The organism is Vibrio sp. 1-2 (7-a), assembly GCF_013048515.1.
Taxonomy (GTDB): Bacteria; Pseudomonadota; Gammaproteobacteria; order Enterobacterales; family Vibrionaceae; genus Vibrio; species Vibrio diabolicus.
In genome coordinates, this window is the sequence record NZ_VHSQ01000006.1 from 57,672 (window position 1) to 173,014 (window position 115,343).

Annotated in this window: 97 protein-coding genes and 1 other RNA gene (2 of these 98 cut by a window edge); 28 read left to right on the forward strand and 70 right to left on the reverse strand. The window is 45.1% G+C overall.

Annotated elements, in window-relative coordinates:
• The 9 genes from FKN08_RS16095 to FKN08_RS16135 all read right to left on the reverse strand — a co-directional run.
• Positions 1-227: the start of a riboflavin synthase gene (locus FKN08_RS16095; RefSeq protein ID WP_053811835.1), read on the reverse strand. 427 nt of this gene lie to the left of the window's left edge; the window shows 227 of its 654 coding nt (coding positions 1-227); its start codon is at positions 225-227; its stop codon lies off the left edge, out of view.
• A gap of 8 nt (positions 228-235) precedes the next feature.
• Positions 236-1,363, reverse strand: a complete 1,128-nt coding sequence (ribD, locus tag FKN08_RS16100) for a bifunctional diaminohydroxyphosphoribosylaminopyrimidine deaminase/5-amino-6-(5-phosphoribosylamino)uracil reductase RibD (protein ID WP_170892526.1) — start codon at positions 1,361-1,363, stop codon at positions 236-238.
• A gap of 7 nt (positions 1,364-1,370) precedes the next feature.
• Positions 1,371-1,820: a transcriptional regulator NrdR gene (gene nrdR, locus FKN08_RS16105; protein WP_005381578.1), complete on the reverse strand. Its 450-nt coding sequence runs from the start codon at positions 1,818-1,820 to the stop codon at positions 1,371-1,373.
• Positions 1,821-2,026: 206 nt separating this feature from the next.
• Positions 2,027-3,277 (reverse strand): glutamate-5-semialdehyde dehydrogenase, encoded by a 1,251-nt coding sequence (locus tag FKN08_RS16110; RefSeq protein ID WP_170892527.1) that lies wholly within the window; start codon positions 3,275-3,277, stop codon positions 2,027-2,029.
• A gap of 17 nt (positions 3,278-3,294) precedes the next feature.
• Entirely contained in the window at positions 3,295-4,434 is a 1,140-nt protein-coding gene (gene proB / locus FKN08_RS16115; RefSeq protein ID WP_005391413.1) for a glutamate 5-kinase, read from the reverse strand.
• Between the two features lie 121 nt (positions 4,435-4,555).
• A complete protein-coding gene (gene crl, locus FKN08_RS16120) occupies positions 4,556-4,945 on the reverse strand; it encodes a sigma factor-binding protein Crl (protein ID WP_005391414.1) in 390 nt (129 codons plus the stop codon).
• Between the two features lie 115 nt (positions 4,946-5,060).
• The gene (gene frsA, locus FKN08_RS16125) at positions 5,061-6,308 is read right to left on the reverse strand and encodes an esterase FrsA (protein WP_005391416.1); all 1,248 of its coding nucleotides are present in this window, start codon (positions 6,306-6,308) and stop codon (positions 5,061-5,063) included.
• A gap of 91 nt (positions 6,309-6,399) precedes the next feature.
• Positions 6,400-6,864 (reverse strand): oxytetracycline resistance phosphoribosyltransferase domain-containing protein Tet(34), encoded by a 465-nt coding sequence (tet(34), locus tag FKN08_RS16130; RefSeq protein WP_005391418.1) that lies wholly within the window; start codon positions 6,862-6,864, stop codon positions 6,400-6,402.
• A gap of 264 nt (positions 6,865-7,128) precedes the next feature.
• A complete protein-coding gene (locus FKN08_RS16135; RefSeq protein ID WP_054867890.1) occupies positions 7,129-8,418 on the reverse strand; it encodes an NCS2 family permease in 1,290 nt (429 codons plus the stop codon).
• A 1,024-nt stretch (positions 8,419-9,442) separates the two neighbouring features.
• On the opposite strand from FKN08_RS16135, the gene FKN08_RS16140 reads away from it, so the two are divergent.
• A complete protein-coding gene (locus FKN08_RS16140) occupies positions 9,443-10,915 on the forward strand; it encodes an aminoacyl-histidine dipeptidase (RefSeq protein ID WP_047010161.1) in 1,473 nt (490 codons plus the stop codon).
• 62 nt (positions 10,916-10,977) lie between these two features.
• Here FKN08_RS16140 and FKN08_RS16145 read toward each other — a convergent pair whose 3' ends face one another.
• Positions 10,978-11,517, reverse strand: a complete 540-nt coding sequence (locus FKN08_RS16145; RefSeq protein WP_047010162.1) for a DUF3332 domain-containing protein — start codon at positions 11,515-11,517, stop codon at positions 10,978-10,980.
• Positions 11,518-11,846: 329 nt separating this feature from the next.
• Here FKN08_RS16145 and FKN08_RS16150 point away from each other — a divergent pair, with 329 nt between their 5' ends.
• From FKN08_RS16150 to FKN08_RS16160, 3 genes are all read left to right on the forward strand, one after another.
• Positions 11,847-12,914, forward strand: a complete 1,068-nt coding sequence (locus FKN08_RS16150) for a succinylglutamate desuccinylase/aspartoacylase family protein (RefSeq protein ID WP_065645095.1) — start codon at positions 11,847-11,849, stop codon at positions 12,912-12,914.
• A gap of 263 nt (positions 12,915-13,177) precedes the next feature.
• On the forward strand, positions 13,178-15,364 hold the full coding sequence (locus tag FKN08_RS16155; protein WP_170892528.1) for a TonB-dependent receptor: 2,187 nt from the start codon (positions 13,178-13,180) through the stop codon (positions 15,362-15,364).
• Between the two features lie 118 nt (positions 15,365-15,482).
• Positions 15,483-15,926, forward strand: a complete 444-nt coding sequence (locus FKN08_RS16160; protein WP_048626084.1) for a hypothetical protein — start codon at positions 15,483-15,485, stop codon at positions 15,924-15,926.
• Positions 15,927-16,016: 90 nt separating this feature from the next.
• Here the strand turns inward: FKN08_RS16160 and FKN08_RS16165 are convergent, their stop codons facing one another.
• The gene (locus FKN08_RS16165; protein WP_005391432.1) at positions 16,017-16,325 is read right to left on the reverse strand and encodes a DUF3622 domain-containing protein; all 309 of its coding nucleotides are present in this window, start codon (positions 16,323-16,325) and stop codon (positions 16,017-16,019) included.
• Positions 16,326-16,620: 295 nt separating this feature from the next.
• The gene (purL, locus tag FKN08_RS16170; protein ID WP_170892529.1) at positions 16,621-20,514 is read right to left on the reverse strand and encodes a phosphoribosylformylglycinamidine synthase; all 3,894 of its coding nucleotides are present in this window, start codon (positions 20,512-20,514) and stop codon (positions 16,621-16,623) included.
• A gap of 299 nt (positions 20,515-20,813) precedes the next feature.
• Here purL and mltF point away from each other — a divergent pair, with 299 nt between their 5' ends.
• Entirely contained in the window at positions 20,814-22,391 is a 1,578-nt protein-coding gene (gene mltF, locus FKN08_RS16175; protein ID WP_170892530.1) for a membrane-bound lytic murein transglycosylase MltF, read from the forward strand.
• Between the two features lie 584 nt (positions 22,392-22,975).
• Here the strand turns inward: mltF and tadA are convergent.
• The 6 genes from tadA to FKN08_RS16205 form a co-directional block, all read right to left on the reverse strand.
• Positions 22,976-23,524, reverse strand: coding sequence for a tRNA adenosine(34) deaminase TadA (gene tadA / locus FKN08_RS16180; protein WP_005391440.1), 549 nt, complete (start codon positions 23,522-23,524; stop codon positions 22,976-22,978).
• A gap of 213 nt (positions 23,525-23,737) precedes the next feature.
• Positions 23,738-25,297 carry an AbgT family transporter gene (locus tag FKN08_RS16185; protein ID WP_005383758.1) on the reverse strand — a complete coding sequence of 520 codons (1,560 nt, stop codon included), beginning with the start codon at positions 25,295-25,297 and terminating at the stop codon, positions 23,738-23,740.
• Between the two features lie 288 nt (positions 25,298-25,585).
• Complete coding sequence (locus FKN08_RS16190) at positions 25,586-25,996, reverse strand: prepilin-type N-terminal cleavage/methylation domain-containing protein (protein WP_134647901.1); 411 nt, start codon at positions 25,994-25,996, stop codon at positions 25,586-25,588.
• A complete protein-coding gene (locus tag FKN08_RS16195) occupies positions 25,986-27,239 on the reverse strand; it encodes a hypothetical protein (protein ID WP_047010167.1) in 1,254 nt (417 codons plus the stop codon). The genes FKN08_RS16190 and FKN08_RS16195 overlap by 11 nt, the downstream gene beginning before the upstream one ends.
• The gene (locus FKN08_RS16200) at positions 27,236-27,853 is read right to left on the reverse strand and encodes a prepilin-type N-terminal cleavage/methylation domain-containing protein (RefSeq protein ID WP_104974426.1); all 618 of its coding nucleotides are present in this window, start codon (positions 27,851-27,853) and stop codon (positions 27,236-27,238) included. Before FKN08_RS16200 ends, FKN08_RS16195 begins: the two co-directional genes overlap by 4 nt.
• Positions 27,834-28,343 (reverse strand): GspH/FimT family pseudopilin, encoded by a 510-nt coding sequence (locus FKN08_RS16205; RefSeq protein ID WP_047010169.1) that lies wholly within the window; start codon positions 28,341-28,343, stop codon positions 27,834-27,836. The genes FKN08_RS16200 and FKN08_RS16205 overlap by 20 nt, the downstream gene beginning before the upstream one ends.
• A gap of 103 nt (positions 28,344-28,446) precedes the next feature.
• On the opposite strand from FKN08_RS16205, the gene FKN08_RS16210 reads away from it, so the two are divergent.
• Complete coding sequence (locus FKN08_RS16210) at positions 28,447-28,878, forward strand: type IV pilin protein (RefSeq protein ID WP_170892555.1); 432 nt, start codon at positions 28,447-28,449, stop codon at positions 28,876-28,878.
• A gap of 69 nt (positions 28,879-28,947) precedes the next feature.
• Here FKN08_RS16210 and dnaJ read toward each other — a convergent pair whose 3' ends face one another.
• From dnaJ to grpE, 4 genes are all read right to left on the reverse strand, one after another.
• On the reverse strand, positions 28,948-30,096 hold the full coding sequence (gene dnaJ, locus FKN08_RS16215) for a molecular chaperone DnaJ (protein ID WP_005391453.1): 1,149 nt from the start codon (positions 30,094-30,096) through the stop codon (positions 28,948-28,950).
• 204 nt (positions 30,097-30,300) lie between these two features.
• A complete protein-coding gene (gene dnaK, locus FKN08_RS16220; protein WP_048626076.1) occupies positions 30,301-32,214 on the reverse strand; it encodes a molecular chaperone DnaK in 1,914 nt (637 codons plus the stop codon).
• Positions 32,215-32,562: 348 nt separating this feature from the next.
• The gene (locus tag FKN08_RS16225) at positions 32,563-33,837 is read right to left on the reverse strand and encodes a dicarboxylate/amino acid:cation symporter (RefSeq protein WP_012842090.1); all 1,275 of its coding nucleotides are present in this window, start codon (positions 33,835-33,837) and stop codon (positions 32,563-32,565) included.
• A gap of 417 nt (positions 33,838-34,254) precedes the next feature.
• A complete protein-coding gene (gene grpE, locus FKN08_RS16230) occupies positions 34,255-34,851 on the reverse strand; it encodes a nucleotide exchange factor GrpE (RefSeq protein WP_012842091.1) in 597 nt (198 codons plus the stop codon).
• Between the two features lie 146 nt (positions 34,852-34,997).
• Between grpE and nadK the strand changes: the two genes are divergently transcribed.
• From nadK to bamE, 4 genes are all read left to right on the forward strand, one after another.
• Positions 34,998-35,882 (forward strand): NAD(+) kinase, encoded by an 885-nt coding sequence (gene nadK / locus FKN08_RS16235; RefSeq protein ID WP_005391462.1) that lies wholly within the window; start codon positions 34,998-35,000, stop codon positions 35,880-35,882.
• Between the two features lie 265 nt (positions 35,883-36,147).
• Positions 36,148-37,338 carry a DUF3103 domain-containing protein gene (locus tag FKN08_RS16240; RefSeq protein WP_164666650.1) on the forward strand — a complete coding sequence of 397 codons (1,191 nt, stop codon included), beginning with the start codon at positions 36,148-36,150 and terminating at the stop codon, positions 37,336-37,338.
• Positions 37,339-37,505: 167 nt separating this feature from the next.
• Positions 37,506-39,170 (forward strand): DNA repair protein RecN, encoded by a 1,665-nt coding sequence (recN, locus tag FKN08_RS16245; protein ID WP_047010173.1) that lies wholly within the window; start codon positions 37,506-37,508, stop codon positions 39,168-39,170.
• A gap of 330 nt (positions 39,171-39,500) precedes the next feature.
• Positions 39,501-39,860, forward strand: coding sequence for an outer membrane protein assembly factor BamE (gene bamE, locus FKN08_RS16250; protein WP_005391468.1), 360 nt, complete (start codon positions 39,501-39,503; stop codon positions 39,858-39,860).
• Positions 39,861-39,965: 105 nt separating this feature from the next.
• Here bamE and FKN08_RS16255 read toward each other — a convergent pair whose 3' ends face one another.
• Both FKN08_RS16255 and FKN08_RS16260 read right to left on the reverse strand, forming a co-directional pair.
• Positions 39,966-40,319, reverse strand: coding sequence for an RnfH family protein (locus FKN08_RS16255; protein ID WP_005391471.1), 354 nt, complete (start codon positions 40,317-40,319; stop codon positions 39,966-39,968).
• Positions 40,309-40,752 carry an SRPBCC family protein gene (locus tag FKN08_RS16260; protein WP_005391473.1) on the reverse strand — a complete coding sequence of 148 codons (444 nt, stop codon included), beginning with the start codon at positions 40,750-40,752 and terminating at the stop codon, positions 40,309-40,311. The genes FKN08_RS16255 and FKN08_RS16260 overlap by 11 nt, the downstream gene beginning before the upstream one ends.
• A gap of 118 nt (positions 40,753-40,870) precedes the next feature.
• Here FKN08_RS16260 and smpB point away from each other — a divergent pair, with 118 nt between their 5' ends.
• Both smpB and ssrA read left to right on the forward strand, forming a co-directional pair.
• Positions 40,871-41,356 carry an SsrA-binding protein SmpB gene (smpB, locus tag FKN08_RS16265; RefSeq protein ID WP_005391476.1) on the forward strand — a complete coding sequence of 162 codons (486 nt, stop codon included), beginning with the start codon at positions 40,871-40,873 and terminating at the stop codon, positions 41,354-41,356.
• A 66-nt stretch (positions 41,357-41,422) separates the two neighbouring features.
• Positions 41,423-41,790: a transfer-messenger RNA gene (gene ssrA / locus FKN08_RS16270) on the forward strand.
• 285 nt (positions 41,791-42,075) lie between these two features.
• Here ssrA and FKN08_RS16275 read toward each other — a convergent pair.
• Complete coding sequence (locus FKN08_RS16275) at positions 42,076-42,639, reverse strand: porin family protein (RefSeq protein WP_005391484.1); 564 nt, start codon at positions 42,637-42,639, stop codon at positions 42,076-42,078.
• A gap of 424 nt (positions 42,640-43,063) precedes the next feature.
• Here FKN08_RS16275 and FKN08_RS16280 point away from each other — a divergent pair, with 424 nt between their 5' ends.
• The 4 genes from FKN08_RS16280 to FKN08_RS16295 all read left to right on the forward strand — a co-directional run bounded on the left by FKN08_RS16280 (position 43,064) and on the right by FKN08_RS16295 (position 47,941).
• Positions 43,064-43,945 carry a LysR family transcriptional regulator gene (locus FKN08_RS16280; protein ID WP_170892531.1) on the forward strand — a complete coding sequence of 294 codons (882 nt, stop codon included), beginning with the start codon at positions 43,064-43,066 and terminating at the stop codon, positions 43,943-43,945.
• A 120-nt stretch (positions 43,946-44,065) separates the two neighbouring features.
• Complete coding sequence (locus FKN08_RS16285; RefSeq protein ID WP_005391488.1) at positions 44,066-45,601, forward strand: bifunctional GNAT family N-acetyltransferase/carbon-nitrogen hydrolase family protein; 1,536 nt, start codon at positions 44,066-44,068, stop codon at positions 45,599-45,601.
• Positions 45,602-45,805: 204 nt separating this feature from the next.
• Positions 45,806-46,393, forward strand: coding sequence for a DedA family protein (locus tag FKN08_RS16290; protein WP_005391489.1), 588 nt, complete (start codon positions 45,806-45,808; stop codon positions 46,391-46,393).
• Positions 46,394-46,573: 180 nt separating this feature from the next.
• The gene (locus tag FKN08_RS16295; protein ID WP_170892532.1) at positions 46,574-47,941 is read left to right on the forward strand and encodes a Na+/H+ antiporter NhaC family protein; all 1,368 of its coding nucleotides are present in this window, start codon (positions 46,574-46,576) and stop codon (positions 47,939-47,941) included.
• Between the two features lie 70 nt (positions 47,942-48,011).
• On the opposite strand, the gene FKN08_RS16300 is transcribed toward FKN08_RS16295, so the two are convergent.
• The 3 genes from FKN08_RS16300 to FKN08_RS16310 all read right to left on the reverse strand — a co-directional run bounded on the left by FKN08_RS16300 (position 48,012) and on the right by FKN08_RS16310 (position 51,650).
• A complete protein-coding gene (locus FKN08_RS16300) occupies positions 48,012-48,851 on the reverse strand; it encodes a 3-keto-5-aminohexanoate cleavage protein (RefSeq protein WP_170892533.1) in 840 nt (279 codons plus the stop codon).
• Positions 48,842-50,173 (reverse strand): aspartate aminotransferase family protein, encoded by a 1,332-nt coding sequence (locus FKN08_RS16305; protein ID WP_170892534.1) that lies wholly within the window; start codon positions 50,171-50,173, stop codon positions 48,842-48,844. Before FKN08_RS16305 ends, FKN08_RS16300 begins: the two co-directional genes overlap by 10 nt.
• Positions 50,174-50,381: 208 nt before the next feature.
• Entirely contained in the window at positions 50,382-51,650 is a 1,269-nt protein-coding gene (locus FKN08_RS16310) for an O-acetylhomoserine aminocarboxypropyltransferase/cysteine synthase (protein WP_170892535.1), read from the reverse strand.
• Positions 51,651-51,941: 291 nt separating this feature from the next.
• Between FKN08_RS16310 and FKN08_RS16315 the strand changes: the two genes are divergently transcribed.
• Positions 51,942-53,687 (forward strand): amidohydrolase, encoded by a 1,746-nt coding sequence (locus FKN08_RS16315; RefSeq protein ID WP_170892536.1) that lies wholly within the window; start codon positions 51,942-51,944, stop codon positions 53,685-53,687.
• 63 nt (positions 53,688-53,750) lie between these two features.
• On the opposite strand, the gene FKN08_RS16320 is transcribed toward FKN08_RS16315, so the two are convergent.
• Positions 53,751-54,668, reverse strand: a complete 918-nt coding sequence (locus FKN08_RS16320) for a LysR substrate-binding domain-containing protein (protein WP_170892537.1) — start codon at positions 54,666-54,668, stop codon at positions 53,751-53,753.
• 106 nt (positions 54,669-54,774) lie between these two features.
• On the opposite strand from FKN08_RS16320, the gene FKN08_RS16325 reads away from it, so the two are divergent.
• Together FKN08_RS16325 and FKN08_RS16330 are read left to right on the forward strand one after the other, a co-directional pair.
• Positions 54,775-56,031: a D-amino acid dehydrogenase gene (locus FKN08_RS16325; RefSeq protein WP_170892538.1), complete on the forward strand. Its 1,257-nt coding sequence runs from the start codon at positions 54,775-54,777 to the stop codon at positions 56,029-56,031.
• 307 nt (positions 56,032-56,338) lie between these two features.
• A complete protein-coding gene (locus FKN08_RS16330) occupies positions 56,339-57,886 on the forward strand; it encodes an alanine/glycine:cation symporter family protein (protein WP_012842106.1) in 1,548 nt (515 codons plus the stop codon).
• 99 nt (positions 57,887-57,985) lie between these two features.
• Here the strand turns inward: FKN08_RS16330 and FKN08_RS16335 are convergent, their stop codons facing one another.
• The 5 genes from FKN08_RS16335 to guaB form a co-directional block, all read right to left on the reverse strand.
• Entirely contained in the window at positions 57,986-58,576 is a 591-nt protein-coding gene (locus tag FKN08_RS16335) for a GPR1/FUN34/YaaH family transporter (RefSeq protein WP_005391518.1), read from the reverse strand.
• A gap of 182 nt (positions 58,577-58,758) precedes the next feature.
• The gene (locus FKN08_RS16340) at positions 58,759-60,462 is read right to left on the reverse strand and encodes a chitinase (RefSeq protein WP_170892539.1); all 1,704 of its coding nucleotides are present in this window, start codon (positions 60,460-60,462) and stop codon (positions 58,759-58,761) included.
• Positions 60,463-60,674: 212 nt separating this feature from the next.
• Positions 60,675-62,198, reverse strand: coding sequence for a Na+/H+ antiporter NhaC family protein (locus FKN08_RS16345; protein ID WP_170892540.1), 1,524 nt, complete (start codon positions 62,196-62,198; stop codon positions 60,675-60,677).
• Between the two features lie 165 nt (positions 62,199-62,363).
• On the reverse strand, positions 62,364-63,917 hold the full coding sequence (gene guaA / locus FKN08_RS16350; RefSeq protein ID WP_005391523.1) for a glutamine-hydrolyzing GMP synthase: 1,554 nt from the start codon (positions 63,915-63,917) through the stop codon (positions 62,364-62,366).
• Positions 63,918-64,016: 99 nt separating this feature from the next.
• On the reverse strand, positions 64,017-65,483 hold the full coding sequence (gene guaB, locus FKN08_RS16355; RefSeq protein ID WP_005391524.1) for an IMP dehydrogenase: 1,467 nt from the start codon (positions 65,481-65,483) through the stop codon (positions 64,017-64,019).
• A 231-nt stretch (positions 65,484-65,714) separates the two neighbouring features.
• On the opposite strand from guaB, the gene xseA reads away from it, so the two are divergent.
• A complete protein-coding gene (gene xseA, locus FKN08_RS16360) occupies positions 65,715-67,046 on the forward strand; it encodes an exodeoxyribonuclease VII large subunit (protein ID WP_170892541.1) in 1,332 nt (443 codons plus the stop codon).
• A 13-nt stretch (positions 67,047-67,059) separates the two neighbouring features.
• Here the strand turns inward: xseA and FKN08_RS16365 are convergent, their stop codons facing one another.
• The 20 genes from FKN08_RS16365 to trmJ form a co-directional block, all read right to left on the reverse strand.
• Entirely contained in the window at positions 67,060-67,284 is a 225-nt protein-coding gene (locus tag FKN08_RS16365; RefSeq protein WP_170892542.1) for a zinc ribbon domain-containing protein, read from the reverse strand.
• A gap of 308 nt (positions 67,285-67,592) precedes the next feature.
• Positions 67,593-68,468 carry an alanyl-tRNA editing protein gene (locus FKN08_RS16370; RefSeq protein WP_170892543.1) on the reverse strand — a complete coding sequence of 292 codons (876 nt, stop codon included), beginning with the start codon at positions 68,466-68,468 and terminating at the stop codon, positions 67,593-67,595.
• Between the two features lie 59 nt (positions 68,469-68,527).
• Positions 68,528-70,024 (reverse strand): ribosome biogenesis GTPase Der, encoded by a 1,497-nt coding sequence (gene der / locus FKN08_RS16375; RefSeq protein WP_170892544.1) that lies wholly within the window; start codon positions 70,022-70,024, stop codon positions 68,528-68,530.
• Between the two features lie 167 nt (positions 70,025-70,191).
• The gene (gene bamB, locus FKN08_RS16380) at positions 70,192-71,352 is read right to left on the reverse strand and encodes an outer membrane protein assembly factor BamB (RefSeq protein ID WP_170892545.1); all 1,161 of its coding nucleotides are present in this window, start codon (positions 71,350-71,352) and stop codon (positions 70,192-70,194) included.
• A 12-nt stretch (positions 71,353-71,364) separates the two neighbouring features.
• Entirely contained in the window at positions 71,365-71,979 is a 615-nt protein-coding gene (locus FKN08_RS16385) for a YfgM family protein (protein ID WP_005391529.1), read from the reverse strand.
• A 126-nt stretch (positions 71,980-72,105) separates the two neighbouring features.
• On the reverse strand, positions 72,106-73,374 hold the full coding sequence (gene hisS, locus FKN08_RS16390; RefSeq protein WP_046874336.1) for a histidine--tRNA ligase: 1,269 nt from the start codon (positions 73,372-73,374) through the stop codon (positions 72,106-72,108).
• A 26-nt stretch (positions 73,375-73,400) separates the two neighbouring features.
• Positions 73,401-74,519 (reverse strand): flavodoxin-dependent (E)-4-hydroxy-3-methylbut-2-enyl-diphosphate synthase, encoded by a 1,119-nt coding sequence (gene ispG, locus FKN08_RS16395; RefSeq protein ID WP_005391537.1) that lies wholly within the window; start codon positions 74,517-74,519, stop codon positions 73,401-73,403.
• A gap of 6 nt (positions 74,520-74,525) precedes the next feature.
• A complete protein-coding gene (gene rodZ, locus FKN08_RS16400; protein WP_074190947.1) occupies positions 74,526-75,476 on the reverse strand; it encodes a cytoskeleton protein RodZ in 951 nt (316 codons plus the stop codon).
• A gap of 435 nt (positions 75,477-75,911) precedes the next feature.
• Positions 75,912-77,039 carry a bifunctional tRNA (adenosine(37)-C2)-methyltransferase TrmG/ribosomal RNA large subunit methyltransferase RlmN gene (locus FKN08_RS16405; protein WP_005391540.1) on the reverse strand — a complete coding sequence of 376 codons (1,128 nt, stop codon included), beginning with the start codon at positions 77,037-77,039 and terminating at the stop codon, positions 75,912-75,914.
• 377 nt (positions 77,040-77,416) lie between these two features.
• Positions 77,417-77,842, reverse strand: a complete 426-nt coding sequence (gene ndk / locus FKN08_RS16410; protein WP_005391542.1) for a nucleoside-diphosphate kinase — start codon at positions 77,840-77,842, stop codon at positions 77,417-77,419.
• A 92-nt stretch (positions 77,843-77,934) separates the two neighbouring features.
• Positions 77,935-79,233, reverse strand: a complete 1,299-nt coding sequence (gene pepB / locus FKN08_RS16415) for an aminopeptidase PepB (protein WP_005391544.1) — start codon at positions 79,231-79,233, stop codon at positions 77,935-77,937.
• Between the two features lie 161 nt (positions 79,234-79,394).
• Positions 79,395-79,589 (reverse strand): Fe-S cluster assembly protein IscX, encoded by a 195-nt coding sequence (iscX, locus tag FKN08_RS16420; RefSeq protein WP_005391546.1) that lies wholly within the window; start codon positions 79,587-79,589, stop codon positions 79,395-79,397.
• 44 nt (positions 79,590-79,633) lie between these two features.
• The gene (gene fdx, locus FKN08_RS16425; RefSeq protein WP_005391548.1) at positions 79,634-79,972 is read right to left on the reverse strand and encodes an ISC system 2Fe-2S type ferredoxin; all 339 of its coding nucleotides are present in this window, start codon (positions 79,970-79,972) and stop codon (positions 79,634-79,636) included.
• A 13-nt stretch (positions 79,973-79,985) separates the two neighbouring features.
• On the reverse strand, positions 79,986-81,839 hold the full coding sequence (gene hscA, locus FKN08_RS16430) for a Fe-S protein assembly chaperone HscA (protein ID WP_046874339.1): 1,854 nt from the start codon (positions 81,837-81,839) through the stop codon (positions 79,986-79,988).
• A 21-nt stretch (positions 81,840-81,860) separates the two neighbouring features.
• The gene (hscB, locus tag FKN08_RS16435; RefSeq protein ID WP_170892546.1) at positions 81,861-82,376 is read right to left on the reverse strand and encodes a co-chaperone HscB; all 516 of its coding nucleotides are present in this window, start codon (positions 82,374-82,376) and stop codon (positions 81,861-81,863) included.
• 55 nt (positions 82,377-82,431) lie between these two features.
• Positions 82,432-82,755 (reverse strand): iron-sulfur cluster assembly protein IscA, encoded by a 324-nt coding sequence (iscA, locus tag FKN08_RS16440; RefSeq protein ID WP_005391554.1) that lies wholly within the window; start codon positions 82,753-82,755, stop codon positions 82,432-82,434.
• Positions 82,756-82,825: 70 nt separating this feature from the next.
• Positions 82,826-83,209 carry a Fe-S cluster assembly scaffold IscU gene (gene iscU / locus FKN08_RS16445; protein ID WP_005381718.1) on the reverse strand — a complete coding sequence of 128 codons (384 nt, stop codon included), beginning with the start codon at positions 83,207-83,209 and terminating at the stop codon, positions 82,826-82,828.
• A 38-nt stretch (positions 83,210-83,247) separates the two neighbouring features.
• Positions 83,248-84,462 carry an IscS subfamily cysteine desulfurase gene (locus FKN08_RS16450; protein WP_170892547.1) on the reverse strand — a complete coding sequence of 405 codons (1,215 nt, stop codon included), beginning with the start codon at positions 84,460-84,462 and terminating at the stop codon, positions 83,248-83,250.
• Between the two features lie 28 nt (positions 84,463-84,490).
• A complete protein-coding gene (gene iscR, locus FKN08_RS16455; protein ID WP_005381720.1) occupies positions 84,491-84,997 on the reverse strand; it encodes a Fe-S cluster assembly transcriptional regulator IscR in 507 nt (168 codons plus the stop codon).
• Between the two features lie 125 nt (positions 84,998-85,122).
• Entirely contained in the window at positions 85,123-85,842 is a 720-nt protein-coding gene (gene trmJ / locus FKN08_RS16460) for a tRNA (cytosine(32)/uridine(32)-2'-O)-methyltransferase TrmJ (protein ID WP_170892548.1), read from the reverse strand.
• A gap of 231 nt (positions 85,843-86,073) precedes the next feature.
• Here trmJ and suhB point away from each other — a divergent pair, with 231 nt between their 5' ends.
• Positions 86,074-86,877 carry an inositol-1-monophosphatase gene (gene suhB, locus FKN08_RS16465; RefSeq protein ID WP_047010191.1) on the forward strand — a complete coding sequence of 268 codons (804 nt, stop codon included), beginning with the start codon at positions 86,074-86,076 and terminating at the stop codon, positions 86,875-86,877.
• A gap of 209 nt (positions 86,878-87,086) precedes the next feature.
• Here the strand turns inward: suhB and secF are convergent, their stop codons facing one another.
• The 6 genes from secF to FKN08_RS16495 all read right to left on the reverse strand — a co-directional run bounded on the left by secF (position 87,087) and on the right by FKN08_RS16495 (position 94,211).
• A complete protein-coding gene (gene secF, locus FKN08_RS16470; protein ID WP_005391572.1) occupies positions 87,087-88,034 on the reverse strand; it encodes a protein translocase subunit SecF in 948 nt (315 codons plus the stop codon).
• Positions 88,035-88,048: 14 nt separating this feature from the next.
• Positions 88,049-89,905: a protein translocase subunit SecD gene (gene secD, locus FKN08_RS16475; RefSeq protein ID WP_006741889.1), complete on the reverse strand. Its 1,857-nt coding sequence runs from the start codon at positions 89,903-89,905 to the stop codon at positions 88,049-88,051.
• Between the two features lie 21 nt (positions 89,906-89,926).
• Entirely contained in the window at positions 89,927-90,256 is a 330-nt protein-coding gene (yajC, locus tag FKN08_RS16480) for a preprotein translocase subunit YajC (RefSeq protein ID WP_005381725.1), read from the reverse strand.
• Positions 90,257-90,422: 166 nt separating this feature from the next.
• The gene (gene tgt / locus FKN08_RS16485; protein WP_005391577.1) at positions 90,423-91,571 is read right to left on the reverse strand and encodes a tRNA guanosine(34) transglycosylase Tgt; all 1,149 of its coding nucleotides are present in this window, start codon (positions 91,569-91,571) and stop codon (positions 90,423-90,425) included.
• A gap of 150 nt (positions 91,572-91,721) precedes the next feature.
• Entirely contained in the window at positions 91,722-92,774 is a 1,053-nt protein-coding gene (queA, locus tag FKN08_RS16490) for a tRNA preQ1(34) S-adenosylmethionine ribosyltransferase-isomerase QueA (protein ID WP_046874341.1), read from the reverse strand.
• 270 nt (positions 92,775-93,044) lie between these two features.
• The gene (locus FKN08_RS16495) at positions 93,045-94,211 is read right to left on the reverse strand and encodes a serine protease (protein ID WP_006741891.1); all 1,167 of its coding nucleotides are present in this window, start codon (positions 94,209-94,211) and stop codon (positions 93,045-93,047) included.
• 323 nt (positions 94,212-94,534) lie between these two features.
• On the opposite strand from FKN08_RS16495, the gene FKN08_RS16500 reads away from it, so the two are divergent.
• Positions 94,535-94,984, forward strand: coding sequence for a CBS domain-containing protein (locus FKN08_RS16500; RefSeq protein ID WP_005391583.1), 450 nt, complete (start codon positions 94,535-94,537; stop codon positions 94,982-94,984).
• Positions 94,985-95,108: 124 nt separating this feature from the next.
• Here the strand turns inward: FKN08_RS16500 and aceA are convergent, their stop codons facing one another.
• The 3 genes from aceA to FKN08_RS16515 form a co-directional block, all read right to left on the reverse strand.
• Positions 95,109-96,422 (reverse strand): isocitrate lyase, encoded by a 1,314-nt coding sequence (gene aceA, locus FKN08_RS16505; RefSeq protein ID WP_005381733.1) that lies wholly within the window; start codon positions 96,420-96,422, stop codon positions 95,109-95,111.
• 120 nt (positions 96,423-96,542) lie between these two features.
• Entirely contained in the window at positions 96,543-98,171 is a 1,629-nt protein-coding gene (aceB, locus tag FKN08_RS16510) for a malate synthase A (protein WP_053808702.1), read from the reverse strand.
• 606 nt (positions 98,172-98,777) lie between these two features.
• Positions 98,778-99,683 carry a hydrogen peroxide-inducible genes activator gene (locus tag FKN08_RS16515; RefSeq protein WP_005383681.1) on the reverse strand — a complete coding sequence of 302 codons (906 nt, stop codon included), beginning with the start codon at positions 99,681-99,683 and terminating at the stop codon, positions 98,778-98,780.
• Positions 99,684-99,882: 199 nt separating this feature from the next.
• On the opposite strand from FKN08_RS16515, the gene FKN08_RS16520 reads away from it, so the two are divergent.
• The 3 genes from FKN08_RS16520 (at position 99,883) to ppk2 (ending at position 102,368) form a co-directional block, all read left to right on the forward strand.
• Positions 99,883-100,494: a peroxiredoxin C gene (locus FKN08_RS16520; protein ID WP_005381738.1), complete on the forward strand. Its 612-nt coding sequence runs from the start codon at positions 99,883-99,885 to the stop codon at positions 100,492-100,494.
• 277 nt (positions 100,495-100,771) lie between these two features.
• Positions 100,772-101,521 carry a copper homeostasis protein CutC gene (locus FKN08_RS16525; protein WP_170892549.1) on the forward strand — a complete coding sequence of 250 codons (750 nt, stop codon included), beginning with the start codon at positions 100,772-100,774 and terminating at the stop codon, positions 101,519-101,521.
• A gap of 70 nt (positions 101,522-101,591) precedes the next feature.
• Positions 101,592-102,368: a polyphosphate kinase 2 gene (gene ppk2, locus FKN08_RS16530; protein WP_170892550.1), complete on the forward strand. Its 777-nt coding sequence runs from the start codon at positions 101,592-101,594 to the stop codon at positions 102,366-102,368.
• Positions 102,369-102,430: 62 nt separating this feature from the next.
• On the opposite strand, the gene phoU is transcribed toward ppk2, so the two are convergent.
• Genes phoU through FKN08_RS16550 form a run of 4 tightly spaced genes read right to left on the reverse strand, consistent with a single transcriptional unit; the run spans position 102,431 to position 107,889 of the window.
• Positions 102,431-103,129, reverse strand: a complete 699-nt coding sequence (phoU, locus tag FKN08_RS16535; RefSeq protein WP_005381744.1) for a phosphate signaling complex protein PhoU — start codon at positions 103,127-103,129, stop codon at positions 102,431-102,433.
• A gap of 30 nt (positions 103,130-103,159) precedes the next feature.
• Positions 103,160-103,978: a phosphate ABC transporter ATP-binding protein PstB gene (gene pstB / locus FKN08_RS16540; RefSeq protein ID WP_005381745.1), complete on the reverse strand. Its 819-nt coding sequence runs from the start codon at positions 103,976-103,978 to the stop codon at positions 103,160-103,162.
• Positions 103,979-103,980: 2 nt separating this feature from the next.
• Positions 103,981-105,654: a phosphate ABC transporter permease PstA gene (gene pstA / locus FKN08_RS16545; RefSeq protein ID WP_170892551.1), complete on the reverse strand. Its 1,674-nt coding sequence runs from the start codon at positions 105,652-105,654 to the stop codon at positions 103,981-103,983.
• Positions 105,655-105,684: 30 nt separating this feature from the next.
• Positions 105,685-107,889 (reverse strand): ABC transporter permease subunit, encoded by a 2,205-nt coding sequence (locus FKN08_RS16550; RefSeq protein ID WP_170892552.1) that lies wholly within the window; start codon positions 107,887-107,889, stop codon positions 105,685-105,687.
• Positions 107,890-108,096: 207 nt separating this feature from the next.
• On the opposite strand from FKN08_RS16550, the gene ppk1 reads away from it, so the two are divergent.
• Together ppk1 and ppx are read left to right on the forward strand one after the other, a co-directional pair.
• Entirely contained in the window at positions 108,097-110,187 is a 2,091-nt protein-coding gene (ppk1, locus tag FKN08_RS16555; RefSeq protein ID WP_005391598.1) for a polyphosphate kinase 1, read from the forward strand.
• Positions 110,171-111,676 (forward strand): exopolyphosphatase, encoded by a 1,506-nt coding sequence (gene ppx / locus FKN08_RS16560; RefSeq protein ID WP_104971300.1) that lies wholly within the window; start codon positions 110,171-110,173, stop codon positions 111,674-111,676. The genes ppk1 and ppx overlap by 17 nt, the downstream gene beginning before the upstream one ends.
• A gap of 34 nt (positions 111,677-111,710) precedes the next feature.
• Here the strand turns inward: ppx and FKN08_RS16565 are convergent, their stop codons facing one another.
• The 3 genes from FKN08_RS16565 to phoB are packed head-to-tail and all read right to left on the reverse strand — an operon-like array spanning position 111,711 to position 114,698.
• Entirely contained in the window at positions 111,711-112,670 is a 960-nt protein-coding gene (locus tag FKN08_RS16565) for a phosphate ABC transporter substrate-binding protein PstS family protein (RefSeq protein ID WP_170892553.1), read from the reverse strand.
• Positions 112,670-113,968, reverse strand: coding sequence for a phosphate regulon sensor histidine kinase PhoR (gene phoR / locus FKN08_RS16570; RefSeq protein WP_170892554.1), 1,299 nt, complete (start codon positions 113,966-113,968; stop codon positions 112,670-112,672). The genes FKN08_RS16565 and phoR overlap by 1 nt, the downstream gene beginning before the upstream one ends.
• A 40-nt stretch (positions 113,969-114,008) precedes the next feature.
• On the reverse strand, positions 114,009-114,698 hold the full coding sequence (gene phoB / locus FKN08_RS16575) for a phosphate regulon transcriptional regulator PhoB (protein ID WP_005381752.1): 690 nt from the start codon (positions 114,696-114,698) through the stop codon (positions 114,009-114,011).
• A 224-nt stretch (positions 114,699-114,922) separates the two neighbouring features.
• Here phoB and rdgC point away from each other — a divergent pair, with 224 nt between their 5' ends.
• Positions 114,923-115,343 carry the beginning of a recombination-associated protein RdgC gene (rdgC, locus tag FKN08_RS16580; protein WP_005391604.1) on the forward strand. 494 nt of this gene lie beyond the right edge of the window, so 421 of the gene's 915 nt are visible here — the first part of the coding sequence; the start codon lies at positions 114,923-114,925; its stop codon lies beyond the right edge, outside the window.

Below are 115,343 nucleotides of genomic sequence, written 5' to 3' on the forward strand. Positions count from 1 at the left end.
TATTCAGCAAACCCAGTTTTCTTCAAGGTTTCTAATGACAGATCAGCACTGTAATAGTGGCTTCCGAAGTCAACTACCGTTAAGCAAACACCATTGGTCGCAATGCTATCGCCTAACTTAACGTCTGACATATCAAGCGTACCAGTTTCAACCGTGACGGTGATGTCTTCACCCTTCGGCGTAATCGCAGCTAACTTGCCAACTGCTTCTACTATTCCTGTAAACATACTATTTCTTATCTAAGTTCTTTACGTTTGATGGTGGCGGTGATACGAATGTCTACCCCGACCATACGAACGTCTGTAACGTTTAAATCAATAACGTCAGCCATAGCGCTTAATCCTAAAGCACCGATAAGCCCCCGACCATCGCTGCCCATGAGTTTTGGCGCAAGGTAAACAATGAGCTCATCTACAAGATTAGCCTTTATCATCGCACTAGCTAGCGTAGCTCCAGCTTCAACCCATAAGTGATTGATGTGGTGCTCATCCGAGATACGCTTTAATGTTGTTGATAAGTCAATTTGGTCAGCGTTGTCCAATAGAGGGATACAGTCTCCATCTGGGCTAACAATAACTCGCTCTCCATCGGTGTGGAACAGCTTGAGCGCATCCGTTAAATGGTTCTGACGGTCTAAGATTACACGTACTGGTTGACGAAGTTCTTCTCGTAAATACTGCGCTTGAACACTGGTAGGTAAGTCATCCCAACGCACATTGAGTGACGCATTATCATCAATCACCGTTTTGCTGGTAGAGAGAATACCACCACTCATCGCTCGATAACGCTGCACATCTTGGCGGGCCGCTGGGGAGGTGATCCATTGGCTCTGCCCATTGCTGAGTGCGCTTTGCCCATCCAAACTGGCTGCCATTTTTAATTGAACAAACGGCATGCCTGTACGCATGTACTTTATAAAACCAGGGTTAAGGGCAAGGGCATCTTGCTCTAACAAGCCGATTTGTACTTCAATTCCGGCATCACGCAACATCTGGATACCCCGCCCCGCAACTTTAGGGTTTGGGTCTACCATGGCGCAAACTACACGTGCCACTTTGGCTTTGATTAGCCCTTCAGCACATGGCGGTGTACGGCCGTAATGAGAGCAGGGTTCGAGCGTCACATAAGCGGTTGCACCAACTGCTTTTTCACCCGCCATGCGCATCGCGTGCACTTCGGCATGCGGCTCACCAGCGCGATGGTGATAGCCCTCACCAACAATTTCTTCATCACGAACGATGACGCACCCCACATTTGGATTTGGTGCGGTGGTATAAATGCCACGTCTCGCTAACTTAATAGCTCGTGACATCATGGCGAAATCTAAATCAGAAAACGCTCTTTCAGGAGTGTGTTGAGTCATGAGCTACTCAGTCTTCTAGGCGGGCAATCTCTTCGCCAAACTCGCGAATGTCTTCAAAGCTGCGGTAAACTGAGGCGAAACGGATATAAGCGACCTTGTCGAGCTCTTTGAGTTGGTCCATGACTAAATTACCAATCATTTCACTCGGAACCTCTCGCTCACCCGTCGCACGCAGTTGTGATTTGATCATACTGATCGCTAACTCTATAGAATCAGCACTCACTGGGCGTTTCTCTAAAGCGCGTTGAATACCGCCAACCATTTTATCTTCATCAAATGGTTCACGGTTACCATTCGATTTGATCACTTTAGGCATCACTAACTCCGCGCTTTCAAACGTAGTGAAACGCTCGCTACACGCCAAGCACTGACGGCGACGTCGAACTTGATGGCCATCAGCCACTAAGCGGGAATCAATAACTTTGGTATCGTTCTCGGAACAAAAAGGACAATGCATATCACCTCCATATCTATACCCAAATAACCTCATGAGCAATCACGGCTAACCACGCGTTCATGGTTATACGGACTCTATTAAAGCTATTTGGGTATAACGCTTTCAAACCGAAATAAAAGCTCATGTAGTGTAGCGGAATTGGTATGTTAGACAAAACAAAAAGGGGCCCAAAGGCCCCTTTTTCACTCAAGATCTCGTTGAATGTGTTAACTGCGTGCTAAGTAATTCGCTTTACCAACCCACTTGTAGCTAGTTAGCTCTTCTAAGCCCATTGGACCACGGGCATGTAGCTTTTGCGTGGATACTGCGACTTCTGCGCCAAGGCCAAATTGCGCACCGTCTGTAAAGCGCGTTGAAGCATTCACATAAACCGCCGCCGAACCGACAGAATTGATGAACAGTTCTGAGTTTTCCAAACTATTGGTCATGATCGCATCTGAGTGGCTCGCGTTATGAGCACGCATATGATCAATTGCATCTTTCACATCAGACACGACTTTTACACCAAGGGTGTAGCTCAACCATTCCGTATCAAAGTCACCTTCAACAGCATCGCGAACTTGTTTCGCTTGCTCCATGAGTTCTTTTGCTTTTGGCTCTGCCACGAACGTCACTTTTTCGTCCATACGCTCAACGATCATTGGCAGAAACTGTGCTGCAATTTTTTCATGCACGAGCAGCGTATCTAGTGAGTTACACGCAGATGGACGTTGAACTTTAGAGTTCTCAACCACATTCAGGGATTTCTCTAGATCAGCGGATTCGTCGACAAAGATATGGCTGATACCAAAGCCACCAATAATCACCGGAATCGTGCTGTTTTCTTTACACATTTTGTGTAGGCCAGCACCACCGCGTGGAATGATCATGTCGACGTAATCGTCCAGTTTAAGCAGTTGAGAGACTAGCTCACGATCTGGCTTTTCAATGTACTGAACCGAAGCGGCAGGAAGGTTCGCCTTTGCTAGCGCAGACTGAATAACCTTCACTAATTCCATATTCGAGAAAAATGTCTCTTTGCCGCCACGCAAAATGCTTGCGTTGCCGGTTTTCAAGCACAGCGCCGCAATATCAATAGTCACGTTAGGACGCGCTTCATAAATTACGCCCACAACACCCAGTGGTACGCGGCGACGAGACAATGACATCCCATTTTCCAGTACCTTACTGTCGATTTCGCTGCCTACAGGATCGTTCAAGCTAATGACGTTGCGAACATCATTAGCAATTGCAGTCAATCGTTCTTCATTCAGCAAAAGGCGATCAAGCAGTGCATCGGTTAAACCCGCTTCACGGCCAAGTTCGATGTCTTTAGCGTTTGCCGCCAAAATAGCAACGGAGTTTGCTTCTAGCTCATCAGCAATGATCGCTAAAGCTTGGTTCTTTTGCGCAGTTGACGCTGTCGCTAATTCGAAAGCTGCATCTTTAGCAGCTTTACCCATATTCGTTAAATCCACTTTGCTTCCCTCTAATTCTATTCCTGAATGACGACCAAATCATCGCGATGAATCACCTCAGAGCCATAATCATGCCCCAAAATAGAGATGATATCTTTACTGTGCTTACCAGTAATTTTAGTTAGGTCATCACTTGAGTAGGCGCTGATGCCACGAGCCACCAACTTACCGTGAGAATTTGTTACACGCGCCACTTCGCCTCGTGCAAAGTCACCACTTACTTTGATTACCCCTTTAGCAAGTAGGCTACTGCCCTTACCGACCACAGCATTTACCGCACCGTCATCAATAATGATGTCGCCCGATGCCGCAGGTCCCGCCAGAATCCAGCGTTTACGGTTTTCTAAAGCTTCAGCGCAAGGTAGGAAGCGTGTGCCTTGTGGCTCTGCACTCAAAGAGTCAAAGATAACATTCGGTGCACTACCGGCAGCAATAATAACCTCGATACCAGCGCGGCGAGCGATGTCTGCGGCTTGCAGCTTCGTTGCCATACCGCCTGTACCCAATGTTGTACCACTTCCTCCTGCGATTTTACGCAGCGTATCGTCGATGGTTTTTACTTCCTTGATCAGCTCTGCGTTCGGGTCTTTACGAGGGTCAGCAGTAAACAGACCTTTTTGGTCAGTTAAAAGCAAGAGCTTATCTGCGCCACACAAAATGCCCACCAAAGCGGAAAGGTTGTCGTTATCGCCCACTTTAATCTCACTGGTCGCAACGGCATCATTTTCGTTTACGATAGGAATAATATCGTTCGCAACGAGCGCATTGATGGTGTCACGTGCGTTTAGGAATCGCTCGCGATCTTCTAAATCAGCACGAGTTAGTAGCATTTGGCCGATCTTGATACCGTAAATACCAAACAAAGACTCCCATGTTTGAATCAAGCGACTTTGCCCCACCGCCGCAAGTAATTGTTTACTCGCCATCTCGTTGGGCAATGCGGGGTAACCAAGATGCTCACGGCCTGCTGCAATAGCACCAGACGAAACCATTACCACTGAATGGCCTTGTTTTTTAAGCTCAGCACACTGGCGCGCTAACTCAACCATGTGAGCACGGTCGAGTGCCAGAGTGCCGCCTGTCAGCACACTTGTACCCAGTTTCACAACGACAGTTTGTGGTTGTGAAACAACTGCATTTTGTTGATTCGTTGTCATGATGTCTTCTGAAGTGAAAAACAAATAAAGAGAGGATGTTTTAACAATCAAAGAGGGAATTAACAAGAGAAAAGGTGCGTTTTCGCACCTTTTTGTTTGGTATTAAATGAAAACAACCAAATTAAGCGAAATCGAAAGACTCCGTGTGATATTCGACTTCTAATTTGAAGTGTTCTTCTAAAGTATCAACCAGCTTTTGATGGAATGTGCTCTGCGTCAGATACACTTCCTCTACCGCTTTTTTAGGCAGGGCTTCAGATACCCATTGCCCTTCTTTGTTGTACTTGCCGATATGATATTTGGCAGTAAAGCCTCCTTCGATGGATTCTAAATCCATCCACCAGCCCCAAAATTCACGCTTCTCAGGCGATTTTTTGTCGTCTACACAAACAGATAGACAATCAAAATAATAGCGCCCTTCTTGCGATTGTGGTTCGCGCAGGTAAGGCCCTATCGCCTTCAACTTTGACATCAAGCGAAAGTGAGTCGGGCCCTGAGTCGTCTCTGACATATGAATCTCCGTTTTCATAGTTAAAAGTAAACACCCAAGAATGATTATTATTTTTAATTATCATGAGCTTATTTTTTGCTCAGATATATCACTCTTAACTAATTTAGGAGAATTGTCACCCTAATAATTCATCTTCTAGCCACTTTATGGCTAAATCGAGGGATTGCTCATATCCTTTTGTAATCGTTTTGGAACTGATTTTTTTCGCTCTGCCATACTGGCTAAACAGCGCGACGAGTTGGTTATCACTGTGCGGAGACACAGGATCGCCTTCAAGGCTCAAAGCTAAAATAGGTACTTTGGTTTTTCTACTGCTCAAGAAGCCCTGAACCTTCAATGACCAGGCCATCATCTGGCCCGCCATGCTATTAATATCAACCGCGCTTTTCCCTAAGCGAGAAGCCAACAGATCCAGATACATCTTCGGCATTTTTTGCAGCTTCTCAGGGGAAGTAAAAATATCATGTACGGGTGCGCCGAGGGCTACACAAGCTTTGATCTTCTCTTGCTCAACAAAAGAGAGTCGGATCATGGCATTACCACCAAAACGAAATCCAACTAACCCCACTTTGTGATGATCCACCCAAGGCAATGAATACAGCTCATTTAGTACCGCTTGGTGCAGACAGCTTGAGTTCTCAGTCAAAGGCCAGTGAGAACTGTGCCCTACCGAAGGCATGTCAACCGTCAACATCGCAATATCTCGTGGTGCAAGATGATTGCGGAACAAACGCCACATGTCGGTTTGTAACGTATCGAGACCAGCGCTCACCATCACCACAGGCAGTTGTTTGTCGGTTCTTGGCAAATGAAGGTTCGCGATGATTTTGCGATTTTGGTAAGGCACTTCAATTTGCTTGATGGTGTACTTGGTCTTCTCTGCGCCGTCAGAGTACGCTTTGTTTGCCAGCACTTGAGCCTGCAAGGCCAAATTATCATTCTTCAGATGTGGGTAGCCTGCGATACTAAAACATAGAGATGCAGTGAAGAGTTCATCGGCGGCCTCCTCACCTTGCATTTCATTTGAACGCTTCTGATGCTCCATGCCGAGCTTAATCCACTCAAATGTCCAGTTGCCGTTGTGGTATCCCATTACGGTGTCTAACCAATCATCATTGGTTCGAGAGTGGGAAGAAGAAGCGATTTTAGAAAGCACACCTTCCATCTCTATCGGAGACAACCCTTGCCAAGCCCATTGCAAGCGGCGCAAATGACGATACCAAGCACGATCACCCTGCGCCTCTCGCTCATCAAGTATTTTTTGACTGGTCGGCATGTACTGGGTAAGCGCAGAGGTTTCTTTCGCTTGCTTATGTTTCACGAACAAAGTTTCGGAAAGATTTTTACTGACGTCTTCAGACATAGGAAGAACCTTAGGCTATTAGCATGAGTTGTTATGATAATAAAAAAAATGCCCCTATACAGGGGCATTTCTCAATATTCTTTAATAGAGTTTATTTTTGCTTGCGGTTTACAGGCTCAGCGTACTGGATTGACATATCCCAAGGTTGTTCAATCCAAGTGTCTTGCGCGATATCTACCACATAATCATCTAGCAACGCTTTGCCTGAAGGTTTTGCACACACAGCGATCATCTTCGCTTTTGGATACATCTCACGTAGTTTGCGCGCCGTATCACCACTGTCTACTAGGTCTTCAACGATTAGGTAACCTTCACCATCGCCTTCAGGTGCTTTTAGTACTGTCATATCGCGCTGATGATCATGGTCGTAGCTTGAAATACAGATTGTATCAACGTAACGAATACCCAGTTCACGAGCCAAGATAGCGCCAGGAACCAAACCACCGCGGCTTACCGCCCAAATCCCTTTCCATTGCTCAGCTGGCATTTGTTTTTCAGCCAGTTCACGGCAGTAAGTCTGCATTGCATCCCAAGTGATAATGAATTTTTTACTCATTGTAATAACCTAATAATTTGAAAATATGCATCCTCAAAATCTAGCGAACTCACTCAAAAGCGGAATGCTCACTGACCTCTCCAAAACGTATGGAGATGAGGATTTCAAGCTGCGCAAACGATTATTCTACCGAAACACACCGCTAATACCAACGGTGATATCAAAATTCTCTGCCTATTCCGCAGAAAAACCGTCTGAAGTGAACAACGTGAAAAAAGAAAAAGCCAGCGTGAATAAATCCACACTGGCTTTTTGCTCGAGAAATTAACCGACGAGGTATTTGACGATGAAGATGGCAGACATCACCCACACACTCATCGACACTTCACGGCCCTTGCCGCTGAATAATTTGATCGCCGCGTACGCGATAAAGCCTAACGTAATACCCTCTGCAATCGAGAACGTTAATGGCATCACCAAACAAGTCACAACAACTGGTGATGCTTCCGTTAGGTCACGCCAATCAATGCTTACCAGTCCAGACAGCATCAAAATCGCGACATAGAACAGAGCGCCCGATGTTGCGTAAGCTGGGATCATTCCTGCTAGTGGTGAGAACAACAGAGCAAGTAGGAAGAGCACACCAACAACCACTGCTGTTAGACCAGTACGACCACCAGCCGCCACACCAGAAACACTCTCAATGTAAGATGTGGTGTTTGAGGTACCAAGTAATGCGCCTACTGACGTTGCCGTTGAGTCTGCAAGTAACGCTTTGTTTAGACGCGGGATGTTGCCATTCTCATCCGTGAGGCCTGCTTTTTGAGAAACACCAACTAGCGTACCTGCGGTATCAAACAAATCGACAAATAGGAAAGCGAACACAACGGAAATCATGCCCACTTCAAACAAACCAGAGAAATCCAGTTGCATGAAAGTGGGTGCAATGCTTGGTGGCGTTGACATAATGCCGCTCCACTGCACATCACCAAATAGAAGGCCAAGCGCTGTAACACCAAGAATGGCGATCATCACCGCACCTTTCACACCACGGTGAACAAGCGCGATAGTAAGGAAGAAACCAATTGCAGCCAATACAGATGGCAATGATGTGATGTCTCCCATAGAAACTAATGTCGCAGGGTTATCAACGACGATGCCTGCATTTTTTAATGCGATAAATGCTAAGAAAAGACCGATACCGGCTGAAATACCAGTTCGAAGAGAATGCGGGATCGAGTTAATAATCCACTCACGGATCTTAAATATACTCAAAAGAATAAACAGCAGGCCTGAAACAAACACCGCCGCTAACGCAACTTGCCACGTATAGCCCATTCCCAACACAACAGAGTAAGTGAAAAATGCGTTCAGCCCCATTCCTGGTGCTTGTGCAATTGGGTAGTTGGCAACAAATCCCATGATGAAACAGCCGATAGCGGCCGCAAGACAAGTTGCAACAAAAATGGCACCACGGTCCATACCGGTATCCGACAGGATCGCTGGGTTTACAAAAATAATGTAAGCCATAGTTAGGAAGGTGGTAACACCTGCAATGATCTCAGTGCGCACATTTGTGCCATTGTCACTGAGCTTAAAAAGCCTCTCGAGCATGATCGAATCCTGTAAAGGTAAAAAGTAAACGGTTGCGTAATCGATTGGCGGGAATTATAAAGTTATCAAATAGCAAATTCTAGATAGAATCTTCACTCTAATGCGATTTTTTTCTTTGGATATGAAACCCATTCGCTAATTTTTAAAAGCAAAACAGGAAATATATTCTTGTAAAACAACAATTAATAATTATCGCTCAGAACCCAACAACAGAATAAAAACTGAACAATGTACTAAACTTTCAAATAGAAACTGGGCGTTTTAAGCGTCATATCTAGGTGGATTTGACGGGAAAATCGATAAAACTGAAGAACGGAGAATAGAATCCAGCCTTGATGGCAGAAAATGTGTCAGAAAGAGAAAGTGGAGATAAAAAAACGCCACCCAATTTGGGTGGCGGCGAATCATGTCAGCACTATCACTGAAAAAAAATTCCAATTTATAGGGGTGAACAAACTGTTCGAGTCACATGCGTTGACTTCACTTAGTAGCCAAAGCTTGTTGGGTATACAAAGTTGCCGGTGTAAACAGACTTGCTATTCCAGAACATTGTACTTGGTAAACCTTTCATAACTATCACCTTTTAAATCAATTAAACATTCGTTGATTTCTCAGTTCCTTGGAGGCGATAAAACGGACTCATCCTTTGAGCATTTCATTCTTCTCTCAGAAGCTGGTTACAAATATACCACCAAGAAATTTAATTACAAGCATTTTAGTGATTGAAATCACAAAAAATGTATAAATTGACCTTCATCAAAGTTTAAGTGTAATTAAATTACAGTTTTGTGAATTAAAAAATAAAGCCACTTTCAGAATGTATGATAAAGAACACATAGTGCCTGTTATTGTGTTCACAAACTGTGACAGTTCTGAGAGAAATCCTTGTGCACGCGACTACTCGTACTCCTTATCTGGTGGTATGCTAAACGGCAATTTGAAGCCAAATCGTCTAGCATTTAATGCTATTTTGACAATATTTTTACGGTATATATTTGGCAAAGCACATCAAAAGGAGTCCTCCGTGTCTGAGTTCCATTCTGAGATCAGTACCTTATCACCTGCTCCACTTTGGCAGTTTTTCGATAAGATTTGTTCTATCCCTCACCCATCTAAACATGAAGAAGCATTAGCACAGTACATTATCAACTGGGCAACAGAGCAAGGCTTTGACGTTCGCCGTGATCCAACCGGTAACGTGTTCATCAAAAAGCCCGCGACACCTGGAATGGAAAATAAGAAGGCTGTTGTACTTCAAGCACACATCGACATGGTGCCGCAGAAAAACGAAGACACCGAACACGACTTCACCAAAGATCCAATCCAACCTTACATCGATGGCGAATGGGTAACGGCGAAAGGCACGACGCTTGGTGCAGATAACGGGATTGGTATGGCTTCTTGCCTTGCTGTATTGGCATCTAAAGACATTAAGCACGGTCCACTCGAAGTTCTGCTTACGATTGATGAAGAAGCAGGCATGACTGGCGCATTTGGTCTTGAGGCTGGTTGGTTAGAAGGTGAGATCCTTCTAAACACAGACTCTGAACAAGAAGGCGAAGTCTACATGGGTTGCGCCGGTGGTGTTGATGGCACCATGACTTTCGATATTTCTCGAGAAACAACACCTGCAGGTTTCGTAACACGCCAACTGACGCTGAAAGGCCTAAAAGGTGGTCACTCAGGTTGTGACATTCACACAGGTCGCGGCAATGCCAACAAATTACTTGGTCGTTTCCTCGCGGGTCATGCGCAAGAGCTTGATTTACGTTTGGTAGAATTCCGTGGTGGTAGCTTACGTAATGCAATCCCTCGCGAAGCGTTTGTCACTGTCGCGCTTCCTGCTGAAAACCAAGACAAGCTTGCTGAGCTGTTCAACCACTACACTGAGCTGCTTAAAACTGAACTGGGTAAAATCGAAACAGGTATCGTAACCTTTAATGAATTGCTCGCTACTGACGCGCAAGTATTTTCAATCGCCGATCAGCAACGCTTCATTGCCGCACTTAACGCATGCCAAAATGGCGTCATGCGCATGAGCGACGAAATTGAAGGTGTGGTCGAAACGTCACTGAACGTTGGCGTGATCACTACTGAAGAAAACAAGGTGACAGTTCTGTGTCTGATTCGCTCTTTGATTGACTCTGGCCGCAGCCAAGTTGAGAGTATGCTACGTTCAATTGCTGAATTAGCAGGCGCACAAATTCAGTTCTCAGGAGCTTACCCTGGCTGGAAGCCAGATGCAGATTCCGAGATCATGGCAATTTTCCGTGATATGTATGAAGGCATTTACGGTCATAAGCCGAACATCATGGTCATCCATGCTGGTCTTGAGTGTGGCCTGTTTAAAGAACCATACCCACACATGGATATGGTGTCTTTCGGTCCAACAATTAAATTCCCTCACTCACCAGATGAGAAAGTGAAGATTGATACCGTTCAGCTGTACTGGGACCAAATGGTAGCGCTTCTAGAGGCAATTCCAGAGAAAGCGTAATTCAACCACGAAAAACGACAAAGGGTGCTTTACGGCACCCTTTTTTGTTTGGCTGGACCAAATTACACGCGATTTTGCGTATAAGCAGCTAGCTCATCCATTGAGGTTTGTGCAACGACTTCGCCATCAATGTAGTAAGTGACAAACTCACCATCACGCACACCCATGAGTGTCGCCTTCTCGCCGTTATTGTAAGTAATATCCATTTGAACAGTATTCTCATCGATTTGCTGCATTCGACCCTGCTCAATAACACGGTTATTCGCTAACGGTGCAATTGGCGCCGTCGTTAACGATTTATCTAACTGGTGGTTTACATCGATGTAAGTATCCATCTTTGTATCGAAGATATGTGGCTTACCATTTAAAGGGTTCTTACCCGTCCAAAACTCTAGAGAGTTAAACACGATGTAGTCCGCTGCGATTGCGACACCATAAACAGGTGCTAAAAGCATGTTTAGACCACCTCGAGCGTAACGGTTATCTACAGCTTTCAAGTTAAACCCCATGACATAACCTGTCACGGCATTACTGCCAACGCAACCTGAAAGTGAAACTGCTACAGCAGTCAATGCACCAATTTTAGCAATTGCCTTTTTCATCAAAACCTCTAGTTAGAAATGTTAGACCTCAAATTCGGCGCGGATATTATCGGATAAAAAGTAGGGTTAAAAGTCCGTTTTTTTGTCCTTCATTATCAGTATTATTTTTAATACAGTCACATTTTTTAAGCCTATGATTGCTCTTCCTTCTGTACCTCTCGTTATGTATTAAACTGATAGAAAAGATCATATTGAAAACAAAAACTTCACACATGTTGAGGTTTCGCGCATGACGATTAAAGTAATTTGTCGTGTCCTTAATGAGAATGATTAGTGCGATTTTGCAGCAATTGTTACATTGCTGATAACGCATTTGACAGAGATGGTTTATGGCCAGAAGTAAAAAAAGCAAAGTGTTTGAGCTCTTAGGACATCAAATACAACCAGGGCAACGATTAGAGATCGAATTTGAAGCAGCGAAGCTATATACACATTCGCCTTTATCTATTCCTGTGGAAATCATCCATGGGAAACAAGAAGGACCAGTGTTAATGGTGAATGCTGCTATCCATGGTGATGAGCTTAATGGCGTAGAAATCGTTCGTCAGATCATTAACCAACTGGATCCACAAAAACTGAAAGGCACTGTCATTGCAGTACCTATCGTTAACGTTTTTGGTTTCATCCATAAATCTCGTTACTTGCCCGACCGACGAGATCTCAACCGTTGCTTTCCTGGCAGTGAAAAAGGCGCGCTTGCATCTCGAATGGCACACGGGTTCTTTAACAACATTGCCAAGCGTTGTGACTACATCTTGGATCTGCACACCGGAGCCATTCACCGCACGAACCTGCCACAGATTCGCGCAAACTTAAGCAACCCAGAAACTCTGCGTATTGCTCAGGCGTTTGCTACGCCAGTAATTGTTGATTCAGCATTGCGTGATGGCTCTTTACGCAGTGAAGCAGAAAAATGTGATATCCCCGTGCTCACCTACGAGGCTGGCGAAGCATTGCGCTTTGATCCACTTTCGATCAGCGCTGGTGTACTCGGGGTTCGGCGCGTAATGCAAGCCATTGGTATGTTGCGTGCGAGCAGGAAAAAGCTGCCTGAGCCTATCATAGCGAAGTCCACCAGCTGGGTTCGCGCGTCAGGTAACGGCATTTTGCGTACTGTCGTTAATCTGGGAGACAAAGTAGAACAAGGTGAAACGCTCGCTTATATTAGCTCTCCTCTTGGTCATGATGAGATAGAACTAAAAGCCCCGAAGCGTGGTTTGGTTATCGGTCAACAAACATTACCATTGGTGAACGAAGGCGATGCAATTTTCCACCTTGCTTACTTCAACCAAGGTGATGATTCGGTAGAACAAGCCGTTGAAAGTTACATTGAAGGACTGACCGAGTTCGATGTCGAGCCACTGACTACCGGACAGATCCCGTTAGAAACTCAGTAATTCCTACCAAGTACGCACTTGATTAGCTCGAAAGGAGCAACAGTGCTCGCACCATCTTGTTTAAAGCCAATAAGCTCAGCGTCCATGATGCTGGGCTTTTTGTTTTCTGTAAGCTAACGATACTCATCGTAGTTTCCACGAATGGATAAAAAACTTTACAAGCCATCGCAAAAACACATTTGATAATTAATCTCATTATCATTTATTAATCGTAATAATGTTCTTATAATCCGAGCTTCATAAAAACACTATAAATCATCAATATGAAACGATTAAAAAGTCATCCATTCAAAGTAAATCTCATTTCACTTGCTTTGCTCTTCCCTATTTATTCATATGCCGAGACAACGCCAAATGAAGAGCTTGAAGTCATCGGTGTGCGTTATGCCAAACCTATTACCATTGCTGAGCCTGCGCAAACCACCATTAATTGGTCAGAGATTGAAGAGCAACAGTACTCCAATTTTGCCTCAATGATCGATGCCGTTCCGGGCGCATCATTAGATGGCGGCGGCCGTTCCGGCGGCGAACGTATTAATATTCGTGGTTTTGATGATCCAAGCGATATCGCCGTATTTGTCGATGGCGCTCCAATTGGCTTTCAACAATACCGCTACGGAACTTTCTTTTTTGATCCGTTCTTGATTGGTGAAGCAGAAATTATCAAGGGCGCGCACGACTATCGAGCACTCAACGGAAAGTTTGGTGGCTCCATTCGCATTAAAACCAAGAGTGTCGATGACCTACTGTACGGCAACAGAAACTTTGGTGCTCGCATCTCAAGTGCATATAACACCAACGGCGATGAGAATGCCTACACGCTAACACTCTATGGTAAAAACGATGCTGGTTTTTATTTTCTAGCGAATGGCTCTGTAAAAGATTCTGATGACATTAAAGTCGGTGGTGGTGAAACGCTGGATTACTCAGGTTATGAGCAAGAAAACATGCTCGTAAAAGTCGGTTATGAAAACAACGATCACGAGTTTGAAATTAGCCACACTCGCTACAAAGATGAAGGTCGTAAACCTTGGGCTAACCGCCGCGGAAAAATGCCTAACATCACTGAGTACAACATCAAGAAATACGGATCATTAGAAAAAGCCAAATACGCATACACCGTCGATAATAAATACACGGACAACACCACGACCATCTCTTACCACTATATGCCGACTAACCCGTATATTGATTTCAATATCAAAATGGCACGTTCTGAAAACGATCGTCACTGGGTTCGCCCTGACGTGGCATTCGAGAAAATGTTCGTTTCTGTTGGCAGTTACGGTCACGAGTCTTGGTTAAGTTACGAGCGTGACTATGCTGATGTGTTTAACCAAGCGCAGTTCGGAGACCACACTCTAGTGACAGGGCTTCAATATCAAAAAACCGATAGAGACTCATTAGTATTCAACGCATCATACGACAGTAATGAAGCCAAAAACTACGGTTGGTATACCCCTTACTACGAACCATCTGGCACTCAGTCAATTTATGCGGCTTACATTGCTGATCACTATCAAGCAACAGACCGTCTAACCATCACACCTTCTCTGCGTTACGAATACATCAAGAGTGAAGGAAAAGGGAACGCCGCGCCAGATTATAATGATCCAGCCGCCGGACATGACTACGGTGAAACGACGCATAAAGGCTTTAGCCCACGTTTGGATATCGACTTTGATGCGACCAATAATACGCGTTTAAACGCCTCCTACGCCTACGCTTTAAAAGCACCAACCGTTGATAACATCTACTCAGTGCAATATGCGCGAGCTACCGCTACGGCTACTGCTTTGAATCTGGACGTGTCTCGTATCCATGCTTATCAAGCAAGCGTTATCAACTTAACGGAAGGGCTGGTGAACTCTCGCGATAACCTCGCAACAGAGTTAACTTTGTTCTATAACGATGTTAGCGACACAGTTGATATACGAACGGGCGAAAACCTCGACAAAAATACTACTGAGTTACAAAGCTGGAATACAAACCTAGATGGCTTTAAAAACTACGGCTTTGAGCTAATTTCACAATACCGGATTGAAGATTTCTACAGTAATTTCTCAGCAAGTTACATTCGCGGCAAAAACAAAGGCAGTTTATCTGACTCTACAGGTTCAGATGATGATCACCCTGATGTGCCACCATTAAACATTAATCTGGGTTTAGGTTACGAATGGATTCCGGGTTTACGTACGGGCTGGGAAGTCCGTTGGTATGATGCGCAAACCAAAACCAAGGCAAGTGGCAACAATTTAAAAGTGAAATCGCCAAGTGAGCAATACACGCTACAAAACGCTTACGTGGTTTGGGAAATACAACAAGTCGAAGGCTTGAGTGTTGGCGCTGTTGTGAAAAACTTAACCGATCGTTACTACGAAGCATACCTATCTAATGGCGTGCCTTCGCCTGGTCGCGAAGTCAAACTGCACCTCACTTATCAATACTAACCATACCTAAAAGATGCAGGGCAGACATTAACTGCCCTGCTGTTTCTTAACGAACAACCATAATTGCACACCGTTTTATTTACCAGTACTATCATTTCTTTTTGCTTGCATACACACTATGAACAACTTAAAAACATTGTTTCTTCTTGCTTGCTTCGTTCCAGCAAGTCAAAGCCTGGCACAGACTTCTGAGAGCATTGCTGACTACTTACAAGAGCAGAGTCAGCACCAAGTTATTGAGGATCATTACGCACAACCAACAACAAATAATCTGAATCTAGACGCCAAAACAAACGCGTTAACTTGGCATGAAGATGGAAAGCCGGATCACTGTCGTTATGCCAAGCAGCCTAAAGACGTCGCAACGCATTTCGACTACGGTGAAGCAAACGATCTATCTGACGGATTGCAACACTTTGATTTACCAGAGAGGCACTCGGCAAAGGGCAAGTCAACACATCGCACTTATGCTAATAACCCTCACCTTCTTCCTGGCAATAAACAATTTGCAGCCCCTGAAGACGGTACGTTTAGTCTGTCAGTATCTTCGGATTGTTTTTAAGTCGATACAATAAAAAATGCCCTGAGACAAAGCTCAGGGCATTTTCACTTTTTGTTTGATGGGTGACGTCACCATCTCACCGACTTGAATCTATTCTTCGTCAGCGTCTACTTCAGCGTCACGTGCTTTGCGGGCTTCTTCTTTACGAACTTTTGCCGCTAGTTGTTCTGCTTCACGCTCTTGACGTTGCGCTGCTTTACGCTCGTTACGAACCACTTGGTTTTGGATAAAACCAGCCAGTTCTTGTTCAGCCCAAGCTTGTGCTTTCTCTTCGCTGTCAAAGCCAGTTTCACGCTTTGATACTACAGTCTTACGAGATGTCACTTGGCGAGTGATTTCTGCGCTCCAGCCGTTACGTTTTTCAGTGACGCGGATAGCAAATTTTGGATTCTTAGACATTTATTTCATTTCCTAAGGGATTTAGGGATCAATCAGGGATTCGGTCAACTTGATAACTCCATCTAAGCTGAGCTGTTTAACACCATCCCTTGGTAAGCGCGGTATTAGAGCATAAAAGTAATCTAAACGCTGCAAGTTTTTTATGCGAGATAATAGATGACAAAGAAGAGACAGAACAAAGCAACGTTTCGCCTAGTCACGAGAAAGATCGACGAAGAAAAAAGAGTGATAAGAAAAAAGAAAGCGCTGGTCTCTCAACCAACGCTTTACTTAAGCTAGATTAACCTTTGGTTAATTAACCGATATTCTTACGGGCATTTTGGAACATACGCATCCAAGCGCCATTTTCACCCCAACCTTCCGGAGCCCAAGAGTTTGCAACTGTGCGGAATACGCGCTCTGGGTGAGGCATCATGATAGTTACGCGACCGTCTGCTGTTGTTAAACCGGTAATCGCGTTTGGCGAACCGTTCGGGTTGTTCGGGTATTGTTGTGTTGGGTTACCGAGGTTATCCACGTAACGAACCGCAACCGTACCTGATGCCTCGATCGCTGCTAGGTGCTCTGCATCACGTACTTCTACACGCCCTTCTCCGTGGGAAACCGCGATTGGCATGCGCGAACCTGCCATACCGTCGAAGAATACAGAATCAGATTTCTGAACTTCAACTAGGCTAAAGCGCGCTTCAAAACGCTCAGATTCGTTACGAACAAAACGTGGCCACAAGTCTGCACCCGGGATAAGTTCTTTCAGGTTAGAAAGCATCTGACAACCGTTACATACACCTAAAGAGAACGTCTCTTTACGGTTGAAGAACGCTTGGAACTGTTCACGAGCTTGTGCGTTAAACAGGATAGACTTAGCCCAGCCTTCACCCGCACCTAGTACGTCGCCGTAAGAGAAGCCACCACAAGCTACTAGGCCATGGTATTCATCCAGAACGGCTTGACCCGTTAGGATATCACTCATATGAATGTCGGTTGCTTCAAAACCTGCGCGGTCAAACGCTGCTGCCATTTCAACGTGGGAGTTAACACCCTGCTCACGTAGAATCGCCATCTTAGGCTTCGCACCTTTTGCAATGTAAGGCGCTGCAACGTCTTCATTTACGTCGAAGCTGAGCTTAACGTTTAAACCTGGGTCTGAATTGTCTTTCTTCGCTTCAAACTCTTGGTCTGCACATGCTGGGTTATCGCGTAGCGCCTGCATCTTATGCGTTGTTTCAGCCCAGATAACGCGTAGTTCGGTACGTGAACGTTCAAGCACAACTGCATCACCAGAAGTGATAATAAAGTCGTCTGAAGCTTCAACAGAACCAATCACATGTGAACATGCCTCTAAACCGTTTGCCGCCAGAGTAGATAGAACTGAATCCAGATCATCATTCTTAACTTGAACAACCGCACCTAGCTCTTCGTTAAATAGAACGGCTAGCGCATCGTCACCCAGTTCTGCGATGTTCGCTTTTACGCCACAGTGACCCGCGAACGCCATCTCAGCCAGTGTTACAAACAGACCGCCGTCGCCTTTATCGTGGTAAGCCACTAGCTTGTCATCACGTACTAACGCTTGCATTGCATCAAAGAAGCCTTTTAGCTGCTCTGCGTTATCTACGTCAGCAGGTTTATCACCAAGCTGTTTGTATACTTGTGCCAATGCTGTCGCACCTAAGCGGTTTTTGCCGTTACCCAAGTCAACAAGAACTAGAGAAGTATCGCCTTTGTCAGTGCGTAGTTGTGGAGTCACGGTCTTACGTACGTCTTCCACACGACCAAATGCCGTGATAACTAGCGACAGTGGAGAAGTGACTTCTTTACTCTCGCCGTTCTCTTCCCACTTGGTTTTCATCGACATGGAGTCTTTACCAACTGGGATCGTCAAACCTAATGCAGGACAGAGCTCTTCACCCACCGCTTTGACTGCTTCATAAAGACCTGCATCTTCACCTGGGTGACCCGCTGGCGACATCCAGTTCGCAGACAGTTTAATGTGTTTAATATCACCGATGTCTGTTGCCGCAATGTTCGTTAGTGACTCACCAACCGCTAGGCGAGCCGATGCACCAAAGTCTAGTAATGCCACTGGCGTGCGCTCACCCATCGACATTGCTTCGCCGTGGTAAGTGTCATAGCTTGCCGCTGTTACTGCACAGTTTGCTACTGGTACCTGCCAAGGGCCAACCATTTGATCACGAGCAACCAGACCCGTTACTGTTCGGTCACCGATAGTAATTAGGAATGTTTTTTCTGCAACCGCTGGAAGACGAAGTACGCGATCCACCGCTTCATTAAGCTCAATACCATCACGAACAATGGCAGGGCTTTCCACCTTTAGTGTGGTTGCGTCGCGGTGCATCTTCGGTGGCTTACCAAGCAGGATATCCATTGGCATATCGATTGGCGTATTGTCGAAGTGAGAATCTTCTAGCGTTAGATGACGCTCTTCAGTTGCTACACCCACCACTGCATATGGTGCGCGTTCACGCTTACAGATTGCATCGAATGCTTCCATGTTTTCTGGCGCTACCGCAAGAACGTAACGTTCCTGTGATTCATTACACCAAATTTCTAGCGGACTCATGCCCGGCTCATCGTTTGGTACATCGCGTAATTGGAACTTACCGCCCCGCTCACCGTCGTCGACAAGTTCAGGCAATGCGTTAGAGATACCGCCCGCGCCCACATCGTGGATAAATGCGATTGGGTTGTCGTCACCTAGCTGCCAACAACGGTCGATCACTTCCTGACAGCGACGCTCCATCTCTGGGTTTTCACGCTGTACTGACGCGAAGTCCAGATCTTCTGCTGACTGACCAGACGCCATTGAAGACGCCGCGCCACCACCAAGACCGATGTTCATTGCCGGACCACCAAGTACGATTAAGCTCGCACCCACTGGAATTTCTTTCTTCTGCACGTGTTCGTCACGAATGTTACCCATACCACCAGCAATCATGATTGGTTTGTGGTAACCACGGATTTCTTCACCCGCGTGAGAGGTCACTTTTTCTTCGTAAGTACGGAAGTAACCCAATAGATTTGGACGACCAAATTCGTTGTTGAATGCCGCGCCGCCTAGAGGACCTTCAAGCATGATGTCTAGCGCGTTAACAATACGACCTGGCTTGCCAAAGTCGGTTTCCCACGGCTGTTCAAAACCAGGAATACGTAAGTTAGAGGTTGTAAAACCAACCAGACCCGCTTTTGGCTTACCGCCGATACCCGTCGCACCTTCGTCACGGATCTCACCGCCTGAACCAGTCGATGCGCCCGGCCATGGAGAGATTGCCGTTGGGTGGTTGTGCGTCTCTACCTTCATCAAGATGTGTGCATCTTCATGGTGGTAAGTGTATTGACGAGATTTAGGGTCTGGGAAGAAACGACCCGCTTTAGAGCCCGTCATAACGGCCGCGTTGTCTTTGTATGCAGACAGCACATAGTCAGGTGTCGTTTCGAACGTGTTTTTGATCATTTTGAACAGAGACTTAGGTTGATCTACCCCGTCGATAGTCCAATCTGCGTTAAAAATTTTGTGGCGACAGTGCTCTGAGTTCGCCTGAGCAAACATCATCAATTCAATGTCGTTTGGGTTACGCCCAAGCTTAGTAAAGTTCTCTACCAAGTAATCAATTTCATCTTCTGCGAGTGCCAAGCCTAGGGAAACGTTTGCTTCTTCAAGCGCAAGACGACCGCCCGCTAAGATATCAACATGCGCCACAGGCTTAGGCTCTGCGACTGTAAACAGCGCTGACACAGCTTCAAATTCTGTAAATACCGTTTCCATCATGCGGTCATGAATTAACGCTTTGACAGCGTCAACTTGAGCTTCTGATAGAACAACTGAAGATTCGACATAATAAGCCGTACCGCGCTCTAGACGTTTCACTTTATCCAAGCCACAGTTAACAGCGATATCGGTAGATTTAGAAGACCAAGGCGAGATAGTGCCTGGACGAGGCGTAACAAGAAGTAGAAGACCTTCTGGCTCATGCTCTTCGATGGTTGGGCCGTAAGTTAGTAACTTTTCAAGTTTTTCTAACTCTCGGTCATCAAGGTCAGACTTTAGATCGGCAAAGTGCATAAACTCGGCATAAATGCCAGTTACAGGCAGATCTTGTTCACGACAAAGTTCCAGTAGTTTATTAACACGAAACTCAGAAAGAGCTGGGGAGCCACGCAAAATTCTCATGTGCTTAGGTCTCTTATGCAATTGATTAAGGTGATATTGGAATAAATTCAGACACTTAAAATAAGCCCTGTCGAACCTATGCCGATTCCACCTCGTCATTGCGAGCGCATTATATAGCAATTGTTTTTGTGATGTAACACCAAAAGCAACCGTTTGCGTCATTTTTTTTGTCAAATTTGAATTACGACTAAAATGTCGATAAAACACACAATGTCACGCTATAAGTGTGTGATTCACTTTGCCCCATGAGCTCGCTTTGATATAAAGGCAAATAGAAATTTCCTAAGATGTACCTATTAATGCAAATAAGCCAGCTCAACCGACTCAAGCGCAGCGCCCTAATTTTTGTTTCTGTGCTACTACTCTCTGCCTGCCAGATTGAGTCGGAACCCAAAAGTGAATTCGAAAAAATTCAGGAACGTGGCGTGCTTCGTGTTGGCACGCTAAACAATCAGCTTTCCTATTATATTGGTCCCGATGGTCCCGCAGGGTTGGATTACGAATTGGCGCGTCAGTTTGCGGAGCAGCTCGGCGTCAAGCTCGAGATTAAACCTGCCTTTCGCCAAGCTGAGCTTTTTCCTGCTCTTAAGAAAGGAGATATTGATCTCATCGCTACGGGCTTAAATCAAACGTCACAAGCGGTAAAACGCTTTAGACCGGGCCCTGCTTATTATTATGTAAGCCAACAAGTTGTGTATAAAAAGGGGCAACTTCGACCACGTGATATCGAACAGCTGATTGAATACCAAGCATCGAAAGACAGCGAATCTGACGAAGATACAAATGCAGGCGCGCAAACATTAAAGATCGTCGAACAATCGCAATATGTTCCGACCCTAACCGCATTAAAGAAGAAATACCCAGAGCTGCTGTTTGAAATTGTTGGCGATGCTGACACGAGAGACTTACTTAAATATGTATCCACTGGTGAGTTGCGTTTTACTGTGACTGACTCTGTAGAACTTTCCCTAGCTCAGCGCCTTTACCCCGATCTTGCGCTCGCGTTTGAACTTACAGAAGATCAACCAGTATCGTGGTTTACTCGACGCTCTGAAGACGAAAGTTTGTATGCGATGCTGATAGAGTTTTTCGGTAACATTAAACAATCAGGAGAACTGTCCACTCTCGAAGAGAAGTACATTGGTCATATTGAAGCATTTGACTACGTTGATACTCGCGCATTCATTCGAGCTCTGGATGACAAATTGCCTAAGTGGGCACCTTTATTCCAAAAGTACAGCGAAGAGTTCGACTGGCGCTTAATTGCAGCATTGGCGTATCAAGAATCACACTGGAAGCCAGCGGCAAAATCGCCAACAGGTGTTAGAGGGATGATGATGCTTACTCTGCCAACTGCGAAAAGCGTCGGGGTAACAAACCGTTTAGACCCTGAGCAATCTGTTCGTGGAGGTGTCGAGTACTTACGTCGCATTGTAGGTCGCGTGCCTGATAGCATCAACGAGCATGAAAAAATATGGTTTGCCCTGGCTTCATACAACATTGGCTATGGCCACATGATGGACGCACGACGACTTACTAAAGCGCAAGGTGGCGATCCAAACGCTTGGGCGGATGTAAAAGACAGATTGCCTTTACTGCGTCAGAAGCGTTACTACAGTCAAACTCGCTATGGGTACGCCAGAGGTGATGAAGCGCGTAATTACGTAGAAAATATTCGACGTTACTACCAATCCATCATTGGTCATGTCAGCCAACAGCCAGCGATTGATGAGAATAGCGATGACTTGCAAGTTATCCCGCCGCTCAACCCTGACATTTTGATATCAGGAGCAGTAGAGGCTGTCGTCGAGCAAGTCTCAGGTGCTTCTGACGTCACGGTTGAAGAAGACACCGAACAAGAGAGCCTTGAAGAATAGACCCGCGGTAAACTAAAAAATGACGAGCCCATGAGCTCGTCATTTTTATTGAGTACTAGCGAAAACTTATCTAGAATCCAAGACTCTGAGTGACACCAACCACACTCAACCATTCCTTTGGTTGGTCGCCTTTTTCACCGTTAGTTAAACTGATTGCTTTGTAACAGATTGCTTCGCAACCACATGGTTTAGCTCAGTTGATGAAGCGGCGCTATCGGCTACCTCTGCCGAAATAACGTCACTCATATTATTAAGCACCGTATTGAAATTGTTTGCTGGCTCTGTGCAATGCAGAAGTCAAATGAAGAACGTTTAAACCATACAATGTTTAGTGCGATTATCGAGCCTATTGCTAAGCATCGATGAGCCGCGCTTTACTGGTATAAATCTTGTCTGCAGGAGGTTTTGAATATGAGAAGACGTAGAGTGCAGTCAAAGCGTTTAAATAACACAGTAGCTGCTATCCGACGTAAACGTAAACTGACATGTATGAAAAAGAAAGTAAGTTCACGTAATCGTGTTTTTGTACATTTAGTCAATCACTAGTACGTTCAGGCAAACATCTACCCGGTTGTAGATGTTTGCTAACTCTCACTATTTCCATAATTTTGTCCACTCTCTCCATTTTCTAATGCTTTTTGTGCTTGTTTCTTCGCTTTAATTTCCTTTCGGCGACGCTTAAAAAACGCTTGTAGCTGAGTGCGGCACTCATCTTCTAGCAGCCCCTTTTCAACTAAGGCGTAATGGTAAGCGGCTTGGCTTTCAAACAAATTAAGCACTGTTCCTGCTGCTCCCGCTTTTAAATCTGGCGCTCCAAAAACGACTCGCTTAACGCGGCTATGCAATAAGGCTCCGGCACACATTGGACATGGCTCAAGTGTTACATATAACGTCGTATCCAGAAGGCGGTAATTTTCTAGCTTTTGGCCTGCTTTACGCAGTGTTTGGATCTCAGCATGTGCGGTAGCGTCATTAGTACCAATAGAGCGATTCCACCCCTCAGCGATAATTTCACCATCTTTGACAAGCACTGCGCCGACAGGTACTTCCCCCTCAGCTTCTGCTTGCTCAGCAAGCACCATCGCTCTGCGCATAAACAATTCATCTTGAGGGGTAAACGGATGGTTGGACAAAGGAGGCTCCAAAGAAACAAAAAACGATTGAATTCAGGAATTTTATCACTAACTTCGGTTTCACTACAGCAACACATCACGGGGTAAAGTTTGCTACTCCAAAAAGCCTAGCTATAAGACCTATCGATGTTCGTTTTGCGAGAACAAAAAAGCGCAGATCAAAGACCTGCGCTTTTAGGCTACCAATTAGCGGCTTTCACACCCTACACATTTTTACATTGTATAAGTGTAAGGAGCTTGAATGCCTAGCGGGATACCTACCATCCAATAAGCAACTAGGAAGATAGACCAACCGATCAGCATTGCGATCGAGAATGGCATCATTAGTGACGCAAGCGTACCGATACCAGCCGACTTCACATAACGCTGACAGTAAACCACTACAAGAGGGAAAAATACCATTAGAGGCGAAATGATGTTCGATACAGAGTCACCCACACGGTAAGCCGCTTGAGACAGCTCAGGCGAGATACCAACCGCCATTAGCATTGGCACTAAGATTGGACCAATTAAAGCCCATTTTGCCGATGCCGAACCAATAAGGAGGTTTACAGACGCGGTTAGAAGGATCATACCGATGATGGTCACTTCACCTGGTAGGTTCATCGCTTTTAAGCCTTCTGCACCATACAACGCTAGCATCGTACCGATGTTTGACTGAGCAAATGCAGATAGGAACTGAGCACAGAAGAACGACATAACAATGTATGCGCCCATGGTCGACATGGTATCAGCCATCGCTTTGATAATGTCATTACTGGTCTTGAACGTTCCAGACACTTTACCGTAAACGTAACCAGGAATGATAAACAGAATAAAGATCAACGGCACGATAGACTTCATGATAGGTGCTGAGAAGGCCGTAATTTCACCTTCAGGAGAGCGAAGTGCTGATGTTTCTGGAATTAACGCTGCAACAAGTAAAGCAATACCCGCCATCATTGCCCAACCAGCATAACGAAATGCTTTTGATTCCAGTTCAGTAAATGAGCCTAGGTTTGGCGCGGTTTCCGCATCGTCATCAATTGGCATTTTTGACAAACGAGGCTCGATGATTTTTTCTGTCACGTACCAACCAATCGCTACAATAATGATGGAAGATAGGCCAGTAAAGAAGATGTTCGCTAATGGGTTAACCACGTATTCAGGATCAAGAACCTGCGCCGCGGTTTGCGTAAAGCCTGCTAGTAGTGGATCGATACCTGAAGGAATAAAGTTTGCAGAGAAGCCACCAGATACACCTGCAAAAGCTGCCGCAATACCCGCTAGAGGGTGACGACCTGCCGCATGGAAGATTATACCGCCCAGAGGAATAACCAGAACATAGCCTGCATCTGCCGCAGTATGCGACACAATAGCAACCAAAATAAGCATTGGAGTAAGAAGCTTAGCTGGCGTGAAGTTCAGCATCTTCTTAAGACCCGTCGTAATAAAGCCCGAAGAGTCTGCAACGCCCACACCTAGCATCGCGACAAGTACGATACCCAGTGGCGCAAAACCAGTAAAAGTAGTCACCATGTTCGCAAGGAAACTTGCTAGCGCTTCGCCCGTAAGTAAATTAGTGATGGTAAGAGCTTCGCCCGTTCGAGGGTTTGGAAGATCGAATGATACATTCGACAAAAGTGCTGACGCCGCCCAAGTAATGATCAATGCCCAGAAGAACAAAATCGCAGGATCAGGAATTTTGTTACCTGTCCTCTCGATAAAGTTTAAAAAGCGCTCCATCCCGCTCGGCTTCGATGATGGTGCCTTATTTACAGCTTGGTTACTCATGGTAACTCCATAGTGAATGATGTTGGTGCCAAGGCCTATTTGAGTAATTATGACGGCCTACTATCCAACGAGTATTCTAGTAAACACTAATGGAGAAAGCACAAGGTTCTATATTTTTTTTCATAATTGGAGACATATTTTGCAAAAACACCACTTCAATTAAACATAATAAAAACAGTAGCACATCAACTCGATTAACAGTTCAAAAACCATTTATTAACCGTGACAAATCCGGTATCAAACAGGAATTACACCCGCATTTGTCTCTGCCTATGTGTGCAATTGAACTCAGTTTTCGAATTCACTGTACTGTGAAATCATCGTTTTTAGCTGAACTGATCGCGTCTCGCCGACTCTATCCTTCCAGCTAGAGGTAATGGTGATAGTTTTCAGTGTTCCTGAAACCGTGGCAGCTGGAACTTCCCACTCGACGACATAAGGTCCAGTAACAGAAGAGCCTGTTGCAATAGAAGCAAAATTTGCAGGTGTGATGGTAGACATCGCCGCAGAAGCACCACGCGTCCGGAACCATTCGAGCTGGTTTTCTGCTAGACGCAATGCTTCAATACTTTTTATGGCATATTCGGATTCGCGTTCTAGATACACGTTTAGCTTCGTTAAACCTAGAGCCCCAACACCGATAAGCAGAAAAGAAATTAGAACTTCAAGAAGGTTAAAACCTTTTTGTTTAGAGATCATTCCAAGAGCCCTTCTTCCATCTAGGAATTGCATGCGCATTCCTTGAATTGTCTATCACATCTTTATTGTATCTAAAGTCCAAAGAATCGAAGAAAACCGCTGCCTGATCTTCACTATCAAAATATTGACCACCAGATACCGTAAAAGAACCATGCTGATAATAAGAAGCTATTGTCCTGTATGAGTCTTCTACAACACTTGGCACATGATTTAGGTGAGCATTGGCTTCGAACCCAACCCAATCCGCTGTTGCCGGAGCATAATCATGATTGAAATGAAACAAGACCCCTTTAAACTTATTTGATGTAGCGCCGGAGCTCGGTGGTCCCATCACGGAGAAAAGACCATCATGAATGAGCACTGTTACGCCATTGGTCGATGATGTAGCATTCACCAAATCATTGTATTCCGATTGCTTGATTTCACAGCTCCCTTCAACCCATAAATGATGCTTCCCTGACTGAATTTCTGCTGTTAAAGCAGCACCACAATTAGGTATGCCACCAGCCACTGAGCCCGTCATAACATGAAATACACCATTATCTCGGACATCGTTATGCTCTTCAGCCTTTACTCCAAAGAAGGATTCAAATGGCTTTAAATCTGTATCTTGAGTAAAATCATCACCAGCACCAACCCCGCCAACACTAGATGAGAGATGACGGTTTGCCGTCGTGTTTGCACAATCTTTATTTGTAGGGTTGTTAAAATCGGCATAGGGAGACTCTCCATGAATTACGCCTTTATTATCAACTGAAGAGGAGTAAAAGCGCTTTTTATACCTTAACGCAATACACTCCCACCCATCGCTGCTCAATTCCCCTGGATCTGGAGTAGAAAACGTTGCACTAGAATGAAAATAAATGTCGGCACTAGACTGCATTGCACCATAGCTCAAGTTACCTCCCAAAATAATCTCCTTACTAATGCTTGTAAATCCAACATTAGAAGTAACCAAATACCCATTGGAAGTACTCGTAAAATTCGGAACCGTCCAAAGCCCTGAGCCACAATCTGTTATTACTGCAGGTACAATATTACTAACTCTAAATTGCGCCCATGCACATTCAACACCTCCTTCAGCTAACCAATGTGCTTGTCGAGATTTTATTTCGTTTTGCGCAACTTTTATTTGAAAAAAGACACCTTTGGATGATGCTAATGATGCAATTAAAGCAAGTAATAAAAGTATAGAAGTCACAAGCAAAGTGGTATAACCGGAATAGCTATATTTAGATGTCATTGCCAATTCCTTTGTTTGATAGAAAACTCCGCGACTTCACTAAAGACTCCATCAATCGTTTGCAAACCTAACTTAACGTTCGTGACCGAACTTACATTTCCTCCATTAGTCACTGTTTCTGAACTAACGGTGAATTGGGTGACTTGGAAAATATCATCATCAAATAGAGAACGACAAAAATCTATACCATCAAAAGATAATATTTGTGTTTGAGACACAACGCCTTTTTCACATATAAAAAACCGAGTATCTCTCTTCTCATACTTAATATTTCGATAGTCTTCATTGGCAGCTGAGTCTTCTTTAAAATACACAAAACCAACAGAAGAGGCGCCGCTCAGCATTATGGTTCCTGTAGCTCCGGATAATTTGAGTGAACTACCGTTCCCACCATCATAACCTGCTCTTTGAATATCTTCTTTCATAACAGATAAAGTGATATTAAGACCTTGCAATAAATTTAGCTCTAAGCTTTTTTCTTTTGCTGTTTTTTGTAAACTCAAGAATATAGAGCCCACTACACTAAGAACAATTAACCCAATTAAAGAACTAATCATTAATTCAATTAAAGAGCTACCTCTTTGATAGCGTTTGTTAGCACTGATGGTAATCATATAACTTCGCTCCAGAATTACTACAAATCTTAATCCTCCCAGGAGGGTTTGAGAGCTTTGCTTGTAGTTTTATGTTTTGAGCATTGGTTGGGAAAAACTCTATATTTCCTCCTTGGGGCCGTCCACGGACCTCATCGAAGCTTATTTTTTGATTATCGTAACTGTGCTTCAAAGATAATTCAGAGTATGCGGAGCCGGAAAGGTTTAAGATTACTCCCCCTGAGCCGCTAGATGAGTCAGTTAACTGTAGAGACCATGCACCTTGACTGACAACAACGTTTTTAGCCATTGAGAAATGTATATATAACTTTTGATTTCTCATTACCGCCTCGGACTTACTTTGGCTTAGAAAACCAGCTAATTCAGTTGCCAATCGCTGCATTTGCACAGTTTGTGAAACACGGCTAAAGCTTGGAGCTGCAAACGCCAATATAATACTCAGTACAGCAACAGTAATAAGAAGCTCCAACAACGTAAACCCGCGAGGCATTTCCCAAATTCCTATGTAAACGGCAAAAGGGCCGTAATTCATCTTGCACAGATGCTATCACCTGCCAAAAATAGGCGGAAAAGTGAAAAGGAAACTACTCGTGATGATTCGAATTTCTCGCTGTAACAGCTACAAAAAAAGATTGGGAGGGATGACATTGATCGAATTACTGATAGCCGTAGTGATTGTTGGGATCATTGCGGCTGTCGCCTCCCCTTCTTACACCAATCATGTGCTCAAGTCTCATAGGACGGTTGCCTTGAGCGATCTTAGTCGAATTCAGCTAGAGCTAGAGACATCTTATGATGGTGGGTACGACTGGAGTCATATTATCTCTGGAGGCACATGCACTCTATGTGATTCAGACACAGATAGATTTTCTTTCAATATTGCGAGCTCTGCAAGTACGGCCTATACCATAACAGCGACAGCAAAATCGGCTCTGGGACAAGACGACGACGAGTGCTTGACTGGCGCTAAAACGATTACTTTAACGTCAACAAATGTCGAAGAGCCAAGTGATTGCTGGAATTAGAAAGAACACCGAGATGCAAAAAGGCCTGCATTTTAGCAGGCCTTTGTATTTGTGCTTTTCACTAACGTCTTAGCTGGTTAAATCATCAAAGAACTTTTTCACACCGTTGAAAAAGCCTTCTGATTTAGGCTTGTGCTTTGTCGCCGCTTCACCACCACAAGACTCTTCAAACTCTTTGAGCAGTTCTTTTTGGCGTGAGCTTAGGTTTACTGGTGTTTCAACAACCAACTTAACAATCAAGTCACCGATACCGCCACCGCGAACGCCTTTCACACCTTTACCACGCATGCGGAACATACGACCTGTTTGCGTTTCTGAAGGCACTTTTAGGCTTACGCGACCATCTAGAGTTGGTACTTCAACTTCACCACCTAGAGCCGCCATCGCAAAGCTTACAGGCACTTCACAGTATAGGTTGTTACCATCACGTTCGAAGATATGGTGCTCTTTCACGTGCACTTGTACATACAAGTCACCCGCTGGAGCTCCCATTTCTCCCGCTTCACCTTCGCCAGATAGACGAATACGGTCGCCAGTATCAACACCTGCTGGGATCTTAACGTTAAGTGTTTTGGTTTTCTGTTTACGACCTTGACCATGACACTCATTACAAGGGTCTTTAATGATCTTGCCTTTACCGTGACAGGTTGGGCAGGTTTGTTGCACTGCGAAGAAGCCTTGGCGCATCTGTACTTGACCATGACCATGACAGGTACCACATGTTTCAGCAGATGAACCTTTCTTCGCGCCACTACCATCACAGGTATCACAGTGTACTAGTGTTGGTACTTCGATCTCTTTCGTTACACCACGAACCGCCTCTTCTAGCGTCAGTTCCATGTTGTAACGTAAGTCCGCACCACGTTGAGCACGGTGACCACCACCGCCACGACGACCACCACCAAAAATGTCGCCGAATACATCGCCAAAGATGTCGCCGAAATCAGCACCGCCGCCACCAAAGCCGCCGCCACCGAAACCACCGCCGCCTTGTTCAAAAGCAGCATGACCGTACTGGTCGTACGCCGCTTTCTTTTGAGGGTCGGTCAGAACTTCGTACGCTTCTTTTACTTCTTTAAACTTGTCCGCCGCAGACTCATCACCCTGGTTTCGGTCTGGGTGGAATTTCATCGCTAGACGCTTGTACGCCTTTTTGATATCGCGCTCTGAGGCATCACGGCTTACGCCTAATACTTCGTAAAAATCACGTTTTGACATGTTCTTCGTCACCAGTTAATTACTACAAACGGCATCGATTCACCGCTTGGTGTTTGTATCGTTCTAGGTAAGTGCACTTATCCGCAACATACTTAACTAGAAAGACAGCGTTTACAAACAGACGGGCGTAAGAGTTGCCCCAAACGCCCGCACACGAAGTCTTATCGACCCCAGATGGCTTTGCAGCCATCTGGTTAAGAAATATTATTTCTTGTCGTCTTTAACTTCTTCGAACTCAGCATCTACAACGTCGTCTTCTTTAGACTGTGCACCGGCGTCAGCACCTTGTGCTTGCTGCGCTTGAGCTTGTTGTTGAGCGATTTCCATCAGTTTTTGAGAAGCGGTCATTAGTGCTTGAACTTTAGCATCGATAGCTTCTTTGTCTTCGCCTTTGCGCGCTGTTTCTAGCTCAGAAATTGCTGCTTCAATCTTCTCTTTCTCTTCTGCAGGTAGTGCTTCACCAGCTTCTTCTACTTGCTTACGAGTACCGTGAATCATTTGGTCAGCTTGGTTACGTGCAGTCGCTAGCTCTTCGAACTTTTTGTCCGCTTCTTTGTTAGCTTCTGCTTCTTGAACCATTTTCTCGATGTCTTCATCGCTTAGACCGCCAGAAGCTTGGATAGTGATCTTCTGCTCTTTACCAGTCTGCTTGTCTTTCGCTGACACGTGTAGGATACCGTCCGCATCAAGGTCAAAAGTAACCTCGATTTGTGGCATACCACGTGGTGCAGGCTGGATGCCTTCTAGGTTGAATTGACCTAGAGACTTGTTGTACATCGCTTGCTTACGCTCACCTTGTAGAACGTGGATAGTAACCGCGCTCTGGTTGTCTTCCGCTGTAGAGAAAACTTGGTTCGCTTTAGTTGGGATAGTTGTGTTCTTCTCAACTAACTTAGTCATTACGCCACCCATTGTCTCGATACCTAGAGACAGTGGAGTTACGTCTAGTAGTAGTACGTCTTTAACGTCACCAGCAAGTACACCACCTTGAACTGCAGCACCCATTGCTACTGCTTCGTCAGGGTTTACGTCACGGCGCGCTTCTTTACCAAAGAACTCAGCAACTTTCGCTTGAACCATTGGCATACGAGTCTGACCACCAACTAGGATTACGTCAGTGATGTCGTTTACTGATAGATCAGCGTCAGCTAGAGCTACTTTTAGTGGCTCAAGAGAGCGTTGTACTAGGTCTTCAACTAGAGATTCTAGTTTTGCACGAGTCACTTTAATGTTCATGTGCTTAGGACCAGTTGCATCTGCAGTAACGTAAGGTAGGTTTACGTCAGTTTGAGAAGTAGAAGAAAGCTCGATTTTCGCTTTTTCTGCTGCTTCTTTAACACGCTGCATTGCTAGTGGATCGTTCTTAAGATCGATACCTTGCTCTTTCTTAAACTCGTCTACTAAGTAGTTGATTAGGCGGTTATCAAAGTCTTCACCACCAAGGTGAGTATCACCGTTAGTCGCTAGAACTTCGAATGTTTTCTCGCCTTCAACTTCATCGATTTCGATGATAGAGATATCGAATGTACCACCACCAAGGTCGTATACCGCGATAGTGCGATCGCCGCCTTTCTTATCAAGACCGTAAGCTAGCGCTGCTGCTGTTGGTTCGTTGATGATACGTTTAACTTCTAGACCTGCGATACGGCCAGCATCTTTTGTAGCTTGACGCTGAGCATCGTTAAAGTAAGCAGGTACTGTGATAACTGCGCCAGTTACTTCCTCACCAAGGAAATCTTCAGCAGTTTTCTTCATTTTCTTAAGAACTTCAGCAGAAACCTGAGGAGCCGCCATTTTTTGGCCTTTTGCTTCTACCCAAGCGTCACCGTTGTCAGCCTTAACAATTTTGTAAGGCATGATTTGGATGTCACGCTGAACTTCTTCGTCTTCAAAACGACGACCGATTAGACGCTTAATTGCAAATAGCGTGTTTTCTGGGTTAGTTACTGCTTGACGTTTCGCAGGTTGACCTACTAGCGTCTCACCGTCAGTGTAAGCAATAACCGATGCAGTAGTACGTTCGCCCTCTGCGTTTTCAATTACACGTGGTTTGTCGCCGTCTAATACAGCAACACATGAGTTAGTAGTACCTAAGTCAATACCAATGATTTTACCCATCTGGCTATCTCCGAATAAATTCTATTTTCGTTTGGTTATAACCCCAATGTGGGGGGAGGAGAATCGGGTTTCAACCCTTGCTCACAAACAAAAATAATCAATGTTTGCTTCTCTATGCCACATAGATAAGGGCGGCAAAATGCTTTTCAAGGGCAGAATTAAAAAAAAGCGTCTTTTTTCGAAATTTATGTGTTTCTTTCTGATTAGTTGGGAACTCGTCACACTGCTGTAGCGCAACAAAACACCATTTCTCAGGTAAATGTATTTATGCCCGACTCTTCCTAAACAAAAAAACGAGCTCATAAGAGCTCGTTTCAATATTAGGGTTAAAATAAATGATTCAAGACATTAAGCGTTCGCTTGAGCAGGCTCAGCGTCAACGCCTTCTTCTTTACCAATCTCACCTTCTGTTTTTGCAACAATGGTGTTTACCGCCGTGTCGCCCACAACGTTTGAAGACGTACAGAACATGTCATTAATACGGTCAACCGCAGCAATAATTGCCAAGCCTTCAGGTGGTAAGCCTAGTTGGTGAAGCAAAACGCCTACCATTACCACGCCGCCTCCAGGAACGCCACCAGCACCAATAGATAATAGAAGAATAGTTAAACCAAGCGTGAAGATGTCTGCGGTGTTAATTGGCTGGCCAAAAGCGTTCGCAACAAACATCGTTGCTAGAGCAATATAGATAGACACACCAGACATGTTCATCGTTGCGCCCAGTGGTACACCGAAGCCAGCAACCGATTTAGAGACCTGAAGCTTTTCTGTCAGTGTACGCATCGTTACCGGGATAGTCGCGTTTGAGCTCGCGGTAGATAGAGAGAACAGAATCTGCTCACGAGTTGCACGTAGGAAAGTCTTTGGAGAGGTCCCTGTCGCAAGACTTACTGCCATTGGATAGAAGAAGAAGATCCAGAACACCAACATCGCAACCACCAAGGCCACATAACCAGCCACGGACATCAATGTATTGGCGTTTAGTGTTGCACCCAATTGAATCATTAGCGCGAACACACCATATGGCGCAAGACTCATCACTAACCCAACCAGTTTCATCATGATTTCATTTGCCATTTTGAACGTGCGGATGGCAGGACCACCACGAGAATCCAAAGCTTGAATTGCAAGACCTGTCAGAATTGCCATGAAGATGATTTGCAGCATGTCGCCGTTAGCAAACGCTTGTACTGGGTTGCTAGGAACAATGTTAACAACTAGAGAGAAAATGTCCGGCGTTTCTGTCGTCGTCAGCTGTACGGCCTCAGATACCGTTCCTGCCAGATTAGCACCAGCTCCTGGCTGGAAAATCAAACCAACAGTCAAAGCCGCCGTAATCGCAATGATGGTGTTAAGAATGTAGAGGGTAAAAGTTTTTCCACCAAGACGACCAAATGCACTGATGTCTTTCAAGTCAACAATGCCGCATACGATTGAAACGTAAACTAAAGGAACAACAAGCAATTTGATCAGCGAGACAAACATGCCGCCAACGCCTTCTGCTGCTCCAAGTAGGTATGTATCAAAAATCGCAATACCGCTAAATAAGTACTGAATTGCTGTTCCGAGCACAAGGCCGGCAAACAAGCCTATAAAAATCTTACTAGAAAGCGATTTATCCATTATAAATCTCCGATATGTTGTGTTTGCTATTTACATCTTTGTAGTTATATATGCTTACTTTTAAAGCATTAGTCGCAAATCATACACACGAAGGTTACAAAATAAAGTGATAATTTACATTTTTGTTAACGAAACTATTGCAGAAAAAATGACTATCTTTACATTCCTATGCAGGACAAACATTCACACAACGAATAATTACAATTACTTATAGCCCTCTTCGTTCATAAACACGCAGTGAGATGAGAAGAAATCTCCTATAGGAAAATAATTAACCAATAAGAAAAAATATGAAGGGGATCAAACTTCCATTTTATCGATATACAATGAAGCTCATTACAACAACTTACGTTTAAAACAAAAAAGCGCCCATCAAAAAATGATGGGCGCTTTATACTTGAAAACAGGCAGTTAAGGTTATTTAGCAACCATTACCATTGCCGGACGAATCACACGGCCGTTTAGTTCGTAACCTTTTTGCATAACAAACATAACTGTGTTTGATTCATGATCTGGGCTTTCCTGAATCGACATCGCTTGATGGAACTCTGGGTTGAATGCTTCACCTTCAGGGTTGATTGCTTTCAAGCCAAATTTCGCCACAACGTCGACAAACGTTTTGTGTGTTAACTCAACACCTTCTAGGAACGGCTTAACCGTTTCATTCTCTGTATCTGCCGCTTGAATTGCACGCTCTAGGTTATCAATAACAGGAAGCAACTCTTCGGCAAACTTGTTCAACGCAAACTTACGTGCTTTATCGATCTCTTGCTCGGTACGACGACGCATGTTTTCTACTTCAGCTTTAGAACGCAACACCGCATCTTGCTGCTCTTTTACTTTTGCCTCGCTAGACAATAGTGCCGCTTCTAGTTGAGCAATCTTAGCGTCTGTCTCATCACCAATTTCTTCAAGCTCAGCTTCTACTTCTTGTGCTTCAGCTTCTACTTTTTCAGCCTCTTCGATGATTTGATCAAGCTCTTCTTCTGTAACTTTGTTTTCTTCGTTGCTCATGATATCTCCAGAATTCAACATAATGCCCTTAAAGCCATGCGCGTTTTTGCGGGCTTTAACCACATAAAAATTCGCATATTTAGGTGACTTGCCATTATTATGGGGATGAAGATTCCTGATTCAAGCCTCTTTAATGCGGAAATGCTATGAAAAATCCATGTAACGTGATCGCGATTATCGGAAAACCAAGAGATCAACAAGCAATTCAAACTCATAAAGAGTTGTACCAATGGCTGACCTCTGAAGGCTATAAAGTATTTATTGACGATCGCCTTGCCGCAATACTGGATGATATCCCGCAGAGTCAATTTGCCAGTTTAGTTGAACTAGGAAAAAATGCCGATCTAGCCATTGTGGTTGGTGGGGATGGCAACATGCTAGGCGCGGCAAGAATTTTATCCCGATTTGATGTACCAGTCATAGGGGTGAACCGTGGAAACCTGGGCTTCTTAACTGACTTAAACCCAGACGAGTTCCAAGCGTCTCTGCAAGCGGTACTCGACGGTGAGTATATTGAAGAAGAGCGCTTTCTCTTAGAAGCGGAAGTACACCGTCACGGGCAAATTAAAAGCCACAACGCTGCGCTAAATGAAGCTGTACTTCACCCAGGGCAAATTGCCCATATGATTGAATTTGAAGTGTACATTGATGAAAGCTTCGCCTTCTCTTTACGAGCCGATGGTTTGATTGTCTCCACACCAACGGGCTCGACCGCATATTCGCTTTCTGGCGGTGGTCCAATTCTTTCGCCTAGCTTGAATGCCATTTCACTCGTGCCAATGTTTCCTCATACCTTGTCGAGTCGACCTTTGGTGGTTGATGGAAAGCGTCGAATTAAATTGGTGGTGTCACCAGAGAACCGAGGAACACAAGAAGTTAGCTGTGATGGACAAGTGTCTCTCCCTGTTTCTCCAGGAGACGAAATCCACATCTATCAAAGTCCAAATGTGCTCAAACTCATCCATCCCAAGGACTACAGCTACTATCACGTTTTACGTAACAAGCTTGGTTGGTCTAGTAAATTGTTCTAACACTTGTTATTCAGGGAAATGACTTCAATAAAAAAGCCAGCAGCTTAATTGCCACTGGCTTTTGGCTTTCTTAGACAAGAAATAGACACAAAGTAGTGAGGCGACACGATATTTGCTGTCATTAAAGAGAAGTTTATAAATTTTGATCCTGTGGGCAAAGTTTACACAAAAGATAGAAAAGCAAATTCAATGATCTATGTCCGGTGATATTCTCACCATGAATAGAGTATTAACTCTATTTCATAAAATCAATAAAGGACATATTATGAAGAAAACCATCATTCTGTCTGTTCTCAGTACATTAGCACTTATTGGCTGCCAATCAGAGGAAACGCAAGTCAACAGTGTATCCAACGCAAAAGCGGAAGATATCACTAAGACGAAGCGTGCCCTCGCTCAACAATTGAGTGAGCACTATGCTGCCATTGAACCCATGTTGAGAAGAGATATTACTCCACAACAGACTAGCGTCTCTGTATCAGCATTTGTTCAACAAAACCCCAACTCCGAGTTTAGCCATCAGCTTGTACAAGCTGACACTCAAATTCGTAGCTGGAAAGGTATTTCTGAATACTCAGATCAGTTGCTGGAAGTTCGTTTAGCGAATGAGAGCATGATAACAGCATGGCAAAGTGGCGAGGTCGAGCCATTATTTGCATTTGAACCAAGTGGTGATGATGAGAATTGGCAATATATCGAAGCATTTGATGTGTATGGCAACATCCATCAACTCGATGTTTACCAACTCCCAGATGTACCTGTACTCGTTGTTGATAACAACAGCTCTGCTGAGCTAAAAGCAGGCTTGCAAGCTATGCAAGCTGAGATGAAAAAACTCGGTCAGCCAGCTTTAGTTCAACCATACGTTGCTGATGAACAACGCCAAAATGCACCGCTATTGTCAAGTAGCACAGTGGGCGAAGCGGCTCCAATTCAAACAACGCAGTTGAAAAAGATCCGTCTCGCCGATGACAAAGAACCTTGGATCTCTGGCAAGGCAGAAATCTACGCTATCGTAACGGGCGTCAATCCAAGTCGTGATGAACCGACTCTCGATTTAGTGGAGCTTCCATACTTAGACTACGATAACCAAGATTACTACCCGAATCAGATCATTATTCACTGGTCTCGTTACCGCTGGGGCGCTGCAGACATCGTGCTCATGGAACAAGATGATGGTACAGACTATAAACAGTTGGCAAAACTCCTCGTTCAAGTTGCTGGAGAAGTGCTGAAAGCGATTCCAGATCCAGAAGTTCAGGCTTACGCGATTATTCCGCAAATCACGAATAAGATCATCGACACGATCCCTGACGGCGTCCTAACGAATGATGATGACTTCGTCGACGTTTACTACACACTAATGCAAGACACATCATACGTGGATCATCCAGGTGCTGGTGTGAATGCAGTAGTCACATTAGAGCCGCTCACGATTAACCCAACTCGTCCGTAACCTGTTCAATTTTAATGAGTCGTTGTAATCACTTCGGCTCATTTTTCCCACTTCATCACAAAAAAGCACCCCACACAGAAATTTTTTCTCACCTGTCTTTACTGTATAAAGAAACAGTATATACTGTTCTCTTATACAGTATTGTTCAGTTATACAGGTAAATAAAAATGCTGGCTCATCTAAGTGTTAATAATTTTGCGATTGTTAAGTCTTTACAACTCGAGCTGTCTAAGGGCATGACCACCATCACAGGTGAAACAGGCGCGGGTAAATCCATTGCTATCGATGCACTTGGGCTCTGCTTAGGCGGACGAGCCGAAGCTGGCATGGTTCGACAAGGTGAAGAAAAAACCGAAGTTAGTGCCGCTTTTTTACTGGACAACAACCTACATGCAACGCGTTGGCTAGAAGATAACGATCTGCTTGATGGCAGTGAATGTATTTTGCGTCGCATCATCACAAAAGAAGGTCGCTCAAGAGCCTTCATTAATGGCAGTCCTGTCCCACTATCACAACTCAAATCTCTAGGGCAACTGCTGATCAATATCCATGGGCAACACGCTCATCATCAATTGATGAAAAGCGAACACCAAATGGCTATGCTCGACCAATATGCAGGTCATCTAAACCTACTAAAAAGCACACGAAGTGCTTACCAACATTGGCGTCAGGCAGACAATAACCTCAAGCAACTAAAAGAAAATAGCCAGCAAAACCAGGCGCAAAAACAGTTGCTTGAATACCAAATCAAAGAACTAAATGAGTTATCGCTAGGTGAAGAAGAATTTGCAGAGCTCGAGCAAGAGCACAAACGACTATCCAATAGTGGTGAACTCGCCACTACCTGTCAGCAAGCCATCGAACTTATTTACGAAGGTGAAGAAGTCAATGCGCTTGGTATTTTGCAATCGGCCAATCACTCCCTAATTCAACTAGCTGAGTTAGATGAAAAGCTATCTGAGCTACCCAACATGTTGTCAGAAGCGATGATTCAACTGGAAGAAACGAAGAACGAATTACGCAGTTATCTAGATGGCATAGATGTGGATCCTGCTCGTATGGCTTATGTAGAAGAACGTTTTTCTAAAGTGATGTCTGTTGCTCGCAAACACCACGTGATGCCAGAAGAACTATACCAACATCACCAAGATCTTCTGGCCCAAGTAGAAGCGTTAGATTGCTCTGATGAACGTTTAGATGAACTCGCGCAAGAAGTGGAACAAAAGTACCAAAGCTTCCTAAACCAAGCAGAAAAACTACACAAATCACGCAGCCGTTACGCAAAAGAACTGAACAAACTGATCACACAAAGCATGCACGAATTGAGCATGGAAAAAGCGGTATTCAATATCGATGTAAGCAATGAAAACACGCACCCATCACCACTTGGCATGGACAGTGTGTGCTTCTTAGTATCGACTAACCCAGGGCAACCATTGCAACCTATAGCAAAAGTTGCGTCAGGCGGTGAGCTATCACGCATCTCTTTAGCTATCCAAGTGATTACCGCTCAGAAAGTGGATACACCAAGCTTGATCTTCGATGAGGTGGATGTCGGTATTAGTGGTCCAACAGCAGCAGTCGTCGGCAAAATGTTACGCAAGCTTGGCGAGTCTACTCAGGTATTATGTGTCACTCACCTCCCTCAAGTTGCGGGGTGTGGCCATCAACAAATGTTCGTGGCTAAACAAACCAAAGCTGGCCAAACCGAAACACAAATGCACGCATTAGATGAACAACAGCGTGTGGCAGAATTAGCTCGCCTACTTGGAGGTAGCCAAATTACAGATTCTACCCTTGCAAACGCCAAAGAGCTCCTCATCGCCGCTTAGCCATGCTCTTCCAAAGATAGAGTCACGAACACTGCTCCGTGACTCTACCTCCCCCATCACCATATCAAAGTGCTTGGGTGCTGATTCCCTTTCGAAATAATGGTCAGTACCACCCCATAGCTCAATAACTTGGCTATTTGTCATTAGTTACCGCTTAAACTGGATAGAAAACCGCTCATCGACATAAACATACATGTGAGAGAATCAATAAATGCAACTCAACTCAAAATTCGTTGTCAGATTTCCTATCATACGACGCATAGCTTTTTACATCTGCGTCGAGCTTGTTTATTATCAGCGCAGTATTTTAAAGGTTACTAAGAAATTATTATGCAATTAAAGAAGTGGTTAGTTGCCGTACCATTAGCAATGACATTGCTGACAGGATGTTCGGTATTGGAAAAACTGGTTTATCGCATTGATATCAACCAAGGCAACTATGTAGAACAAAGTGCGGTAGATAAATTAAAGTTTGGGATGACTAAAGCACAGGTTCGCTTCGTACTAGGGTCGCCAATGCTTATTGAAAACGGCTACCCAAACACTTGGTACTACATTTATCACCATACTCCTGGTCACGGTGATCCAGTGCAAAAAGACCTGATCGTTAACTTTAACGATCAAGGCACACTCGCAGATATCAGTGGTGACTTCCCAAAAAGTGACGCTTTTTACGAGCAGATTCAGTAAACGACTTTTGCAAAAAACCTCTCACATGAGAGGTTTTTTATTATCTAGATATCGCGCAATCACACTTTGAATCAATGACGCCATCCATTGGGATTGATATCAAGTCTACTTATTCTTACGTACAGAGCTAGGCTTACCACCGGTGACTGGGTCTGCATTCCCCTCGGCTTTAGCCTGCTCCGCCCGCTTACGACGAATCTCTTTCGGGTCTGCGAGTAACGGACGATATATCTCTATTCGATCTCGATCTCGAACGGTCGCATCTAACTTCACATTACGACTAAACACACCCACTTTATTCTTAGATAAATCAATTTCAGGGTATAACTCTAACACGCCAGATTGTCGAATGATCTCTTCTACCGTTGCGTGATTATTCACCACTAAATTAAATACACGCTGTTCATGAGGAAGAGCATAGACAACCTCTACGTGAATCATATCTGACTCAATACTCATAACACTCGTAGACCTGTTTTGCGCGTTTAGTGAATGCATTTACCATGTTACTGGTAAGCTCGTTAAAAACCTTACCGAAGGCCATCTCAATCATTTTACTTGAGAATTCAAACTCAAGCTTTAGCTCAACCTTGCAAGCTTGCTCATCTAGCGCGGTAAAAATCCAACCACCACGCAATGTCTTAAACGGACCATCCACCAAGTTCATCATAATTGCTTGGCCTGGGATCAGCTCATTTGAAGTAGTAAACGTTTTGCTGATACCAGCCTTCGCCACATCGACAGAAGCCACCATACCATTACCCGAAGACTCAATGATTCTAGAGCCCGAGCAACCAGGCAGAAACTCAGGGTATTTAGCAACATCGTTAACCAGATTGAACATCTGTTCAGCACTAAAAGACACAAGCGCAGAACGGCTGACTTGCTTCATACATACTCCTATCGATACATGTACAGATTTAAAGCTCCTGCCAATTTTACTTTTATTCCACGATTGCGCAAATAAAAGGATTTCCTATCCGATATCCAACCCGTATAATGTCGCTATTATGGCAAAGAAAAAAACGAAACAAAAAGCGGGTAGCAATACTATCGCGCTGAATAAAAAAGCTCGCCACGAGTATTTCATCGATGATGAAATCGAAGCTGGCTTGGAGCTCCAAGGTTGGGAAGTGAAAGCCCTTCGCCAAGGTAAAGCCAATATTTCTGAAAGTTACGTATTTATGCGTGACGGTGAAGCCTTTGTGAGTGGCATGACAATCACTCCTTTAAATCAGGCATCGACACACGTTGTGGCGAACCCCACACGTGTGCGTAAACTACTAATGAGTCGTCGTGAACTAGACAACCTATTCGGACGTGTGAACCGTGAAGGTATGACATTAACGGCGCTCTCTCTGTACTGGTCTCGCTCTTGGGTGAAACTAAAAATTGGCGTAGCAAAAGGTAAAAAGCTGCACGATAAACGTACGGATTTAAAAGAAAAAGACTGGGCAAGAGAGAAAGCACGCGTAATGAAGAGTACACTGCGTTAATCTTGACCACTTAAACGCATAGTACTGGACAGCCAATGCTTTTCTGTTACTATGCGAATATTACCTGGGGCTGATTTAGGATTCGACGGGAATTCAGAAGTCTGAGGTGCATGCCGAGGTGCGGTAGGCCTCGTTAACAAACCGCAAAAAAATAGTCGCAAACGACGAAAACTACGCACTAGCAGCTTAATAACCTGCTCAGAGCTCTCTCGCCCTAGCTTCCGCACGTAAGACGGGGAATAACGAGGGATCAAACCCAAACGCGCTAGCCCGGATTCTCCCGCCTGAGAGATGAACGGCGAATTTTAATTCAGGCTAGTCATTCATTAGCGTGTCGGTTCGCAGGTGGGTGGCGAAATTAAAGATCGACTAAGCATGTAGTACCAATGATGAACGGTTTTCGGACGCGGGTTCAACTCCCGCCAGCTCCACCAAACGTTTGGAAAAGGCCACCTTCGGGTGGCCTTTTTTGTATCTGCTATCCGTACTTATGTTGCAACAGTACACGATCTACTTTTACGATGTTACTTTCTATTAGTGCACGGCTTCTTTTATAGCCTATAGAAAATAAGCAGACGATCTCTAATAATCAACACTTCCAACTTTATAAATATTTTATTCATTAGTAATTTTATGCAGATAATTAAATCTCTTAAAAAATAAAAATGCGAAGCCATTTAGCTTCGCATTTTTATTTGGGTTAAACATGGTTAACAATATTAGAAACGATATTCCACACCTAGCGATGCTTGGTTAAAATCAGTTTTTGTGTTTGCACCATTCGCTACGTTCTCTGCATTCAGTTCTACGTCGTACCACATATATTCTGCGTTAACTAAGAAGTTATCAGTAACTTTAAAACCAACACCGGCACCAGCGAATACACCTTCGTCATCTTTGTTGCCTTGGAAGCCCGCAACGTTGTAATCCGTCGAGTACCACATTTGACCGCCTTTTGCGTAAAGATCGACACGATCAGCAATAGGGGCTGTAACTTTTAGTGCTGCGGTGTAACCGTCCGTTTCGGCATTTGCTAGGTTATTACCATAGCTACCAAAATCAATGTAACCGCCCTCTAACGCTAAGTAAGGGTTAAAACGGTAACCAACCAAACCTTGAATAGCATCGCTGTCATCATCAAAGTCATCTTGTCCATCAACTTTTAAGTAACCATAGTTGGCGCCGACATAAACACCATGATCTTTGGAGTCCGCTGCGTGAGATAAAGTACTAAACGTTGCTAAAGAAAAAAGGCCAATCAAAGTAACAACATTGCTTTTCATTTCGTTCTCCTAATATAAATGCCATTGAAAGTTCGAATTATACAAAGCAAATGCAATGCCAATTTTAATTTAATGAAAAATATTTTCTACTTTATAAAAAATTGACATTATTTTGAAATTAAAACAACAAAACTAAAAGTTATACCGTTTTATTTACCTTGAGAAAACAATATTAGATTTCTGTAAATATTAATGATGTAAAACATTCTATTTTATTTGTAGTTTTTTCAAAAGATAGGAGAAATCAATAAACAAACCCCGATCATCAATTATTTACATACCCATTATATTTAGGATTCTTAATTTTTGGTCTGGATTCTTTATGAACGAGTAAGGAAGGTAATCACACATCGGCTTTTTCTCTCTTTGCTTCAATAGGTAAATCTCCTACTCTGTGAAGAGGCTATCTCCATGGGACTGAAGTATGTTAAAAGGCAGTGAGTACCCTTCTATCCGAGCATTGAGGACGTTTGTCGCGGTTGCAAATTACCTCAGCTTCTCTAAAGCGGCGGATGCCCTATGCATTACACAAAGCGCAGTAAGCAAACAAATTGCCGCGCTTGAACAACTAGTGGGTTTACCTTTAATACAAAGAGGCTCGAATGGTATTGAGTTAACTGAGGAAGGAAAACGCTACCTACCGCAAGTCACAGAAGCACTAGAACTTATTCAGAATGCAACCGCCAACTTAATCCAATCAGATTCAAAGCAAGAATTGCTCACCGTGGATGTTACTCCTTCTTTCGCTAGCCTTTGGTTGGTGCCTCATATTGATGACTTCCACCAGCGACATCCCAATATCCGTGTAAGAATCTGTACCGGAGATGGGAACGTCAAAGGTTCAAGCGGTGAAAGCGACTTGCATATTCGTTGTCTTCCATTGTCCACGCATTATGAATACAGCCACTTACTATGCGAAGAAATACTACTATTGGTCGGTTGTACTAACACTCCTGCACTCAAGAATGTGCACGCTGTTAGCGACTATCCGTTGATAACTCAAAGCACTCGTCCTCAGTTGTGGGAGCAATTTAAGGCTGCACATGCAGTAGAATCAACCGTTACCTATCACTCTGTAGGCTTTGAACATTTTTACTTAGCTTACGAAGCCGTCAAAATGGGAAAAGGACTCGCCTTACTTCCTGATTTTATGGCGCAGAATTCTATTTTAAGAGGGGATATCCAACGTATTCTCAACCTATCTTTACAGAGTGGTTATGGTTATTACGTGATGATCCCAAATTATCGCCTATCGGCTAAGAAAGTGGCGGCGTTTTACGAATGGTTGAAGAGCAAACTAAGCTAATATTGTTTTCTTGAAATGCTTTTGGTAACCCAAAACAACTCAAAGACTTCAGTATCTGTCTGCTCCAAATTGTGGCATTCTCATTAACACTGTTTCAAAAGGATAAATGGATTGAAAGATATGGACAGCAATTCGCCCAAACTCTCATTACGTACCATTGAGCCAACGGATTACCCTGAGCTTGCAGAACTAATGGACTTAGTGTTTCCTGATGTTGGCGGCTCATGGCCACGGCTGACTATTATGGATCTCATTCATCAGTTTCCTGATGGCCAAATCTGTATTGAAGATAACGGCAAAATAGTCGGTGCAGCATTAACCATTAAAGTGGACTACAACCGCTTTTCTCTTCCTCATCTATATACCGACATCATTACCGAAAACAACGTCATACAGAATCAAGTAACCGGTGATGCAATGTATGGTCTCGATGTATTTGTCCACCCGGACTATCGAGGGCTACGTTTGGGTCGACGTTTGTATGATGCGCGTAAAGAGCTTTGCCGTAGTAAGAACTTCAAAGCAATTTTAGCCGGTGGTCGCATTCCTAATTACCACCAATACGCAGATGAACTGAGCGTTGCAGAGTACATCGACAAAGTAAAACGCCGTGAGCTTCATGACCCTATTTTGTCTTTTCAGCTTGCTAACGACTTCGATGTAAAACGAATCATGCGCGGCTACTTACCAGAGGATAGCGCTTCTAAAGGTTACGCGACACTGCTGGAGTGGGATAACTTTTTCTACGAAGAGGATATTCAATCCGTACACGATGTAGAAAAAACACTGATTCGGATTGGTGTCGTCCAGTGGCAAATGCGCGCGATGAATGACCTAGAGGATTTGCTCGATCAGGCTGAGTTCTTCATCTCTTCTCTTGCGAACTATAAAGCCGATTTCGCCCTATTCCCTGAGTTCTTTAACGCACCGCTGATGGGCTTGCAAAACGACAAAAATTCCGTTGAAGCAATCCGCTTTTTGGCTAGCTTTACAGAAGAGATCAAAAACCGTTTCTCGCAGATGGCGGTCACCTACAACATCAACATTATTGCAGGCAGTATGCCCGTTATCGAAGATGGCAAACTGTATAATGTGGCCTACTTGCTGCAACGAGATGGTGAAATTAACGCTCAATATAAAATCCACATCACGCCTCATGAACAAAGAGACTGGGTGATCGACGGTGGTGACAATGTTCAAGTGTTCGAAACCGATGCGGGCAAAGTCGGCATACTGATTTGTTATGACAGCGAATTCCCAGAGTTGGGAAGAATGTTAGCAGAACAAGGCGCACAAATTGTATTCGTTCCTTTCTGGACGGACACAAAAAATGGCTATCAACGAGTACGAATTTGTTCCCAATCGCGTGCCATTGAAAACGAATGCTATGTTGCAATCGGTGGCAGTGTTGGTAACTTACCTCGTGTTGATAACGTGGACATCCAGTACGCACAATCTGCCGTATTCTCACCGTCGGATATCTACTTCCCGCACGATGCGACCTTGACAGAAGCAAGCGCCAACACCGAAATGATGATCTTCGCCGATGTTGATTTGACTAAGTTGAAGCAACTTAATACCGAGGGTTCAGTAACCAACTTACGTCACCGACGCCTTGATTTGTATGGCGCATTTACTAAAGCTAAAGAATCATAATGGTGTGCCTTATTCGCCGCCACACGGGAGCGTGGCGGCGAATAAAACAAGCAGCAGATTGATTCCGCACAATAATCAGAGGCATGTCAGTTTTTCTCAGCGGTGAGAAACAAGAATTGACCCAGTAGGACATTCGGAGTATCACTCCAACTTCGTTCCGCTTTTATTAGGGGAAAGCTTTTGGAACACATTAACGAACTTCTCATGTCAATGAAGCCTTTGCTTGAGCAATACGGCTACTTGGCGCTGATTGTCAGTATATTTCTAGAAGGGATAGGTGTACCGATGCCTGGTCAATCGCTGATGATCGCGGCATCTTTGCTCTCTTCAGAACAAGTCATGAACCTAAGTATGGTTATGATGGTATCGTGGCTAAGCTGCTTTTTTGGGAATACCTGTGGTTACCTAATCGGTTATTACTTTGAAGGCTGGTTGGATAAAAAAGGCTATATCTCTGGCCCGAAGATGCAAACACTTCAACTGACTATCCAGAAATACGGCCCTACGTGCTTGGTCGTCAGTCGCTTTATTGAAGGAATGAAGCAATTTATGCCTCTTGCATGCGGTATCGCGAAAATGCCACGTAGAGAGTTTTTGCTCGGTAACGCCCTCGCGGCGACGGTTTGGGTATTGGTATTCAGCTTGTTAACTCACTTTGCATTTGAACATTTAAGCGTGTTGAGCAACCTGTACACCGAATACAAATACCTGGTATGGGCATTTGCTGCTGTCTTATTTACGTGGATGGTTTTAGGTATTGTTAAACGCAAAAAAGCCAAATCAATGCAATAACGACAGTCCCTTCATTAGTGCACAACTAAAGCTCTTGGTATCAGTGAGATACGTAATACGAGCTTTTATCTTTTTCTTTACGTGCAAAATTTAAACAGCCATTTAGACGTCTAGACGTTGACAATACGTAAATGTGATATTAGTCTGCTCTTCTCTCTTATTATTAACATTGTCGTTTACATGTCCGGTTCCCAACAAACAACTAAAACAGTTGCACCTTCTGCGGTCGCACTGATCCCATTGATTGTATTCCTTGCGCTGTTTATTGGCGTAGGCACTTACTTATCTTTGCAAGGCGTTGAATTTGCCTTCTACCAGCTGCCTGCACCCATCGCGGTATTACCAGCCATCATCATTGCGTTTCTTTTAAGTAAAGAGAAACTTAACCTCTCAATCGAACACTTCATGCGTGGTGTTGGCCACCCAGACATCATCGCAATGTGTATGATCTATCTGCTTGCTGGTGCCTTTGCTGCGGTAGCAAAAGCCTCTGGCGGTGTTGATGCAACGGTGAACCTTGGTTTATCCGCAATTCCAACCAGCATGATTTTGCCGGGCATTTTTCTGATTTCTGCTTTTATCGCAACAGCGATGGGCACTTCGATGGGTACCATCGCAGCCGTTGCCCCCGTAGCGTTGGGGATTGCTGAATCAGCAGGAATGAGCTTACCGTTAACCGCAGGCGTTGTGCTGAGCGGCGCTATGTTTGGTGATAACCTTTCTATCATCTCTGACACCACCATCGCGGCGACACGCTCTCAAGGTTGTGAGATGAAAGACAAGTTTAAAGAGAACATTCGTATTGCTTTGCCTGCGGCGTTGATCGCGATTGCAGTGTTCGCTTTCAACAGTACAGCGACTCAAGTGCCTGCAACTGGCGATATTGAGTGGCTAAAAGTCTTGCCGTACATCACTATTTTGATCCTAGCGGTATCTGGTGTGAATGTGTTTGTGGTTCTGTCGATTGGTATCCTTTTGGCTGGCGGCGTGAGCTTGGCATCGATTGACAATTACGGACTGACTAATCTAGCCCAAGACGTTTATAAAGGCTTTGGTAACATGCAAGAGATCTTCTTGTTGTCCATGCTAATTGGTGGTTTGAGTGAACTGATGCGTCGTCAAGGCGGCCTTGCTTTCCTAACCAATTTCGTTAGCAGCCTTATCCACGCGTTTGGCTCTAGCCACTCTAAGCATGCCAACAGCCGCGCGAGCGAGCTAGGTATCGCTGGCTTGGTGTCGATGGTCAATGGCTGTACGGCGAACAATACAGTCGCAATCATTGTATCGGGCAGCGTTGCGCGCCAGTTGGCGGAAGAGAACAATGTCTCTCCTCGCCGCTCAGCAAGCTTGTTAGACATTTTCTCATGCGTGGTGCAAGGCGTGTTGCCTTACGGCGCTCAAGTGTTGCTGCTAGGTTCCGTATTCAACCTATCGCCAATTGAAGTAGTTGCTAATTCTTACTACTGCTTTGCATTAGCGATAGCGGCTGTTGTCGCGGTATTTATCAAACATCCCGCGCGTCAACCTGTAGTGCAAACTGAGAACTAACGACAAATACCGAAAAGGCTCCGATGGAGCCTTTTTACTTTCTTCTTTATTTTCCTTGCTGCGAACAGATTTACTTCAAAACTGAACGCAAACTTTGCGCACTGTGTAAAGGAATCGCGAAGCAATGCGCCACATCGCGTAGAGCTCCCACCTGAGCCGCGTTACTGATTGCTAATTCGCCTGCCACATCGAAGTGGTTATTCTCAAACCCCACTCTCACATCGAATCCAAGTAACATCGCACTCGCTAAACAGTCTTGCTCTCGCGCGCCAAAAGCACAAATGGCACATCGAATTTCTTCCTCGACAAAACGCGCCAAATTCAAACCTCGTAAATCCCATGGTGAAGACTGCTGAGCTTGGTGATAACGCCCTAACACCACTAATGCATGCTGATGCGTTTTAGGTAACACGCCCGCATCACGCAGTTGGAAATAACGTTCAATGTCGGTTGCATCGTAGAGAATAATTTGGCTCACGATGTTGTTTTCAGCCACCCAATGGAAAAAGGCATGCCCTTCTTTCTCACTTGCGCGATCGGAGATTAACTCCCTCAATGCGAAAGAAGCCGCTTCAGGTTTCACAGCTTTGACTAACGCCCTCTGTTGTGGCGGAGAATATAAACCCACCGCTTCTGTGGTGAGCTGAACCATCATGGTTTCTCCCACCGCTTCTTTCACGGCATGGTAAATTTCCATGTTGTCGTCGATGTCTAATGAATGACGTCCCTTGGCGTCTCTAGCATGCAAATGGATCATGGCAGCTCCTACCGTTTGACAAGCGATAGCCTCTGCAACCAGTTCGTCCGTTGTCATGGGTAAGTTGGCGTGATCATGCTTGGTTTTTCTTGCGCCGTTTGGAGCCACGATAATGGCGATAGGTTCTCGCAAATATTGGTTTGCTACTTCCATGTCTCCGCCACCTCTTTTAACGTCAGTGAGAGTTTGCCGACTAGTTCATCAATATGGTGAGGCTGAACAATGAAAGGCGGTGCGAGCAAAATATGGTGCCCATTAACGCCATCAATCGTTCCGCCCATTGGATAGCACATTAAGCCATTTTCCATTGCTCGCTGTTTGATGCGTTTGTCTGCCAATGTGGCTTTACTCAGAGGCGCCTTGCTTTCTTTATCCGCCACCAACTCAATGCCCAAAAACAAGCCTTTACCACGAATGTCGCCAATGTATGGTAAATGGGCCAATGCAGAAGTAAGCTCTTTACGCAGCAAAACACTTTGCTGATTCACCGCTGTTAATAAATCATCTTGGAAGATGGTTTCAATGGTTGCCACGGCGGCAGCGCACGCCACAGGGTGCGCCATAAAAGTATGACCGTGTTGGAAAAAACCGCTTCCATCAGCAATAGCTTGATAGACTCGATCATTCGCAACCACCGCGCCAATAGGTTGATAACCCGCACCAAGCCCTTTAGCCATGCAAACCAGATCGGGCTCTGCCTCTTCTTGCTCAAACGCAAAAAAACTGCCACTGCGCCCAACGCCACACATGACTTCATCCAAGATCAATAACACATCGTATTGGTCGCATATTTCGCGAATACGTTTGAAGTAACCTTGAGTCGCTGGCACAGCTCCAGCTGTGGCTCCCACAATAGGCTCGGCGACAAAAGCCATGACATTATCAGCCCCCAACTCAAGAATTTTTGCCTCTAGCTCATTCGCCGCTCGCAATGAGTAATCCAATTCCGACTCATGAGTCTGCTGATAACGATAAGCATAGCAAGGGGCAATGTGATGACTCGGATGCAAGATAGGTTTGAACGGTTCACGTCGCCATTCATTACCACCGACCGCCAGAGCCCCCAACGTATTGCCGTGATAACTTTGCTGACGCGCGATGAATTGCTTCTTCTCTGGCTTACCTGATTCCACAAAATACTGCCGCGCCATTTTTAGTGCCGACTCCACCGCTTCTGATCCGCCACTGACTAAATACACATGGTTGAACTGCTCAGGCATATGCTGACAAATCAATTCCGCTAGTCGCTCACTGCTGTCACTAGTAAAAAATCCAGTATGAGCAAACGGCACTCGCTCGATCTGTGCCAACATCGCTTTTTTAACGGCTTGATGACTGTGGCCAAGGTTTGATACCGCAGCACCACCACAGGCATCGAGATACTGCTTTCCATGCTTATCGAATAGATAAACACCTTCACCTCTATCGATGATTGGTAGCGTGGCATGGCAATGACGGTGAAATACGTAAGACATTTGAGTCCCTTCCAATGTGTAATATTTGCACACATCATCAGGAACAACCCCAAACGTGACAAGGGAATAAATTTCACCCTCTATGAGCTTTTGGAATACCACAAACCAAAAGCACCAAAGCCTTTGATATTTAAATAATAAAATAAAAACAGGCCAGCCTTTTTAAAGGCTGGCCTATGGGTAACTAAAAGCTAAAAAAAGAATCGTTTTACGCGTTTAGTGCCTGTTCTAAATCGGCTAGGATATCGTCAATATGCTCAATACCCACAGATAAACGAATCATCTCTGGTGACACACCAGCTTGTTTTTGTTCTGCTTCGCTCAACTGACGATGAGTCGTCGATGCTGGATGGCAAGCCAATGATTTTGCATCGCCAATGTTCACCAAACGCTTAAAGATTTTCAGAGCATCATAAAAGCGCACACCTGCTTCATAGCCGTCTTTTAAACCAAACGACAAAATCGCAGAAGGCTTACCTTTCATGTATTTTTCGGCGAGATGGAAGTGATCAGAACTTGGCAATCCGGCATAACTTACCCAGCTGACTTTGTCATTCTGTTCCAAGAACTCAGCCACTTTGAGAGTGTTCTCGGTATGGCGTTCCATACGCAGCGGTAACGTTTCTAGCCCTTGCATAAGCATAAATGCATTCATCGGTGATAATGCCGATCCGGTATTACGCAATGGTACGGTACGCGCGCGCCCGATAAATGCCGCCTCACCAAACGCTTCGGTATACACCACGCCGTGGTAAGAAGGTTCTGGTTGGTTGAAAACGGAAAAGCGGTCTTTGTGCTGCGCCCAAGGGAATTTACCGGAATCCACAATCACGCCACCCAATGTGGTGCCATGCCCACCAACGTACTTAGTGAGGGAGTGAACGACGATATCCGCACCGAACTCGATGGGTTTGCACAGCACTGGCGTCGCGACGGTGTTATCCACAATCACAGGTACGCCTTGTGCGTGAGCAAGCTCCGCTACGCGTTCTAAATCAATGATATTACCGGCTGGGTTACCAATGCTCTCGCAGTACACCGCTTTGGTATTTTCATCAATTAACTCAGCCAAACTTTCTGGTTTGTCATCTTTGGCAAACTTCACCTGAATCCCCTGATTTGGCAACATGTGCGCAAACAAGGTGTAAGTACCGCCATAAAGTTGCGGCGTAGAAACGATGTTATCGCCCGCTTGTGCTAACGTCAGAATCGCATAGTTAATCGCTGCACTCCCCGCACTCACAACCAATCCTGCAATACCGCCCTCTAATGCTGCCATGCGTTTTTCCAGCACGTCATTAGTCGGATTCATGATGCGAGTGTAGATATTCCCCGGCACTTCCAAGTTAAACAGATCAGCGCCGTGCTGCGCGTTATCAAACTCGTACGCAACCGTTTGATAAATCGGTGTCGCGACAGATTTAGTAGTAGGGTCAGTTTCGTAACCAAAATGGATGGATAGCGTTTCGTCTTTCATGTTCTTCCTTGAGCGTCATCGAGATAAATCGTGGACTTATCATGCCGACTTTTTAACCACAGAACCTCGTTATGGGTCACATTGCCCAAGTCCAGAATCGTTTATGAAATGGAAAAATGTAACATTTTTGATATTCATCGACGGTTATAACGTGCGCTTGATTGAAAGTCTTTAATCTAGTTGATAATCCTCCTTCAATATGAACTAAAGTGAATTTAACCTATTGCGTTCTCAAACTCATTGAGACTGGGGCTCAATAGGCAAAAACCTTACTCTGTATGGAGATGACCGATGAACAAAAACTGGATCCCTATTGCCCTCTCTGGGCTTGCTTTAACGGGGTGTTTTTCTGAAGAAGCGAAAGAAGCAGAAGCCGTCGCCGAGCCGCTAAAAGTAACCGCCGCAGACAAAATTTATTATGGTGGCGATATCCTAACCATGGCTAGCGATAAGCCAGAGTACGCCGAAGCCGTCGCGACATTAGGCGAGAAAATCATTTATGTCGGCAGCAAAGATGGAGCGATGGAACACAAGTTCGGTAAAACACAGTTGGTCGACTTAAAAGGCAAAACCATGTTGCCTGGCTTTGTTGATCCGCACAGTCATGTGTATGGCGTTGGTCTACAAGCCATGGTCGCAAATGTGCTGCCATCTCCTGATGGCGAAGCCGATACCGTGGCGAAAATCATAGAAACTCTAAAAAATTCCGCGAACAATGACACGCAACGCCTATTCATTGAGAAAACCGGGTGGATTTTAGGTTTTGGTTACGACGACGCCCAACTGGATTACTACCCTACCAAAGCCGATCTCGATAAAGTCAGCACAGATAAGCCTGTATTAATCATCCATACTTCGGGGCATTTGAGTGTCGCGAACAGTAAAGCGTTAGAGCTAGCAGGCATCACAGCAGAATCGGAAGATCCAAAAGGTGGTATTATCCGCCGAATGGAAAACAGCCAAGAACCCAATGGGGTCCTAGAAGAAAACGCGCACTTTGCAATGCTGTTCAACCTCAATAAGTTGATTGATTCTGAACTTCAAGATCGCATGTTAGAAGCGTCGCAAAGTATGTACGCGAAATATGGCTATACCACGGCTCAAGAAGGACGAGCAACATCAGAAGGTTATGAAGCGATGAAACGCGCGTCGAAAAACGACAAGCTGATGATCGATTTGGTTGCGTACGCCGATATGGTATCGAGCAGTGATTTTATGGACTCGGAATACAACACGCCAGAGTACACAAACCATTTCCGCATCGGTGGCGTAAAGCTGAACTTTGATGGCTCTCCACAAGGTAAAACGGCATGGCTAAGTCAGCCTTACTTCCACCCGCCACATGGACAAGATAAAGACTACGCTGGCTACCCAACCTTTGAAGATCAACAAGCTTACGATTACGTAGAAACGGCCTTTAAAAATGAATGGCAAGTGCTGACGCATGCCAATGGTGACGCTGCGATAGAGCAATTTATCAACGCAGTGACCAAAGCAAATGAAAAGCTAGGAAAACAAGACCGCCGACCTGTACTCATTCACGGCCAAACCATGCGCCAAGACCAAGTGGATCGCTTAGCTGCGCAAGGCATCTTCCCTTCTCTATTCCCAATGCATACTTTTTATTGGGGTGACTGGCATGTGGACTCGGTACTCGGCCACCCTCGTGCCGATTTCATTTCACCAACTCAAGCGGTGAGAAAAGCAGGATTAAAGTTCAGTACTCACCATGACGCACCTGTGGCGCTGCCAAGTTCATTCCGAGTATTGGATGCGACCGTCAATCGCACCACCAGAACCGATAAAGTACTGGGTGCAGATCAGCGAGTTGACACGTACACCGCGCTGCAAGCCATGACCATTTGGCCGGCTTACCAACACTTTGAGGAGTCGTATAAAGGTTCTATCGAAGTAGGTAAGAATGCGGATTTAATCATCCTCGATAACAACCCGATGAAGATTGAACCTAAGGCGCTAAAAGACCTAAACGTGGAAGAAACAATCAGCAGAGGTCAATCGGTTTATCAACGACAGTAATCCAAAATAAAACACCGCCGCTATCGAGGCGGTGTTTTCTATCTGACTCACCAAGCACTTTATCTATTTGCTCGCCACTTGCTGTAATAACCAAGTACGAAACTTGTTTGTGGACTGGCTTCGTGTGTTCATGATCAAGTAGTACCCTGCATTGGCTGGAACCGGCTGAAAGGGAGAGACTAAACGCTCCGTCGTCAATTCATCCTCAATCAGTGCCATTCGTGCCATTGCAATCCCAACTCCTGCTTCCGCCGCAGACATCGCCATATCCGTTCGATTGAAAAAGTGTCCAACATCGGTTTTAAAATCCAATCCCATTGCTGACGCCCAATATAGCCACTCATAGTCACGCGTCGCTTTTTCCCATGGCATCGCATCGTGTAGTAGCGTCGCCTCCTGCCATTGCTTCACTGACATTGAGGATTCTTGTTCATCAAAAGGCGCTTTTAGCCAACCATGATCCTCAAGGTACTTCGGACTCATTACGGGCAGCAGTTGCTCATCCAAAATCAACTCCGCGTTAGCATTTCGGTAAGGATGAAGACCATAGTCTATCGCGACGTCATAATCTTTTATCTCACTATTCACTAACGCCCCTTCCGCGAAGATTTGCACTTGGATATCCGGGTTCTCGTGATGAAAACTTTCCAGCTTTGGGACTAACCATTTAAAAGCAAAAGAAGGCGTTAATTTTAAGCGGATCTCATTGGTGTGCTTTTCTACTTTGAGCTCATCAAGCAGTTTGCTCAGCTCAGAAAAGTGAAACTGCGTTGCTTGGTGTAACTGAGTGCCTTTAGCGGTTAAACGAATACCGCGGGAATGGCGTTCAAATAAAGTAAAACCTAATAACTCTTCCAAATGAATAATTTGTTGGCTCACGGCTCCCGTAGTGAGGTGCAAAAACTTAGCCGCGCCAGTAAAGCTGCTGTGTTCCGCGACTTGGCTAAACAGACACAAGCCACTTATTAAATTACTTCTCATCCTTGAGCCTATATTTTTTCTAAACGCTGTATGTAATTTATATCGATTGTTAACAAAAGGTAAAGAAAAGAAACTAACCACTCAGATAAATGTGTGGAGTACATCAATGGAAGTCATCGTATTAGGCAGCGGCGTCATCGGCTTAACCTCTGCTTGGTATTTATCTCAAGCTGGCTATCAAGTTACTGTTATTGACCGTCAACCAAGCAGTGCAATGGAAACAAGTTTCGCCAATGCTGGGCAGATCTCGTACGGCTATTCTTCTCCTTGGGCTGCGCCTGGTGTTCCTGTTAAAGCCATAAAGTGGTTAATGGAAGAGCATGCTCCACTCAAAATCAAACCAACCCTCAATGCCGATATGATCAGTTGGGCAAGTAAGATGGTGGCCAACTGCACCCTGTCTCGCTACCAAGTCAACAAAGCTCGCATGCTTTCGATAGCTAACCACAGCCGCATGTGTCTGGAACAATTACGTCAAGAACATGCCATTGAATATCAAGGTCGCCAGTTCGGCACCTTGCAAGTATTTCGAACGCCTCAACAGCTGCAAGCCATTGAAAAGGATATGCAGCTTCTAGAGCAAAGCGGGACTCGGTTTGAGTTGATGGACGTAGAACGCTGCATTGAACAAGAACCTGGACTGGATCTTGTGAAAGATAAACTGGTTGGTGGCTTGCATCTGCCAGATGACGAAACAGGCGATTGCTATCAGTTTTGCCAACAACTAACAGAGCTCGCTAAGGCCCATGGCGTGAGGTTCGAGTTCGACACCGAAGTAAGCAATTGGGTTACAGTAGGCAAAAAGATCATAGGTGTCCAAACGAATCGAGGACAGTTTAAAGCGGACCAATATGTGGTTGCCTCTGGCAGCTATTCTACAGCGCTACTCAAGCAACTCGACATTGAGATTCCTGTCTATCCAGTAAAAGGCTATTCGCTCACCATCCCAATGGAAGATGAGCACTTCTCTCCTCGCTCTACTGTGATGGATGAAACCTATAAAGTCGCCATGACTCGGTTTGATGACAGAATTCGCGTAGCGGGCACCGCAGAATTAGCAGGGTTTGATGCCTCCCTTCCGCAAAAACGAAAAAATACCATCGAAATGGTCATCCGTGATCTTTTCCCTCGCTGCGGCGACTTTAGCCAAGCCGAGTTTTGGAGTGGCTTTAGACCAATGACGCCTGATGGCACACCGATTATCGGCGCGACCAAATACGATAACCTTTTTACTAACACCGGACACGGCACTCTGGGTTGGACTATGGCTTGTGGTTCTGGCCACTTGCTAGCGAGCATTATGGTTGGTGAAAAAGCGAAAGTGATGGATGACACAGAGCTTAACCTTTGCCGTTATGCATAAGGGCATATCTGCATAAAAAACAAACAGGCCTTTACTCCACAAAATGCATAATATTTGGCATTTTCAACTCATCAAATATGCAGCACATTTTAATGACAATGTGCTGCATATTTAATCACCAGACAAATCTTCTACCCCAAAGGAGCAAATAAGCAACAAGAACTAAATTTTAACAATCACTCTCTATTCTGTGTTCACCATCACGCTACAAAGGATTTATAGCCAAAAAAGTTAACAATTGCATTACATAAAGGGTAATGTATTGTGTGAAAAACAACCACAAACACAACTAACAGGGAAAATACTCATGCAGTCATTAGTTGATTTTCTGAATGGAATTATTTGGAGCCCGGTACTGATCTATTTGTGCCTTGGTGCAGGTTTGTTCTATTCAATCATGACGCGTTTTGTACAAATTCGTCACTTCTTTGAGATGTGGCGCTTATTACTTTCAGGGAAGAGTTCAACAAAAGGGATATCATCATTTCAGGCACTTGCCGTTTCACTATCTGGCCGTGTAGGTACAGGTAACATTGCTGGTGTTGCTGCCGCTATCGGTTTTGGTGGACCAGGCGCCGTATTCTGGATGTGGGTCGTTGCCTTCTTTGGTGCAGCAACCGCATACGCAGAGTCGACACTTGCACAAATCTATAAAGAAGAAGACGAAGGTGAATTCCGTGGTGGTCCTGCTTACTACATTGAAAAAGCAATGGGACAAAAATGGTACGCTTGGATCTTCGCTATCGCAACCATCTTTGCATGTGGTGTTCTACTTCCAGGCGTTCAATCGAACAGCATCGGTAACGCAGTAGAAGCAGCATTTGGCTCAGGTGACATGATTGAAACCGCTATTGGTACCTTCAGTTTTGCTAAAATTTTCACTGGTACGGTTGTCTGTGTCATTCTGGCCTTCATCATCTTCGGTGGCGTAAAACGTATTGCGAACTTTACCCAAATCGTTGTGCCATTTATGGCGCTGGCTTACATCATCACTGCATTTGTCATCATCCTTCTAAACATTGGTGAGGTTCCACGCATTTTCGGCATGATCATTGGTGACGCGTTCACACCAATGGCAGGTGTTGGTGCGGCAATCGGTTGGGGTGTAAAACGTGGCGTTTACTCCAACGAAGCAGGTCAAGGTACAGGTCCTCACGCTGCAGCTGCAGCGAGTGTTGATCACCCAGCTCAGCAAGGTCTTGTTCAATCTTTCTCTATTTACATCGATACACTACTTGTGTGTTCAGCAACCGCGTTTATGATTCTTATCACTGGCGCGTACAACGTAAATGGTGCAGTTGAAGGTACGTTCCTAATTCAAAACCTACCAGCTGATATTGGTGCGAATGGTCCTGTATTTACGCAAATGGCGATCGAAAGTGCACTACCTGGCGTGGGTAAGCCATTCATCGCAATCGCACTCTTCTTCTTTGCGTTTACGACCATTCTGGCTTACTACTACATTGCAGAAACGAACATTGCTTACATTCGTCGTACATTCAAAGTAAATGGGCTGATGTTTATTTTGAAAGTCATCATTATTTCATCCGTGTTCTACGGAACCGTGAAAACCGCCAACTTAGCCTGGGCGATGGGTGATGTAGGTGTAGGTCTAATGGCATGGCTTAACATCGTCGGTATTTTGATCATCTTCTTTATGTCGAAACCAGCTCTCAAAGCATTGAACGATTACGAAGAACAACAAAAACGTGGTGTGACCGACTTTACATTCAACCCTGTAGCGCTAGGCATTAAAGGCGCAGATTACTGGGAAGATAAGTACAAGCGTAAAACGGGTAAGGCACCAACGGCAGACAACAGTACTACAGAAACTGTAGAACAACCATCAACATAGCCTTAACGCATAAACAAGAAAAAGCAGTGGTCCGTTTAAGGGCATAAAAAAGGGGATTAACCATTGGTTAATCCCCTTTTCTGCATTATGTGTAAAGGATTAAGCAGCGACAGCTTCAACTTTACGAGCGATTTTTGCTTTACCTACAGGTAGAACTTCACGACCAAATTCGTTGTTTAGTACCTGCGCCATTGCGAAGTAAATTGCACTTGCGCCACAGAAGATACCTTCGAAGCCAGCGATAGCACCGATCACTTCGCTACCAGTGAAATCACGAGCAGCAAGCAAGAAGAACAGGATAGTTAGAGAACCAAATACCACTTGCTTCGCTGTTGGGTAGCATAGAGAACCAATGAACATGAAACCAGTGAAGATGCCCCAAAGCGCTAGGTACCAACCCATAAAGCTTGCAGGGCTTGCAGGAAGACCCATGTGAGGCATTACGATTAGACCAACCAATGTTAGCCAAAATAGACCGTAAGAAGTAAACGCAGTTGTGCCGAACGTGTCACCGCGTTTAAAGCACATGATGCCAACGATTACTTGGCTAAGGCCACCGTAAAAGATGCCCATCGCTAGAATCATAGAGTCAATTGGGAAAAATCCTGCATTATGAATATTAAGCAGAATAGTGGTCATACCGAAACCCATTAGACCTAGCGGTGCTGGGTTAGCCAGTTTTGTCGACATGTACAAATACCTTTTTTCAAAAATGTTGATAAAAAATGCGCGCGAATTTTAATGGGCGCCAGAACAAAAGAGAAAAACTGTTATTGAAAACTTAGATTCCATAAATAAGCAACCGCTCAAATAAAAAAAGACCCCGCTAAAAAGCAGAGTCTTTATAGATGGTTAGACTATTTTTCAATCAACTACAGGCAAGAGATCTCGTCCCAGAACCAGTTACTTTGCGTTGGGCTTTCCCACACACCTGGACCATTTTTCGCAACAAAACATTTGTTTTGGTACGTCACTTTATCGCCGTTAGCGACTTGCGTTACGCCCGGCTCCCACTGAATAAAATTACCTGTCACTGGTGGTTCTGGCTCGGTTACTGGTGGCTCAGGTTCTGTGACGGGCGGTTCTGGCTCAGTCACCGGCGGTTCAGGTTCCGTTGTTGGCGGCTCTGTCGGAGTGCCTGAGACCAACTTCCACGGGTCACCTTGCGTGGGTTCATTACCTTGTGACCACCATTTCGCTTCATAAACAGCACCTTGGTAAGAGACTTGATCACCTGTGTTATACACTTTACCTGCATCCCAAGCCGCCACGCCACCTACAGGTGGATCGACCGGATCAACAGGGTCTAGTTTTTCAACCACACGAACTTCTGGCCACCCCGCATGAGATTGGTAAAAGTTAGTTACACACTTCTCATAATCACCCGCAACTAGCGCAGAGTAAGCCGTTTGGAAACCAACCAGCTCACATTCAAATGAGTGACCTCCCGGACGATCTGAGTAGTATTTCCAGTTACCATCCCAGTTGGTGTAAAGCACGTCTGTCGCACCATTTAGGTTCAGACTGCCGTAAGGCGTCTGCTGCCAACAAGTGTTTGTTTCATCAGCTTCAATTGGAATTTGATAATGGGCGGCAAGACCTTCCCAATAACGAATACGGTTAACAGGTTGACCTTTATCCTTGTTTTGCTCACCACACTCAATACCACCATTGATCACGTTGATGGTGGTACCAAAGCCGTAACCAATGCCAGCATCAAGCTCACGCTGTGAAGGCACCCAAGTACGGTCAATCACATGCAGCATTGCAGGTTTCGGTGCTTGTGGAGTTAGGAAGAACCAGATAGCCGATGCCAAGTTCAGCCATGAATCCGCAACCAAGCCTGGATTTTTTAGCAATACAGATGCATCACCATCAAACATCACTTCAGAGAACGCGCCATAGTTAAAATGGTAAGAAAGCTGTTTAGCACCACGTCCAAAGTAACCTTGTCCTGGTTCACATGGCCAACGCTTATTTTGCCAGTCATTCTGACCACAACCTGTCGTGTAACCTTCTTGACCTTCTGACCAGCCCATTTCACGCACATGAACCAAAGCTTGCTGCCACTCTTCCAATCCAAGAGGGTTATCCGATACGTTATCAATCGAAATATGACCACCAGTTTCCTGCGCAAAGTGAGCAAAGGTAGTCACGATCGATTTTTTACAAATCGCATCCGAATCTCGACCATCCGTGTACTCACCACAGAATGCTGGGAACTTACCAATTGCACGTAGGAAACGCGTGTAAGTGTATTCAGGTGCCGCCATTTGAGTCAGGAAATCCCACTCACTTTCAGGGAACACACGCTCTACACGCTTCACGTTTTCTGGATTGGTTGCCGCTCCAGGAACAATCGCCTCCACCACTGAGTTCGGGCGCGTCTCTAATGCTTGTGACCAAATGGCATACATAGGGTCAGAGGTTTTGCTTTGCTCTACGGCTTGAACGTCACCACGAGCAATGACATAACCGTTTGGATTCTGCGGATCGGGCTGGATATTCATACTCGCATTCGCTTGTGCAGCTAGGACACAACTCAATGCAAGAGGAAGATGTTTGAGTGCAAACATGTCTAGTCTCCGGATTTTAACAATACAATATACAAGGAATAACTAGACATATAGTGGATCATATATACAAAACGCCGAGCTAAGTGCGTTGATTCTGCGAGACAAAATGAATAAATAAGTCCTCGCACACATTTTGTCACAAGAAAAATGTTACCTTGACTCAAAAGAAAAGCGGAGACCCAATGAGCCTCCGCTTTATGATATTTCTATCTTTATTGTTCTGCCGAAACCACGTCTAGCTGCGCGGTTGATTTTTGTTTAGACAACACAAAATAAACCACACACTGGGCAACAATGGCGGCAAGCACAATCACTGGCGAAGCGTTGATTCCAGCTAAAAGGAAACACCCTAATGCAATCATTCCATTGAGTAATGCGTAAGGTAACTGAGTTCGGAAGTGCTCATACTGCTCACACCCAGCTCCTGTTGACGACAAAATCGTAGTTTCAGAGATTGGCGAACAGTGATCGCCAAACAGGCCACCAGATAACACCGCACCAATACAAACTAACAAAGGAGCATCAATCGCGACGGCCGTTGGGATCACCAATGGCATCATGATGGCAAACGTCCCCCAAGATGATCCCGTAGCGAACGAGATAATACCAGCAAGCAAAAAGGCGACTGCTGGCAATAGCCAATACGGGAAACCGGCTTGAGCTTGTTCAGCAATGTATGCAGCTGCACCTAATTCTTTCCCAACCGAGCTAAGTGCCCAAGCCAATACCAAAATCACGGCTACAGACATCATGTTCGACATCCCTTTTAGGTAAACCTGAATGCCATCAGAGAGTTTTCTTACGCCATAAAACGCCATCAGCGCAATCAAAGTAAAGGCTGCGAAGAAATATGCCGAAGAAAGTGCAGCCCTGAACGTTGAGCCTGCTACTTTTTGAAATGGAAAACCGTGTGGTACGAGGATGGTACATAAAACCACCAGCATAACGAGCAAAGGTGCCCATACAAAACTAGATTTTGCATTTTTATGCGTAAACACATTCATGGACTCCTGCACTTTCCCAAAGTCGGAGCCCTGCTCTGCTAACTGCTCAGCCTGCGCCATCGGTCCGAAATCTAATTTGAAGAAAGAGACAATCGGCACAATCGCGATCGCAAGAAAGGCGTAAAACTGATACGGGATCGCGCCAATGAAAGCATCCCAGTCACTCATACTGACATTCAAGGCAGTAAACTCTTTTTGAATCAATCCCATGATGTAAACGCCCCACCCGATAAAAGGAATCAAGATTGCGACGGGAGAGGAAGTAGAATCGATAATAAAAGCTAATTTTTGGCGTGATACTTTTAACTTATCAAATAAAGGGCGAAAAACAGGACCAACAATCAACGGTGTACCAAGGTCTGAGAAGAAAATAACCACACCACCGAACCATGCGGACAGTTGAGCTTGGCACTTACTCGCCACCCATTGAGTGACCTTTTTAGCAAAAGCAACACCACCACCAGACTTTTCCATCAGCGCAACGAAACCACCAATGAACACTAATAATAAAATCACACCAGCATTGTAGCTATCGGTAAGTTGCGGCAGTAGATAGCTTTTCATCAACGCACTAAACGAGTCTAGTGGTCCTTGTTCGACAAATGTCCCTTCAAGCATAGCGACACCACTCACCACACCGGCGAATAAACCAACAACGACATTTCTTGTGGTCAGCGCGAGGAAAAGAGTAATAAGGATGGGAATGAGAGAGGTAACGTCAGCCTGTTCCATAGCAATACCATTTATAATAACCAAACAATTAAAGTGAATATATATTTAATTTAACCGCATGTATATATCTCCTATAAAAAAGTTGAGTCCCCTCTTCACAAATTTGAAGTACAAAAAAACCAGCCCGGAGGCTGGTTCTTATAAACTCAACAGTCTAGAGGAAAATTATTCCCACTCGATTGTCGCTGGTGGCTTACCTGAAATATCGTAAACAACACGTGAGATGCCATCAACTTCGTTGATAATACGGTTAGATACCTTACCTAGGAAGTCGTATGGTAGATGCGCCCAGTGTGCCGTCATAAAGTCGATGGTTTCTACTGCACGCAGTGATACAACCCAGTCGTATTTACGGCCATCGCCCATTACACCTACAGAGCGAACTGGTAGGAATACCGTGAACGCTTGAGATACTTTGTCATATAGGTCTGCAGCGTGAAGCTCTTCAATGAAGATAGCATCAGCACGACGTAGCAAGTCACAGTATTCTTTCTTGATTTCACCAAGAACACGAACACCTAGACCAGGACCTGGAAATGGGTGTCGGTAAAGCATGTTATAAGGCAGGCCTAGCTCTAGACCAATCTTACGTACTTCATCTTTGAACAGCTCACGTAGTGGCTCAACAAGACCCATTTCCATTTCATCTGGTAGACCGCCCACGTTGTGGTGCGATTTGATCACGTGCGCTTTACCAGTCTTAGATGCCGCAGACTCGATTACATCAGGGTAAATCGTACCTTGAGCTAGCCATTTCGCGTTTTTCAGCTTCTTAGACTCTTCATCGAATACATCTACGAATACGTGACCGATAGTCTTACGCTTCTCTTCTGGGTCAGACTTGCCTTTCAGAGCTTCAAGGAAACGATCTTCTGCATCAACTTTGATGATGTTTAGGCCGAACTTATCGCCAAACATATCCATCACTTGTTGACCTTCATTTAAACGAAGTAGACCGTTATCGACAAATACACACGTTAGCTTGTCGCCAATTGCGCGGTGCACCAGCATCGCAACAACAGATGAATCCACACCACCAGATAAGCCTAGGATAACTTCGTCGTCACCCACTTGCTCTTTAATGCGAGCAACCGCGTCTTCGATGATAGATTCCGATGTCCATAGACGCTCACAGCCACATACGCCAAGAACAAAGTTCTCAAGCATTTGTAGGCCACCTTTTGTGTGTGTCACTTCTGGGTGGAACTGAACGCCGTAGTATTTCTTCTCTTCGTTCGCCATCGCAGCATAAGGACAAGTGTCTGTCTCACCAACTTTTACGAAATCGGCTGGGATCTCTACTACTTTGTCGCCGTGGCTCATCCAAACGTCTTGAGTTGCTTCAAGATCTTTAAATAGGGCACATTCACCAGAAACTTTAACCTGAGCGTAGCCAAACTCACGTTCGTTAGAGCCTGCTACTTTGCCACCTAGTTGTTCCGCCATAGTTTGCATGCCGTAACATACGCCAAGTAAAGGAACACCAGAGTCAAATACATATTGAGGCGCGCGTGGAGAGTTCTCTTCCGTTACGCTTTCTGGACCGCCAGATAGGATAATGCCATCTGGGTTGAATTCGCGAATATCCGCTTCTTCTACATCCCAGCTCCATAGTTCACAGTAAACGCCGATTTCACGTACGCGGCGTGCTACTAATTGAGTGTACTGAGAACCGAAGTCCAAGATCAGAATACGTTGGTCATGGATATTTTTAGTCATTTTGAGCAGTCTTTTTAAGGCTAAGTGATTAAAACCGAGGCGAGTGTACTCGCCTCTTCTTAATGCTTCAAGGAAAAAGCAAACGTTTCCGTTAGGTAATTAGTTCCCTAGACGGTAGTTCGGTGCTTCCTTAGTAATTTGAACATCGTGTACATGAGACTCTTGCATACCAGCACCAGAGATACGTACAAATTCAGCTTTCGTACGCATATCTTCGATAGTTGCAGAACCAGTTAGACCCATGCTTGAACGTAGACCACCCATTTGTTGGTGTACGATCTCTTTTAGACGGCCTTTGTATGCGATACGACCTTCGATACCTTCTGGTACTAGCTTGTCCGCTGCGTTGTCAGACTGGAAGTAACGGTCAGAAGAACCTTGAGACATTGCACCAAGAGAACCCATGCCACGGTAAGACTTGTAAGAACGGCCGTTGTATAGAATCACTTCACCCGGCGCTTCTTCAGTACCTGCAAACATAGAACCAACCATCACACATGATGCGCCCGCTACGATTGCTTTACAGATATCACCAGAGAAACGGATACCACCGTCAGCGATAACTGGAATACCATAATCATTAGCCACTTCTGCCGCATCTGCGATTGCAGTGATTTGTGGAACCCCCACACCCGTTACAATACGAGTTGTACAGATAGAACCAGGGCCGATACCAACTTTCACTGCGCTTACGCCAGCTTCGATTAGCGCTTTAGCACCAGCACCTGTTGCTACGTTACCACCGATGATGTCTAGATCTGGGTAAGCAGCACGTGTTTCACGAATGCGGCTTAGAACACCTTCAGAATGACCGTGTGAAGAGTCGATAAGTAGAACGTCAACGCCAGCTTCAACTAGTGCAGCAACTCGCTCTTCGTTACCAGCACCAGCACCAACTGCTGCGCCAACACGTAGGCGACCACGCTCATCTTTACATGCGTTTGGTTTACGTTCTGCTTTGTGGAAGTCTTTCGCAGTAATCATACCGGTTAGTTGGAACTCATCATTCACAACCAATACTTTCTCTACGCGAGCTTCGTGCATTTTCTCTTGCACTTCTTCTCGTGTTGCACCTTCTTTAACTGCTGCCAACTTCTCTTTTGGCGTCATTACTGAAGATACTTTCTTAGAAAGGTCCGTCACAAAACGAACGTCACGACCAGTGATAATACCAACAAGCTCATTGCTCTCAGTGACAACAGGGAAACCTGCAAAACCATGCTTTTCAGTGAGTGCAACAACATCAGCGATGGTCGCGTCAGGGTTTACAGTAACCGCGTCAGTTACCATACCAGCTTCGAACTTCTTAACTTTACGAACTTCGGCTGCCTGCTGCTCAATAGACATGTTCTTGTGGATAAAGCCAATGCCACCCTCTTGCGCTAGCGCAATCGCTAGACGAGCTTCAGTAACAGTGTCCATAGACGCTGAAATCATTGGGATGTTTAGGGTGATGTTCTTAGTTAGCTGAGTGCGAAGATCAGCTGTGTTTGGGAGAACGGTGGAGTGTGCTGGCACAAGTAGTACGTCATCGAATGTCAGCGCTTCTTTGGCAATTCTTAGCATTTGCAATATCTCACAATTAGAGGAGTAAAAAGAACAATCCAATCTCATCGTTTCGCATAATGAGGGTAACCTGTGTTAGCAACAAGCTACATTTGGATTAGATATTGCGGAGGGATTATACGGTTAACGCAATCGCTTGACCACAAATTTTTTAATTTTTTTCTTGCAATTACCCCCTTGCTATGTATTATATTGCCGCTAATTTCCATACTCACGTCTAAGAGATTAGCTGTGCTCTCCAAGACCAATCAAAACATCTTTACTGTTTCTCGTCTCAACGCAGAAGTTCGTTTACTCCTTGAAAACGAAATGGGGATCGTTTGGCTCGTCGGAGAGATATCCAACTTTTCAGCTCCAATCTCTGGTCACTGGTACCTCACTCTTAAAGACTCTCGCGCTCAAGTTAAATGTGCCATGTTTCGTGGTAACAATCGCCGCGTTACTTTCAAGCCCGCTAACGGTAATCAAGTCCTAGTAAAAGCTCGTCTTTCTCTTTATGAGCCTCGCGGTGACTACCAATTGCTCATCGAAAGCATGCAACCGGAAGGTGACGGCCGTCTTCAGCAAGAGTTTGAAGAGCTGAAAATGAAGCTTGCCGCAGAAGGGTTGTTCGCTCAAACCAATAAGCAACCTTTGCCTGAGCATCCAAAACGTGTTGGTGTTATCACCTCGAAAACTGGTGCCGCGCTTTACGATATCTTAGACGTATTGAAACGCCGTGATCCTTCCCTACCCGTTGTGATTTACCCGACAGTGGTACAAGGTGAAGACGCTGCCATTCAAATTGCACAAGCCATTGGTCGCGCTAACAGCCGTGATGAATGTGATGTGCTAATTGTGGGCCGAGGTGGTGGTTCATTAGAAGACTTGTGGTGCTTTAACAACGAGATATTAGCTCGCACGATTGCAGCAAGCCAAATTCCTATTATTAGCGCCGTTGGACATGAAGTCGACGTGACAATAGCTGATTTTGTCGCCGACGTACGCGCGCCTACTCCATCAGCAGCCGCTGAGCTAGTAAGCCGTGATAACAGCCACAAAGATCAAGCTTTAGTTACCCGCCAGCATAAGTTAGCGAGCACGATGCGTTACTACCTAGCACAACAAAAGCAGCAATCTGCGCAATTAGTGCACCGTCTAGAGAGACATCACCCAAGCTATCGCTTGCAACGTCAGACGCAACAGTTAGATGAGTTGGACATGCGCTTACAGCGAGCGATGAGTCGTTTTATTGCCTTGCGTCAACAGCGAATCGAGCGTCAACATTATCGGCTGCAATTGAACTCTCCTGTAACACGCCTTGGTGAGCAGAAGTCCAAATTAGAGCGTGTTGAGCAAAAGCTGATGGATGCTATGGATCGCAAATTACTGACTATGCGCCATCAACTCGCGATTGCTTCAGAGAAGTTAGACACCGTCAGCCCACTAGCGACATTGAAACGAGGTTACTCAATTACTCAAACTGAGCAAGGTAAAGTAATTACGCAATCTTCAGATGTTAAGTCGGGAGATGTATTGATTACTCGATTAGCCGAAGGCGACGTTCGTTCTACCGTTAACTGAATACAAACTCTGGTTAACTGATTTTCTGGAACTCAAATCGGACACGTGATTTTGATTTGAGTTCATTACACACATTGCAAAAGTAACTCGCAGCACCGCATGCTTGCAGCTTCTCCAGCTCCGCCTCACAATCAGTGCAAAAACCTACTTTTTTAAAATCCGATTCACACTGTTCACAATAGTATTGTCCTGTCCATTCCAGTTCGACATTGCAAGTCGGGCAAATGTTCTGCTGCATATCCCGTTCCTCTCTCTAAACTAAGCAATTTCGAGTAACGCATGCTACTCAAAATAACGAACAAGTATGTTGATCTTCATCACTGCCTTAACAAGTTTCACGAGGAGATAACCATACTTGATACGTAGGATCTTATACTGATCGTCTGATATTTACTCCTTGATCAGCGATCACCCCTTAAAAGAATATTTATATAACCACACACCGAAAGCATAAGTTACATATTCTGCATTCCAATTTACTACAGCACAAAAACCTTAAATTAATTTAATTAAACAAAAAATTAGAATTTAATAAAAAGATCTTATTCAGAAAGCCGCGTTTACATTGGTGTGCATTTCGATAGTTTGAGCGTCGAGCTCAACGAGTTTAACTTGGATAAAAGCAAACTCATTTAAATGGCTCGCATGCGTTCCACCACAAGGGATTACCGCTAATTGACCTTCCCCTAAATCGCACTTCCAATAGCGAGAATCAGTTAATCTATCGCCGTGGCATTCCATGGTGATCATCGCATCTCTTTGAAGCCATTCAACCAGTTGGCCATTCACTTTTTCTGCAATCGCCTGGAGGTCATTCAGCATATCTGCACTGTTTAATCCTCTTTTACGGAGTGTTTTGCCTAAACGGTACGTATCGAGGCACTTGTCTGGAGTAACATAACTCGTAACTTGTGCATAGCTATTAAAGTCATAATAACCATGTGGGTCTTTGCGGTCTGCGTCTTTTCGCCAATAGTCTTCCGCTAGCACTTTATTCAACGCCAAATACGCTAAGTGTCCTGCACTATGGCCTCGGCTCAAAGCGTGTTGGTAACCCTTATCTACCGCCAATATCACCAAATCATCAGTAACAAGTGATTCCGTACGCGATATAACATGCACGACGACAAACACCCAACCTTCAGCATCACGCTTTACAGGGATGTCACTACCCACATACAGCACACCACTTTCCTGTTCCACTGCTCCAACTTGGCAATCTACCACGTCATGCTCAGCCCCATTCACCTTCAACGTTCCTTTGTCTGCAGGGTGATCCGGCCATATGTGGCTAACGGGATGGAACGGCGTGACATCTGTAATAACGTAAGTCACTTCTTCCGTAGATTGAACGAGCTGTATTTGTGCTTCTAATTGCCATATTTGATGACAAAAACGAGTCTTTGTTGCTGTGATAGTCATTTTTACGATTACTTTTGATAAAAAAATACCCAAGTAGAAACTTGGGTATTCGAATTTCATTATTTATTGCGGTTTTTCACCATCGACATCATACGCTTACGTTTACGCTCTTGTGATAGCGTAAGCTTATTCGTACGATTCTCGTATGGGTTATCACTGTTGTGGAAGTTAATGCGAATCGGTGTTCCCATAATTTCCAGAGACTTACGGAAGTAGTTCATCAGATAACGTTTATACGAATCTGGCAATTCACGAACCATGTTACCGTGGATAACAACGATCGGTGGGTTGTAACCACCTGCGTGTGCGTATTTGAGTTTGATACGACGACCACGAACCATTGGCGGCTGGTGATCATCCACTGCCATCTTCATGATACGCGTCAGTACTGACGTACCCACACGCGTTGTCGCCGAGTTATATGCTTCTTGGATAGATTCAAACAAGTGACCAACGCCAGTACCGTGCAGCGCAGAGATAAAGTGGATACGCGCGAAATCGACGAATCCTAGACGGCGGTCCAGTTCTTTCTTCACGCTTTCTTTCACGTCACTGTCTAGGCCATCCCACTTGTTAACGGCGATGACAATTGAGCGGCCAGCATTCAGTGCAAAACCAAGCAAGCTTAGGTCTTGGTCTGAAATATTTTCACGTGCATCAATCACCAGTAGAACGACGTTTGCATCTTCTACCGCTTTCAGCGTCTTAACAACAGAGAACTTTTCAACCGTTTCATTGATACGACCACGACGACGAACACCTGCGGTATCAATTAGTACGTATTCGCGTCCATCACGCTCCATCGGGATGTAAATAGAATCACGCGTCGTACCAGGCATATCGTATACAACCACACGTTCTTCACCCAGAATACGGTTAGTCAGTGTCGATTTACCTACGTTAGGACGACCGATGATCGCCAACTTAATCGGCTGCTCTTGAAGGCGCTTGAATTCAGCTTCTGCGTCTTCTTCAGTGTAATCTTTAACAAGAGGCTCTTCGTCTTCGAATCCAGTCAGGTCTTCAATCTCACCTTCTTCAGATTCACTTGTTAATAGATCATCAAAGAATGGAGATAAAGCACGCTCAAGCAAAGCGGTCACACCACGGCCATGAGCGGCCGCAATCTGATACATATCATCCACGCCGAGCTGCCAAAAATCAGCACACGCCGCATCGGCATCAATACCATCTATTTTGTTTACCACCAGCATCGCTGGCTTTTCAATTTTACGCAGATGCGCAGCAATTGCTGCATCTGAAGGAGTCAGACCAGCACGACCGTCAACAAGGAACAATACAACATCAGCCTCATCAATCGCGGCTAATGACTGTTCTGCCATCTTTGTTTCCACGCCTTCTTCTGTGCCATCAATACCGCCGGTATCAATCACAATGAATTCGTGCTCTTCACCAAGTCTCGCCTGGCCATACTTACGGTCTCGCGTTAGGCCTGGAAAGTCCGCAACCAACGCGTCACGAGTGCGAGTCAATCGGTTAAATAGTGTAGATTTACCTACGTTCGGACGCCCTACTAGAGCTACAACAGGTACCATAACAACCTCTACAATAATCTTTCTTCTGTAGTTATAGGTAACGACTTGCTCGATGCCAAATCAAACCAGCTTTTTACCTATAACCACGTCAGGGTTAATAAATTCAAACAACAAAACGGCTCCTAGCTGTCACCAGCCAGGAGCCGAATGTGAATTATATCACGATATTATTCGTTAATGGTTAGTTTCTTTACATCGCCGTTGCGAGTTGTAATCACATAACCATCCGACAATAACGTCGGGCCAACGGCCAAGCCGCTATCATCGATAAACTGCTGCGCAACAAATTCGCCCGTTGAACGATCCATCCAGTGAAGGTAACCAAGCGTGTCACCGACAACGAGATAATTGCCGACAATAACTGGCGCTGTAAGTTGTCGGTGCTCAAGCAAGCTGTTTTCCCACAACTCAGTCCCACTTCGTGAATCAACGGCAACAACATGATCTTTTTCCGTTATCACAAAGATGCGGCTACCATCTGTAGAAATGTCTGTTGCAGATGAGTAATTACGCTTCCAAATCGGGTTCGCTGAACGCAAATCAATGGCGATAAGTTGACCATTGTATCCAATGGTGAAAAGAGTACCGCCTAGCACAATTGGCGATGAATCAACATCAACCAAACGATCAATTTCTGTCGCGCCTTTTGGCGTACCAACAGGCTGTTGCCAAATCAGCTGACCACGCTCAACGATAGCAGCTGCGAGTCGGCCATTTGCCGTTCCCCAAAATACACCGCCGCCAATTGCAGTCGGAGTACTGTCGCCACGTAAAGTTAGGTTCGGCACTTCTGTACTCAATGCCCAGCGTTGCTCACCTGTACTCTCATCGAGGGCAATCAACATGCCTCGGCTCGTATTGATGATAATAAGGCCTGAATCTGCAACTGGCTTCGCCAGTACCTCACCACCAACTTTTACACGCCAAACAATTTCACCTGTTTCTTGGTCAAGAGAGATGACTTCACCATTCTCAGAGCCAATGTAAAGGTTTCCGTATGCTGCTGTGATACCACCAGAGAGACGAGCAATGACATCTTCTTCTAGGTCCGTTTGCCAACGTTGTTTACCGTTTTCAGGATCCAGCGCTTTTACTAAGCCATCGCGACTTGCCACGAACAATGTATCATTCGCAAATACAGGGGATAGCTTTGAAAAGTAATGACCAACACCATCGCCAACCGATGTACTCCACTCACTACTGGTTGTAAACTCACTGTCTACCTGAGGTAGTGGCGCCATTACAATGGTATCTTTCTCACCAGCACAACCGGCAAGAATTCCCACTGTTAACGCCCCTAACAAGGCTTTGTTAAAGACTCTTTTCATCCAATGCGGTCCTTATTTCGCCAGATCATCCAATTTCATTTGTAGTGTCGGGCTTGCGTCTGCCGCTTGCTGAGCTTCAGTATACGCAGCGTATGCGGCATCTTTGTCACCTTGGCGAATCGCAATATCGCCACGAAGTTCAGCAATACGACCTGTCCATGCTGCATCAGTGACGTTACTTAGCTCTGCCGTTGCAGCGTCAAAGTTACCCATTTCCGTTTCAATGCGCGCAATACGGTAACTAATCAATGGTAACAGCGCAGCATCTTGAGTGTTGCTTTGCGCCCACTTCAATTGCTCTAATGCAGCAGAAAGATCTTGAGCTTCAACTTGTGCTTTAGCAAGTTGTAGCGCAGCCAATACTGAATATTCTTTTACTTCATTTGACTCAATGAAAGCTTTCACGTCAGCTTGAGCATCAGTACCTTTATCTTGCAAAGCATTCATTGCTGTCGTGTAGCTTTGAGAAGCTGCTTCACTCGCCTGAATCACAGAATCCTGGTAGTAACGCCAGCCAAATAAACCACCTAAGCCAACAACCGCACCGATGATGACGGCTTTGCCGTTTTCCTTCCACCAGTCTTTAATGGCTTCAACTTGTTGTTCTTCAGTATCGTAAAGTTCCACTTCCTGTCCTCTTAAAACATGTAAATGGCAGCTTAGCTGCCATTGTTCCTATTTCGTTTAAAGGCTCCACATTTGGGAGCCTTAGCTTACGAACTAGGATGTAATTTTGTTAGATTACTAAAAGACTTAAATCAGTGCTGCGATCTTTTCTGCAACTTCGGCTTGGTTGTAAGTCTCTTGCTCACCACCAGCCAAGTCTTTCAGTACTACGGTGTTATCCGCAACTTCGTTTTCGCCCAGAACCAATGCTACTACAGCACCAACTTTGTCTGCGCGTTTAAACTGTTTCTTGAAGTTACCACCACCGAAGTGATTCATCACACGAACGCCAGGGATAGACTCACGAAGCTGCTCTGCTAGCTTCATTCCTGCCATCATGGTGCCTTCGCCTGCTGTTACTACGTAAACATCCACACTGCGACGAACGTCTGTTAGTTCTAGTGTTTCTAGCATCAGAACAAGACGCTCTAGGCCCATTGCAAAGCCAACGGCTGGTGTTGGTTTACCACCTAATTGCTCTACAAGACCATCGTAGCGACCACCGCCACAAACGGTGCCTTGAGCACCTAGGCTTTCAGTGATCCATTCAAATACCGTGCGGTTGTAGTAATCCAGACCACGAACTAGACGTTCGTTAACTGTGTATTCGATACCTGCGGCGTCTAAAAGTTCACATAGACCTGCGAAGTGTGCTTTAGATTCTTCACCTAAGTAATCTGAAAGGCGAGGTGCATCACCTAAAATAGCTTGAACGTCTGGGTTCTTCGTATCCAGAACACGCAGTGGGTTCGTGTGCATGCGACGCTTACAATCTTCGTCTAGCACATCAATATGTTGCTCAAGGAATGCAACGAGTGCTGTGCGGTAGTCTGCGCGATCTTCTTGAGAACCGATAGAGTTAAGCTCAAGACGAACATGTTCATTGATACCCAGTTCACGCCATAAGCGTGCCGTCATCATGATAAGTTCTGCATCAACGTCAGGACCGTTAAGGCCAAACACTTCGACACCACACTGGTGGAATTGACGGTAACGACCTTTCTGCGGACGCTCATGACGGAACATAGGCCCCATGTACCACAGACGCTGTTCATCACGGTTGATAAGGCTGTTTTGAATACATGAACGTACACAACCCGCCGTACCTTCAGGGCGAAGTGTTAGGCTGTCTCCGTTACGATCATCAAAGGTGTACATTTCTTTTGAAACGACGTCTGTCTCTTCACCAACAGCGCGGCTGAATAGGTTTGTTTCTTCAACGATTGGCATGCGCACTTCGTTATAACCGTATGCGCTAATTACATTTTTCACTGTGTTTTCTAGTTTTTGCCACAGTGGCGACTGAGTTGGGAGGCAATCGTTCATGCCTCGAATTGCTTGAATTGTTTTTGCCACAATACTTACCGTAATTCTCGTTGAGATTAATCTTGTACTTTAACTTCGATGCGGTTTTCGCCATTCATCATGGCGGCTTTCGCACGGATCTTAGCTTCTAGCTGATTCACAAGGTCATCGTTATCAAAGCGTTCTTTCTGGCGTTTGCCATCTTCGTAGAATGCGCTCTTCTTGTTACTGCCTGCTAGACCTAAGTGAGAAACTTCTGCTTCACCAGGGCCGTTTACCACACAACCGATGATAGACACATCCATTGGCGTGATGATGTCTTCTAAACGCTGCTCAAGTGCGTTCACCGTACCAATTACATCAAATTCTTGGCGCGAGCAACTTGGACAAGCAATAAAGTTGATGCCTCGAGAGCGAATGCGCAGAGATTTAAGAATGTCGAAACCGACTTTGATTTCTTCAACTGGATCGGCAGCCAAAGAGATACGCAGCGTATCGCCGATCCCTTCAGACAACAGCATACCTAAGCCAACAGATGACTTAACAGCGCCAGCGCGAGCACCGCCCGCTTCTGTAATCCCCAAGTGAAGAGGCTGATCGATTTTCTTCGCTAGCAGACGGTATGAATCCACCGCAAGGAAGACGTCTGAAGCTTTCACGCTAACTTTAAATTGGTCAAAGTTAAGACGATCGAGATGATCTACGTGACGCATCGCCGATTCAACCAAAGCTTCTGGCGTTGGTTCACCGTATTTCATCTGTAAATCTTTTTCCAAAGATCCACCGTTGACACCAATACGGATTGGGATGTTTTTATCGCGAGCACAGTCAACAACAGCGCGAATGCGCTCTTCATTGCCAATGTTACCTGGGTTGATGCGTAAACAGTCAACACCGTACTCCGCCACTTTCAGCGCGATACGATAGTCGAAATGAATATCAGCCACTAATGGTACAGAAACTTGCTGTTTAATCAGTTTGAAAGCTTCTGCAGCGTCCATGGTAGGTACAGAAACTCGAACGATATCTGCACCGACTTTTTCTAGTGCTCGGATTTGAGCGACTGTCGCTTCTACGTCAGTCGTGCGAGTGTTAGTCATTGACTGTACGGCAATTGGCGCACCATCACCAATTGGCACATCACCCACATAAATACGCGTCGATTTACGACGAATAATTGGAGATTCGTGTTGCATAATTTTTTATAACGGTAGAGTGAATCTAGCTACTTTGCCTGAAGTATACCCAGAAAGGTCGACAGGTTCACTTGCAAATGTCATTGTAACCCCTTCCGGTGCGCCTAATATCACTTTAAACGGCGCTTTTCCGGTAAGTTCTACATCTTGTCCTGGTTTATGAGTACCACTTACCAGCGTTTTACCATTGGTGTCTTTCACTTGAATCCAACAGTCCGCTTTAAACTTCATAGTAAGAAGTGTCATGCCTTCAGGTACGACTGGCGCAGGCTGTTCCTCTTCCGCAGTTTCAATCACGGCAACAGGTTCTTCAGAATCTACGCTTGTTGTATTTTCAGTTTCAGCAAGCAGAGGATCGCTACCCTGCTCGACTGGTACTTCACTCGTTTCAACAACATCATTACTTGTTGAAACAACGTCTTCAGGAGTACTTGCGATTAACTCCTCAGCCGTCATTAAATCGATATCCGCTAACTCTTGCGCTGTGGGCTTCGGCGCTTCAACACTTGAATCCGTAACTTCCTTCGTTAGGCTATTCTCTTGCTGGTTTTGCCACCACCAAGCTGCAGAAATACCAATAATGACCAACCCGATAACCCAAGTCAGGAGCATGATACGGCTATTGTGCTTCTCATCTTTTGTTTTGCGAGAGAAGCTCTGCATTTCAATTTCTTGCTCTTGCGGCTGTACATCTGCTGTCTGCTCTAACGCAGTCAAAACCATCTTCTCATCAAGGCCCACGAACTTCGCGTAAGAACGCAAGTAACCACGCGTAAATGTCGCAACTTGTTGAGACTCAAATCGGTTATTTTCAATATCTTCAATAACAGAAACGCGAAGCCTCAGGCGATCAGCAACTTGCTTTTGACTCATCCCAAGAGATTCGCGTTTGTTTTTCAGTAATGTGCCAGCTTCAATAGAAAGTGGCACTTCATTCGTATTTTCGTGTTCTGTCATAATGGTGGTATTTAATCTGTTTTAGTGGCTAACGTGGTTATGTATTTTCGTTATTGTTCTTAAGCCTCTTTAAAAGATAGCTAGCCTAAACGCGTTAACCAAAATAATAATTTTAAGAAACTCTCAGCGATTTGAGTGTGAATACCCGTTTTGCAAAAATCAGCAAAGCGTATGTGAGAAAATGCTGAGAATTATCGGTGTCATCGTTAATGTCACATATCATGATAAGCGAATGTGTAACGAAGACAAAAACTCTTTACACTCAAACTAACAGATAGCTCAAGCTTTTGTCCAAACTTTGACAAAGGAATTCGAAATTATACCCAAATAACCTCGAGTTGGAGAGTTGTCGTCATAAATCTTGGCAGAAATGCCCTTATCGATAAACAAAATAGCCAGAGCAAATGGCTCTGGCTATTTTTGAATTCCGGTCGTTTATACCGCTTTTACTTCAATGGTATCAGCACCGCGCGACGCTTTTAACATTGCAGTACGTTTAGTTCGGTCAATCACATCACCAACTAACTGACCACACGCTGCATCAATGTCATCGCCACGAGTCTTACGAACCGTTACTGTATGCTCATATTGCATCAATGTTTTTTGGAAGCGATCAATACGTGAGTTACTTGGTTTCTTGTAAGGTGAACCTGGATACGGGTTAAACGGAATCAAGTTAATCTTACATGGTGTGTCTTTCATCAGCTCAGCCAGTTCACGAGCATGGTCCATGTCATCATTCACATGATCAAGGAGTACGTACTCAACCGTTACCTTACCGCGGTTTGCATTCGATGAAGCGATGTAACGACGAACTGATGCTAGGAAATCTTGAATATCCCAACGATCGTTAATTGGCATGATTTCACTACGCAACTTATCGTTTGGCGCATGAAGGGAAATTGCCAACGCGACATCGATTTTGCCTGTCATCTGATCAAGACCAGAAACCACACCTGATGTAGATACAGTCACACGACGTTTTGACAAACCAAAGCCAAGATCGTCCAGCATTAGTTCTAATGCCGGGATCAAGTTCTTCATGTTTAGAAGCGGTTCACCCATCCCCATCATCACGACGTTAGTAATTGGGCGGCGACCTGTTTCTTTCTCAAGACCAATTTCACGTGCAGCGCGCCACACCTGACCGATGATCTCTGAAACTTTCAAGTTACGGTTAAAGCCCTGCTGTGCTGTTGAGCAGAACTTACATTCCAACGCACAACCTACTTGAGAAGACACACAAAGCGTTGCACGATCATCTTCTGGAATGTAAACCGTCTCTACATCCTGATCACCAACGTTCATCGCCCACTTGATCGTACCATCAGAAGAGTGCTGAGCTTCTGCGACTGTTGGTGCCTTGATTTCGCACTTGTGTAAAAGCTTTTCGCGCAGCTTCTTGTTAATGTTTGTCATTTTTTCGAAGTCATCTACACCGAAATGGTAGATCCACTTCATAACCTGATCGGCACGAAACGCTTTCTCGCCGAGTTCTTCTGCGAAAAACTGACGCATGCCTTTGCGATCAAAGTCGAGTAGATTGATTTTTTCAGTGGTCATGTTGCCTCTCAATGACTGAAACAAGAATAAGGGCGCGAATTGTACAGCCTTTATGCAGCTACAACAAGGGGTGTAAAACCCTGAGTTTGCTAAGGCATTAAAATCAAAATGATTAAATTTTAAGCGCCTCTTGCGCTATAAGTGGCTATTACACTATCAAAAGTAAAAGCGTAGAAATCGTAAAGGGAAAAGACTAAAAATAACTCACGTTACTGGGCTTTAAAGCCCATTATATAGTCAGACTAGTTCGCGTATAAGAGATCACTTATGCAGTCAACATTGCCACTCAACTTAGGTATATGAAATGAAAAAGCCTCGGAAAGTTCCGAGGCTTTTCTGTATCAGACCATCACTAACAAGTGAAGTATCACCCCTAATTAGCGAGAGAAAACCTCTGACTCAGGGAAGAAAAACTCAATTTCACGCGCTGCAGATTCAGGGCTATCGGAACCATGAACTGAATTGTGACGCATGCTAAGTGCGTAATCAGCACGCAAAGTGCCGCATGCCGCTTCCTCTGGGTTAGTTTTACCCATCAGTTCACGGTAACGTGCAATCGCATTTTCACCTTCCAGTACCTGAACCATAATAGGACCAGATGTCATGAACTCTTTTAATGGAGGGAAAAACTCTTTGCCTTCATGCTCTGCATAAAAACCGCTTGCCTGATCTTCAGTCAGGTGAACCATTTTAGCAGCGACAATACGTAGGCCAGCCTTTTCAATACGGTTATAGATTTCACCAATTAGGTTTCGCTCTACCGCATCCGGCTTAATGATTGAAAATGTTCTTTCTAGAGCCATAAAATTTCCTTTCTGTACTTGTAATAATAGTTGTGTTTTTAAAGTGACTTACTGGGTAAGAGCAGCACAAACAAGGAGTGCCGCAATCAATCTTATTTACCAGCTTGCTCATTGAGGAAACGAGCAAGTGTACGAACGCCCATACCCGTAGCTCCCGCAGCCCATTTATCAGACGCGGCTTTACGGTATGTACCCGCACAGTCGAAGTGCAACCAGCCTTTTTTGTAGTCTTCTACGAAGTAAGACAAGAATGCTGCTGCTGTGCTTGCACCCGGAGAGTAGTCACCAGAACTGATATTCGATAAGTCAGCAAAGTTTGATGGCAGCATTCCACGGTGGAAGTCAGCAAGTGGTAGCGGCCATAAACCTTCTTTTTCTTGGTTTGCCGCAGTGAGCGCTTGATGCGATAACTCGTCATCGAAACTCATTAATGCGTGATAATCATTACCCAACGCATTCTTCGCCGCACCTGTTAGTGTTGCACAATCAATGATTAACTCAGGCTTTTGCTCACTGGCGTAGATAAGACCATCAGCAAGCACTAAACGACCTTCTGCATCGGTGTTCATGATTTCAACGGTTTTACCGTTTTTGTAGGTGATGATGTCGCCAAGCTTGAGTGCGCGACCAGAAACCATGTTCTCTGCACAACAAAGGATCAGTTTTACACGCTTGTTCAAACCACGAAGAATCGCCAGTGCAAGACCACCGGTGATGGTGCCTGAGCCACCCATGTCTGCTTTCATTGCGCTCATGAAGTTAGAAGGCTTCAAGCTGTAACCACCCGAATCAAAGGTGATACCTTTACCGACAAGACACGCGAATATTGGTGCGTTCTCGTCACCTGTCGGGTTGTAGTCTAGCTGGAGCATCGCAGAAGTACGCTCCGAACCACGGCCTACGGCGTAAATACCTTCCCAACCTTCTGCCAACAAGTCTTTGTCTTTGACGATACGAGCTGTCACTGTGCCTTTAGGCGCAACAGATTTGATGAATTCAGCGGCCATTGTCGCTAGCTGACGAGGGGCAACTTCTTCTGCGGTTTTATTGATGATATCGCGGGTAAAATCAGTCGCGGTAATACGCGCTTGAAGCTCTGCTTGATCTTCTTCAGACAATGCAGACCACTCAACTGAGCCATGTTTTTTGGGGTTACGGTAACCTTGGTGGAAAGCCCAAACGCTCTCTAAATCCCAGTTATCACCGGAAAGAAAAATAGAACGAATTCCTTGGCCATCTAGCTGACGAGCTGCACGTTGAATTGCACCAAGATCGTGACCTTCACCTAAATGAATGGTTGCGCCGTTTTCAGCGAATGAAAGCAGTGCTTTTTCACCCCAATGTGGTGCTGCCGACTCTTGACTTAAAAATACAGACATCTGTGTAGACATGGTTTCTCCTTGTCTTATAGCAGCGTTGCCTACGCTGCTTCTTTTTAATAACTCACGGATGTTAGCATTATGTAGGGCAAAAATGTCAATTGGATAAAAAAACGGACCTAAAGGTCCGCTTTTTTTAGTAAGAATTGTTAACTAGGCTGTGTTTTACAGACTTAGTCTGCTTCATCCATCCAGCACATGATAACGGCTTCCAGAATCTTTTCGTTACAATGGTTTGGGTCATCTTCAAACTCATCTAACTCCATGATCCATTGATGAAGATCGGTAAAACGCACCGTTTGCGGATCAACATCTGGAAACTTGTCACAAAGTTCAATCGCGATATCGCGAGAATCTGTCCATTTCATTGCTCATCTTCCTTTTGCTTCTTCCCTATATTGGGAAGATAGTTTTAGTGATCTTCTGAAGCGTGGTTTAGCGTGTACTTAGGAATTTCTACCACTAAGTCTTCATCAGCAATTTTCGCCTGACACCCTAGACGTGATTCAGGCTCTAGACCCCACGCTTTATCCAGCATGTCGTCTTCCAGCTCTTCACTTTCTTCTAGCGAATCAAAACCTTCACGGATGATCACGTGGCAGGTGGTACAAGCACATGATTTTTCACACGCATGTTCAATACCGATACCATTTTTTAGCGCTACGTCCAGAACGGTTTCACCAGTGTTTGCTTCCAACACTGCGCCTTCTGGGCACAAATCGTCGTGTGGTAATACAATAATCTTAGGCATAACTACTTATCTCTTATATATCGTCTACTGATTGACCTGACAGCGCAGCTCGAATCGATTTATCCATACGGCGCGATGCGAAATCTTGGCTCGCTTTATCGGTATCTTTAATGCCTTGCTCAATCGCATCTGCATCATCACCATTACGCAGCTCAATCAAGGCTTCGATGGCTTTTATCAGGTCTTGTTTCTCTTGTTCTGATAGTAGTTCGTCACCATCAGCTTGCATGGCTGCAATCAAGCCTTCTATCACACGGTCGGCCTCAACACGCTGTTCAGCTAGCGCACGAGCTTGCATGTCTTCTTTAGCGTGAGTCATTGAATCACGCAGCATATCCGCCACTTCATTATCGCTTAACCCGTAAGAAGGTTTTACTTGAATCTCTGACTGAACACCGGTGCTCTTTTCCATTGCCGTAACAGAAAGAAGGCCGTCAGCGTCAACTTGGTAAGTCACACGAATATGTGCCGCACCCGCCGCCATCGGTGGAATGCCTTTCAATGAGAAACGAGCCAGTGAACGACAATCATCAACCATTTCACGCTCACCTTGTACCACATGAACACTCATGGCCGTTTGGCCATCTTTGAATGTGGTAAATTCTTGCGCACGCGCAACAGGAATCGTGGTATTGCGAGGGATGATCTTCTCAACCAGACCACCCATGGTTTCAATACCAAGCGACAGTGGGATCACGTCAAGAAGTAACATTTCTGAATCAGGCTTGTTACCCGCTAGAATGTCGGCTTGGATACCCGCGCCGATTGCGACAACTTCATCAGGATTAATGCTTGTTAGCGGTGTGCGGCCAAAAAACTCGCCTACCATTTCACGAACCAGCAATGTGCGTGTTGAACCACCAACCATGACAACTTCGAGTACTTCGTCTGCGTTAACATCAGCATCTTTTAATGCACGACGACAAGACATTAGTGTTTTCTTCACTAATGGGCGAATCAGATCTTCGAACTGCTCACGAGTAACGGTGCCCTTCCAACCAAACACGTCAACGTCAACGCTGTCTTGCTCAGAGAAAGCAATCTTAGTCGCAGTAGCAATGTTCAGTAGCGTACGGTTTTTTTCAGCAGAAAGTGGGGCTTCGAGACCCGCTTGCTCCATTAGGTAATCCGCTAACAGATGGTCAAAGTCATCACCGCCTAACGCAGAGTCACCACCTGTTGCTAATACTTCAAATACGCCTTTCGACAAACGTAGGATAGAGATATCAAATGTACCGCCACCTAGGTCATAAACCGCAATCACCCCTTCTTGGCCTGAGTCTAGGCCATAAGCAATTGCCGCAGCAGTTGGTTCGTTCAGAAGACGGAGCACATGAAGGCCAGCTAATTTTGCAGCATCTTTAGTACCTGCACGCTGAGCATCATCAAAGTAAGCAGGAACAGTGATCACAACACCCGCTAACTCACCGCCTAACGTTTCTTCTGCTCGCTTACCTAGCGCTTTTAGAATGTCCGCAGATACTTCAATCGGGTTTTTGTCACCTTGAGGCGTTTGCAGGATCGGAAGACCATTTTCACTCTCTCTAAAACGATAAGGAAGTGAAGAGTAACGGGACTGAATGTCCTTTAATGAACGGCCAATCAAACGTTTTACAGAGATAATAGTGTTCTCTGGTTCAAGCTCTGCTTTGGCTTTGGCTTCGTGGCCAACCGTTAACGTTTCCTCAGTGTAATTAACGACTGAAGGTAAAATAGTACGGCCCTGCTCGTCCGCAAGTGGAGTTGCATCGCCGCTACGTACAGAAGCAACCAAAGAGTTGGTAGTACCTAAGTCGATACCCGCTGCTAACTTATGCTCATGAGGTGCCGAGCTTTGGCCCGGTTCTGCGATTTGAAGTAGTGCCATGATAGGTCCTTGTCACGCTAACTAGCCGAGGAGTTTGTCTTCGACTAGTTCAATTTCGTTCTTTAGTTTGGCAATGAATTTTAGCTTACGAACTCGGTCTGCGGCTTCAGCCCAAAGACCATCATCAAGCTCTTGCTCGACGCTTGCCAGATGCTGCTTGTACATTTTGCTGACCTTAGAATCGAAGTCAAAAAGCGCCGACTCAGGTTCGGTGCTGTCAGCAATTTCTTCCAGTTCTTCGCGCAGCTCCATTTGCTCCATTAAGAACATTGGATCTTGCATTGTCTGCTGTTCACCTCGGATCTCAACTCCCTGCTCTGCGAGTATGTACTCGGCACGGGAGATAGGATTTTTCAGAACTTGATAGGCATCGTTGATTTGCGCCGCCTTTTGCACCGCCATCAAACGGTCACGTTCAGATCCCGTTGCAAAGTTATCCGGGTGGAAGCGTTTTTGTAGTTCTCGGAACTGAGAAGAAAGAAGGCTACCATCCAGCTTAAACTGACTTGGTAGCCCAAATAATTCAAAGTGATTCATTAAGTTCGGGTCCTAGTAAAGCCTTCCGGACTCGCTTGCCCAGAAGGACAATCAATTAGACGTTGAAGCTTTCACCACAACCACATTCACTTTTCGCGTTAGGGTTGTTGAATTCAAAGCCTTCATTCAACCCTTCTTTCACGTAATCCAATTCGGTACCGTCTAGGTACACTAAGCTTTTTTTGTCGATGATGATTTTCACTCCAGAGAGTTCAAAAACTTCATCTTCTTCGTTAAGCTCATCAACAAACTCAAGTACATATGCCATGCCTGAACAACCAGTCGTCTTCACTCCAAGACGTAAACCGATACCTTTGCCTCGGTTATCTAGGAATGCTCTTACGCGACTTGCCGCTGATTCTGTCATTGTGATGGCCATACTGCACCTTAGTCTGTCTAAATTTCGATTGGAATGGGAGCGTCAAAGCTCCCATTATATTACGGAATAATTATTCTTGGTGTTTTTTCTTGTAGTCTGCAACCGCTGCTTTGATTGCATCTTCAGCAAGAATTGAACAGTGAACTTTCACTGGTGGAAGCTCTAGCTCTTCAGCAATTTCAGAGTTTTTAATTGCTGCTGCTTCATCAACTGACTTGCCTTTTACCCACTCAGTTACTAGTGAGCTTGATGCGATTGCACTACCACAACCGTATGTTTTGAACTTCGCATCTTCGATGATACCTTCCGGTGTCACTTTGATTTGAAGCTTCATTACGTCACCACAAGCTGGAGCGCCAACCATGCCGCTACCTACTGATGGGTCTTCTTTATCGAATGAACCAACGTTACGTGGGTTCTCGTAGTGATCAATTACTTTTTCGCTGTATGCCATGATAAATTACCTCGAATCCTCTATTTCAATCCCTGAGATTAATGGTGAGCCCATTCAACAGTGCTCAAATCAATCCCTTCTTTGTACATATCCCATAGAGGAGACATGTCGCGTAGCTTAGTCACTGCAACGCGGATTTGTTCAATTGCGTAATCAATTTCTTCTTCAGTCGTGAAACGACCAAACGAGAAACGAACCGAGCTGTGAGCCAATTCATCATCCATGCCTAGGGCACGAAGAACGTAAGAAGGCTCAAGGCTTGCAGACGTACAAGCACTACCAGAAGATACCGCTAGATCTTTAAGCGACATTAGTAGTGATTCACCTTCTACGAATGCGAAGCTGATGTTTAGGTTGTGTGGTACACGTTGCTCAAGGTCACCGTTTACCGTCACTGCTTCTAAGTCTTTCACGCCATCAAAAAGACGGTTACGAAGCGCTAAAGCGTGATCGTAATCTTTTTGCATGTCTTCTTTTGCAATGCGGAAAGCTTCACCCATACCTACGATTTGGTGAGTTGCTAACGTACCAGAACGGAAACCACGCTCATGGCCGCCACCGTGCATTTGCGCTTCAAGACGAATGCGAGGCTTACGACGAACGTAAAGTGCACCGATGCCTTTAGGGCCATAAACTTTGTGAGCAGAAAGTGAAATTAGGTCAACTTTCATCTCTTGAACGTCGATTGGTAATTTACCTGCAGATTGCGCTGCATCCACGTGGAAAACAATTTTACGCTCACGACACAATTCGCCGATCGCTGTAATGTCTTGAACCACACCAATCTCGTTGTTTACGTGCATAATAGACACAAGCACTGTGTCATCACGCATTGCCGCTTTAAGCTTCTCTAGATCGATCAAGCCATTTGATTCTGGCTCAAGGTAAGTCACTTCAAAGCCTTCACGCTCAAGTTGACGACATGGGTCAAGAACGGCTTTGTGCTCTGTTTTACAAGTGATTACGTGCTTGCCTTTCTTCGAGTAAAAGTGCGCTGCACCTTTAATCGCAAGGTTGTCTGATTCTGTCGCACCAGATGTAAATACGATTTCGCGAGGATCTGCATTTAGAAGGTCAGCAATTTGCTCACGAGCAGTATCGACCGCTTCTTCTGCCTGCCAGCCGTAACGGTGCGAACGCGACGCTGGGTTGCCAAATGTGCCATCCATTGTCATGTACTGAACCATTTTTTCAGCAACACGTGGATCAACTGGACATGTAGCGGAATAATCAAGATAAATCGGCAGTTTCATTCTCTACTCCAATGTAAAAAGCTGACCGCTAAGAGCGGACGTTTACACCGATGGGCGCGGCGGTTGTATTTTTGTTTGATAGCCCATGGGTTACCGCCAGATCAATGTCCTGACGATCAGAAATTTCGAGGACTTCATTGTCTGTCATCAACTCACCAAGAGTGATGTTATTCAAGAAGTCACTAATGCGAGAGCTTAAGTCGCGCCATAGCGTGTGAGTAAGGCAACGTGTTCCGCCTTGGCAATCTCCTTTGCCCTGGCATTTGGTTGCATCGACTGACTCATCAACGGCTGCAATCACGGTACCAATAGCGATACTGTGTGCGTCGGCACCAAGTCGGTAACCACCACCAGGACCACGAACGCTGGCAACGAGACCTGCTTTACGCAATTTTGAAAATAGCTGCTCTAAGTAAGAGAGCGAGATCCCCTGACGCTCTGAGATGTCAGCAAGAGGTACAGGGTTTTGTTGCGAATGCAGTGCCACATCCAGCATGGCTGTCACCGCATATCTTCCTTTAGATGTAAGTTTCATACCACACCGTATCCACATGGTTTGTAATGGTTAAGATTTTTCCATACCTGAGTAATTTGGTCAAGTATTTATTTGACCATTTTACTCAGGTATTCATCCTTACACCTAAAGTGGTTATTCTTTATTCAGAACTTCTTTTCTATCGAGGTTAAAATGCCGCGTAGAATGTTGAGCTCCTGGGTTTCTGGCCGAGCACGAGAGAACAAGCGACGCAATTTATTCATCACCTGTCCTGGTTGCTCTTTATTGATAAACTGGGTCTCAACCATCACCTTTTCAAGATGCTCGAAGAACATTTCGAGCTCTCTATGACGTGGGTACTCTTCCGGCTCATTTGGGGCAAACTGGCTTTGCTCTAAGTTCAAATGCGCAACTCGTACTTCGTAACTCAGAGTTTGTACGGCCATCGCTAGGTTAAGCGAGCTATATTCAGGGTTAGCAGGAATGCAAACATGGTAGTGACACCTTTGCAGCTCTTCATTTGTTAGACCAGTTCTTTCACGACCAAACACGAGCGCGACAGGGTGTTTTCTACCCTCAACCGCAAATTTCTCACCACATTCACGTGGCTCAAGCATTGGCCATTCTAATGTACGAGAGCGAGCACTGGAGCCCACCACGAGACTGCAATCTTCAACCGCTTCTTCTAATGTGCCGACAATATTTGCATTTTGAGCAATATCACCAGCACCCGCAGCCAAAGCAAGAGTTTGTTCGTCCACTTCACATTGTGGATCGACTAATACTAGTTGGCTTAAACCCATCACTTTCATAGCTCGAGCTGCTGAGCCAATATTGCCTGAATGAGAGGTACCTACGAGTACAATTTTTACTTGATCCAACATCTGTGTTTGCTACCTAAATTAAAACCGCAGAATGTTACCATAGTTTTTTAACACACCCTAGGGCGAAGCAGGCCTCTCTTCTCATTCTTGGTCATTGTTCTCGTTCGCCTCAAGCTAAATACAATAAAACCACTGACTTTAGAACAAAAAATAACCACTTCCCTTTTTACTGATCTCTGGTATACTCGCCGCCGCTTTCATTTGTTCTTTAACATCCGTTGGGAAATTCGTATGCATCCAATGCTAAACATTGCTATTCGCGCTGCGCGAAAGGCAGGCAATCATATTGCTAAATCATTAGAAAACACTGATAAAGTAGAATCTACTCTTAAAGGCACTAATGACTTTGTCACTAATGTAGATAAAGAAGCAGAATACATCATCATCGATACTATCAAGCAGTCTTACCCTGAGCACTGTATCGTTGCTGAAGAACAAGGTCTTATCGAAGGTAAAGATAAAGACGTACAATGGATCATCGACCCACTGGATGGCACCACTAACTTTGTAAAAGGTTACCCAACTTTCGCGGTTTCTATCGCAGTTCGTATCAAAGGCAAAACTGAAGTTGCTTGTGTTTACGATCCAATGCAAAACGAGCTATTCACTGCACAACGTGGTGCAGGCGCTCAACTAAACAGTGCGCGTATCCGTGTTGCTCAACTAAAAGACCTTCAAGGTACTGTTCTAGCTACTGGTTTCCCATTCAAACAGAAACAACACGCTGAGTCTTACATCAAGATCGTTGGTGCTCTATTCACTGAATGTGCTGATTTCCGTCGTAGCGGCTCTGCTGCTCTTGACCTATGTTACGTGGCTGCTGGCCGTGTTGATGGTTACTTCGAGCTAGGTCTAAAACCTTGGGATATGGCAGCAGGTGAGCTTATTGCTCGTGAAGCTGGCGCAATCCTAACTGACTTTGCTGGCGGCACTGAGTACATGAAGTCTGGTAACATTGTTGCTTCAAGCGCTCGTGGCGTAAAATCTATCCTTAAGCACATCCGCGAAAACGGTAACAGCGCGATCCTTAAGTAAGATTTGAAAGTCATATTTAGCCCGTCACGCTGATGACTTTAGAAAGCCCCACTCAATGAGCGGGGCTTTTTTGTATCTACCGAACCGTATCTACTTAGCTGTAATGTAAGGCTCTCCATACAGTAAGGTTCTACAAGCATACGGCTCGATTCAGATACAAAAAAACCGCTGATTGCTCAGCGGTTTTTGTTTTCGATTCTCAACCTGCCTTATGGCATTTCGTCGAACTCTGCGCCTTCTTTTTCTACTTGAGGTGGCATCAAGTGCTCTTTCTGGATGCCCAGTTTTAGCGCTAGTGCTGATGCTACGTAGATAGAAGAGTAAGTACCTACAGTGATACCAAGTAGAAGTGCGGTTGCGAAGCCGTGAATCATCGCACCACCCTGCATGAACAGTGCAATTACCACGAACAATGTTGTACCCGAGGTAATCAACGTACGGCTCAACGTTTGGGTGATTGAAGCGTCCATGATATCGGCTGGCTCACCTTTACGCATCTTACGGAAGTTTTCACGGATACGGTCAAACACAACGATGGTATCGTTGAGCGAGTAACCGACTACCGTTAATAATGCCGCGACGATGGTTAGGTCAACTTCTATTTGTAGGAATGAGAAAACACCTAACGTGATAATGATATCGTGAGCCAATGCCATAACCGCACCAGCCGCTAGACGCCATTCAAATCGCATCGAGACATAAAGCAAGATACAGATCAGCGACACGAGGATCGCTAGACCGCCAGCTTCTGTTAGCTCATCACCAACGTTAGGACCTACGAATTCAATACGACGCATTTCTACGCTTTCGCCAGTACCATCTTTGATAGCACCAATGATTTGGTTGCCCAGCGTTTCACCAGAAACGTCGTCACGTGGACGAAGACGAACCATTACTTCACGAGCACTACCGAAGTTTTGTACTGTCGCATCACCAAAACCTTTCGCATCTAAAGCGGTTCGGATTTTTTCAAGGTTCGCAGGTTTTTCAAAGCCAACTTCAATTAGCGTACCGCCAGTGAAGTCTAGGCCCCAATTTAGCCACTTAGTTGACAAAGTGAAGATAGAAGCAGCAATCATAAAGATTGAAAAAACGAATGCTACTTTCGACCAACGCATAAAGCCGATCGTCTTCTCTGCTTTTAGAATTTGAAACATATTAATTCCCAGCCTTAGATCGACAATTTATCAACGCGTTTGCCACCGTAAATAAGGTTCACGATACAACGTGTACCAATAATGGCGGTGAACATTGAAGTTAAGATACCGATAGATAGAGTAACCGCGAAACCTTTCACTGCACCAGTACCGACTGCAAATAGAATAATTGCAGTAATCAGTGTCGTGATGTTCGCATCGGCAATCGTACTGAATGCATTCGCGTAACCTTGGTGAATAGCTTGTTGTGGACTACGCCCATCGCGAAGCTCTTCACGGATACGCTCGAAGATCAGTACGTTCGCATCAACCGCCATACCGACCGTTAACACGATACCGGCAATCCCCGGAAGCGTCATGGTAGCGCCTGGAATCATCGACATCACACCAATGATCAACACTAAGTTAGCCATTAGAGCGATGTTGGCAATCAAGCCAAAGCCACGGTAGTAAAGCAGCGTAAACAGCATTACGGCAACCATACCCCAGATACACGCTTGGATACCCATATCGATGTTTTGCTGGCCCATTGATGGACCAATAGTACGCTCTTCAACGATAGAGATAGGTGCGATCAGTGCACCAGCACGTAATAGAAGTGCAAGGTTGTGCGCTTCAGCTGCGGAGTCTATACCCGTGATACGGAAGTTACGTCCAAGAGCCGATTGAATCGTCGCTTGGTTGATGACTTCTTCATGCTTATCCAGGATGACTTTGCCTTCAGGCGTACGACGACCACTGTCTTTGTACTCAGCAAACACGGTAGCCATTAGCTTACCGATGTTCTTCTTAGAGAACGCTGACATCTTGTTACCACCTTCGCTGTCTAGCGAGATGTTAACTTGTGGACGACCGTATTCATCGACACTTGAGCTTGCATCCGTAATGCTTTGACCACCAAGAATAACACGCTTCTTAAGCACAACCGGACGACCGTCTCGGTCCATTTTGATTTCACTGCCTGCTGGCGCACGACCATTTGCAGCCGCTGATAGGTCAGCTTTATCGTCAACTTCACGGAATTCTAGCGTCGCAGTCGCACCTAGAATCTCTTTTGCACGAGCAGTATCTTGAACACCAGGAAGCTCAACAACAATTCGGCTTGCACCTTGACGTTGAACAAGAGGCTCTGCAACACCTAGCTCGTTTACACGGTTACGTAAAATCGTAATGTTTTGCTCAACAGCGTAGTTACGGATCTCTTGTAAACGTTGCTCGGTAAAGGTCGCTGTAAGAGCGTAACGGCCATTTGAATCAGATTCGACAAAGAGCATGTCCGGGTGATTCTTTTCTAGCATTGCTTTCGCTTCTGCTAATTGCTCTTCGTTACGTAGCAGAACTTCTACCGCTTCTTTGCCAGAAGGGCGGATAGCACGATAACGAATTTTTGCCTCACGAAGTTCGCTACGGAAAGCTTCTTCTTGCTGACCAACGAGCTTTTCCATCGCAGCGTCCATGTCTACTTCCATTAAGAAGTGGACACCACCACGAAGGTCAAGACCCAGCTTTAATGGTGACGCGCCAATCGCTTCTAGCCAATCGGGTGTAGAAGGAGCAAGGTTAAGTGCAACAATTGTGTCTTTGCCAAGCGCTTCGCTGATGACATCACGAGCACTGATTTGCGTGTCAGTGTCGTTAAAACGAACAAGAATTGATCCATTCTCGAGAGCAATGGATTTATGAGAGAGTTGCTCTTTATCAAGAGCAGTAGTGACAGCATCCAGCGTTGACATATCTACAGAGGCGCCACGCGCCCCTGTAACTTGAATAGCCGGATCTTCACCGTAGATATTTGGAAGTGCGTATAACGCAGCGGTGATGATGGCAAAAAATACCATCAAGTACTTCCATAATGGATAACGGTTTAGCACAGCGAGGATCCTTTAGCTGTTTTATAGAGACTTAAGCGTACCTTTTGGCAACACTGCAGTGATGAAGTCTTTCTTGATTACCACTTCATTGTTCGCGTTAAGCTCGATTGAAATGTAGTCATTGTCTTCAGCAATCTTAGTGATTTTACCCACTAGGCCACCGCTAGTTAGAACTTCGTCGCCTTTGCCCATAGAAGCCATTAGGTTCTTGTGCTCTTTTACACGTTTCGCTTGTGGGCGGTAAATCATGAAGTAAAAGATCACTGCGAACATGCCAAGCATGATTAGCATTTCAAAACCACCGCCTGCTGGCGCGCCTTCTGCTGCTGCGTGAGCCTGAGAAATAAACATTAAAACATCCTCATTATATTTTATTGATAATCCAACAAGTTGGGCTTTCGCATTTTAGATTCAAGTCTGAGAGTAACTAATAGCGATCACTCTCTCAAAAATAACGTGCGTTAGCCTACTTTATTAGCAAAAGCCTCTGGCGACATGCCAAAGGCTTTAATTCTTTTTAGTCCGTCAATGACTGTTCTTTTGCTAGTGGTGGCACTTCACGGCCACGACGCTCATAGAACTCGGTAACAAACTCATCGAAACGATCTTCATCAATCGCTTTACGAATACTTTCCATCAGACGCTGGTAGTAGCGTAGGTTGTGGATCGTATTTAGACGAGCACCTAGAATTTCATTACAACGCTCTAAGTGATGAAGGTACGATTTACTGTAGTTTTGACAAGTGTAACAGTCACAGTGCGGATCCAACGGGGTTGTATCCGTTTTATGTTTCGCATTACGGATCTTGATCACACCACCAGTCACAAACAGGTGACCATTACGCGCGTTACGCGTTGGCATTACACAGTCAAACATGTCGATACCGCGGCGAACACCTTCAACCAAGTCTTCTGGTTTACCCACGCCCATTAGGTAGCGAGGCTTGTCTTCTGGAAGCTGCGGACAAGTGTGCTCAAGAATACGGTGCATGTCTTCTTTAGGCTCGCCTACTGCCAAGCCACCAACCGCGTAACCGTCAAAACCGATTTCCGTTAGACCTTTTACCGACACATCACGTAGATCTTCGTAAACACCACCTTGAACAATACCAAACAGGTTGTTCGGGTTTTCTAGCTTCTCGAAGTGATCACGCGAGCGCTGTGCCCAACGTAGTGACATTTCCATCGATTTCTTCGCTTCATCGTGTGTCGCTGGGTATGGCGTACACTCGTCAAAAATCATGACGATGTCAGAACCTAGGTCTTTTTGAATTTCCATCGACTTTTCTGCGTCCATGAAAATCTTGTCACCATTAACTGGGTTACGGAAGTGCACACCCTCTTCGGTAATAGTACGCATCTTGCCAAGGCTGAATACTTGGAAGCCGCCTGAATCAGTAAGAATAGGACCGTGCCAGTTCATAAAATCATGTAAGTCGCCGTGCATTTTCATGACTTCTTGACCTGGACGCAGCCAAAGGTGGAACGTGTTACCTAGTAAGATTTCTGCGCCCGTACCTTTCACTTCTTCTGGCGTCATGCCTTTAACCGTACCGTAAGTACCAACTGGCATAAACGCTGGGGTTTGAACAGTGCCACGTTCGAAAGTCAGTTGACCACGACGCGCATTGCCGTTTTTCTTCTTAAGATCGAATTTTAATTTCACGATGCCTCCGGGTGTCAGAGAAACAGTCTGACTGAGTGTTTAGGGCTCTACCCTACTTTAAGGAGCGGTCGCTTTTCCTTGCGAGAGATAAAGCAGAGGTTCTGCTCTATTTCCTAGCTTACTGCTAGCACTCGTAAATCTTATTTTTTACTAAATCGTTTTCTTCTTGATGAACATTGAATCACCATATGAGAAAAAGCGATATTTGTTTTCTACCGCATGCTTGTAAGCATTCATGGTGTTCTCATAACCTGCAAATGCACTCACCAACATGATCAGTGTGGATTCTGGCAAGTGGAAATTGGTAATCAAGCAATCCACAAGCTGATATTCGTAGCCAGGGAAAATAAAGATTTCTGTATCACCAAAGAATGGGACCAACTCAGTCCCTTTTTTCAATGCGTCTTGCGCTGCGCTTTCAAGTGAGCGTACCGATGTAGTACCAACAGCAATAATTCGTCCACCGCGCGCTTTCGTCGCTTTAATTGCTTCGACGACTTCTTGCGGTACTTCTACGTACTCAGCGTGCATATGGTGATCGTTGATGTTTTCTACTTTTACTGGCTGGAATGTACCTGCCCCAACGTGCAAAGTGACGTAAGCAAACTCTGCGCCTTTCGCTTTGATTTTCTCTAGTAGAACATCATCAAAATGAAGACCCGCTGTCGGCGCCGCTACTGCGCCTGGCTTCTGGTTATATACGGTTTGGTAACGCTCTTTATCTGCATCTTCATCTGGGCGGTCAATGTAAGGAGGAAGCGGCATGTGGCCGATTTCTTCCAAAATTTCTAATACCGTCTTATCAGCGTTAAATTTCAGTTCAAATAGAGCGTCATGACGCGCCACCATTTCTGCTGAGTATTCATCATTCTCGCCAACAATGATGGTTGTACCTGGTTTTGGAGATTTAGAGCAGCGAACGTGCGCGAGGATGCTTTTCTCGTCAAGCATGCGCTCCACCAGCACCTCTAGCTTACCACCCGACTCTTTACGACCAAAAAGACGAGCAGGTATAACACGAGTATTATTAAACACCACGAGATCACCGGGTTGAACTTGGCCCAATACATCAGTAAATGTGCCATCAATTAGCTCTCCGGTATTGCCGTCCATTTGTAATAGTCGGCTAGCGGTACGCTCTGGCTGAGGGTAACGAGCGATAAGTTCATCTGGAAGGTCGAAATGGAAATCTGATACTTGCATGTTACTTGTCTTATATATTGGTCAAATCACGTCTAGGACGACGATAAAATTGCGACGAGTTTTTCGCAGCAGACTAGTATATGTTTACATGCTGCAATAGCAAGCAAATCCCCAGAATATCACTGTAAAAGCCATGATGAAGAGTGTAATAAAACGTGAAAAACCGCGATCACTTGGCATTACTTTTCAGTTTAAGCCGACAGAAATGGAACATTAAAAAGCAAAGCAGCGCATAACGCTGCTTACTCGTTTGGTATTCAAATCGCCCTATCAAACCTCACGCCTTCGCCACCATGCCAAGGGCACGAATAGACCCAATAGCCACAGACCCAGACTGCCACCATCATCATCTGACCCTTTGAAATCACAGTTATTAGTTGCGATACCGTCGTGACACTCTTTATCTCCGCCGACTTCGTTATTAGCCTCTTTAATAAAGTTCGGTGCAATGATGTAGCTACTTGGTGGCACATCGGCAGTAATGTAAGACTGTACCCAGTCGTAATATTGGCTCACCTTGGTGTAGAAACTTGGAATCGTCAAAGAGCCACAAGTCGGAAGAATGAGAGGTCCACCGCTAACAATACCAATCTGTTTTCCCGTAGCCACATCGACCAGCGGCCCCCCACTGTCACCTTTACATGCAGAGTTACCATATTGGGTGTGGCTATCCGGCTCTAATACTCGGTTTTTCGTTGGTAGCGTACAAATTTTGGTTTGGTTTTCTCTTGAGTCGATGATCCCCGGAAAACTGCTGCCAATTTCTAAACGCTCATAACATTTGTCGATGGGTAAAAATGTACTAATGGTGGTTTTGAGCGTATTGGAAGGTTCAGAAGCATCCGGCTGAGTGGTCCCCCACCCAAACACTTGCACATTTTCGACACGTTGATTGGTCAGGTAATTATCGTTCCAATCCGCTGCCAAACGCGCTTCGATACTCTCCATGTCGGCTTTGTTTGCTAAATCAGCAAAGCTCGCATTTGCCACTGGGCGCGTGAGATACAGCAACGCGATGTCTGAGTCTAAACCGGTTTGTATAGGTTTCACGTTACCATTACTGTCGGTCTCAGCTTTTGAAATCCGCGTGTAATCAGGGTGAACCACAACGTGAGACACCGGATAGAAGTTATCAAGCCCTGCTGAATTAAGTTCATGCACATTCGCATTCACCGACAACTCGCCCGGCGGGGTCACATAGTAGCTTGCTTCGTTCGTTCCCTGCCCCATTACCACGCAGTGTGCCGCAGTCAACACCCACTGCTCCGTCAGCATGGTGCCGCCACACAGTGGGAACTCTGCCATATTACTTGCTCGTAAAGTAACACGATCAACAGAGTCGGTTAGTTCATCTCCTAACACAATCGCCTGTGCTGATTGCACACTGAATGCCGCCACTGCCAGCGCAATGAGTTTGTTACACGTTGTTCTTTTCATTTAGGTTGCTGTCTTCAATTTGGTAAGCCTGAACGTATCTTCTTCGAGAGACGAATCTTGGAAAATCCAGCGAATAAAAATGTGCGATTCAATTCATTGGATTACCTTAGCGGTCCATTCAATATCAACCCAAAATGCCAACTGACTCGCACACAAACCTACTTATTCAAATTAATAAAAACGTCGATAAGACACAGATTACGCAGACAAAAAGAAGCGCAAGTGTATTGTGCTATTTAATTGATGAAAAACGAGTTAGCTCCCAGATATACAGAAAAATATTCTCTATATTTAAGAGAAGGACAATGCCGCTGGAGGTCTCTATGATCAAGGTTGAAGACATGATGACTCGTAATCCTCATACCTTACTGCGCACGCACACCTTGCGTGATGCAAAAAGCATGATGGATGCGCTTGATATTCGACATATTCCGGTTGTTGATGCCAATAACCACTTACAAGGCTTGGTGACTCAACGCGACATTCTTGCTGCTCAAGAATCGAGCTTGCACCCAGATGAGGCTGAACAATCTTTTACTCTAGATACACCGCTCTACGAAATGATGCACACTAACATCATGACGGCCGAACCCATCGCGGGGCTTAAAGAGAGCGCTATCTACATGCAAAAGCACAAAGTTGGCTGTTTACCTGTTGTCACCAAGGGTCGATTGGTAGGCATCATTACTGACAGTGACTTTGTGACCATTGCGATTAACTTATTGGAACTGCAAGAAGAAGTGGAACCCGAAGAAATCGAGCCAGAAGAATAATACGCAAACGCGTTATCTTGGGTGTAAATTTCGTTTCTTAAACGTTTTAAACGAAAAAAGAGCGGCAGGGTTGCCGCTCAAAATGCCATTACTGACGCTGATTAAGGAAGTGTTTCTCTGCCAATTAGAATTGGTCTTCTTCGGTCGAACCTGTCAATGCGGTCACTGAAGAGTTACCACCTTGGATAGTATTGGTCATTCTATCGAAGTAACCTGTACCTACTTCTTGTTGGTGTGCAACAAATGTATAGCCTTTTTCTGCCGCCTGGAATTCAGGACGCTGAACTTTCTCAACATAATGACGCATACCTTCACCTTGAGCATAAGCGTGTGCCAGTTCGAACATGTTGAACCACATGTTGTGAATGCCTGCTAGCGTGATGAATTGGTACTTGTAGCCCATGTCTGCAAGCTCTTGTTGGAACTTAGCAATGGTTTCTGCATCTAGGTTTTTCTCCCAGTTGAATGAAGGCGAGCAGTTGTACGCCAACAATTGATCTGGGTATTCAGCGTGAATTGCTTCTGCAAACTTACGTGCTTCTTCCAAACATGGCGTAGCCGTTTCACACCAAATCAAATCTGCATATGGTGCGTAAGCCAGGCCACGAGAAATCGCTTGGTCGATACCAGCGCGAACGCGGTAGAAACCTTCTTGAGTGCGCTCACCTTCAATAAAATCTTTATCATATGGGTCGCAATCTGAAGTAATGAGATCCGCCGCATTCGCATCAGTACGAGCAATAACTAATGTTGTTGTTCCCGCTACGTCAGCAGCCAAACGAGCTGCAACGAGCTTTTGTACCGCTTCTTGCGTAGGAACTAATACCTTACCACCCATATGGCCACACTTTTTCACCGATGCTAACTGGTCTTCAAAGTGAACGCCCGCGGCACCGGCTTCGATCATCGATTTCATTAGTTCGTAAGCGTTAAGCACACCACCAAAGCCCGCTTCAGCATCCGCTACGATAGGTAGGAAGTAATCAATACCACCTTCATCTTCAGGCGTCTTACCAGCAGCCCACTGAATTTGGTCTGCACGACGGAATGAGTTGTTGATACGCTTTACTACTGACGGTACAGAATCTACTGGGTAAAGAGATTGGTCTGGATACATCGTCGAAGCGGTGTTGTTATCCGCCGCTACCTGCCAGCCTGACAGATAAATCGCTTCAATACCTGCTTTAGCTTGTTGAACGGCTTGACCACCCGTTAGCGCACCAAGACAGTTTACGTAACCTTTTTTCGCACTACCGTTGACCAGTGACCAAAGTTTGTCTGCACCACGTTGTGCAATTGTGTTTGCAGGCACCATAGAGCCACGCAGTTCCACCACTTCCTCGGCAGTGTAAGTACGCTTCACATTTTTCCAGCGTGGGTTAGTTGCCCAGTCTTTTTCCAGAGCTTCAATTTGTTGGCGGCGAGTTAAGTTAGTCATTGGTCTATCCCTCTTTATAATTTGCACTTTATGCGTGTGCGTTGAGTTTCCGTTCTCAGGCAGTACTTCCCTATCTGCCTTGAAAATCCTTCACGTTATTGGTGTTACAGTTATTCTTTATTAATCCAGGTAGTCATAACCAGGAACTGTCAAAAAGTTGGTCAGTTCATCGCTCGTCGTGAGCCTTGCCATTAAGTCTGCTGCTTCTTCAAATCGACCCGCATGGTAGCGCTGCTCGCCAATTTCTTGCTTCACGACTTCAATCTCTTCTTTTAGATAGAGCTCGAACAGCTCTTTAGTGACCTTTAACCCGTTGTCTAGCGACTTGCCGTGTTGAATCCATTGCCAGATCGAAGCTCGGGAGATTTCTGCCGTTGCTGCGTCTTCCATCAGTCCGTAAATCGGCACACAACCGTTGCCAGAGATCCAAGCTTCGATGTATTGCAGCGCAACGCGAATATTGTGGCGCATTCCGCCTTCAGTGCGCTCGCCTTCACAAGGCTCAAGCAGTTCAGCTGCTGTAATAGGCGCATCCCCTGCACGGCTCACATCCAACTGGTTGGTGCGTTCACCCAGCACAGCACTAAAGACTTCCATAGCAGTGTCAGCCAAACCTGGATGAGCCACCCAAGTACCGTCATGACCGTTGTTAGCTTCTAACGATTTGTCAGTCTGGATCTTGTCTAATACTTTTTGATTCTCTTTCGGGTCTTTAGCTGGGATAAATGCGGCCATTCCTCCCATCGCGAAAGCACCACGCTTGTGACAAGTACGAACCAGCAAACGCGAATAGGCGTTCAAAAATGGTTTGTCCATGGTGACGACTTGGCGATCTGGCAGAACACGATCTGGGTGTTTCTTCAGTGTTTTGATGTAACTGAAAATGTAATCCCAACGACCACAATTCAGCCCTACGATGTGCTCTTTAAGTGAGAACAGAATCTCATCCATTTCGAATACGGCTGGTAAGGTTTCAATCAGCACAGTCGCTTTGATGGTGCCTGTATCAAGACCGAAATAGTCTTCCGTGAAATGGAACACTTCGCTCCACCACTTCGCTTCGTGATGCGATTGCAGTTTTGGAATGTAGAAATAAGGGCCGCTGCCTTTTTGAAGTAACGCTTTGTAGTTGTTATAGAAGTACAGAGCGAAATCGAATAGCGCACCTGGAATGATCTGACCGTGCCACGTAACGTGTTTTTCTTTTAAATGAAGGCCGCGAACACGGCAGATCAACACCGCTGGGTCATCTTCCAGCTGATAATGCTTGCCATTGCCAGGGTTGGTGTAACTGATGGTGCCATTCACGGCATCGCGTAAATTCACTTGCCCATCCAGCACTTTACTCCATGCTGGAGACATTGAATCTTCGAAGTCTGCCATGAACACTTTTACATTCGCATTCAGTGCGTTAATCACCATCTTGCGATCAGTTGGTCCGGTAATCTCCACACGGCGATCTTGCAGATCTTGTGGGATTCCTAAGATCTTCCAACTTCCTTCACGGATGTCTTGTGTCTCTGGTAAAAAGTCTAGCAGTTCACCTGCATCGATACGCGCTTGCTTCTCTTCTCGTGCTTCCATCAACTGCTCAACACGTTCGGCAAATTTTTCACACAGCAGAGATAAAAAGGTTTGGGCTTCAACAGGGAAAATTGCTTGATGTTCTGGAGCAACGACTCCATTCACCTCAAGCATGCCTTGGGTTTGCTTTAGTTGTTGTGTTTTTTGTTCTGTCTGAGCAAGCATAATCATTCATCCTTAACGTGCTTTATCCATCTTGGGCAGTCAGCGTAAAGCTACATTTGTAAGTTATGAACAACAAATTACATCCTTTAACTTTGTGTTCAACTCGTCTAGCCATGTCGATAGATTGCGTAATGTTATGTGTATTTTCAATCTAGACATAAGTCTTATCGGCCTTTAAATAAGCTATCTCAACAAAGGGTTTAACGAAACCCCCAAGATAAATAAAACAGAAAATTCGAAGTTTTATTCGGCAGGGTAAAAACCGCCTATCGAACACCTATTTTTGTAATTTATTACGTAATTAAATTACATTAATTTTAAGGCCGATTTATCATTTCAAACGAGTGTATGAATATAGACTGACAAACAAACGCCTTGTATTTACAAGGGCTGGCAAGGTGGATTCAAACAAGGGTCAAACAAGACATACAAGGTTTTGTGTAAAATTAACATTGTGAAATTTCACTATTTTATGAAAGCTTCATCAAAGAAGAGCTGTAAAATTTTACAAGTCAAAGTTCACCAACAGAATAAAATACTAGAAAGCGCACTGTTTTCAGTGCGCTTTTAGATAAATAATGGAGATGTAGAGGCTAATACTAATAGCTAAAGCAGTTCGGAAACGACTTCTGCAAGCTGATTAAATGTTTTCGTTCTTGATGAACTCGGACGCCAAACTAAGCCAATTTCGCGATAGGCTTGCTTTCCTGGGGGATCGATCACGACTAAATTCTGGTTATGCAGCAGGCCGTGGTCGATAGCCATTTGAGGAATGAACGTTGTTCCCAAACCATTCGCAACCATTTGCACCAAAGTATGAAGGCTGGTTGCTGTAAACGGATTAATTTTTTCTTTATCTGTTAATTTACACGCTGATACCGCGTGTTCCGTTAAGCAATGCTCTTTCTCTAATAAAAAGACGGATTCGTCAGGTAAATCTGCGTAACGAATCGGCACAGGCACCGATTGGGCTTGATTCGCACTAATAACCATTCGAAACGGATCCTTACCCACCACTCGACTTTCCATACCGTCAATTTCCACTGGCAACGCTAAAATGAGCACATCCAACTCACCGTGTCTAAGCGCTTGAAGTAAGTTTGTTGTCGTGTCTTCTCTTAATAAAAGATTCAGTTGTGGGAAACGGTAGTTAACCTCTTGCACCAAATCACACAGTAAAAACGGAGCAATTGTTGGTATGCATCCCACTTTTAGCTGGCCTTGCATATCGTCGCCTTGGCACATACGTCCAAGCTCGACCAAATCTTGCCCTTTTGCTAACAGCTCTCGCCCCTGCTTTACTACCATTTCTCCTGTTTGGGTAAAAACCAGTGGACTTTTCTTGTCTTTCTTTTCATATAATGGACAACCAATCAATTCCTCTAAGTTTTGAATACCTTTACTTAAAGTCGACTGACTGACAAAACAACGCTCTGCAGCGTCACTAAAATGTCTTGTTTCATGCAGTGTGACTAAGTAGTGCAACTGCTTCAAACTGGGCCATTTATTCATAATTGTATTTGTATCTACCGCCGTTCCAGTGATCGAGTTAAGAGTTTTGCTATTATCGTTTTTTTCGATTAACTCAATCTATTTATTTCGCTTTTTTCAATACTACAATCTGTACTATAGTTTGTCTCGTACAAACACGGACCAAACCGACACAACTGAATTCGGTTTGGAACTAACCATACTTTTTAGGAGCAAAAAAATGGTACTAGTAGGTCGTCAAGCCCCTGATTTTACTGCAGCAGCTGTTCTAGGTAACGGTGAAATCGTTGAAAACTTCAACTTTGCAGAGTTCACTAAAGGTAAGAAAGCAGTAGTATTCTTCTACCCACTAGATTTCACTTTCGTTTGCCCATCTGAGCTAATCGCATTCGACAACCGTCTAGCTGATTTCCAAGCTAAAGGTGTTGAAGTAATCGGTGTTTCTATCGATTCTCAGTTCTCTCACAACGCATGGCGTAACACTGCTATCGAAGATGGCGGTATCGGTCAAGTTAAGTACCCACTAGTTGCTGACGTTAAGCACGAAATCTGTAAAGCTTACGACGTTGAGCACCCAGAAGCAGGCGTTGCTTTCCGTGGTTCTTTCCTAATCGACGAAGAAGGCGTTGTACGTCACCAAGTAGTTAACGACCTACCACTAGGCCGTAACATCGACGAAATGCTACGCATGGTTGACGCTCTTAACTTCCACCAGAAGCACGGCGAAGTATGTCCTGCACAATGGGAAGAAGGTAAAGCAGGTATGGACGCATCTCCAAAAGGTGTTGCTGCGTTCCTATCTGAGCACGCAGCTGACCTAGGCAAAAAATAATAGACCTTCACCCTAGCTCAACGGGTGTGATGGTTGGATGTATATAAAGCAAAAAGCTAATGCGGAAAACCGCAAACGCCAATCAGTCTAAGTAAAGTCCTATCAAAGCCTAGAGCAAATGCTCTGGGCTTTCTTTTACCTTCAGATAAACCGCCAAAATGAGGTAACGCTGCAGCGTAAACTTTACCTCTATTTCTCATGCCCTCCATACAGATTCTGCTTACTGGCCCTGTTAATATCTTAGCCACAACACTTATTTGTAACGTTAGCAGGATGAATGAACGTGGTTACTCACCTAGAAGTCTGTATCGATAATATTGAATCTCTGCACTACGCCATTGCTGGCGGCGCCACTCGGATTGAACTTTGCTCCTCTTTGGCTTTAGGCGGGCTAACACCCAGTTATGGCTTTATGCAGCAAGCGGCTAAGCTTTCTAGTGTTCCAGTTTATGCCATGATCCGCCCACGCCAAGGTGACTTCTTCTACTGTGAAGAAGAGATCGAAATGATGCGTTGGGATATTGAAGCTGCTCACCAATCGGGCTTGGATGGTGTGGTTTTAGGTGTACTCACTCAAGAGGGGGGTATTCACATGCCCTTTGCAACAGCACTGTGCGAATTCGCACAGGAATTAGGGCTGGGCATAACGTTCCATCGTGCTTTTGATCAATGTAGAAACGCTCAATCAGCATTGGAAGAGGTCATCAGTTTGGGCTGCGAACGCATTCTCACTTCAGGGCTCGCACCTTCTGCGCCAGCAGGCCAGAAAGTACTTAAATCTCTTGTTGAACAAGCCCAAGGACGCATTGCAATCATGGCGGGTGCTGGCGTTAATGCGAGTAACGTACGTGCATTAGTAGAAGACACTCAAGTTCCTGAAATCCATCTGTCAGGGAAAGTGACTCGACCGAGTAAAATGACCTTTGTAGCAGAACAAAGCAAAATAGGCGCATCCGATGTCGATGATTTCTTAATCCCCATCACAAGTACACAAGCCATTACCGATGTTGTAGCAGCTCTCAAATAGACCACCGTAACCTCACACGCATAGCTTTTGAGTGCTAACATATTGTTTATCAAGGAGTGAGGAAAGGTGTATGTCTAAATTGAAGAAAAAGGAATACGAAAAGGAGCTCAAAAACCTTCAAGTTGAGCTCGTAAAACTTCAAGAGTGGGTCAAACACAAAGGGTTAAAAGTGGTGGTTCTGTTTGAAGGCCGTGATGCTGCGGGCAAAGGCGGGGTGATTAAACGCATCACAGAAAAGCTAAACCCGCGTGTTTGTCGCGTGGTCGCTCTGCCTGCACCGACAGAAAAAGAAAAAACGCAATGGTACTTCCAACGTTACGTCGCTCATTTACCATCTGCTGGTGAAATCGTTTTATTTGACCGAAGTTGGTATAACCGAGCAGGTGTCGAAAAAGTCATGGAGTTCTGTACTCCAAACGAATACGAAGAGTTTTTACGCTCTTGCCCTGAATTCGAGAGAATGTTGCAACGCTCTGGGATTATTCTGATTAAGTATTGGTTTTCGGTTTCAGACGAAGAGCAGGAAAAACGTTTTCTAGGCCGAATTAATACGCCGATCAAACGTTGGAAATTCAGCCCAATGGATTTGGAGTCACGTCATCGCTGGGCGGAGTATTCGGAAGCAAAAGATAAGATGTTTGCCTATACAGACACGAAAAACTGCCCTTGGTGGGTCGTCCCTTCTGATGATAAAAAGAAAGCGCGCTTGAACTGTATCAGTCATTTACTAAGCCAGATTGATTACAAAGCACTTGAGTACTCACCCATCGAATTACCTGAACTCAATAAAGAAGGTTACGTCAGAGCGCCCATTGATGATCAGACCTTCGTGCCCGATAAATATTGACGTGCTTTCCCTCTCCCTAATAAATAGACCAGCCTAAAAGCTGGTCTATTTATTGAAATCAGTTACTTCAGTACGTCATCAATGCTTTGATCACCTAGATGGCGTACATCTTTCCCTTTCACGAAGTAAATAATGTATTCACAAATGTTCTGGCAACGGTCCCCCACGCGTTCAATGGCACGTGCAGACCACATCACTTGCAGAATGTTGGGAATATTTTTTGGGTCTTCCATCATGTAGGTCATCAACTGACGAATTACCGCTTCATATTCGGCGTCTAGCTTGTCATCTTGTTTGTGCACCTCTGCTGCCGCTTCCACATCCATGCGGGCGAACGCATCTAAAACCTGATGCAGCATATTAATAGCCTGACGGCAGAGAGGCTCTAACGACACTTGGAACTGTCGTTCTTTTGATGATGGGCTTTCAATGGCAACGTAAGCAATGCGTGTCGCCACGTCACCGATACGTTCTAAATCAGTGATCGTTTTGATGATAGCCATGATTAAGCGCAAGTCTTTTGCCGTTGGCTGACGCTTAGCAATAATGCGTGTGCAGGCGTCATCGATCGAGACTTCCATCGCATTCACTTTATGATCGTCACGCACAACCTTACGCGCCAGTTCGATGTCTTCTTTATGCAAGGCTTGAATAGCATACGAAAGCTGCTGTTCTACCAAGCCACCCATGGTTAATACATGAGTACGAATCGATTCTAGCTCTACGTTGAATTGTCCTGAAATATGACGTCCAAAGTGCATGATGTTCCTTATTCCGTATAGAGTCGCGACTTAACCGTATCGACCCGTAATATAATCTTCGGTCTGTTTCTTCATTGGCGAGGTGAAGATCGAGTCCGCGTCAGAGTATTCAATTAACTTACCCATATGAATGAATGCGGTGTGATCACTCACTCGCGCCGCTTGCTGCATGTTATGGGTAACGATAACAACAGTATATTGAGTCTTAAGCTCATTGATAAGCTCTTCAATAGTTAAAGTTGAGATTGGATCCAACGCTGATGTCGGCTCATCCAATAACAGGACTTCCGGCTCAATCGCCACCGCGCGCGCAATGACCAAGCGCTGTTGCTGACCACCAGATAAACCAAATGCGTTCTCATGCAAGCGGTCTTTTACCTCATCCCACAACGCCGCCGAGCGCAAGGATCGCTCCACTGCGTCATCTAAACTGCGGCTGTTTTTTACACCTTGTAAGCGTAAGCCATAAACTACATTTTCATAAATAGACTTAGGAAATGGATTGGGTCTTTGAAACACCATCCCCACTCGGCGTCGAAGTGTCGCAACATCGACATTAGGATGATAAACATTCTTGCCATGTAGACGGACTTTACCTGTGACTCGACACCCTTCCACTAAGTCGTTCATGCGATTGATGCAACGTAATAACGTCGACTTTCCACACCCTGAAGGACCGATAAAAGCGGTGACTCGCCCTTTGGGAATTCGCATCGAAATATCATGCAGCGCCTGAGTTTGACCATAGAACAGATTAAGGTTCTCGATTGAGATTGCTGTTTGTTCATCCGTTAAATTATGAACGTCCAATGGTGGCTCATAACCTAATGTACTATCAAAATTAAACATACTTAATCTTGTCCTAACGTTCTGTATTTTTCTCGTAAATTATTGCGAATACTGATTGCTGTTAAGTTTAGCCCGACAATCACTGTCACGAGTAAGAAAGAGGTGGCATAAACTAATGGTCGCGCCGCTTCGATGTTGGAGGTTTGAAAGCCAACATCGTAAATGTGAAAACCTAAATGCATGAACTTTCTATCCAAATGCACATAAGGGAATTGCCCGTCAACCGGTAAACTGGATGCCAATTTCACGACCCCCACCAGCATCAGTGGCGCTACTTCGCCAGCTGCACGCGCAATCGCAAGGATCAGCCCTGTGATAATAGCTGGCGTCGCCATAGGCAAAACCACACGCCATAGTGTTTCGAACTGAGTTGCACCAAGCGCCAGAGAACCATGTCGTACTGAACTCGGAATACGAGTTAAACCTTCTTCTGTTGTCACAATCACAACTGGAAGCGTCAGCACGGCAAGAGTTAGTGCAGACCACAACAAACCCGGAGTACCAAAGGTTGGTGCCGGTAGCTTCTCCGCATAGAATACGTTATCGATAGAGGCACCAATCGTATAAACAAAGAAGCCTAAACCAAATACGCCATAAACAATCGATGGAACACCCGCTAGGTTTATAACCGCAATACGAATAACCCTGGTTAGAGCGTTATTCTTAGCGTATTCATGCAGATAGATAGCGGCGATCACCCCAAGTGGCATCACAATGATCGACATGATAATTACTAAGAAAACCGTACCAAATATCGCAGGGAACACGCCTCCCTCGGAATTAGACTCTCTTGGATCTTCAGATAAAAACTTCCAAACCTGCTTCCCCCAGTGCATGACTTTATCAGGCAGTGACATTTGGTTTGGGTACCAGTAGTCCAAAATGTCTTCGAGCGGAATCGATACTTGTGAGCCCGTCATATCCTCGACAATCAGGGCATAGCCAGAAAGCTGTAATCGTAAGCCATCAAGCTGTAAATCTAACGTCGCCAGAGCTTTCTCTATCCGCTCTTTTTTCGTCTGGTTTTCCTTTAAGAAGCTTTCTGTCAGCGTGTCATTCAACTCATGCTTGCGCTTTTCTAATCGCAACTGCTCTAGCTTCCAACCAAGCTCTTTAAGCTGATCGACAACCAAAGAGTCAATCTCATGGCGCAGAGTTTCTGCATCATCCAGTTTTCTATTCAAGACGGATTGAATATCGTTGGTGTATAAGTTGTCTCCATCCTGAAACGCCACCAGCTTACCAAAAAAGTAACCGCCACTACTGCGCTCGATCACTGCCCACTCTTTTGGCGTCGTGGGCTCATCCAACTGCATTTGCAATACGGAGATAAAATCGGCGGGATACAACTCTCGGTTGGCGATTTTGATACTGAGTCGCGTAGCAAAGTCTTCATCGTCTTCTAATTGCTGCGCCGCGCTTTCAGGCAGATAACTCTTCGGTACAAAGCTGCGTTCATACACTTGACCAATCAGAATAGTATTTTCATGTAGCACTTCGCCTTGTACAGGGGTCAGCGCTGCAACATTCCACTGATACAAGGGAGCTGGCCAAAAGTAAGTCAGGCCTTTCCAACCGATAAGGAGTAACAACCCTAATACCGACAACAAACTGATGCTGACTGCACCGCCTGTTAGCCATATCCACGGTGCGCCAGAACGAATCCAATTTAACACGTCATTACTCGCTCTTTATTCAAACCATTATTACAACGCACGGTACTTGTCTCTCAGTCTCTGACGAACCCACTCCGCAAGCGCGTTTACTGCAAACGTAAACACAAACAAAATCAATGCAGCTAGGAACAGCAGGCGATAATGCGAACTTCCAACTTCCGACTCTGGCAACTCAACGGCGATGGTCGCCGACAGGCTGCGCAATCCTTCCAAAATATTCCAATCCATTAATGGCGTATTACCCGTAGCCATTAACACAATCATGGTTTCGCCAACAGCGCGCCCCAGGCCCATCATAATGGCAGAAAAAATACCTGGGCTTGCGGTAAGCAAGACAACATAGATTAAAGTTTGCCAAGGCGTGGCCCCTAATGCCAAAGAGCCATCCGATAAATGCTTCGGTACAGAGAAAATGGCATCTTCGGCGATGGTAAAAATCGTCGGGATAACAGCAAACCCCATCGCTAACCCCACCACCAATGCATTGCGTTGATCGTAACCAATACCATGCTCGGTTAAGAATAAGCGCATATCGCCACCAAAGAACGTCTGCTCAATCGTAGGCGAAATCCACACGCCAAGCCCAATCAGTACCAATATGACAGGCATGAGCACTAAAGCATGCCAACCATTAGGCAGACGATTACGCAAAGGTTGCGGTATTAATGCCCATAGCCCGCCCATAATCATGGTGCTCAAGGGCAAAACAAACAGCATGACGACGATCGTAATCAGGTGATCTTCGACAATAGGCGCGAACCACAGCCCCGCTAGGAAACCAATGATCACCGTCGGCAGTGCTTCCATTAGCTCAATCGACGGTTTTACGACACGACGCATGCGTGGCGACATAAAGTACGCCGTATAAATAGCACCTAGCACTGCGAGCGGTACTGAGAACAGCATCGCAAACATTGCCACTTTTACCGTCCCGAACGCAATAGGTACTAGGCTGAACTTAGCCTCAAAGTTATCGCTCGCCGAAGTCGATTGCCACACAAATTCAGGCTCAGGATACCCTTCGTACCACACTTCTTGCCATAATGAGGACAAGGAAATTTCCGGATAGGCATTGTCCACTTCCGCAACATTTAACTCATTACTTTGCCAAGTGATTAAGTAGCGTTCATTGTTGGACATTGCTGCGATTGCGGGCGCTTGATTGTAAGCACGCTTAAACAACACCAGTTTTTCACTGGTTGTATAATGGCTTTGCAACGTGCCGTTGGTGTAAAAGCTATAAAATCCTTTGCGATGAGAATCCGGCAACAAATACTTAAGCTCTGATGCCAATTTAAAATCACGAATATGCGTTAACGTGCGTCTCTCTTCTTGCAGCGTATCAAACCATTGCGACACCCGACCATCGTTGTGTGTCACCAAAAGCGAGTAAGCACCAGCCAGTAGGTCCATTGTACGAACGGAGTGCTTCTTATCACCTTGAGTGAGGTCGACCACCTCTCGCACAGCAAATTTACGTGCGGTTTTCTTTAACACGATCAACTCAGAGCCATCGCGTAAATAAAGCGTTTCACCATCAGGTGTCAATAACATTTGCTGAGGTGCATCAAAGCCTGAAGAGAACGTAAAATCGATCGTTGTCGGAGGCGTACCCAAAGACGAAGCCACTTGCCAACGAGCCTTCACTTCACCGCTTTGTGTCTGCCAAACAATTGTTGGTAAGGGCGTTGAAGCTGCAAACACAAACTGAGTCACAGGATCTTGAGGCGTACTCAGCGTCAGATCCATGCTGGTGTCTAGCTCAATCACTTCCGGAGGACGTGTATTTTCTCTCAACGTGGCATTAAATTCAGGCTTGAAAAGGTGCGCTTTACCCTGCCCATCAACAAACCCATACCAACCTAGTCCAGGAGCAGATTGAGAGAAAGCGACGGGTTCCTGGACGATTTGCTGTTTATACACCGCAGGCTTCGTAGGATCGTCCATCGACAAATATTGAATCTCACCACTTTGGGTTAAAACGAACGCGAGCTGAGCGTAATCATCCACCGAAATCGCTAGTGGTGTTTCAATATGAGTGGCTCGAATGGCTTGGTTGGTTTTGATCTCAGCATCAGAAAAAAGCGGGATGATCACCATGGCGAGGTAGACAAAGATCAAAATAAGCGCCGCGAGTACTCCGACACCACCGGATGTCACTGCAAGTCGAACTAAACGATCTTTTATTAGTCGTTTCTTATCTTTTTCCTGCAATGAAAACTCGGCTTGTGCCATTTAAATCTCTACCTTTTTTGACTTAGTACTAGAATATGTCGTTAAGATGACAATTATATTACAGATCACATTAAACACCTGAAAAGAATACAACTCTTATGCAATGCGTGGTATGAAATAAATCTGTAATGAAAATCTCATAATGTTCTCACTCATCCATTTTTCCAAGATGAGTACGTATTACTTCACTTTTGGCTAGGTAAGGTTATGAGCGCAGAAAAACTATATATAGAAAAAGAACTTAGTTGGTTGTCTTTCAACGAACGAGTATTACAAGAAGCTGCCGATAAAACCGTCCCTTTGATCGAACGTATTCGCTTTCTTGGGATCTTTTCCAACAATTTAGATGAATTTTACAAAGTACGCTTTGCGGACGTGAAGCGCAGAATCCTAATCAGCCAAGAGCGCGGTGGCAGTGATAGCCCTAAACGACTGTTAACCAAAATGCAGTCGAAAGCACTAAAGCTTAACGAACAATTTGATGAGCTTTACAGCGAATTGATTCGAGAAATGGCGCGACGTCGCATTTTCTTGGTCAACGAGCAACAACTGGATGAATCGCAGCAAAAGTGGATCGCGAAATACTTCCGTAGAGAGGTCATGCCGCATATCACCCCTCTGCTAATGAAAGATGAGATCGATGTTCTGCAATTTCTCAAAGACGAGTACGCTTACATCGCCGTAGAGCTACGTAAAGAAGAACATTACCAATACGCTCTGATCGAAATTCCGACCGATCACCTTCCCCGCTTTGTGATGGTACCAGAACAGAAAGGAAAGCGTCGAAAAACCATCATCTTACTTGATAATATTATCCGCCACTGTTTGGATGAGCTATTCAAAGGCTTTTTTGATTATGATGAGCTTAGCGGCTATGCGATGAAAATGACGCGTGACGCCGAATACGATTTACGCAACGAAATCGAATACAGCTTGCTCGAACAAATGTCGGAAGGTGTCAATCAGCGACTGACAGCAAAGCCCGTTCGCTTCGTCTACGAACGTGATATGCCGCCCCAAATGCTAGAGTTTCTTTGTAACAAGCTCAATATCTCTAATTACGATAACCTTATCCCCGGCGGCCGCTATCACAATTTTAAAGACTTCATTGCGTTTCCAAATGTTGGGCGAGAGTACCTTGAAAATAAACCGCTTCCGCCAATGAAGTGCGCCGATTTCGAAGGTTACGCTAACAGCTTTGATGCGATTAAAGCGAAAGATATTCTACTCTATTACCCCTACCACACTTTTGACCACATTAGTGAGTTGGTGCGCCAAGCCTCCTTCGATCCGAAAGTACTTAGTATCAAGATTAACATTTACCGTGTCGCGAAAGATTCTCGCTTGATGAACTCGTTAATTGATGCCGTGCACAACGGCAAAAACGTCACCGTGGTCGTGGAGCTGCAGGCTCGCTTTGATGAAGAAGCCAATATCGAATGGTCAAAAGTGTTGACCGAGGCAGGTGTGCACGTCATCTTCGGAGCGCCTGGCCTTAAGATTCATTCAAAGCTACTGATGATCAGTCGCCGTGAAGGTGAAGAAATTATTCGCTACGCGCACATCGGCACAGGCAACTTCCATGAGAAAACGGCACGAATTTATACCGACTTCTCTCTCCTTACCGCAGATCAAGAAATCACTAACGAAGTTCGTAATGTCTTCGGTTACATTGAGAATCCATATCGCCCAGTGAAGTTCAATCACCTCATGGTATCTCCTCGTAATTCTCGAACCCAAATCTACCGCCTAATCGATAATGAAATTGCGAATGCTAAGCTAGGGAAAAAAGCCGCCCTTACGATCAAGGTCAATAACCTAGTCGACAAAGGCATAGTCAATAAGCTATATGGAGCAAGTACGGCGGGAGTGAAAATAAACATGATCATTCGCGGCATGTGCTCCTTAGTACCAGGCATTGAGGGAATCAGCGACAACATTCGCATCATCAGTATTGTTGACCGCTTTTTGGAACACCCACGCGTGGTGATTACCCATAACGATGGCGATCCGCAAGTCTATATCTCTTCCGCTGACTGGATGACAAGAAATATCGATCACCGCATTGAGGTGGCGGCGCCAGTCCGTGATCCACGTTTGAAACAGAGAATTATTGATATAACGAATATCCATTTTACCGATACAGTAAAGGCTCGTTTTATAGATAAGGAAATGAGCAACGCTTACGTACCACGAGGTAATCGCAAAAAAGTTCGTTCTCAAATCGCTATCTATGACTATCTTAAAAATATAGAAAAGCAAACTAGAAAACAAAATTCAGATGCCTCAAATACTTGAACAAGATACTCGCTACATTGCCGCGATAGACCTCGGCTCAAACAGTTTCCACATGGTGGTGGCCAAAGTTGTAGGCAGTGACTTACAACTGGTTAGCCGTCATAAACAGCGTGTTCGCTTAGCATCAGGACTCGACAGTGAATTGAACTTAAGTCATTCCGCGATGGAACGCGCGTTAGAGTGCTTAGCCATGTTCGCTGAGAGGCTGCAAGGGCTTGATGAGTCGAATGTGCGTATCGCCGCGACACACACACTAAGACGCGCTAAAAATGCTCATCTATTCATTGAGCGTGCGAAAGAAGTGATGCCCTTCCCAATAGAAATCATCCCAGGGGAAGAAGAAGCCCGCCTGATATACTTAGGTGTCGCTCACACTCAAGTAGAGTCAAACTCCAAGTTGGTCGTTGATATTGGTGGCGGCAGTACCGAAATGATCATTGGACAAGAGTTTGAACCTGAGCTTCTCAACAGTAAACAGATGGGATGCGTCAGCTTTACAGAGCAATATTTTAAAAACGGCAAACTGTCTGGGAAAAACTTTAATAAAGCGATGTTAGCCGCCGAGCAAAAACTCGAGTCCATCGCTTCAGCATACCGTAAAAAGGGCTGGGATATCGCTCTCGGCTCATCAGGAACCATCAAAGCGATTCAAGAAGTGCTAGTAGGATTAGGTTTTGAAGATGGCCTGATCACCGCGAAGAGACTGGACACGCTTATTGAAACTCTGTGTAATTTTGATTCAATTGAAGAGATTGAACTGACAGGTTTAACAGAAGAACGTAAGCCCGTATTCGCGGCAGGCGTGGCGATTTTGTCCGCAATTTTCAAAGCACTTCGCATTGAGCAGATGTTTTTCTCCGATGGTGCTCTGCGCGAAGGCCTGTTGTACGAAATGGAAGAGCGTTTTGCGCGCTCCGATATACGTATGCGCACAACTGAAAATTTAGCCAACAAACACCGGGTTGACTTAGAGCATGCTGCTCGTGTTAAAGGCCATGCACGTGAGATGTTATGTCAGGTGCGCTCTGAACTAGGCATTAAGAAAAAGAGTGAGTTATTTGACTTACTAGAATGGGCAGCATTGCTTCATGAAGTCGGATTAAGTATCAACTTACGTAGCTTCCATCGCCACTCTTTCTATATTCTGTTGCATTCCACTCTACAAGGCTTCAACCGTGAGCAGCAATTAGTGCTTGCAACATTAGCTCGCTTCCAGCGTAAAGCGCTCAAATTGCAAGAACTGCCAGATTTCAACCTCTATAAACAGAGTGACGTTATAAGCCTCATCAAAATATTACGACTTTCTATCGTATTAAATGGACAGCGTAACGAAGATCCATTGCCTGACATCACTTTATCCATCAAAAATGATGAATGGATTCTTACGTGCACAGATAAAACATGGCTAGAAAACAACAAATTGCTTCATGCTGATTTACAGGAAGAACAAGAACGTTGGGACAGCGCGAAGTGGACACTCACTTTCTGAGCTCGTGCTGTTCATACCTAAACAAAAAGTCGGCTTACAGGCCGACTTTTTTTAACTCTTCTTCTGCAAAATCTGCCGTAATGGGCACATAACCATCTTTCTCAACCAACGCTTGCCCCTGAGCGGAGAAAATAAAGCGAATAAACTCGGCTTCTATTGGTGTTAATGGGTAATCCGGGTGCTTATTCACATATACATATAAGTAACGTGATAGTGGGTACTTACCACTAACAATATGTTCTCGCGTTGGCGTCACGTAGTCATTCCCCGTTTTTGCCACCGGAACTAAGCGTACGCCTGCCACTCGATAACCGACACCGGAATAACCAATTCCACTGATGGTTGATGCTACAGCTTGCACAACTGACGCGGAGCCTGGCTGCTCGTTAACTCGGGTCTTGAAATCGCCGCCACACAAGGCATTGCTTTTGAAGTAACCATAAGTTCCAGAAACGGAGTTACGACCAAACAACTGGACGTTTCGCTTTGCCCACTGTGATTCAAGACCGAGTTGCTGCCAGTTTGTGACAAATTGACTTTCACCACAGCGTAGTGTTGCAGAAAACAAAGCATCTAACTGACTAAAGTTGAGCCCTTGAATTGGATTGTCTTGATGGACAAAAATACCGATTGCATCGATCGCAACCCTAAGTGCCGTTGGCTTGTAGCCATGTTCACGTTCAAACGCTTCAACCTCTCTTAAACGCATAGGGCGGCTCATGGGACCAAACTGAGCCGTTTGTTCGGTCAATGCTGGGGGTGCAGTGGAAGAACCAGACGCTTGGACTTGCGCATTAATATTCGGGTAAATGGATTTAAACTCTTCCACCCAAAGTGTTGTCATGCCTGCAAGTGTATCGGATCCAACAGAGAGCAAGTTCCCGACAATCCCCGTCGTTTTATGATAACTCGGCAATGGTTTATCTTGAGCGGCAGCCATACCGGAACAAGCGAGAGCCAGTAGACTGAACACTTTTGCGACTCTTAATGCCATTATTTCACCACCAAACGCTCAGGCAATACGAAAGAAAACTTACTGCCCACGCCCACTTCACTGTGAATTTCCAAATGAGCATCATGGTGGCTCAGCGCATGTTTCACAATAGCCAACCCTAACCCACTCCCTCCGGTATCGCGTGATCTTGCTTTATCGACGCGATAAAAACGCTCAGTAAGTCGATGGAGGTGCTGAGGCTCTATACCATCACCACTATCCTCCACCTCTAAGCATGCGCCTTGAGATGTCTGGAACCAACGAACATTAATGTTCGCGCCAGGCGGTGTGTATTTGACAGCATTATAAACGAGGTTAGAGATAGCACTACGTAACTGGTCATCATCGCCCAGTACGCGTAGGCTAGCATCAACATCAAATTTCAATTTATGTTGGTTGTCCCCGCTAAGGCTGACCGCCTCTTTTTCTAGCACTTCGAGCATCGCAGGTACATTCACGACATCTTCAAGCTCATGCATAGGTGCCGCTTCAATTTTAGATAGCGTCAGTAGTTGGTTCACCAAACTGTTCATGCGGTTGAGCTGCTCCGTCATGACGCCATGCGCTTTGCTCCACATTGGGCCCACAACCATGTCAGGATCTTCTGTCATCTCCAAATAACCTTGCAGCACCGTCATTGGTGTACGAAGTTCATGAGAAACGTTAGCAAAGAAGTTGCGGCGCATTCCCTCAAGTTGTTTTAACTGGCTAACATCACGCACCACCATCAAATGTTCACCTTCGGTATACGGTACGATACGTAGTTCTAGCATGCGTTCGACATTGAGTGGTGAGCGCATTTCCAATGGCTCAGAGAAGTCTTTCTTGTTGAGGTACTTGATAAAATCAGGCGTACGAATGAGGTTGGAGATAGGTTGACCAGAGTCTTCCGGCCAATGGAAACCCAATAAGTGTTGAGCCAGTTTGTTACACCAAACGATATTGCCTTCAGCACGGAACACCACGACGGCATCGGGTAACGATTCCGCACCATTTCTGAATCGGCGAATGAGATTAGTAAGCTCTTTGCGTTTACGGCGTTGGCGCTGCTGTAAGCGATACAAGCCATTGAGCAAAGATTCCCAGTTACCGCTACCAGACGGTGGCGTAAGGCGCTTTTCATCCCATAACCAAGAAGATAAACGTACTTGGTTATGCAAATGCCACACAAGCTGCAATGCCGTAGCTGCCAAAAGCAACCACGGCATATAACCGAATATCCAACCTACTATCACCCATGGGGTGTAAAAAAAAGCCAGCTCCCAGGCCAGCTTTTTCCACGTTAATCTTTCAACCACTCATAACTCCAGAAATGGTACCGATAAGCTGCGTGTTAATTTATGCCTTTGTCGAGAAGCGGTATCCAGCACCACGAACAGTTTGGATCAGCTTATCATGACCTGCGGCTTCCAATGCTTTACGCAGGCGGCGAATATGAACATCAACCGTACGATCTTCGACATACACGTTAGTACCCCAAACATTGTTTAATAGCTGCTCACGGCTGTACACACGCTCTTGATGCGTCATGAAAAAATGCAGCATTTTAAATTCTGTTGGGCCCATATCTAATGGTGCATCATTAGCCGTGACACGGTGTGATACAGGATCAAGCTTCAATCCCTGCACATCAATTACGTCTTCCAGTGCGGTCGGGGTTACGCGACGAATCACCGCTTTTAAGCGCGCAACCAACTCTTTAGGAGAGAATGGCTTAGTAATGTAGTCATCCGCACCGACTTCTAAACCGCGCACTTTATCTTCTTCTTCACCACGAGCGGTAAGCATCACAACTGGAATGTTGCGCGTTAATTCCTCTCGCTTCATGTGTTTGATGAAGTTAATGCCGCTGCCGCCTGGTAACATCCAATCCAGTAAAACTAAATCAGGGAAGGGTTCAGCCAGTTTGGTTACTGCAGTATCGTAATCTTCCGCTTCTACCGCTTGGTAACCTTTCTGCTCAAGTACGAAGCACAGCATTTCGCGAATAGGAGCTTCGTCTTCAACAACCAGAATCCTTCTAGACATAATTGAGTAACCTTATGTTCGTTGAGCTAATGAATTTAAGAGACAAAGCGCCCCTCTATGCATAAGCATTATCACTACCAATTATGACACTTTTGTGACCTTTGAAAACAAATTTTCATATAACTTTCTTTTGAGGTTCATTCGGATATTTTTCATTTCTATTAAGACATCAGCACAAAAATTCCCTATGATTAGTCCCTTGTCATCAAGCCTAGAGAAGATTTATGTGGTTTAAAAACTGTCTGGTATACCGCGTTAACCGCGAGGTTACTTTCAACGCCGAACAACTAGAAACTCAACTGTCTGAATTCCGATTCACCCCATGTGGCAGTCAAGATAAACAGAAATTTGGCTGGGTCAGTGCAATGGGTAGACATGGCGACATGATGACTCACGTGTCAGAAAACCGCATTCTGATTTGCGCCAAGAAAGAAGAGAAAATGCTACCTGCCTCAGTGATCAAAGAGTCATTGAATGCAAAAGTAGAAGCAATGGAAGCGCAAGAAGGTCGTCCTCTGAAGAAGAAAGAGAAAGACAACCTGAAAGATGACATCGTAATGGATTTACTGCCTCGCGCATTTAGCCGCAGCAGCCACACTCACGTGCTCATCATGCCAAAAGAAGGGTTCATTCTTGTTGACGCAA

Bases quoted from the DNA above. Each gene is read 5' to 3' on its own strand.
- mltF (WP_170892530.1), top strand. From the start codon at position 20,814: ATGCAAATAAGCCAGCTCAACCGACTCAAGCGCAGCGCCCTAATTTTT.
- frsA (WP_005391416.1), bottom strand. From the start codon at position 6,308: ATGTCTGAAGACGTCAGTAAAAATCTTTCCGAAACTTTGTTCGTGAAA.
- guaB (WP_005391524.1), bottom strand. From the start codon at position 65,483: ATGCTAAGAATTGCCAAAGAAGCGCTGACATTCGATGACGTACTACTT.
- grpE (WP_012842091.1), bottom strand. From the start codon at position 34,851: ATGAGCAACGAAGAAAACAAAGTTACAGAAGAAGAGCTTGATCAAATC.
- FKN08_RS16200 (WP_104974426.1), bottom strand. From the start codon at position 27,853: ATGATTACCATCAGTGCTAACAAACGCTATCAAAGAGGTAGCTCTTTA.
- FKN08_RS16320 (WP_170892537.1), bottom strand. From the start codon at position 54,668: ATGAGAAGTAATTTAATAAGTGGCTTGTGTCTGTTTAGCCAAGTCGCG.
- FKN08_RS16495 (WP_006741891.1), bottom strand. From the start codon at position 94,211: ATGAAAAGAACAACGTGTAACAAACTCATTGCGCTGGCAGTGGCGGCA.
- iscA (WP_005391554.1), bottom strand. From the start codon at position 82,755: ATGGCCATCACAATGACAGAATCAGCGGCAAGTCGCGTAAGAGCATTC.
- FKN08_RS16565 (WP_170892553.1), bottom strand. From the start codon at position 112,670: ATGGCATTAAGAGTCGCAAAAGTGTTCAGTCTACTGGCTCTCGCTTGT.
- FKN08_RS16185 (WP_005383758.1), bottom strand. From the start codon at position 25,297: ATGAGTAACCAAGCTGTAAATAAGGCACCATCATCGAAGCCGAGCGGG.
- FKN08_RS16450 (WP_170892547.1), bottom strand. From the start codon at position 84,462: ATGAAACTGCCGATTTATCTTGATTATTCCGCTACATGTCCAGTTGAT.
- ribD (WP_170892526.1), bottom strand. From the start codon at position 1,363: ATGACTCAACACACTCCTGAAAGAGCGTTTTCTGATTTAGATTTCGCC.
- FKN08_RS16550 (WP_170892552.1), bottom strand. From the start codon at position 107,889: ATGGCACAAGCCGAGTTTTCATTGCAGGAAAAAGATAAGAAACGACTA.
- FKN08_RS16165 (WP_005391432.1), bottom strand. From the start codon at position 16,325: ATGTCTAAGAATCCAAAATTTGCTATCCGCGTCACTGAAAAACGTAAC.
- FKN08_RS16275 (WP_005391484.1), bottom strand. From the start codon at position 42,639: ATGAAAAGCAATGTTGTTACTTTGATTGGCCTTTTTTCTTTAGCAACG.
- FKN08_RS16370 (WP_170892543.1), bottom strand. From the start codon at position 68,468: ATGACTATCACAGCAACAAAGACTCGTTTTTGTCATCAAATATGGCAA.
- recN (WP_047010173.1), top strand. From the start codon at position 37,506: ATGCTGGCTCATCTAAGTGTTAATAATTTTGCGATTGTTAAGTCTTTA.
- smpB (WP_005391476.1), top strand. From the start codon at position 40,871: ATGGCAAAGAAAAAAACGAAACAAAAAGCGGGTAGCAATACTATCGCG.
- pstB (WP_005381745.1), bottom strand. From the start codon at position 103,978: ATGTTTAATTTTGATAGTACATTAGGTTATGAGCCACCATTGGACGTT.
- phoB (WP_005381752.1), bottom strand. From the start codon at position 114,698: ATGTCTAGAAGGATTCTGGTTGTTGAAGACGAAGCTCCTATTCGCGAA.
- FKN08_RS16240 (WP_164666650.1), top strand. From the start codon at position 36,148: ATGAAGAAAACCATCATTCTGTCTGTTCTCAGTACATTAGCACTTATT.
- yajC (WP_005381725.1), bottom strand. From the start codon at position 90,256: ATGTTTATTTCTCAGGCTCACGCAGCAGCAGAAGGCGCGCCAGCAGGC.
- FKN08_RS16315 (WP_170892536.1), top strand. From the start codon at position 51,942: ATGAACAAAAACTGGATCCCTATTGCCCTCTCTGGGCTTGCTTTAACG.
- trmJ (WP_170892548.1), bottom strand. From the start codon at position 85,842: ATGTTGGATCAAGTAAAAATTGTACTCGTAGGTACCTCTCATTCAGGC.
- queA (WP_046874341.1), bottom strand. From the start codon at position 92,774: ATGCAAGTATCAGATTTCCATTTCGACCTTCCAGATGAACTTATCGCT.
- crl (WP_005391414.1), bottom strand. From the start codon at position 4,945: ATGTCAGAGACGACTCAGGGCCCGACTCACTTTCGCTTGATGTCAAAG.
- aceB (WP_053808702.1), bottom strand. From the start codon at position 98,171: ATGCTTGCTCAGACAGAACAAAAAACACAACAACTAAAGCAAACCCAA.
- FKN08_RS16525 (WP_170892549.1), top strand. From the start codon at position 100,772: ATGAACGTGGTTACTCACCTAGAAGTCTGTATCGATAATATTGAATCT.
- FKN08_RS16365 (WP_170892542.1), bottom strand. From the start codon at position 67,284: ATGCAGCAGAACATTTGCCCGACTTGCAATGTCGAACTGGAATGGACA.
- guaA (WP_005391523.1), bottom strand. From the start codon at position 63,917: ATGACTAAAAATATCCATGACCAACGTATTCTGATCTTGGACTTCGGT.
- FKN08_RS16285 (WP_005391488.1), top strand. From the start codon at position 44,066: ATGGACAGCAATTCGCCCAAACTCTCATTACGTACCATTGAGCCAACG.
- hscA (WP_046874339.1), bottom strand. From the start codon at position 81,839: ATGGCACTACTTCAAATCGCAGAACCGGGCCAAAGCTCGGCACCTCAT.
- ppx (WP_104971300.1), top strand. From the start codon at position 110,171: ATGCCTCAAATACTTGAACAAGATACTCGCTACATTGCCGCGATAGAC.
- iscR (WP_005381720.1), bottom strand. From the start codon at position 84,997: ATGAAACTTACATCTAAAGGAAGATATGCGGTGACAGCCATGCTGGAT.
- suhB (WP_047010191.1), top strand. From the start codon at position 86,074: ATGCATCCAATGCTAAACATTGCTATTCGCGCTGCGCGAAAGGCAGGC.
- ndk (WP_005391542.1), bottom strand. From the start codon at position 77,842: ATGGCTCTAGAAAGAACATTTTCAATCATTAAGCCGGATGCGGTAGAG.
- FKN08_RS16160 (WP_048626084.1), top strand. From the start codon at position 15,483: ATGAACAACTTAAAAACATTGTTTCTTCTTGCTTGCTTCGTTCCAGCA.
- FKN08_RS16405 (WP_005391540.1), bottom strand. From the start codon at position 77,039: ATGACCACTGAAAAAATCAATCTACTCGACTTTGATCGCAAAGGCATG.
- FKN08_RS16280 (WP_170892531.1), top strand. From the start codon at position 43,064: ATGTTAAAAGGCAGTGAGTACCCTTCTATCCGAGCATTGAGGACGTTT.
- FKN08_RS16135 (WP_054867890.1), bottom strand. From the start codon at position 8,418: ATGCTCGAGAGGCTTTTTAAGCTCAGTGACAATGGCACAAATGTGCGC.
- iscU (WP_005381718.1), bottom strand. From the start codon at position 83,209: ATGGCATACAGCGAAAAAGTAATTGATCACTACGAGAACCCACGTAAC.
- FKN08_RS16330 (WP_012842106.1), top strand. From the start codon at position 56,339: ATGCAGTCATTAGTTGATTTTCTGAATGGAATTATTTGGAGCCCGGTA.
- ppk1 (WP_005391598.1), top strand. From the start codon at position 108,097: ATGAGCGCAGAAAAACTATATATAGAAAAAGAACTTAGTTGGTTGTCT.
- ppk2 (WP_170892550.1), top strand. From the start codon at position 101,592: ATGTCTAAATTGAAGAAAAAGGAATACGAAAAGGAGCTCAAAAACCTT.
- phoU (WP_005381744.1), bottom strand. From the start codon at position 103,129: ATGCACTTTGGACGTCATATTTCAGGACAATTCAACGTAGAGCTAGAA.
- FKN08_RS16520 (WP_005381738.1), top strand. From the start codon at position 99,883: ATGGTACTAGTAGGTCGTCAAGCCCCTGATTTTACTGCAGCAGCTGTT.
- FKN08_RS16150 (WP_065645095.1), top strand. From the start codon at position 11,847: ATGGCCAGAAGTAAAAAAAGCAAAGTGTTTGAGCTCTTAGGACATCAA.
- proB (WP_005391413.1), bottom strand. From the start codon at position 4,434: ATGACAACGAATCAACAAAATGCAGTTGTTTCACAACCACAAACTGTC.
- FKN08_RS16210 (WP_170892555.1), top strand. From the start codon at position 28,447: ATGATTCGAATTTCTCGCTGTAACAGCTACAAAAAAAGATTGGGAGGG.
- FKN08_RS16145 (WP_047010162.1), bottom strand. From the start codon at position 11,517: ATGAAAAAGGCAATTGCTAAAATTGGTGCATTGACTGCTGTAGCAGTT.
- iscX (WP_005391546.1), bottom strand. From the start codon at position 79,589: ATGAAATGGACAGATTCTCGCGATATCGCGATTGAACTTTGTGACAAG.
- FKN08_RS16155 (WP_170892528.1), top strand. From the start codon at position 13,178: ATGAAACGATTAAAAAGTCATCCATTCAAAGTAAATCTCATTTCACTT.
- FKN08_RS16295 (WP_170892532.1), top strand. From the start codon at position 46,574: ATGTCCGGTTCCCAACAAACAACTAAAACAGTTGCACCTTCTGCGGTC.
- pepB (WP_005391544.1), bottom strand. From the start codon at position 79,233: ATGTCTACACAGATGTCTGTATTTTTAAGTCAAGAGTCGGCAGCACCA.
- FKN08_RS16205 (WP_047010169.1), bottom strand. From the start codon at position 28,343: ATGCCTCGCGGGTTTACGTTGTTGGAGCTTCTTATTACTGTTGCTGTA.
- FKN08_RS16305 (WP_170892534.1), bottom strand. From the start codon at position 50,173: ATGTCTTACGTATTTCACCGTCATTGCCATGCCACGCTACCAATCATC.
- FKN08_RS16225 (WP_012842090.1), bottom strand. From the start codon at position 33,837: ATGGATAAATCGCTTTCTAGTAAGATTTTTATAGGCTTGTTTGCCGGC.
- FKN08_RS16255 (WP_005391471.1), bottom strand. From the start codon at position 40,319: ATGAGTATTGAGTCAGATATGATTCACGTAGAGGTTGTCTATGCTCTT.
- secF (WP_005391572.1), bottom strand. From the start codon at position 88,034: ATGTTTCAAATTCTAAAAGCAGAGAAGACGATCGGCTTTATGCGTTGG.
- purL (WP_170892529.1), bottom strand. From the start codon at position 20,514: ATGAGAATTTTGCGTGGCTCCCCAGCTCTTTCTGAGTTTCGTGTTAAT.
- rodZ (WP_074190947.1), bottom strand. From the start codon at position 75,476: ATGACAGAACACGAAAATACGAATGAAGTGCCACTTTCTATTGAAGCT.
- hscB (WP_170892546.1), bottom strand. From the start codon at position 82,376: ATGAATCACTTTGAATTATTTGGGCTACCAAGTCAGTTTAAGCTGGAT.
- FKN08_RS16325 (WP_170892538.1), top strand. From the start codon at position 54,775: ATGGAAGTCATCGTATTAGGCAGCGGCGTCATCGGCTTAACCTCTGCT.
- bamB (WP_170892545.1), bottom strand. From the start codon at position 71,352: ATGAAAAGAGTCTTTAACAAAGCCTTGTTAGGGGCGTTAACAGTGGGA.
- nadK (WP_005391462.1), top strand. From the start codon at position 34,998: ATGAAAAATCCATGTAACGTGATCGCGATTATCGGAAAACCAAGAGAT.
- FKN08_RS16340 (WP_170892539.1), bottom strand. From the start codon at position 60,462: ATGTTTGCACTCAAACATCTTCCTCTTGCATTGAGTTGTGTCCTAGCT.
- FKN08_RS16515 (WP_005383681.1), bottom strand. From the start codon at position 99,683: ATGAATAAATGGCCCAGTTTGAAGCAGTTGCACTACTTAGTCACACTG.
- bamE (WP_005391468.1), top strand. From the start codon at position 39,501: ATGCAATTAAAGAAGTGGTTAGTTGCCGTACCATTAGCAATGACATTG.
- fdx (WP_005391548.1), bottom strand. From the start codon at position 79,972: ATGCCTAAGATTATTGTATTACCACACGACGATTTGTGCCCAGAAGGC.
- dnaJ (WP_005391453.1), bottom strand. From the start codon at position 30,096: ATGTCAAAACGTGATTTTTACGAAGTATTAGGCGTAAGCCGTGATGCC.
- nrdR (WP_005381578.1), bottom strand. From the start codon at position 1,820: ATGCATTGTCCTTTTTGTTCCGAGAACGATACCAAAGTTATTGATTCC.
- FKN08_RS16260 (WP_005391473.1), bottom strand. From the start codon at position 40,752: ATGAAGCAAGTCAGCCGTTCTGCGCTTGTGTCTTTTAGTGCTGAACAG.
- ispG (WP_005391537.1), bottom strand. From the start codon at position 74,519: ATGCAACACGAATCTCCAATTATTCGTCGTAAATCGACGCGTATTTAT.
- FKN08_RS16335 (WP_005391518.1), bottom strand. From the start codon at position 58,576: ATGTCGACAAAACTGGCTAACCCAGCACCGCTAGGTCTAATGGGTTTC.
- FKN08_RS16190 (WP_134647901.1), bottom strand. From the start codon at position 25,996: ATGATCTCTAAACAAAAAGGTTTTAACCTTCTTGAAGTTCTAATTTCT.
- der (WP_170892544.1), bottom strand. From the start codon at position 70,024: ATGGTACCTGTTGTAGCTCTAGTAGGGCGTCCGAACGTAGGTAAATCT.
- FKN08_RS16290 (WP_005391489.1), top strand. From the start codon at position 45,806: ATGTCAATGAAGCCTTTGCTTGAGCAATACGGCTACTTGGCGCTGATT.
- FKN08_RS16500 (WP_005391583.1), top strand. From the start codon at position 94,535: ATGATCAAGGTTGAAGACATGATGACTCGTAATCCTCATACCTTACTG.
- FKN08_RS16195 (WP_047010167.1), bottom strand. From the start codon at position 27,239: ATGACATCTAAATATAGCTATTCCGGTTATACCACTTTGCTTGTGACT.
- FKN08_RS16300 (WP_170892533.1), bottom strand. From the start codon at position 48,851: ATGGAAGTAGCAAACCAATATTTGCGAGAACCTATCGCCATTATCGTG.
- FKN08_RS16310 (WP_170892535.1), bottom strand. From the start codon at position 51,650: ATGAAAGACGAAACGCTATCCATCCATTTTGGTTACGAAACTGACCCT.
- aceA (WP_005381733.1), bottom strand. From the start codon at position 96,422: ATGACTAACTTAACTCGCCGCCAACAAATTGAAGCTCTGGAAAAAGAC.
- dnaK (WP_048626076.1), bottom strand. From the start codon at position 32,214: ATGGGTAAAATCATTGGTATTGACTTAGGTACTACTAACTCATGTGTT.
- FKN08_RS16345 (WP_170892540.1), bottom strand. From the start codon at position 62,198: ATGGAACAGGCTGACGTTACCTCTCTCATTCCCATCCTTATTACTCTT.